At 41.5% G+C, this 115,343-nt stretch carries 109 protein-coding genes, 1 tRNA gene, 2 pseudogenes, 2 riboswitches and 3 other annotated features (1 of these 117 running past the window's edge); of the genes and pseudogenes, 11 read left to right on the forward strand and 101 right to left on the reverse strand.

Annotated elements, in window-relative coordinates:
* Positions 1-83 precede the first annotated feature (83 nt).
* A riboswitch (TPP riboswitch) is annotated at positions 84-193 on the reverse strand.
* A gap of 238 nt (positions 194-431) precedes the next feature.
* Complete coding sequence (locus NST73_RS12775) at positions 432-1,064, forward strand: LysE family transporter (protein WP_041090919.1); 633 nt, start codon at positions 432-434, stop codon at positions 1,062-1,064.
* Positions 1,065-1,110: 46 nt separating this feature from the next.
* Here the strand turns inward: NST73_RS12775 and NST73_RS12780 are convergent, their stop codons facing one another.
* The 5 genes from NST73_RS12780 to nadB form a co-directional block, all read right to left on the reverse strand.
* Positions 1,111-1,731 carry a YhcN/YlaJ family sporulation lipoprotein gene (locus NST73_RS12780; RefSeq protein ID WP_342499124.1) on the reverse strand — a complete coding sequence of 207 codons (621 nt, stop codon included), beginning with the start codon at positions 1,729-1,731 and terminating at the stop codon, positions 1,111-1,113.
* A gap of 133 nt (positions 1,732-1,864) precedes the next feature.
* Positions 1,865-3,073, reverse strand: a complete 1,209-nt coding sequence (gene safA, locus NST73_RS12785; RefSeq protein WP_342499125.1) for a SafA/ExsA family spore coat assembly protein — start codon at positions 3,071-3,073, stop codon at positions 1,865-1,867.
* A 131-nt stretch (positions 3,074-3,204) separates the two neighbouring features.
* A complete protein-coding gene (gene nadA / locus NST73_RS12790; protein ID WP_342499126.1) occupies positions 3,205-4,314 on the reverse strand; it encodes a quinolinate synthase NadA in 1,110 nt (369 codons plus the stop codon).
* On the reverse strand, positions 4,301-5,164 hold the full coding sequence (gene nadC / locus NST73_RS12795) for a carboxylating nicotinate-nucleotide diphosphorylase (RefSeq protein WP_039167041.1): 864 nt from the start codon (positions 5,162-5,164) through the stop codon (positions 4,301-4,303). The genes nadA and nadC overlap by 14 nt, the downstream gene beginning before the upstream one ends.
* The gene (gene nadB / locus NST73_RS12800; RefSeq protein ID WP_144679881.1) at positions 5,146-6,717 is read right to left on the reverse strand and encodes an L-aspartate oxidase; all 1,572 of its coding nucleotides are present in this window, start codon (positions 6,715-6,717) and stop codon (positions 5,146-5,148) included. Before nadB ends, nadC begins: the two co-directional genes overlap by 19 nt.
* A gap of 92 nt (positions 6,718-6,809) precedes the next feature.
* Between nadB and NST73_RS12805 the strand changes: the two genes are divergently transcribed.
* The gene (locus tag NST73_RS12805) at positions 6,810-7,958 is read left to right on the forward strand and encodes an IscS subfamily cysteine desulfurase (RefSeq protein ID WP_342499127.1); all 1,149 of its coding nucleotides are present in this window, start codon (positions 6,810-6,812) and stop codon (positions 7,956-7,958) included.
* A 3-nt stretch (positions 7,959-7,961) separates the two neighbouring features.
* Positions 7,962-8,501 (forward strand): transcription repressor NadR, encoded by a 540-nt coding sequence (locus NST73_RS12810; RefSeq protein ID WP_024718395.1) that lies wholly within the window; start codon positions 7,962-7,964, stop codon positions 8,499-8,501.
* 24 nt (positions 8,502-8,525) lie between these two features.
* Here the strand turns inward: NST73_RS12810 and pheA are convergent, their stop codons facing one another.
* The 20 genes from pheA to NST73_RS12910 form a co-directional block, all read right to left on the reverse strand.
* Entirely contained in the window at positions 8,526-9,404 is an 879-nt protein-coding gene (gene pheA / locus NST73_RS12815; protein ID WP_039167032.1) for a prephenate dehydratase, read from the reverse strand.
* An 18-nt stretch (positions 9,405-9,422) separates the two neighbouring features.
* The gene (locus NST73_RS12820) at positions 9,423-9,866 is read right to left on the reverse strand and encodes an ACT domain-containing protein (RefSeq protein ID WP_008342790.1); all 444 of its coding nucleotides are present in this window, start codon (positions 9,864-9,866) and stop codon (positions 9,423-9,425) included.
* A gap of 55 nt (positions 9,867-9,921) precedes the next feature.
* Entirely contained in the window at positions 9,922-11,208 is a 1,287-nt protein-coding gene (gene obgE, locus NST73_RS12825) for a GTPase ObgE (RefSeq protein ID WP_007501521.1), read from the reverse strand.
* A gap of 21 nt (positions 11,209-11,229) precedes the next feature.
* A complete protein-coding gene (locus NST73_RS12830) occupies positions 11,230-11,823 on the reverse strand; it encodes a sporulation initiation phosphotransferase B (RefSeq protein ID WP_007501522.1) in 594 nt (197 codons plus the stop codon).
* Positions 11,824-12,101: 278 nt separating this feature from the next.
* Positions 12,102-12,386 (reverse strand): 50S ribosomal protein L27, encoded by a 285-nt coding sequence (rpmA, locus tag NST73_RS12835; RefSeq protein ID WP_003216586.1) that lies wholly within the window; start codon positions 12,384-12,386, stop codon positions 12,102-12,104.
* Between the two features lie 12 nt (positions 12,387-12,398).
* Positions 12,399-12,737, reverse strand: coding sequence for a ribosomal-processing cysteine protease Prp (locus tag NST73_RS12840; RefSeq protein WP_007501524.1), 339 nt, complete (start codon positions 12,735-12,737; stop codon positions 12,399-12,401).
* A gap of 14 nt (positions 12,738-12,751) precedes the next feature.
* Complete coding sequence (gene rplU / locus NST73_RS12845) at positions 12,752-13,060, reverse strand: 50S ribosomal protein L21 (RefSeq protein ID WP_003216781.1); 309 nt, start codon at positions 13,058-13,060, stop codon at positions 12,752-12,754.
* A gap of 12 nt (positions 13,061-13,072) precedes the next feature.
* Positions 13,073-13,146, reverse strand: a sequence feature (ribosomal protein L21 leader region).
* A 66-nt stretch (positions 13,147-13,212) separates the two neighbouring features.
* Entirely contained in the window at positions 13,213-14,082 is an 870-nt protein-coding gene (locus NST73_RS12850) for a M50 family metallopeptidase (RefSeq protein WP_041506793.1), read from the reverse strand.
* Positions 14,075-14,866: a M23 family metallopeptidase gene (locus tag NST73_RS12855; RefSeq protein WP_024718399.1), complete on the reverse strand. Its 792-nt coding sequence runs from the start codon at positions 14,864-14,866 to the stop codon at positions 14,075-14,077. Before NST73_RS12855 ends, NST73_RS12850 begins: the two co-directional genes overlap by 8 nt.
* Positions 14,867-14,975: 109 nt before the next feature.
* Entirely contained in the window at positions 14,976-15,779 is an 804-nt protein-coding gene (gene minD / locus NST73_RS12860; protein WP_017358134.1) for a septum site-determining protein MinD, read from the reverse strand.
* A gap of 2 nt (positions 15,780-15,781) precedes the next feature.
* The gene (gene minC / locus NST73_RS12865; RefSeq protein WP_007501533.1) at positions 15,782-16,465 is read right to left on the reverse strand and encodes a septum site-determining protein MinC; all 684 of its coding nucleotides are present in this window, start codon (positions 16,463-16,465) and stop codon (positions 15,782-15,784) included.
* Between the two features lie 54 nt (positions 16,466-16,519).
* A complete protein-coding gene (gene mreD / locus NST73_RS12870; RefSeq protein ID WP_047947116.1) occupies positions 16,520-17,038 on the reverse strand; it encodes a rod shape-determining protein MreD in 519 nt (172 codons plus the stop codon).
* Positions 17,035-17,934 (reverse strand): rod shape-determining protein MreC, encoded by a 900-nt coding sequence (gene mreC / locus NST73_RS12875; RefSeq protein ID WP_007501536.1) that lies wholly within the window; start codon positions 17,932-17,934, stop codon positions 17,035-17,037. The genes mreD and mreC overlap by 4 nt, the downstream gene beginning before the upstream one ends.
* 27 nt (positions 17,935-17,961) lie before the next feature.
* Positions 17,962-18,981, reverse strand: coding sequence for a rod shape-determining protein (locus NST73_RS12880; protein WP_007501538.1), 1,020 nt, complete (start codon positions 18,979-18,981; stop codon positions 17,962-17,964).
* A 90-nt stretch (positions 18,982-19,071) separates the two neighbouring features.
* Positions 19,072-19,746: a DNA repair protein RadC gene (radC, locus tag NST73_RS12885; protein ID WP_338706405.1), complete on the reverse strand. Its 675-nt coding sequence runs from the start codon at positions 19,744-19,746 to the stop codon at positions 19,072-19,074.
* A gap of 48 nt (positions 19,747-19,794) precedes the next feature.
* Positions 19,795-20,364 carry a Maf family protein gene (locus tag NST73_RS12890; RefSeq protein ID WP_007501543.1) on the reverse strand — a complete coding sequence of 190 codons (570 nt, stop codon included), beginning with the start codon at positions 20,362-20,364 and terminating at the stop codon, positions 19,795-19,797.
* A 177-nt stretch (positions 20,365-20,541) separates the two neighbouring features.
* Positions 20,542-21,558 (reverse strand): SPOR domain-containing protein, encoded by a 1,017-nt coding sequence (locus NST73_RS12895; RefSeq protein WP_253718728.1) that lies wholly within the window; start codon positions 21,556-21,558, stop codon positions 20,542-20,544.
* A 157-nt stretch (positions 21,559-21,715) separates the two neighbouring features.
* Positions 21,716-22,447, reverse strand: a complete 732-nt coding sequence (locus NST73_RS12900) for a prepilin peptidase (protein ID WP_342499128.1) — start codon at positions 22,445-22,447, stop codon at positions 21,716-21,718.
* 149 nt (positions 22,448-22,596) lie between these two features.
* Positions 22,597-23,901 (reverse strand): folylpolyglutamate synthase/dihydrofolate synthase family protein, encoded by a 1,305-nt coding sequence (locus NST73_RS12905; protein ID WP_335352664.1) that lies wholly within the window; start codon positions 23,899-23,901, stop codon positions 22,597-22,599.
* Positions 23,902-23,966: 65 nt separating this feature from the next.
* Positions 23,967-26,609 carry a valine--tRNA ligase gene (locus tag NST73_RS12910; RefSeq protein WP_342499129.1) on the reverse strand — a complete coding sequence of 881 codons (2,643 nt, stop codon included), beginning with the start codon at positions 26,607-26,609 and terminating at the stop codon, positions 23,967-23,969.
* A gap of 58 nt (positions 26,610-26,667) precedes the next feature.
* Positions 26,668-26,897, reverse strand: a binding site (T-box leader).
* A gap of 166 nt (positions 26,898-27,063) precedes the next feature.
* On the opposite strand from NST73_RS12910, the gene NST73_RS12915 reads away from it, so the two are divergent.
* Complete coding sequence (locus tag NST73_RS12915; protein WP_024718406.1) at positions 27,064-27,255, forward strand: hypothetical protein; 192 nt, start codon at positions 27,064-27,066, stop codon at positions 27,253-27,255.
* A 79-nt stretch (positions 27,256-27,334) separates the two neighbouring features.
* Here the strand turns inward: NST73_RS12915 and ysxE are convergent, their stop codons facing one another.
* The 8 genes from ysxE to hemA all read right to left on the reverse strand — a co-directional run bounded on the left by ysxE (position 27,335) and on the right by hemA (position 36,234).
* Positions 27,335-28,366, reverse strand: a complete 1,032-nt coding sequence (gene ysxE, locus NST73_RS12920) for a spore coat protein YsxE (RefSeq protein ID WP_035391224.1) — start codon at positions 28,364-28,366, stop codon at positions 27,335-27,337.
* Between the two features lie 37 nt (positions 28,367-28,403).
* The gene (locus NST73_RS12925) at positions 28,404-29,648 is read right to left on the reverse strand and encodes a LysM peptidoglycan-binding domain-containing protein (RefSeq protein ID WP_342499130.1); all 1,245 of its coding nucleotides are present in this window, start codon (positions 29,646-29,648) and stop codon (positions 28,404-28,406) included.
* Between the two features lie 331 nt (positions 29,649-29,979).
* Positions 29,980-31,272, reverse strand: a complete 1,293-nt coding sequence (hemL, locus tag NST73_RS12930; RefSeq protein WP_268432651.1) for a glutamate-1-semialdehyde 2,1-aminomutase — start codon at positions 31,270-31,272, stop codon at positions 29,980-29,982.
* Positions 31,273-31,299: 27 nt separating this feature from the next.
* Complete coding sequence (gene hemB, locus NST73_RS12935; RefSeq protein WP_007501555.1) at positions 31,300-32,271, reverse strand: porphobilinogen synthase; 972 nt, start codon at positions 32,269-32,271, stop codon at positions 31,300-31,302.
* Positions 32,268-33,059 carry a uroporphyrinogen-III synthase gene (locus tag NST73_RS12940; RefSeq protein ID WP_058336576.1) on the reverse strand — a complete coding sequence of 264 codons (792 nt, stop codon included), beginning with the start codon at positions 33,057-33,059 and terminating at the stop codon, positions 32,268-32,270. Before NST73_RS12940 ends, hemB begins: the two co-directional genes overlap by 4 nt.
* Complete coding sequence (gene hemC / locus NST73_RS12945) at positions 33,056-33,991, reverse strand: hydroxymethylbilane synthase (protein WP_024718409.1); 936 nt, start codon at positions 33,989-33,991, stop codon at positions 33,056-33,058. The genes NST73_RS12940 and hemC overlap by 4 nt, the downstream gene beginning before the upstream one ends.
* Before the next feature lie 37 nt (positions 33,992-34,028).
* Positions 34,029-34,859: a cytochrome c biogenesis protein gene (locus NST73_RS12950; RefSeq protein WP_007501558.1), complete on the reverse strand. Its 831-nt coding sequence runs from the start codon at positions 34,857-34,859 to the stop codon at positions 34,029-34,031.
* 7 nt (positions 34,860-34,866) lie between these two features.
* Entirely contained in the window at positions 34,867-36,234 is a 1,368-nt protein-coding gene (gene hemA, locus NST73_RS12955; protein WP_024718410.1) for a glutamyl-tRNA reductase, read from the reverse strand.
* Positions 36,235-36,473: 239 nt separating this feature from the next.
* On the opposite strand from hemA, the gene NST73_RS12960 reads away from it, so the two are divergent.
* Complete coding sequence (locus tag NST73_RS12960; RefSeq protein WP_024718411.1) at positions 36,474-36,959, forward strand: hypothetical protein; 486 nt, start codon at positions 36,474-36,476, stop codon at positions 36,957-36,959.
* Positions 36,960-37,184: 225 nt separating this feature from the next.
* Here the strand turns inward: NST73_RS12960 and NST73_RS12965 are convergent, their stop codons facing one another.
* The 17 genes from NST73_RS12965 to ilvE form a co-directional block, all read right to left on the reverse strand.
* Complete coding sequence (locus NST73_RS12965) at positions 37,185-37,580, reverse strand: hypothetical protein (RefSeq protein ID WP_035701766.1); 396 nt, start codon at positions 37,578-37,580, stop codon at positions 37,185-37,187.
* Complete coding sequence (locus NST73_RS12970) at positions 37,581-38,729, reverse strand: MFS transporter (protein ID WP_342499131.1); 1,149 nt, start codon at positions 38,727-38,729, stop codon at positions 37,581-37,583. It lies immediately after the preceding gene.
* Between the two features lie 70 nt (positions 38,730-38,799).
* Entirely contained in the window at positions 38,800-38,940 is a 141-nt protein-coding gene (locus NST73_RS12975) for a hypothetical protein (RefSeq protein ID WP_017367733.1), read from the reverse strand.
* Positions 38,941-39,178: 238 nt separating this feature from the next.
* Positions 39,179-39,766, reverse strand: coding sequence for a ribosome biogenesis GTP-binding protein YihA/YsxC (gene yihA / locus NST73_RS12980; RefSeq protein WP_007501562.1), 588 nt, complete (start codon positions 39,764-39,766; stop codon positions 39,179-39,181).
* Entirely contained in the window at positions 39,763-42,087 is a 2,325-nt protein-coding gene (gene lon / locus NST73_RS12985; RefSeq protein ID WP_007501564.1) for an endopeptidase La, read from the reverse strand. The genes yihA and lon overlap by 4 nt, the downstream gene beginning before the upstream one ends.
* 171 nt (positions 42,088-42,258) lie before the next feature.
* Complete coding sequence (gene lonB / locus NST73_RS12990; RefSeq protein ID WP_007501566.1) at positions 42,259-43,920, reverse strand: ATP-dependent protease LonB; 1,662 nt, start codon at positions 43,918-43,920, stop codon at positions 42,259-42,261.
* Positions 43,921-44,058: 138 nt separating this feature from the next.
* A complete protein-coding gene (gene clpX, locus NST73_RS12995) occupies positions 44,059-45,324 on the reverse strand; it encodes an ATP-dependent protease ATP-binding subunit ClpX (protein WP_007501568.1) in 1,266 nt (421 codons plus the stop codon).
* A 251-nt stretch (positions 45,325-45,575) separates the two neighbouring features.
* On the reverse strand, positions 45,576-46,850 hold the full coding sequence (gene tig / locus NST73_RS13000) for a trigger factor (RefSeq protein WP_017358146.1): 1,275 nt from the start codon (positions 46,848-46,850) through the stop codon (positions 45,576-45,578).
* 240 nt (positions 46,851-47,090) lie between these two features.
* Positions 47,091-48,098, reverse strand: coding sequence for a DNA damage checkpoint antagonist DdcA (ddcA, locus tag NST73_RS13005; protein WP_008342841.1), 1,008 nt, complete (start codon positions 48,096-48,098; stop codon positions 47,091-47,093).
* Positions 48,099-48,221: 123 nt separating this feature from the next.
* Positions 48,222-48,821 carry a 3-isopropylmalate dehydratase small subunit gene (leuD, locus tag NST73_RS13010; protein ID WP_008342843.1) on the reverse strand — a complete coding sequence of 200 codons (600 nt, stop codon included), beginning with the start codon at positions 48,819-48,821 and terminating at the stop codon, positions 48,222-48,224.
* Between the two features lie 15 nt (positions 48,822-48,836).
* Complete coding sequence (gene leuC / locus NST73_RS13015; RefSeq protein WP_342499132.1) at positions 48,837-50,252, reverse strand: 3-isopropylmalate dehydratase large subunit; 1,416 nt, start codon at positions 50,250-50,252, stop codon at positions 48,837-48,839.
* Between the two features lie 42 nt (positions 50,253-50,294).
* Positions 50,295-51,392, reverse strand: a complete 1,098-nt coding sequence (gene leuB, locus NST73_RS13020; RefSeq protein ID WP_285526616.1) for a 3-isopropylmalate dehydrogenase — start codon at positions 51,390-51,392, stop codon at positions 50,295-50,297.
* Between the two features lie 18 nt (positions 51,393-51,410).
* The gene (locus NST73_RS13025) at positions 51,411-52,964 is read right to left on the reverse strand and encodes a 2-isopropylmalate synthase (protein WP_008342850.1); all 1,554 of its coding nucleotides are present in this window, start codon (positions 52,962-52,964) and stop codon (positions 51,411-51,413) included.
* On the reverse strand, positions 52,951-53,979 hold the full coding sequence (gene ilvC / locus NST73_RS13030; protein WP_007501581.1) for a ketol-acid reductoisomerase: 1,029 nt from the start codon (positions 53,977-53,979) through the stop codon (positions 52,951-52,953). Before ilvC ends, NST73_RS13025 begins: the two co-directional genes overlap by 14 nt.
* Before the next feature lie 18 nt (positions 53,980-53,997).
* On the reverse strand, positions 53,998-54,516 hold the full coding sequence (gene ilvN / locus NST73_RS13035; protein ID WP_007501584.1) for an acetolactate synthase small subunit: 519 nt from the start codon (positions 54,514-54,516) through the stop codon (positions 53,998-54,000).
* Positions 54,513-56,237, reverse strand: coding sequence for an acetolactate synthase large subunit (gene ilvB, locus NST73_RS13040; protein WP_326242526.1), 1,725 nt, complete (start codon positions 56,235-56,237; stop codon positions 54,513-54,515). Before ilvB ends, ilvN begins: the two co-directional genes overlap by 4 nt.
* A 122-nt stretch (positions 56,238-56,359) precedes the next feature.
* Positions 56,360-56,607: a binding site (T-box leader), on the reverse strand.
* 8 nt (positions 56,608-56,615) lie between these two features.
* Positions 56,616-57,530: a branched-chain-amino-acid transaminase gene (gene ilvE, locus NST73_RS13045; RefSeq protein WP_008342856.1), complete on the reverse strand. Its 915-nt coding sequence runs from the start codon at positions 57,528-57,530 to the stop codon at positions 56,616-56,618.
* A gap of 432 nt (positions 57,531-57,962) precedes the next feature.
* Between ilvE and NST73_RS13050 the strand changes: the two genes are divergently transcribed.
* A complete protein-coding gene (locus tag NST73_RS13050) occupies positions 57,963-59,006 on the forward strand; it encodes a lactonase family protein (protein ID WP_342499133.1) in 1,044 nt (347 codons plus the stop codon).
* Positions 59,007-59,233: 227 nt separating this feature from the next.
* On the opposite strand, the gene NST73_RS13055 is transcribed toward NST73_RS13050, so the two are convergent.
* From NST73_RS13055 to NST73_RS13120, 14 genes and pseudogenes are all read right to left on the reverse strand, one after another.
* Complete coding sequence (locus NST73_RS13055) at positions 59,234-59,653, reverse strand: YkvA family protein (RefSeq protein ID WP_008342863.1); 420 nt, start codon at positions 59,651-59,653, stop codon at positions 59,234-59,236.
* Between the two features lie 95 nt (positions 59,654-59,748).
* Positions 59,749-60,915, reverse strand: a complete 1,167-nt coding sequence (gene dltD, locus NST73_RS13060) for a D-alanyl-lipoteichoic acid biosynthesis protein DltD (protein WP_144679859.1) — start codon at positions 60,913-60,915, stop codon at positions 59,749-59,751.
* Positions 60,915-61,151 carry a D-alanine--poly(phosphoribitol) ligase subunit 2 gene (gene dltC, locus NST73_RS13065; protein ID WP_017367737.1) on the reverse strand — a complete coding sequence of 79 codons (237 nt, stop codon included), beginning with the start codon at positions 61,149-61,151 and terminating at the stop codon, positions 60,915-60,917. Before dltC ends, dltD begins: the two co-directional genes overlap by 1 nt.
* 21 nt (positions 61,152-61,172) lie before the next feature.
* Positions 61,173-62,357, reverse strand: a complete 1,185-nt coding sequence (gene dltB, locus NST73_RS13070; protein ID WP_342499134.1) for a D-alanyl-lipoteichoic acid biosynthesis protein DltB — start codon at positions 62,355-62,357, stop codon at positions 61,173-61,175.
* The gene (gene dltA / locus NST73_RS13075) at positions 62,354-63,859 is read right to left on the reverse strand and encodes a D-alanine--poly(phosphoribitol) ligase subunit DltA (protein ID WP_160757479.1); all 1,506 of its coding nucleotides are present in this window, start codon (positions 63,857-63,859) and stop codon (positions 62,354-62,356) included. Before dltA ends, dltB begins: the two co-directional genes overlap by 4 nt.
* A gap of 14 nt (positions 63,860-63,873) precedes the next feature.
* Positions 63,874-64,023 (reverse strand): teichoic acid D-Ala incorporation-associated protein DltX, encoded by a 150-nt coding sequence (locus tag NST73_RS13080; RefSeq protein ID WP_024427820.1) that lies wholly within the window; start codon positions 64,021-64,023, stop codon positions 63,874-63,876.
* 254 nt (positions 64,024-64,277) lie between these two features.
* Positions 64,278-65,543: a kelch repeat-containing protein gene (locus tag NST73_RS13085; protein ID WP_274660653.1), complete on the reverse strand. Its 1,266-nt coding sequence runs from the start codon at positions 65,541-65,543 to the stop codon at positions 64,278-64,280.
* 571 nt (positions 65,544-66,114) lie between these two features.
* Entirely contained in the window at positions 66,115-66,858 is a 744-nt protein-coding gene (locus NST73_RS13090) for a hypothetical protein (protein ID WP_342499135.1), read from the reverse strand.
* A 257-nt stretch (positions 66,859-67,115) separates the two neighbouring features.
* Positions 67,116-68,390 (reverse strand): PIN domain-containing protein, encoded by a 1,275-nt coding sequence (locus NST73_RS13095; protein ID WP_342499136.1) that lies wholly within the window; start codon positions 68,388-68,390, stop codon positions 67,116-67,118.
* Between the two features lie 129 nt (positions 68,391-68,519).
* Positions 68,520-69,062 carry a site-specific integrase gene (locus tag NST73_RS13100; RefSeq protein WP_342499137.1) on the reverse strand — a complete coding sequence of 181 codons (543 nt, stop codon included), beginning with the start codon at positions 69,060-69,062 and terminating at the stop codon, positions 68,520-68,522.
* A complete protein-coding gene (locus NST73_RS13105; RefSeq protein WP_284565133.1) occupies positions 69,059-69,508 on the reverse strand; it encodes an ArpU family phage packaging/lysis transcriptional regulator in 450 nt (149 codons plus the stop codon). The genes NST73_RS13100 and NST73_RS13105 overlap by 4 nt, the downstream gene beginning before the upstream one ends.
* A 370-nt stretch (positions 69,509-69,878) precedes the next feature.
* Entirely contained in the window at positions 69,879-70,943 is a 1,065-nt protein-coding gene (locus tag NST73_RS13110; RefSeq protein ID WP_342499138.1) for an arginine deiminase family protein, read from the reverse strand.
* 99 nt (positions 70,944-71,042) lie between these two features.
* A complete protein-coding gene (locus tag NST73_RS13115) occupies positions 71,043-71,426 on the reverse strand; it encodes an ArpU family phage packaging/lysis transcriptional regulator (RefSeq protein WP_342499139.1) in 384 nt (127 codons plus the stop codon).
* 138 nt (positions 71,427-71,564) lie between these two features.
* Positions 71,565-71,990 (reverse strand): annotated as a pseudogene (locus NST73_RS13120) (hypothetical protein).
* 122 nt (positions 71,991-72,112) lie between these two features.
* Between NST73_RS13120 and NST73_RS13125 the strand changes: the two are divergent.
* Positions 72,113-72,385, forward strand: a complete 273-nt coding sequence (locus NST73_RS13125; protein ID WP_268362836.1) for an LCI fold-containing protein — start codon at positions 72,113-72,115, stop codon at positions 72,383-72,385.
* A gap of 139 nt (positions 72,386-72,524) precedes the next feature.
* Here NST73_RS13125 and NST73_RS13130 read toward each other — a convergent pair.
* The 12 genes and pseudogenes from NST73_RS13130 to NST73_RS13185 all read right to left on the reverse strand — a co-directional run.
* Positions 72,525-72,664: pseudogene (locus tag NST73_RS13130) on the reverse strand (DNA methyltransferase); the annotation flags it as partial.
* 271 nt (positions 72,665-72,935) lie between these two features.
* Positions 72,936-73,247 carry a DNA cytosine methyltransferase gene (locus NST73_RS13135; RefSeq protein WP_342499140.1) on the reverse strand — a complete coding sequence of 104 codons (312 nt, stop codon included), beginning with the start codon at positions 73,245-73,247 and terminating at the stop codon, positions 72,936-72,938.
* 366 nt (positions 73,248-73,613) lie between these two features.
* Positions 73,614-73,687, reverse strand: a tRNA-Arg gene (locus tag NST73_RS13140).
* Between the two features lie 120 nt (positions 73,688-73,807).
* Complete coding sequence (locus tag NST73_RS13145) at positions 73,808-74,332, reverse strand: metallophosphoesterase (protein WP_039166965.1); 525 nt, start codon at positions 74,330-74,332, stop codon at positions 73,808-73,810.
* A 14-nt stretch (positions 74,333-74,346) separates the two neighbouring features.
* On the reverse strand, positions 74,347-74,949 hold the full coding sequence (locus NST73_RS13150) for an XTP/dITP diphosphatase (protein WP_007501598.1): 603 nt from the start codon (positions 74,947-74,949) through the stop codon (positions 74,347-74,349).
* Between the two features lie 10 nt (positions 74,950-74,959).
* Positions 74,960-75,688, reverse strand: a complete 729-nt coding sequence (gene rph, locus NST73_RS13155; RefSeq protein WP_024718627.1) for a ribonuclease PH — start codon at positions 75,686-75,688, stop codon at positions 74,960-74,962.
* Between the two features lie 151 nt (positions 75,689-75,839).
* The gene (locus tag NST73_RS13160; RefSeq protein ID WP_035701809.1) at positions 75,840-76,901 is read right to left on the reverse strand and encodes a GerMN domain-containing protein; all 1,062 of its coding nucleotides are present in this window, start codon (positions 76,899-76,901) and stop codon (positions 75,840-75,842) included.
* Positions 76,902-77,002: 101 nt separating this feature from the next.
* A complete protein-coding gene (gene racE, locus NST73_RS13165) occupies positions 77,003-77,821 on the reverse strand; it encodes a glutamate racemase (RefSeq protein WP_089374140.1) in 819 nt (272 codons plus the stop codon).
* Between the two features lie 7 nt (positions 77,822-77,828).
* Positions 77,829-78,269, reverse strand: a complete 441-nt coding sequence (locus tag NST73_RS13170) for a MarR family transcriptional regulator (RefSeq protein WP_007501606.1) — start codon at positions 78,267-78,269, stop codon at positions 77,829-77,831.
* Positions 78,270-78,418: 149 nt separating this feature from the next.
* A complete protein-coding gene (gene gerE / locus NST73_RS13175) occupies positions 78,419-78,643 on the reverse strand; it encodes a spore germination transcription factor GerE (protein ID WP_003184172.1) in 225 nt (74 codons plus the stop codon).
* 206 nt (positions 78,644-78,849) lie between these two features.
* Positions 78,850-80,166: a citrate:proton symporter gene (locus NST73_RS13180; RefSeq protein WP_017358236.1), complete on the reverse strand. Its 1,317-nt coding sequence runs from the start codon at positions 80,164-80,166 to the stop codon at positions 78,850-78,852.
* Between the two features lie 155 nt (positions 80,167-80,321).
* Positions 80,322-81,182 (reverse strand): LysR family transcriptional regulator, encoded by an 861-nt coding sequence (locus NST73_RS13185; RefSeq protein WP_007501609.1) that lies wholly within the window; start codon positions 81,180-81,182, stop codon positions 80,322-80,324.
* A gap of 135 nt (positions 81,183-81,317) precedes the next feature.
* Here NST73_RS13185 and NST73_RS13190 point away from each other — a divergent pair, with 135 nt between their 5' ends.
* A complete protein-coding gene (locus NST73_RS13190) occupies positions 81,318-82,448 on the forward strand; it encodes a PrpF domain-containing protein (RefSeq protein ID WP_342499141.1) in 1,131 nt (376 codons plus the stop codon).
* A 143-nt stretch (positions 82,449-82,591) separates the two neighbouring features.
* Here NST73_RS13190 and NST73_RS13195 read toward each other — a convergent pair whose 3' ends face one another.
* From NST73_RS13195 to NST73_RS13215, 5 genes are all read right to left on the reverse strand, one after another.
* On the reverse strand, positions 82,592-83,308 hold the full coding sequence (locus tag NST73_RS13195; protein ID WP_041506811.1) for a biotin--[acetyl-CoA-carboxylase] ligase: 717 nt from the start codon (positions 83,306-83,308) through the stop codon (positions 82,592-82,594).
* Between the two features lie 71 nt (positions 83,309-83,379).
* Complete coding sequence (locus tag NST73_RS13200; protein WP_007501614.1) at positions 83,380-83,838, reverse strand: thioesterase family protein; 459 nt, start codon at positions 83,836-83,838, stop codon at positions 83,380-83,382.
* A gap of 123 nt (positions 83,839-83,961) precedes the next feature.
* Positions 83,962-84,726, reverse strand: coding sequence for a succinate dehydrogenase iron-sulfur subunit (sdhB, locus tag NST73_RS13205; RefSeq protein ID WP_072367454.1), 765 nt, complete (start codon positions 84,724-84,726; stop codon positions 83,962-83,964).
* Between the two features lies 1 nt (position 84,727).
* The gene (sdhA, locus tag NST73_RS13210) at positions 84,728-86,488 is read right to left on the reverse strand and encodes a succinate dehydrogenase flavoprotein subunit (RefSeq protein ID WP_007501620.1); all 1,761 of its coding nucleotides are present in this window, start codon (positions 86,486-86,488) and stop codon (positions 84,728-84,730) included.
* 37 nt (positions 86,489-86,525) lie between these two features.
* A complete protein-coding gene (locus NST73_RS13215) occupies positions 86,526-87,134 on the reverse strand; it encodes a succinate dehydrogenase cytochrome b558 subunit (protein ID WP_007501622.1) in 609 nt (202 codons plus the stop codon).
* A 283-nt stretch (positions 87,135-87,417) separates the two neighbouring features.
* Between NST73_RS13215 and NST73_RS13220 the strand changes: the two genes are divergently transcribed.
* On the forward strand, positions 87,418-87,861 hold the full coding sequence (locus NST73_RS13220; protein ID WP_008345974.1) for a YslB family protein: 444 nt from the start codon (positions 87,418-87,420) through the stop codon (positions 87,859-87,861).
* A gap of 132 nt (positions 87,862-87,993) precedes the next feature.
* Here the strand turns inward: NST73_RS13220 and NST73_RS13225 are convergent, their stop codons facing one another.
* From NST73_RS13225 to NST73_RS13235, 3 genes are read right to left on the reverse strand one after another with little or no spacing between them, the layout of a single operon-like run.
* Complete coding sequence (locus tag NST73_RS13225; protein WP_096881713.1) at positions 87,994-89,787, reverse strand: ABC transporter substrate-binding protein; 1,794 nt, start codon at positions 89,785-89,787, stop codon at positions 87,994-87,996.
* 20 nt (positions 89,788-89,807) lie between these two features.
* The gene (locus tag NST73_RS13230) at positions 89,808-91,328 is read right to left on the reverse strand and encodes an ABC transporter permease (protein WP_235672208.1); all 1,521 of its coding nucleotides are present in this window, start codon (positions 91,326-91,328) and stop codon (positions 89,808-89,810) included.
* Between the two features lie 13 nt (positions 91,329-91,341).
* Complete coding sequence (locus NST73_RS13235; protein ID WP_342499142.1) at positions 91,342-92,799, reverse strand: ABC transporter permease; 1,458 nt, start codon at positions 92,797-92,799, stop codon at positions 91,342-91,344.
* 129 nt (positions 92,800-92,928) lie between these two features.
* Here NST73_RS13235 and NST73_RS13240 point away from each other — a divergent pair, with 129 nt between their 5' ends.
* Positions 92,929-94,677, forward strand: coding sequence for an ABC transporter ATP-binding protein (locus NST73_RS13240; protein ID WP_058336559.1), 1,749 nt, complete (start codon positions 92,929-92,931; stop codon positions 94,675-94,677).
* A gap of 43 nt (positions 94,678-94,720) precedes the next feature.
* Here NST73_RS13240 and NST73_RS13245 read toward each other — a convergent pair whose 3' ends face one another.
* From NST73_RS13245 to zapA, 15 genes are all read right to left on the reverse strand, one after another.
* Positions 94,721-95,956, reverse strand: a complete 1,236-nt coding sequence (locus NST73_RS13245) for an aspartate kinase (protein ID WP_056705939.1) — start codon at positions 95,954-95,956, stop codon at positions 94,721-94,723.
* Between the two features lie 131 nt (positions 95,957-96,087).
* A riboswitch (Lysine riboswitch) is annotated at positions 96,088-96,265 on the reverse strand.
* A 61-nt stretch (positions 96,266-96,326) separates the two neighbouring features.
* Positions 96,327-98,099, reverse strand: coding sequence for an excinuclease ABC subunit UvrC (gene uvrC, locus NST73_RS13250; protein ID WP_041506756.1), 1,773 nt, complete (start codon positions 98,097-98,099; stop codon positions 96,327-96,329).
* 139 nt (positions 98,100-98,238) lie between these two features.
* Complete coding sequence (gene trxA / locus NST73_RS13255; protein WP_007501629.1) at positions 98,239-98,553, reverse strand: thioredoxin; 315 nt, start codon at positions 98,551-98,553, stop codon at positions 98,239-98,241.
* A 246-nt stretch (positions 98,554-98,799) separates the two neighbouring features.
* A complete protein-coding gene (locus NST73_RS13260; RefSeq protein ID WP_144679838.1) occupies positions 98,800-100,278 on the reverse strand; it encodes an alpha-N-arabinofuranosidase in 1,479 nt (492 codons plus the stop codon).
* A 75-nt stretch (positions 100,279-100,353) separates the two neighbouring features.
* A complete protein-coding gene (locus tag NST73_RS13265) occupies positions 100,354-101,331 on the reverse strand; it encodes an electron transfer flavoprotein subunit alpha/FixB family protein (RefSeq protein WP_017358243.1) in 978 nt (325 codons plus the stop codon).
* 44 nt (positions 101,332-101,375) lie between these two features.
* Positions 101,376-102,149: an electron transfer flavoprotein subunit beta/FixA family protein gene (locus NST73_RS13270; protein ID WP_144679836.1), complete on the reverse strand. Its 774-nt coding sequence runs from the start codon at positions 102,147-102,149 to the stop codon at positions 101,376-101,378.
* A 31-nt stretch (positions 102,150-102,180) separates the two neighbouring features.
* Complete coding sequence (locus tag NST73_RS13275; RefSeq protein ID WP_144679834.1) at positions 102,181-102,960, reverse strand: enoyl-CoA hydratase; 780 nt, start codon at positions 102,958-102,960, stop codon at positions 102,181-102,183.
* Between the two features lie 25 nt (positions 102,961-102,985).
* Positions 102,986-103,570 carry a TetR/AcrR family transcriptional regulator gene (locus NST73_RS13280; protein ID WP_017367816.1) on the reverse strand — a complete coding sequence of 195 codons (585 nt, stop codon included), beginning with the start codon at positions 103,568-103,570 and terminating at the stop codon, positions 102,986-102,988.
* Between the two features lie 174 nt (positions 103,571-103,744).
* A complete protein-coding gene (locus tag NST73_RS13285) occupies positions 103,745-105,454 on the reverse strand; it encodes an AMP-binding protein (RefSeq protein WP_144679832.1) in 1,710 nt (569 codons plus the stop codon).
* Between the two features lie 100 nt (positions 105,455-105,554).
* A complete protein-coding gene (locus NST73_RS13290; RefSeq protein ID WP_007501636.1) occupies positions 105,555-106,010 on the reverse strand; it encodes an Imm63 family immunity protein in 456 nt (151 codons plus the stop codon).
* A 162-nt stretch (positions 106,011-106,172) separates the two neighbouring features.
* The gene (locus tag NST73_RS13295; protein ID WP_007501637.1) at positions 106,173-106,577 is read right to left on the reverse strand and encodes a DUF350 domain-containing protein; all 405 of its coding nucleotides are present in this window, start codon (positions 106,575-106,577) and stop codon (positions 106,173-106,175) included.
* Between the two features lie 14 nt (positions 106,578-106,591).
* Entirely contained in the window at positions 106,592-108,949 is a 2,358-nt protein-coding gene (locus NST73_RS13300) for an endonuclease MutS2 (RefSeq protein ID WP_024718639.1), read from the reverse strand.
* A 21-nt stretch (positions 108,950-108,970) separates the two neighbouring features.
* Positions 108,971-110,683: a DNA polymerase/3'-5' exonuclease PolX gene (gene polX, locus NST73_RS13305; RefSeq protein ID WP_342499143.1), complete on the reverse strand. Its 1,713-nt coding sequence runs from the start codon at positions 110,681-110,683 to the stop codon at positions 108,971-108,973.
* Between the two features lie 114 nt (positions 110,684-110,797).
* On the reverse strand, positions 110,798-111,331 hold the full coding sequence (locus NST73_RS13310) for a CvpA family protein (protein WP_008345997.1): 534 nt from the start codon (positions 111,329-111,331) through the stop codon (positions 110,798-110,800).
* Positions 111,332-111,338: 7 nt separating this feature from the next.
* Positions 111,339-111,596, reverse strand: a complete 258-nt coding sequence (zapA, locus tag NST73_RS13315) for a cell division protein ZapA (RefSeq protein ID WP_008345998.1) — start codon at positions 111,594-111,596, stop codon at positions 111,339-111,341.
* Between the two features lie 134 nt (positions 111,597-111,730).
* On the opposite strand from zapA, the gene rnhC reads away from it, so the two are divergent.
* Positions 111,731-112,654, forward strand: coding sequence for a ribonuclease HIII (rnhC, locus tag NST73_RS13320; protein ID WP_138278842.1), 924 nt, complete (start codon positions 111,731-111,733; stop codon positions 112,652-112,654).
* 41 nt (positions 112,655-112,695) lie between these two features.
* Here the strand turns inward: rnhC and pheT are convergent, their stop codons facing one another.
* Both pheT and pheS read right to left on the reverse strand, forming a co-directional pair.
* Positions 112,696-115,110: a phenylalanine--tRNA ligase subunit beta gene (pheT, locus tag NST73_RS13325; RefSeq protein WP_342499144.1), complete on the reverse strand. Its 2,415-nt coding sequence runs from the start codon at positions 115,108-115,110 to the stop codon at positions 112,696-112,698.
* A gap of 15 nt (positions 115,111-115,125) precedes the next feature.
* A protein-coding gene (gene pheS / locus NST73_RS13330) for a phenylalanine--tRNA ligase subunit alpha (protein WP_096881720.1) crosses the window boundary here: on the reverse strand, positions 115,126-115,343 show its end. Its footprint extends 817 nt past the window's final position; only the last 218 of its 1,035 coding nucleotides appear in the window; its start codon lies beyond the right edge, outside the window; it ends in the stop codon at positions 115,126-115,128.

A 115,343-nucleotide genomic window follows, 5' to 3' on the forward strand; every position in this document is an offset into this window, starting at 1 on the left:
TCAGCACCAGCAAAAAACCAGATTCTATGTAAAGAACCTGGTTTCGTCGTCAGAAAAAAACATGTATGCCATTCATATGGCACACGTATCATCTTCAACTTCCCCACGCTGGTACGAGCCAGATCAGGTCCAAAGGGTTAAGATGCTTGTCTTCTCTCTCAGCCCGCATTTCCGGGCACCCCTAGTCACTTATATTGATTTCCACAACAGTGTAGCATAGCTGAGAAATGAAAAAAAGAAGTTTCAGGAAAATAGTTCCTTTCCCCTACAATGAATACACGATCTTCACGATATACATCTTTCTATACACGATCTACCTCTCTCATTTCGATTAAATCAGAAATAATCATTGATCCTTTTCTCCTATTATGTATAATTAATCTAAACGGAGAATTTTTATACAAACATGATTCAAAGGAAGTTCTAGTCGATTGCAAACATTTCTTACATTTATCGTCGTTGGATTCTCAATTGCTCTACCTGTTGGAGCGATCACGGTTGAAATGACAAAGCAGGGATTAAAAAACGGATTCTTTCATGGATTAACTGTAGGCGCTGGTGGTATGACCATCGATATATTACTCATCTTGGCTTTATATGCTGGATTTGCTCAATTTTTATCTTTGCCCTTTATCCAAATTCCGCTCTGGCTGATCGGTGCCATCTTTTTAATGATTCTTGCCTACGATTCGATTAAAAATGCGGATCAAGACATCCATTTAGCAGGAGAAAAAGTGAATAAATCATTCGCTAAAACATACCGAAATGGGCTGCTCGTCGCAGTATCCCCTGGAAACCTTGTGTTCTGGGTATCTGTGTTTGGTGCTGTACTGGCAGATGCTTATAAAAATACAAATTCATCTGAATTTATATTGGCTGCTACGGGTATTTTGGCAGGGATTCTTCTTCATGACATCGGTCTTCTCACGATTGTTTCCCTAACAAGAAAAGTGATGAACCGAACAATGATTAAGTGGACATCCATTATTGCCGGTATTTTATTACTTGGATTTGGCTGTTATTTCTTTTATGAATTTTATATCGGGATCAAAGTTTATTTTTAAAGAAAGGCTAAAGTTCGTCATGAACTTTAGCCTTTTTTATTCCAGCCTATCGGGTCATGCCTGTCTGACCTGTTTCAAATTGCGTTTTTCTCATATCTCTGAAGCGTGAAAATGCGCCTTCGTCTTTAATGACTTGGACAGCTCTTCCATCTGCATAACGAGTCGCTGCTTCTTCTACTTGTGATACACCCTCTGATGTCAAGCGCCCATCTGTTTTAAGAGCAATATACACATTTTCATCCGTCACCATAACTTGTGAGTCTGTCACATGGTTCATTTTGTTCACTCGGTTAGCGATTTTTCTTGAACGCTGGATGTTCTCTTGTTTATCGTAGCCAGAGAACGACATTTGGTTATGATAGTTCATATCTCCATGACTGTAGCGTCCATCTCCACCAGTAAGTGGCATCCTCACTTGATCCTGTGTAGGGCGTGAACGATAATCAACATTCGTTGTATTTCTTCCGTTCATTCCCTCCATAAGCTCAGAAACCGGTCCTTGATGATCTTGGTTGTTGTCTGTTGCCTGTTGATTGGAGTGGTATCCAACTGGCTGACCTGATTGATTATGACGTGTATCTACACCTGCATTGTTATTTGTACCACATGCCGTTAATCCAATAGGTAGAAGCACTAAGGCGATTGTTTTTTGCCATTTTTGTCTCAAACGAAAAACCCCCTGTACAAATTGAATCTCATGAGCGCAAAACAGGCTCTGTTTTAGCATGTACAGTTGAGGACAAAAACAAGCTGTCAGTTATAAACAAAAAAAGGAACGATTGAGATCGTCCCTTGTGTCATTAATCTTCTTCGTCTTCTTCTGGTCTTGCAAAGACAGATGGGTTTTGATAAGGCTGCTGCATATAAGGCTGTGCTGGATAAGCACCCATTTGACCATATGGAACAGGGTTTGGATAATGTCCAGGCCATGGTTGATGATGCTTCATGCCATCATCGCATCCGCAGTCTTCCTTGCCATATGCTTCATTTGGAGCGTTTGGATAAAAGCCTTGATTGGCATTGGCATTTGCATTGGCATTTGCATTTGCGCCTGCATTTGGATGCATATGGTGGTGCCAGTGATGCCCATCGTTTGCATGATGCTCATGATGTTCACCGTAATAAGCCGGTGCTTGATACGCAGGATAATAAGGCTGAGTCGCCGGGTAAGGATACGGCATCATGTGATGGTGATAATACGGCTGTACCGGATAACAAAGGCCTGATCCCGGTAAAATAGGAGAAGCGGGTACCATTTGCTGCGGATATGGATACATTGCTGGCATGTAATGACCATAACCATAATAAGGATCATATGACTCTTGATGATGGTGGTGATGCTCTTTATTTTCAGCCATGCCCCCTACTGCTGCCCCTCCAACATTCGGCATTTGCGGGAAATTAGGAAGGTTTGGGTAATTACTATGTTCCATATCTTTTCCCTCCTCTTTTTGATGTGGGATATGAATGAATGGATCATATCCCTTTGCCACTTCATCTTTGAAATGATCCTTATTTTCATGATGAAAATGGTCCTTGTGATCTTTATGATCCTTTTTCTCATGAACATGATCTTTCTTTTCATGAACGTGATCTTTTTTCTCATGATGTTCTTTTTTGGGAGGAGGCGTGAATGGCTGGTAGAGATTCGTCTGATAATAGTTTACATCAACTTGTGGAAAAACTGGCTGTTCAATCTTTGGTACTGGTGGCACATAAGGTACCGGTTCATTCGGCTTTTCCTTCGGCTTCGTATCTTGAACTTGCACGACATCCTTTGGCTTTTCTTTTACATACGGGTGTTCTTTTGCTTTTGGCATTTCTTTTGCTTTGTGATGATCGGTTTTCACAGGAACACCACTAGATGGAATTTTAATTTTCATTCCTGGCATGATCAAATCTGGATTACTGAGCTGCGAATTTAATTTTTTCAATTCTTGAAAGTCGACTCCGTACTTCTTTGAAATTTTCCAAAGGGAGTCTCCTTTTTGCACAATATGAATTTTCAACGTTTTCCCCTCCTATGCAAAACGTGAACGTAGCGGTTATGTCAGAAGTACAATATGTTTCAACATAAATTTATGCCTATTTACAAGCCGATATGATAAAAACTTGTTTTCTGATAGGAGGGGACACTTCATTATTTAATGGTGAGCATCTTATTTAAAGCGAGCAATGCCTCTTTTGTCGTCTCTTCATTCACTTGAATCAAACCGACCGGCTCCCCTTTTTCAATGCTTTCAAGTGACCATAGTAGATGAGGCAGATCAATACGGTTCATTGTCAAACATGGACACATATCTGGATTAAGGGATTCGATTTGTTTGTCAGGGTGCTGGTCAATGATGCGTTTCACTAAATTCATTTCTGTTCCAATGGCCCACTTGCTTCCTGCTGGTGCCTGCTTGATCGTATCAATAATAAATTTCGTTGAACCAGCTAGATCAGAAGCCTTTACAACTTCATGTGTACACTCTGGATGAACAAGAATCTGTATGTCACGGTCTCGTTTTCTCGTTTGTTCAATATTCTCAATGGTAAATTTCTCATGAACAGAGCAATGACCTTTCCATAAAATCATTTTGATTCGATGAAGCGGTTGGTCGGTGATGAGCTTTTCTTCTATTTGATTCCAGACAGCCATTTCCTCTAGCGGAATCCCTAAATCATAGGCCGTATTACGCCCTAAATGCTGATCAGGAAGAAAAAGAATCCGCTCTTTTTGGGTCAGCGCCCACTCCAATACTTTTTTAGCGTTTGAAGATGTGACAGTCGATCCGCCATGTTTGCCGACAAATGCTTTAATATCAGCCGTTGAGTTTACATAAGTCAGCGGAAGGATCGTATCTCCAAACAGCTCAGTGAGCTTATCCCACGCCCTGTCTGTTTGTTTCATATTCGCCATATCTGCCATTGAACAGCCAGCTCTCATATCTGGCAAAAAGACGTGCTGATTCTTTTTTGATAGCATATCGGCCGTTTCTGCCATAAAATGAACCCCGCAAAATACAATGTATTCTGCTTCGTGATTGTCAGCAGCAATTTGTGCAAGCTGCAATGAATCACCTGTCACATCAGCAAATTGGATGACTTCATCTTTTTGATAATGATGACCTGGTATAAAAAGCTTTGATCCAAAGGCGCGTTTAATCTCTAATACTCTCTCTTTCATTTCATCATAAGAGCGCTGTTTATATTCATCTGGCATCATGGCTGTATGCTGCGCTGCTAACACATCAAGCATGGACATGAGTCGTTCCCCCTTTATGGCTGAATTCCATATTCATACTAAAATCGAATGATGGAGCAGAATGTGTGAGGAATCCAAGTGAAATAAGGTCTACACCTGTCCCCCGGTAGTTAGCCACATTCTCCAACGTGATACCGCCTGATGCCTCTGTCAATATGGTTTCAGGGGTCATTTGTTTAAAGCGCTTCACTTCGTCTGGAGAGCAGTTGTCAAACATGATGACATCTGCTTTGGCATCAATGGCTTCCATCAGCTGTGCTTCTGATTCAATTTCCACTTCAATTTTCACCATATGACCGGCGTATGCTCTTGCTTTCTCCACAGCTTCCCTGATAGAACCACAAGCCGCAATATGATTATCTTTAATCATCACCCCATCGGATAAGCCGAAACGATGATTCTTTCCGCCTCCGACTTTTACTGCGTACTTCTCCAGCATGCGCAAACCGGGTGTCGTCTTTCTCGTATCACAAATCGTAATAGATGGATCAGCTAATCGCTCTACTACTTCATGCGTTAGTGTAGCAATCCCTGTCATTCTTTGCAGGATATTCAACACCACCCGCTCCCCTTTCAGCAAGTCGTTGACGGGGCCTGTTATTTGTGCCAGTACAGCCCCTTCATGAATCCAATCACCTTCCTGGAAAAACAGCTCAGTTTGAACTTGTTCATTCAGCAGTTTGTATCCCATATCAATGACTTGCGTCCCGGCCAATACGCCTGATTGTTTCGCCATGATGTAAGCTGTTCCTTTCTTGTCTCCAAAGATGGCATCAGCGGATACATCTCCAAACCCAATATCTTCTTTTAAAAAATGAGTGAGCATTTGCTTTAACTGTAAACGTTCCATTTGGCACCAATCCTTTCATTTTTTACGATATAAATATGGCCCTGTTCATGTACAATCTGTTTTGCTCGCCACGAAGCATCATGCCGATTAGGATAATCTGTGCGATAATGACCGCCCCTGCTTTCTGTTCGGAGTAATGCAGATTTGACAAGGCATATGGCTAAAGCCCATTGATTAGTTATTTCGATCTGTTCATTTGTGATATTCTTCACATTGATTTGCTGAAAAGAGACTTGTTCTAAATGATTGAGCAAAGTCTGTAAGCCTTTCTCATCTCTCACAATTGCGGCATATGCCGTCATCCATTTTCTGAGCTGAGCCAGTGACACCGTTGGGACAGACCATACTTCTTGAATGGAAGGAGCAAGGTTTTTATCTTGCCAGGTTTGCAACCGCTCAATATACCGTGCTGCGTTGTTTCCTAAAACGAGACCTTCTAAGAGCGAATTACTTGCCAGTCGATTGGCGCCGTGTAAACCTGTACAAGCTGCTTCACCAATGGCAAAAAGTGATGGAACTGTTGTTTCTCCATGTTCATTCACCTTAATTCCCCCCATTAAAAAATGCATACCGGGTGAAACTGGCAGCCTTCCGCTTGCCATATCAACTCCCGCACGCTGACACATCGAAGCAATCGCAGGAAAACGTGCAGAAAAATGCGGAATATCACGGATGTTCAGATAAATGGAATGACCGAGTTGCTGCTCATGGAAAATGGTCCTTGCCACCACATCTCTAGGCGCTAAATCCCTCTGCGGATGGATTCCTTTCATGATCCGCCTGCCTGATTCATCTTCTAAATAGGCGCCCTCTCCCCTGACTGCCTCTGATACGAGCCCGATCGCTTTACCTGAAGTGGTCAAAAGGGTCGGATGGAATTGCACAAATTCGAGATCTACTAGCTGTGCCCCTGCGCGATAGGCCATCATCAGACCATCTCCTGTCACAGACGGATCATTTGTGTTTGTCTCATATAAGGATCCACAGCCGCCAGTGGATAATACAACTGCATCTGCGGTCATTGTATGTACATGACCTTTTTCGTCTTTCCACACAACACCGGTACATATCCCTTCATGAACCAATAGATCCATGACATGATGGTTTTCGTATACATGAATGTGTGAGCCGAGCTTCCCTTTCAAAAACTGCACGAGGGTTTTTCCCGTTTGATCTCCCCCTGCATGCAGAATACGATGGGTCGTATGGGCTCCCTCTTTACCTAACTGCGGGATTCCCGTTTCATCTCGATCAAATGGGCAGCCCTCTTCTACGAGCTTCTTTACAAGATCTTTTCCATGACGGACGATCTCCTGTACAGTTTTGTCATCATTGTGACCACACCCCGCAGCTAAAGTGTCTTGCACATGCTGATCGACAGAATCATGTGCGGAAAAAGCTGCAGCGATTCCCCCTTGTGCAAGCATGGAATTACTAGAGGAAAATTGTTTTTTTGTCATCATGATGACTTGGCAGTTCTCTGAGATCGTATTCACAAAGGAAAGAGCCGCAATGCCCGACCCCACCACAATGACTTTTTTGATAGATGACACAATTGCCCCTCCTGTCATTTACACCTGTCTTGACACATATCATTACACAACACTACAATAAATACAAGAAAAAATTTTCACACAGGAGATGGATGGATTTGATTTATTTAGATTATGCAGCTTCTACACCTGTTTCTGAGGAATCACTGCATGTATTTCAGCAGTTGAGCAAAGAATGTTACGGAAATGCGAGCAGCCTGCATGATGCAGGAGGAAGAGCAAATGAAATCTTGGCTTACAGCAGACAATCACTTGCAGCGATTCTAGAGGGCGAACCTGATGGCATTTACTTTACAAGTGGCGGAACTGAATCCAATATCCTTGCGATTCAATCGATCATAAATGGGCTCCCTCCACATAAACAGCATGTCATTACCACATCAGTAGAGCACCCTTCCGTTCATCATGCGGTCAATGCCTTGAAGCGTCTCGGTGTGAAGGTGACGGTCATAGAACCGAATCAAGAAGGAATTATCACAAAGGAGATTCTCAAACAGGCTCTATTGCCTGAAACCGGACTAGTATCCATCCAGCATGCCAACTCAGAAACTGGGATTATTCAGCCATTAGCTGAATTAGCGACGCTCTTAAAAGAAAGAGATATTCTTTTTCATACAGATGCAGTGCAGACATTCGGAAAAATGCATGTGTCGATTAAAGAACTTGGGGTTGATGCCCTCTCCATTTCGAGTCATAAAGTGTATGCACCTAAGGGCGCCGGTGCTGTCTATATGGGAACTCATGTCCCTTGGAAGCCTATATATCAACATACTGTACAGGAAAATGGTCTACGCCCAGGGACAGTGAACGTACCTTGCATTGGTGCTTTTGTGGCCGCGAGCGAGCAAATCATGCTGAAAATAGATCAACAGCAACAGCTAGATATTCAGCTTCGTGATTATTTTCTTCAGCAGCTAAAAAAAAGGCAGCTGCCTGTCCGCATGCTGCAAGAAAATGACCAGCGCCGCACGCTGCCTCATATTATTGGTTGTTTTTTTGAAGGGTTTGAAGGACAATATGTAATGTTAGCTTGTAACCGGCAGGGAATTTGTATATCTACTGGAAGTGCATGCGCTTCTGGTTATCATCACCCTTCCCCTGCTGTAAAGGCATTACATGTATCAGATCGTGATGCCCTTCAATTCATTCGACTATCATTTGGACGAGGATCATCAAAGGATGACATCGATCAGCTTTTGCATACATTTGAGCGCTTGCAAAAGGAGAAGAAAGGAGCATAAAACGTGGAACAAGAGAGAAAACTCATTGGCGAAGAAAGAAGAAACGCCATTTTAAAGTGGCTGAAAGAGACAGATACACCACTCACCGGAAGTTTTTTAGCCAAAAAAGCCGCTGTCTCACGACAAGTCATTGTACAAGATATTTCATTACTCAAAGCAAAAAACGAACCCATTATTGCCACAAGCCAAGGCTATGTGTATATGGCGCAGCATACACCGGAAACTGAAATTGAACAGATTATCGCTTGCAAGCACGATCCTCATCGTACAGAAGAGGAGCTCACACTGATTGTAGACTACGGTGTAACGGTGAAAGACGTGATGATTGAGCACCCTGTCTACGGGGAGCTAACGGCCTCTATTCGAGTGAGTACGCGCAAACAAGTGGCTGACTTCGTTCATCATATTTCTAATACAGGCGCCTCCTACTTATCAGAGCTGACAGACGGCGTACACTTACATACCCTTACTTCCTACAGCCAAAAACAGCTTGACCAAGCCATTCAAGCGCTTGATGACGCTGGATTTCTCATTAAAGACTAAAAAAATAGTGTCCCCTGCAGGACACTATTTTTCATTCGTTAATTCATATGTTTGATAGCTGCCGAGTAGTTTCACTTCACAGCCAATCGCTTCTAATTCTTGAATGGCACCAGGGACAAGTACATCATCCATCTCTTTTTCGATATCAATGATAAATAAATAGTGTCCAAGGCCTGTTTTTGTCGGACGCGATTCAATTTTAGACAAATTGAGATTCCGCCATGAAAAAGCTGATAACACGCGGTGCAATGCACCAGACTGATCATCCTTTGGCAGGCTGACAACAATGGTCGTTTTTGGCTTTGAAGAAAAACCAGAATTCATTGGGAACGATGCCTTCGCCTCTTTATGTAAAATAACAAAACGTGTATGATTGTGCGGATAATCATGAATGTCTTTTTTCGCAATCGTCAATCCGTACGTTTTTGCGGCGATTTCATTCGCAATCGCACCAACAGCTTCATCTGGATGCTCACTGATGTATTTTGCTGCATAGCCTGTTGATTCCACTGGCCGATGCGGAATATCAGGGAACTGCCTCTTCAAAAATTGATGACACTGCGCAATGGCGTGCGGATGTGACTGAATCACATCTAATGTCTCCCAGCTCTCCGCTCTCGATGGATGGACAAGCAGGTGCTGGCGAATCGGTGCTGTCATTTCGCCCACAATGGACAAAGCGTCCTCATGAATTAAATAATCAATCGTTAAGTTCACAGATCCTTCGAGTGCATTTTCAAGTGGAACGACCGCCAAATCTACTTCTCCCTTTGACACGGCATCCATACATTGCGGAATGGTTGCATAAGCCCGTTGCTCTGCTTCTTTTGGAAAACAAGAACAGACAGCCAAATGAGTAAATGTGGCCTCTGGTCCAAAGTAACCTACCGTTAATTGCTTCATCTGCTATGATCTCTCCTTTTACGCCCCAGAACCTAGAATTTCAACTTTTTCGACAAATTCAAGTTTTCTTAATTGATTCATGACTGTATTGATATCATCTGCCATGCCGGCCGTACTGATCGACAGGGTAACATTCGCTCTTCCTTGCAGCGGAATCGTTTGGTGAATGGATAACACATTACAGCCAGAGTCAGCCACAATTTGCAGCAGCCTAGACAGAGCCCCAGACCGATCCTCCAGGTGGAAAAACAATGTGATGATCTGCTCTTTGACCATCGTATAAAATGGAAAAACAGCATCTCGATATTTATAAAAAGCACTGCGGCTTAAATCCGCTTTTTGAACAGCATCAGCAACTGAATCCGCTTTTTTGCGATCGAGAAGCTTTTTGACTTCAAGCGTTTTTCGCATCGCATCCGGAAGTACATCCTCTCTTACTAAATAGAACGTTTCTTCTTTCACCTGTTTTCTCCCCTTTTAAAAACGGGAGAGCCCATGAACTGGACCCTCCTTTTGATCAATCGATAAATTCAAATTCAAATTCAAGCAGACGAATGATGTCTCCATCTTTTGCACCACGTTCACGCAGGGCATCATCAACGCCCATTCCGCGCAGCTGTCTAGAGAATCGTTTCACTGACTCGTCTCTTGAGAAATCTGTCATCTTAAACAGTCGCTCAAGTGCTTTACCAGTTAAGACAAACGTACCATCAGGATCTCTTGAGATCTCAAATGCTGCTTCTCCTTCATCAAACTTGTACATCACACGGTTATCAGAGAGCTCTTCTTCATTGTAGAGCGGGAATTCCGGTGTTGTTTCAAGCTGATTGGCGATTTCAAATAAGAGCTCACGAAGCCCTTCTCTTGTGATCGCACTAATTGGGAACACTTTATAGTCATCTGTTAATTTTTCTTTAAATGCCGCTAGATTGTCAGCTGCATCCGGCATGTCCATTTTGTTCGCTACAATGATTTGCGGACGCTCTGTCAATCTCATATTGTATTGCTCAAGCTCTTCGTTAATCGTCACGTAATCTTCGTATGGGTCACGCCCTTCAAGTCCAGACATATCAATGACATGGACAATGACACGTGTACGTTCAATGTGGCGTAAAAATTGATGACCTAAGCCAACACCTTCGTGCGCTCCTTCGATCAGTCCTGGCAGATCCGCCATGACAAAGCTTCGGTTATCGTCTGTTTCAACAACTCCGAGGTTTGGCACAAGCGTTGTAAAATGATAATCCGCAATTTTTGGTTTCGCAGAAGAGACAATCGAAAGCAGTGTTGACTTCCCGACACTTGGGAAACCAACAAGTCCAACATCTGCAAGTACTTTTAATTCTAAGATGACGTCACGTTCTTTACCTGGCTCACCGTTTTCAGACAGCTGTGGTGCAGGGTTTGCTGGTGTTGCGAAGCGTGAATTTCCACGTCCACCACGTCCACCTTTGGCAATCACAGCCCGCTGTCCATGCTCTGTCAAGTCAGCTAGTACTTGTTCCGTCTCGGCATCTGTCACCACTGTACCCGGCGGAACTTTAACAATCATTTCTTCCGCATTTCGGCCATGCTGGTTTTTACTCATTCCATGCTCACCGCGGTCCGCCTTGAAATGACGCTTATAACGAAAGTCCATTAACGTTCTGAGTCCTTCGTCTACTTCAAATACTACATCTGCACCATTTCCGCCATCGCCGCCTGCTGGCCCGCCTTTTGGCACATATTTTTCACGACGGAACGCCACCATACCGTTTCCGCCGTCACCGCCTTTAACATACACTTTAACCTGATCTACAAACATAACTTCCTCCGTTTCTCTGCATCACATATCTCGTTCTTGCCTCAAACAAAGCTCAATCATGGACTCGTGATTCGTCACATGAAATTGCGTTATACTCATACATGGATAGTTTGCGTCATGAAACGCATTTAACGCATCCAAACTTGTTAATTTTCCTTTGAAATCAAAATATAAGATCACATCATTCTCTTCATGATCCGTTTGGAAAGTGACCGTTAAATGATTTTCAGTTTTTTGGCAAACTGATTGATCGAATATCGAAAACAACTCCCGTGATACCGTTAGCAGCTGCGATTCATATGCTGATAAGTCTCGGGTTTCACCAAGCACTTCATATTCTAGGGTGATAAAATGCGACTCCCAATTAAAGGTTAGAAAGTAATAGGCCAATTGGGGAATTTTTAAATTTGAGAGTTTGGATTCATGCTGTGCTTCAATGACCATTTCTTCTATTATTTCGAACACTCGGTCATATTTTTCTAATGTCAAGTTGCCTTTGATTAACTGCAATTTATTCATCCAGTCGTGTCTTGAACGACTAAGCAAATGGATCAATTCATTCGTTAATGCAACGTGAGTTAATTTTTCGTTTTGTTTACTTGGTATCTCTTCCATTATCGCACTCCCAATCGTTTGGTCTCTCTTTTAGGAGTCTTATCATCAATATGTCTCCCTGAATTATAACAGAGAAGACAGCTTAGAAAAACACTAGTTATGTGAGGAAAGGTTGTTTTTTCTGATCGTATAGGAGAAAATGAGGCAAAGTCAGCAAACATTCTTTGATAATCTATGGAGTGCATCTTCTTTTATCATCTTCAGTACTACTTGTAAAAAGCGCAAAAGCTCCCTGAATAGTGAAAAAAACTCCAGTCAATGACCGGAGTTTTTAGCAATTATTGTGCCGCAGGATATACGCTCACTTTTTTACGGTCACGACCGAAACGTTCGAATTTAACTGTTCCGTCGATTTTAGCGAAAAGAGTGTCGTCGCCTCCGCGTCCAACGTTTTCACCTGGATAGATTTTCGTTCCACGTTGACGATAAAGGATAGAACCACCAGTTACGAATTGACCATCAGCACGTTTAGCGCCTAAACGTTTAGACTCAGAGTCACGTCCGTTCTTTGTAGAACCTACCCCTTTTTTAGATGCGAAAAATTGAAGATCTAATCTAAGCATGAAGTTCACCTCCTATTTTTTTGTAGATATTCTCACATAATCGTGATAATCTCGTTCAATTGTTTCTAAGGAAACGACCATGCCTTCTAAAAGCAACTGGGCTTTTTCAAAGGTGACTGGATCTGTATCAGCTGGCAGTTCAAAAGAGAAATACCCGCCTTCATCTCCAATATCAAGCAGTGGATCCATTCCTGTCAGTGCAATAATTGAATTGACTGATCCGAAAACAACAGCAGATACACCTGCACAAACGAGATCCTGACCTTTTTCAGCAAACTCGGCATGTCCAGTCATCTGAAAAGACGTAATGCTTTCATCTGCTGGCGACCGAGTAATGGTTGCTTTGATCATATCACTCACACGCCTTAAGCGTTGATTTTTTCGATAACAACTTTAGTGTAAGGTTGACGATGACCTTGTTTTTTGTGGTTGTTTTTCTTCGGTTTGTACTTGAACACAGTAATTTTCTTACCGCGACCTTGTTTTTCAACTTTAGCCGTTACTGTTGCTCCAGCAACTGAAGGGTTACCCACTTTGACAGTGTCTCCGCCGACAAACAATACGTTTTCGAAAGTAACTGTTTCACCTGCTTCAGCAGCTAGTTTTTCAACATAAACAGTTTGACCTTCTTCAACTTTTACTTGTTTACCACCAGTTTCGATAATTGCGTACATCTCTGCACCTCCTAATAAACTCAGACTCGCCGAATACAGGGGGCCAATAGGCTCTTTACACCTGCTCCGCGCGGTTGTAGCACGGGTGCTACATATCCATAACATTAAAAAATATATCAAATTAGACGCTGAATGTCAATGTATTTTCACCATTAGTACGGCAAAAGAAGATCTTCCATGGAAGAGGTGGTTCTTCGATCTGAAAAATAAGCATGGAGCAATTCATTTTCATCGAGCTGGCTCATTTTCACACCATTCCGTTCGATAATAATGGGATGCTTACAGCCCCTTTGGAATCGCGCCATCACTTCATATATTTTCTCCTCAGCACCGGCTCTCAGCGGAATGAGTTTCTCTACCTTTTGCTCTTTTTTACCGTAATAACGTTCTAGTAAAAAACGTACCCTGATATAATGCCGCTGCCGGTGCTCCATCACAAGCGAGTAGGCTAAAAAAGTGAGCAGGATCCAGCCATTGAATTGCAGCGGAGCAAAACAGAGTAACCCTGCTGTCAAAAGACCGAAAAAAATGAGAGAGCCTTTTATTGCAAGGGCATGTGCCTGTTGGAAAGGGTAAAAAACAGATAAGAGCAAAAAGAATAATTTCCCGCCATCAAGTGGCCAAATGGGCAAAAGGTTCACTAAAAAAATCGCTACATTATAAAAAGTAAACATCGTAAAGACATCATATGAGATAAGTGAGGCTTCCATGAGAAGCCAGGCGACGAGCTGGAGCGGGACATGCTGAAGCGGTCCGCATAAAATGACCGCCAACTCTTCTTTTAGCGGACGGTTCCCATGCTCTTCTACTTCTACCGCCCCGCCAAATGGCAGTAAAAAAATCCGCCGAATCCGCCAGTGATAATAACAAGCAGCCGCTGCATGTCCAAGCTCATGGACACAGACGATGATGAGCAGACAAAGCAACGGCTTAATTTGACCTGATAGCATGGCAAATGCCATGACTATCCAAAGGAGCGGGTGAACATGGACCTTTGTCAGCATGAGCAGCCATCTATTCAAAGGTCATCACCTGAATGGGATCAATAAACTGTTCATTTTGCTTAATGGCGAAGTAATATGTCCCCTTGCCTTGTTTATCAAGCGCAATTTGACCAATTTTTTCCCCTTTATCGACAAAATCGTATAAAGCCACATCAGCTTCTTTTAGTTGGCCGTACCAGCTGTAGCTGTTATCTGCATGCTGCACCACGACTGTGAGCCCCGTATCACTTTTCTTTTTCACTTCTACGACATAGCCTTCTTTCATACTATCGATGGCTTCAGCAGATGTTTCAACTTTCACTCCGGCACCATTTTGCGTAAAGGATTCCTGCACTTTTCCAGAGGCAGGGACAGCCAGCTCTTGATTGGCTTGTACGTCCTTTTGTCCTTCTTTTTTATCGGTTAAAAAGGCAAGTGGGTTTCCGACAGTCTTCTCAAACCACCGGTTGGCGGCGGCAAATTGAAAATCTTGTTCAAAGGTTTGACTGATCATCGGCTTCAGCTGCTGAAAAGGCCCCGCCTGTCCTTTAAATGAAATAGCGGCAATCAGTACAAGAGAGGCAGAAAGTAAACATTTAAGCACAAATGTATTTGAATGAAATAACGGATGGCGAAATTTTTTCGGCTGATGAGAAGTTGACTCGTAGGAAGCCGAGCCAGAATGCTTTTCTTCTTCTGTTAACATGACCCATGGCGGAATATCATCTTTCTTCTTGAAAGCTGCCTTCTTAGGGGCTGCAGCTGGCTGCTTCATTTTGCGGCGCTGCGCTATTTTCTTTCGATACTCGTCCACTCTTTTCATAAGATCACCCTTTACATACAAACAGTTTGTACATTTTATGTGGCGACCTCCTATGATATGCACCAAAAAGACCGATTCTCATCGAATCGGTCTCATCTCACGTGAATCATTATGCTCTTACACCGAAAAATGCTTTCAGCTTTGCAAACATCCCTTTGTTTTCTTCTTCAAAGGATTGAAGAGGAACAGATTCACCTAGTACGCGGCGAGCAATATTGCGATACGCAATGGAAACTTTATTTTTAGCATCCATGACAATCGGTTCACCATTGTTTGAAGCCTTAATGACATCATCATCATCGGCTACAATGCCGAGAAGATCAATTGATAAATGATGAACAACTTCATCCACATCCATCGAATCGCCATTTTTCGCCATGTGTGTACGAATGCGGTTCACAATCAAACGAGGCGGTTCAATATCCTCTTGTTCCAGCAAGCCGATAATTCGGTCTGCATCTCTCACAGCTGAGATTTCAGGTGTCGTGACCACAATCGCTTTGTCAGCACCTGATACAGCATTTTTAAAGCCTTGCTCAATTCCAGCAGGGCAATCAATGACAACATAATCAAAGTCTTGTTTCAATGATTGAATTAATTCTTTGATCTGCTCCGGCTCTACCGCCGTTTTATCGCTTGTTTGAGCAGCAGGTAAAAGATACAACAGATCCTCGAACCGCTTATCCTTCACAAGCGCTTGGTGAATCTTGCATCTTCCTTCTACTACATCGACTAGATCATAAATAATGCGGTTTTCAAGCCCCATCACGACATCTAAATTCCGAAGGCCGATGTCGGTATCAACTAGACACACTTTTTTTCCTTGAATTGCTAGTGCTGTGCCTAAGTTTGCAGATGTTGTTGTTTTGCCAACGCCGCCTTTTCCTGAGGTAATCACAATAGCCTCGCCCAATTTCACATTCCTCCCTCAAGCCTTGTCAGATTAGGTCTTATATGAGCCAATTGCTGCAGGCGTTCAATGATCATATTGCCATCTATATCTAAATAAGCACATTCCATTTCATTTCCATCTTCTTTTTGATCCGGTGCACGGTTAAACACTTGTGCGATGCGAAGCTGGGTTGGAATCATATGAGATGCTGCAATCACAGCTTGTTTGTTTCCATTACATCCAGCATGCGCTACACCTTTTAATGCACCGAGCACAAAAATATTCCCCCCTGCACGAATGGTGCCGCCAGGGTTGACATCTCCTATTAATAAGAGATCTCCTTCGACATAAAGCACCTGTCCAGAGCGTACAATTTTTGCTACAGAAGTAATCTCAGCCTCTGCTTTTAAACGTCTCGCCTCTTCAGTTGACATGACGTCACTTTCAATAGAGTGAATGACGAGATGTTCATTTTCAGACACCGCTTCAGTTAAACGCGCCTCTTGATCCTCTGTTAAATATCGAAAACCAAGTTTAATATGCACATTGACTTTATGTCCTTCTCTTCCATCTGTATATTGCTCAAGTAAAAGAACCTCTCGCAAGCCAGAAAGAAGGTCTTCAAACGAACAGTCATCATTTAACTGTAATGTTAATCCGTTTTTTGTACCTTTTATTGTCACATACTGCTGTTTTTGAGTTTTCAAGATGCTCACCTCAACAACATACTCATTTCGCCGTAATTGGACAAACTCCTGCTTTTATTCGTCGATCAGTCCTTGTTTCACATTGATGAAAAAGAGCCTAAGCGGCACAACAAGTATGAGAGACGCAGCAGTATTTAAAAGAATCGTTGGAATAAAGCGTTCGATGACATACGTATTAAAAGGCATAATACCTGGTTGAATCGTCGCTTGAACGCCGTACACATAAAACTCCATCACTGCAACAGCAATCACCGATAGAAAGACAACGACTAACATATTCGTTTGGAGGACTTTGAAGGCTTTTGCTAACAAATAGCAGAGCGCACCAAAGCCAAACATATGAACACCAAGAATACCTGTATACGAAATATCATATAAAAGTCCAAAGATAAATCCATAAATCACACCATATTTTTGATTCACAAAAGCTGTCATAAATACAAGTGCGAGTAAGATGAAATGAGGTGCTAAAATTTGATTATCTGAAACAAATGGGAGCTTCACTAAATCGACAAAAATACTGTCAAATACGAAAATAAACAACATGACGAAAGCAAGAAGGACACGTTTCACGAGCCTTCCTCCTTCGTTAATTGAGATGCATCTGCCGTACTTGTGCTGCGATTCACAACAATCACGCGGTCTAAATTATTGAGTTCAGCAGCTGGTTCTACATAAATAATTTTCGTCAGTCCGTAATGGTCCGGCTCAATTTCGCTTACCTTTCCAATCGTCAAGCCCTGCGGGAATACGCCCCCTGCTCCAGATGTTTCAACAAGATCTCCTTTTTTGACATCCCCATCAGCATCGGATTTTAAAATGTTCATTGTCAGCATTTTTTTCTTGCTGTCATAACCGTTAATAATTCCATTGAGTTCTTCTTTGCCCTTTTTCGCAAAAATTTTCGTTGAAATTCTATTATTTTGATCTGTAGAGCTTAGCAACCTTACAGTCGACGTAAAATTGTTGAGCTTATCACTTTCAATTTTCCCAATTAACGCACCACTCTCATTGGTGACCGCCATATCTTTTTCAACGCCTTGCTTTTTCCCTTTATCAATCATGACAAAACTATCCCAAAGGGATGGGTTTCTCGCAATGACTGTTGAAAGAATGGGCGTGTAGTCACGAATAGAGTTCACATATCCGAGCTGCTTGCGAAGCTTTTTGTTCTCATCTTCTAGTTCTTGAAGTTTCGCCTCATATTGGGTTTGTCCATCAAGTTTTTTTCGAAGACGCTCGTTTTCATCATATGTGTTCTTTAAATCTTGTACGTTCCCATAAATACCGGCAATAAATTGTGATGGTTTATGAAAGACACCTTGAAAAAAGCCTGTCGTATCCCCCACTAATTTTTCCGGCCATGAAGCACCTCTGCCGCTTTTCACTGAAAAACCAATCATGGCCACCAGTACGATGACACAGACAAGGAGCAACATTAATCTTTTATTCATAAAAAACTGCGGCATGTCTTACACCTCTTTATTTACGCCCAATTATCGATTATCTTTAGATTTTCCTTTGAACAAGTGAATATGTTCTAGTGCTTTCCCTGTTCCGATCGCCACACAGTCAAGCGGATCTTCAGCAATAATGACCGGCATTTTTGTTTCATCACTAATGACTTTGTCAAGATTACGCAGCAATGCACCACCGCCTGTTAAAACGATTCCACGGTCCATAATATCTGCTGCCAGCTCAGGTGGCGTTTTTTCAAGTGTCATTTTGACCGCATCGACAATTGTTTCCACCGTATCACGAAGCGCTTTTGCAATTTCTTCTGCCGTAATAGAGATCGTTTTTGGCAGACCTGTTAAAAGGTCACGGCCGCGAATGTCCATCTCATCATGTACGTCAGGCTGCGCAGAACCGATTTCCATTTTAATCGCTTCTGACGTGCGATCACCAATCATAAGATTATACGTTTTACGAATGTAGCTGCTGATCGCATCATCCATCTCGTCTCCTGCAACACGGATCGATTGAGATGTCACAATACCGCCAAGTGAAATAATGGCTACTTCTGTTGTACCGCCGCCAATATCTACAACCATGCTTCCAGTTGGCTCCCATACAGGAAGGTTAGCACCGATTGCCGCAGCAAATGGCTCTTCAATAGGGTATGCGTCACGAGCACCAGCTTGTCTTGTTGCATCAATGACAGCACGCTCTTCTACTGCTGTAATACCAGATGGTACACACACCATCACGTACGGTTTACGAGCAAAAAGCCCTTTACCTTTTAATGCTTGATTAATGTAATATTTCATCATTGTTGCTGTCGTCTCGTAGTCTGCAATGACTCCGTCTTTCATTGGGCGCAGTGCCACAACATTACCAGGTGTACGACCGATCATGTTTCTAGCATCATTTCCAACCGCCACTATAGACTTCGTATCAGTTTCCAAAGCTACGACCGAAGGTTCTCTCACAACAATGCCTTTTCCTTTAATAAAAACAAGCGTATTCGCTGTTCCAAGATCTATTCCAAGGTCTTTTGTACCAATTCCAAACATATGTATGTATCTTCCTTTCTTAAACCAAAATTCCCTTTAGGGAAAAACTCATAAACTCTATTATATCGTAAAACATTGAAAAAAAAAGTGTTACAAATACCCTTTTTCCTTCAAACTCACAAATTTTTGATCACCGATCACTAGATGATCAAGCAGCTGTATTCCAATCAGCTTTCCACATTCAAAAAGTCGCTGTGTGACTTCAATATCTTCCCTGCTGGGCGTCGGATCTCCAGATGGATGGTTGTGCACACATATAAATGAAGCGGCCGAACGTTTAAAGGCCTCTTTAAAAATTTCACGCGGGTGAACAATCGACGAATTTAGACTTCCGATAAACACAGTATGTTTATGAAGAACTTGATTTTTGGTATTGAGATAAAGACAAACGAAATTCTCCTGCGTCAAAAATCTCATATCTTCCATCACAAAATTCGCACCATCTTCCGGCGTGCGGATCACATAACGATTGTCCGTCGTTTGATGGTGTAATCTAGTGCCGAGTTCTAAAGCAGCTAAAAGAGAGATCGCCTTCGCTTTTCCAACTCCTCGAATCTTTGATAGTTCTTCAATCGAAGCTTCCTTCACAGAACGAAGACCACCAAATGTTTGCAAAAGTCTTGCGGACACTTGAAGAACTGATTCCTTTTTTGTGCCTGTTCTCAAAAGAATCGCGACAAGTTCATGGTTTGATAAGCTGCTTGGGCCATATTTGACAAATCGTTCGCGCGGCTTTTCATTATGAGGAAAATGCTTCAGCAGCATAGGGAAATGATTCAAGATCTACACTCCTTTTTTGATTCCTTCCCGTCATCAAAAAGGGGTGATACCAAATGTTTCAAGCACTCTGACTGTTTTAGCAATAGGGAGTCCTACAACGGAAAAATAATCACCGTCTATTTTTTGTACAAACAGGGCACCTTTTCCTTGAATGCCGTAGCTTCCAGCTTTATCAAGAGGCTCACCGGTTTCAATATAGCGGTCTATTTCATCTTGTGTAAGCGGCCAAAATGTCACGTCTGTCTGTTCATAAAATGTTTCTTTTCTATTCTCTGATTGAATCGTGACACCAGTCAAGACTTGATGTGTCTTACCTGACAATAATTGAAGCATTGAGGCTGCATCTTCCTTGTCTTTTGGCTTTCCAAGACATTTGCCATCAATTGCAACAATTGTATCTGCACCAATGATCACAGCTTTGGGATGTATTTTTTGAATATCATTTGCTTTTTGTTCTGCCAACCATTGGACGTTCTCAGCAGGAGAAAGGTTTCGATTTATTTCTTCTTTTAAATCACTTGCTTGAATGTCATAAGAAAACCCTGCTAAATCAAGCAATTCTTTTCTTCTAGGTGATTGAGATGCGAGTATTAACTGGTTCATGTTTGTTCATCCTTTCAGGGTTTAGCCTAAGAAGTAAGATACCCATTCATCCTATCAAATGAACATCTTACCGACAATTAACGAAAATGCCATTTTCATGTTCCTACATCATTATGTTGGAAGCAAAAGAAAAAAACTAGTCATTTTTAGACTAGTTTGGCTGTTAAAAACATGATTTTACGTATTTAGTTGATCTAATAGCGCTTGCTGAGATTTCCAGCCATTTTCAGCAGATGGGTCATTTAAAAGCTGTACAGCTTTCAGCAAACTGCTTTTGGCTGGTGCGTCGGTTGTTTTGGCATTTTCAAGCTCAGAAATCAACTGAGTGACTTCTTTTTGATCCACATCTTCTCCTGCAATCACCTTAGAGGATAAGACAGATGCCTTCTCTATTAAACCTGTCAGCTCATCCGGCACTTGAAATGAGAGTTCTTTTCCTCCCCATGCTTCAAAATGCTGATCGATCAATTTTTTCCCAACGGCACTTGTCATGCCTTGTTCTGTGGCAAGTCCGGCAATAACATAATAGCCATCATCCATTGATACCTTTTTACCTGCATATCCTGCCTCTTTTAAACTGTCAACTAAGTCATCTGCTCCTTTTTCAGAAGAAAACTTTCCAGCCTGCACCACAAAGGTTGAAAAATGACCTGATGCACTTTTTTCACCTTCATTGTCCTTTGACGTATCTGCAAGATCAGCCGGTGGTGCATCTCCCCCAGCTTTCGCCGAAGGCTCGCTTCCAGATGCTGAGACGCTGATATGATCGCCTCCTGATGGATTGGCAGATCCATCTTTACTTAAACTTAGTGCAAATACACCGAGGCCTGTCCCTAGAACGACTGCAAACACAATCGTTGTCATCACTCGTTTGAAGGGACCGCGGTTTTTACTGAACTTCTGTTCAAAAGAACCTTTTTTCTTTTGATAAGGTGTGACGACCTTTGGATCCGAATGGTAAATGTGATCAGCCGCATCGTCCCATTGAAAATCTTCTTCTTTCGGTTTAGACGGTTCTTCCCCGGAAGCGGCTGTCTCCTGTTCCGACTGCCTCTTTTCCTCCCAGTTCGAAAACGTCACTTGATCCTCTTGCTGTTTTTGAGGCTGATGCTCTTCTCCATGCAGCATTTCTTCCTTGCCATTAATATTGACCTTTAACCCTTGTTTTTTTGCCTGCCTTTTTTTCACTGTCATTCCCCGCTTTCTGACATTGTTTGTAAGAAAGACCTTTCTGTCCAATGAAATAGCGCGAATGTAACCCGTCCTTCTTTCTGTTTCACACTTTAACATAGCCAATAAAAAAAAGAACAAGACTTTTGTCGGCAGGTTCAAAAAGTGTTCGCCAATTTTCTCATCCGAAAAAATCGCGAATTGGGTTTAACAGATCACCACAAAAAAGATAAAACCAGAAAGAACAAGCGATGGCAGGAACAAAAGGAAAGGGTTCATTTGCCTTGTAAGAAAACACCTTTGCGTAAACCATTCCCGTGACAGACGAAAGAAAAAGAATGATCAGAAACGGCTTAAATCCGAAGCAAAATGCAAGCACACCAAATAGTTTGACATCCGCTCCCCCCATACTATTTGGCTTGAAATGTTCTAAACTATAAAACAAAAGAAGACAAATAAGAAGAGATGCCGCTCCTTCCCACCAAATAAAAAGCGGTTCTAGCGTGCGGTATATGACGAAAAGAGGAAAAAAGAAGAGAAAGAGCTCGTTGGGTACTCTCATATAAAAAAGATCGCTCACGACAGCAATCACGAATAAACTACATAGACTCACAAGAAAAAGGCCCTCAAAAAAGAAACCAGCATGTCTATAAACGAGTAAAAAAAGGCCGCCTGTCAACAGCTCAACCATTGGATAAAGCAAAGAGAGCCGGGTTCCACAATGCTTACATGACCCTTTCAATACAACATAAGAAACAAGCGGGAGCATGTCGTGAAAAGAAAGCGGCTCTTTACAAGCTCCGCAGTGTGAACGAGGAAAAAGAAGAGACCGCTTCATTGGAAGCCTCTCACCAACTAGATGAAAAAATGACCCCATGACCATCCCTGTGAAAAACATAAAAAAATCAATCAAATTAGGTGACTCCTTCCGGAAATAGAATAGACCGGATTTTACCATAGCGATTCACCTTTGATCACCTTGCGAAAAAGTGATTTTCCCCCTCTCCTACATATCAAAAGAAAAAAGACGCACATTGCATAGAAGCAATTTGCGTCTTTTCCTTACTGTAAAATACGACTTCGTACATCTGAGATAAAATAAAGGGAACCTGTCACCAGAATCATTGCTGAAGGGTCATCTCTTTTCTTCTGAATGAAGTCAAGCACTGCACGAGGGTCTTCATCAAACGATTTTGCTTGTAAATGACTGCAATCATAAAGCTTTTCCGCTGACTCAGCTCTTGGAAAGTCAAAGGAAACAAAATGAATCGATGAACTAATCCTTTCAAGCTTTTCGATCATTTGTTTGTAAGGTTTATCTTTTAACGCACTAAAACATACATGAACCTGTTTACTAGAAAAATGAGCTTGTACAGTTTCGATTAAACGGTCCATTCCTTCTTCGTTATGAGCACCATCTAAATAAACAAGAGGCTGATCTTGGATCTTTTCAAATCTTCCAGCCCACACCGCCTGCCGAATTCCTTCATACACTTGCTCATTTAGCACATGGATATATCCTTCTTGCTCCAGCCATTCGATCAGTAGAATGGCAAGGGAGGCGTTCTGCATTTGATGCGTTCCGATTAACCCTGTCTCTAGCTGCGAGTACTCCCTTTTTGGGGTAGTGAATGTGAAGCGTTCACCTGTTTCAGTCGGCTGCTGGTCCTTAAAGGTACAAGTATCATGTAACGAGATAAACGGCGCATTCTTTTCTTCGGCTTTGTGTTGAATCACAGTAAGAGCTTCCGCTTGATGAACGGCCGTGATCATCGGAACCCCAGCTTTAATAATGCCAGCTTTTTCTGCTGCAATCTGATCAAGTGTGTCGCCTAAAATGGCCATATGATCGTGTCCAATCGACGTAATTGCTGTTAAGATGGGCGCTGCCACATTTGTAGAATCAAGTCTTCCGCCAAGTCCTGTTTCCAAGAGGACAAAGTCTACTTGGTGCACATGGGCAAAATAAGCAAACGCACATGCTGTAATGATCTCAAACTCTGTTGCTGCACCAAGCTCTGTATCATCTAATTCTTCAACTAAAGGCTTGATTTCGTTCACCAAACTCAGCCACTCTTCGTCCAAAATCGGCTCCCCATTAACACTAATTCGTTCATTGAACGTTAAAATAAATGGCGAGGTGAAGGTTCCAACTGAATAGCCCGCTGACTGTAAAATGGATCGAGTAAATGCAATCGTTGATCCTTTTCCATTTGTTCCAGCTACATGCACCGCTTTTATTTTTTGTTCAGGATGGTCTAGTCTGTCCATCAGCCATTTCATTCGTTCAAGTCCCGGTTTGACACCGAAAGCGAGTCTGCTATGAATCCATTCAATGGCTTCATGATAGGTTGTAAACAATGTCATCTCTCATTTCATACGAAATTTTCAAAAAAGACGACTCCAATTCATTAGGAGCCGTCTTTTCACTCTTATGCTTTCAGCTCTTCAATACGCTTTTGAACAGCTTCGCGTTTTGCGACATAATCACGTTCTTTCGCACGCTCTTCTTCTACGACACTTTCAGGCGCTTTTTTCATAAAGCCTTCATTGCCAAGCTTTTTCTGAACTCGTTCCACTTCTTTTGTCAGTTTATCAAGCTCTTTTTGCAGACGGGCAATTTCTTCATCTAAGTTGATTAAGCCTTCAAGCGGCAGAATGAGTTCTGCTCCAGAAATAACAGCCGTCATCGCTTTATCACTAGCTGGGACATCTGTGCCAATTTCAAGAACACTTGGGTTCGTGAAGCGCTCAATATATGAACGATTTTTCTCTAAACGTTCCTGAACATCAGACGTAGATGCTTTAATGTAAAGCTCAACTTGTTTGCTCATTGGCGTGTTCACTTCACTGCGAATGTTACGAACAGAACGAATCAGTTCAACAAGCAGTTTCATATCAGCAGAAGCTTGTTCGTTGGAAAGCTCCGGCTTCACTTCAGGCCATGCCGCTACAGTAATGGACTCACCTTCATGAGGTAGATGTTGCCAGATTTCTTCTGTTAAGAACGGCATAAACGGATGTAGAAGTCTCATCGTTTGATCTAATACATACGCAAGGATCGAACGAGTCGTTTTCTTCGCTGCTTCATCTTCTCCATAAAGCGGAAGTTTCGCCATTTCAATGTACCAATCACAGAAATCATCCCAAATGAAGTTGTATAAATGTCTGCCCACTTCACCGAATTCATACTTGTCAGCAAGCTGTGTGACACTTTCAATTGTTTCATTTAAGCGTGTCAAAATCCATTGATCAGCAACTGATTTTTCTCCTGTCAAATCAAGCTCATCGTACATTAAACCATCCATATTCATGAGAGCAAAACGGGATGCGTTCCAAATTTTGTTCGCAAAGTTCCAAGTGGATTCAACCTTTTCAAAGCTAAAACGTAAATCTTGACCTGGAGAGCTTCCAGTCGCTAAGAAATATCTCAATGAATCCGCTCCGTACTTGTCGATGACCTCCATTGGATCAATTCCGTTGCCAAGTGACTTACTCATTTTACGCCCTTGTTCATCGCGGATAAGACCGTGAATGAGGACATCTTTAAATGGTTTTTCTCCTGTGAATTCAAGACCTTGGAAGATCATACGGGATACCCAGAAGAAGATGATGTCATAGCCTGTTACAAGCAGATTGGTTGGGTAGTAGCGCTTGAAGTCTTCACTGTCTGCATCCGGCCAGCCCATTGTAGAGAAAGGCCAAAGCGCTGAACTAAACCATGTATCAAGTACATCGTTATCTTGCTCCCAGTTTTCAATATCTTCTGGCGCATCAAGTCCCACGTATACTTCCTTCGTTTCTTTATGATACCAAGCCGGGATGCGGTGTCCCCACCATAGTTGACGAGAAATACACCAATCACGAATGTTTTCCATCCAGTGTAAATACGTCTTTTCAAATCGGTCTGGAACAAATTGAACTTGCTCATCACCTTTTTGCAGATTGATGGCTTCATCTGCGAGCGGCTGCATTTTCACAAACCATTGTGTTGATAAATATGGCTCCACTACAGCGCCACTGCGCTCACTGTGACCAACTGAATGCATGTGGTCCTCAATTTTGAACAAAATGCCTTCTTCTTGAAGATCTTTCACAAGCTGTTTACGACATTCGAAGCGGTCCATTCCTTTGTATTGAAGTGCGTTTTCATTCATTGTGCCATCTTCATTCATCACAAGAATGCGCTCTAGGTTATGACGGTTTCCAAGCTCGAAGTCATTCGGGTCATGAGCCGGCGTTATTTTTACAGCTCCTGATCCAAATTCCATATCGACATAGTCATCCCCAACGATTGGAATCTCTCGGCCTGTAATTGGTAAAACAACTGTTTTCCCAATCAAATGCTGATAGCGTTCATCTTCAGGATGTACAGCGACTGCCGTATCTCCCAGCATCGTTTCAGGTCTTGTTGTCGCAATTTCAATCGAACCTGATCCATCTGCAAGCGGATATCTCAAGTGATAAAACGCTCCTTGCACATCCTTGTAGATGACTTCAATATCAGAAAGGGCCGTTTTTGTTGCTGGGTCCCAGTTAATGATGTATTCTCCGCGATAGATCAATCCTTTTTCATACAATTGAACAAACACTTGGCGGACCGCTTTATTCAAGCCTTCATCTAATGTAAAACGCTCACGCGAATAGTCTAGACCTAGACCCATTTTCGCCCACTGGCTGCGAATAAAATCGGCATACTCTTCTTTCCACTTCCACGTTTCTTCTACAAATTTTTCACGTCCGAGATCATAGCGGCTCACACCTTCTTCGCGAAGCTTCGCCTCGACCTTTGCTTGTGTTGCAATACCCGCATGGTCCATTCCTGGCAGCCATAAAACATCATAGCCCTGCATCCGTTTCATACGAGTCACGATGTCTTGAAGGGTTGAATCCCAAGCATGCCCTAAGTGTAATTTTCCTGTCACGTTTGGTGGAGGAATGACGACTGTATATGGATCTTTCGTTTTGTCATTTTGTGCTTCGAAGAATTTCCCTTCAAGCCAGTACGTATAGCGGTCTTTCTCAATCGCATTTGGATCGTACTTTGTTGGCATTTCTTGATTATTTGTTCCCATTTGTGTTACCTCCACATTTTTTCGGCTGATGAAACATAAAAAAGCCTTCTCATCCTTATAAAAGGACGAAAAAGCTTTTTCGCGGTACCACCTTTTTTCACGAAACACTTAGACGTGTCCCGTACTCTCTAAAGGATAACGGGGATCTCCCGAATTTCTCTACTACATGTTTCAAGAAATTAAGCTCACAGGCGACCTTCCAAACAAGTGCATCCTAGAAAACCTTTCAGCTATTGGTTTCCCTCTCTTTAGGGTCTTGCTCGTACTCTTCCTGATCCACGCTTACGATATATCACGTTCATCAGCTTATACTCATCTTTTATTAATATTACTAAATGCCTTTTGTTTTCGTCAATCATCTTTTCCGCTTTTCTTCTTCTTTATACAAATTGGGCAGGCACCCTTTGCCTCTTTGCCCATATGATAATAACAAAATAAAGAAGGAGGGCGTTTTATTTTGAAAAAGATCAATCCTTACACACTCCCCCCATGGCTTAGACAAATTCGGGCAGTTGCCTCCCAAGTCGTTCTCCCGATTGCCATATTTCAAGGCTTTCGCACGATCATTTTTCCCACAACATTTGACGTCCTCATCTTAGGAATTCTTATATTTCTCGCCTGTGCCTTTCACCTTGATTGGTTTTAAGAGAGCTGAAAGCTGCAGGCTCACTCTTATGTATAGGTCCCTCGTTAGACATTTCATAGCGCAACAGCAAACAACCTCGTCACTCTTCTGATGACGAGGCATTTTGTTCTTCTTCAAGGCGTCTAGCCTGCTCAATTTCGTGTATTTTCATGACGGTCGGCTCAGAATTTTTCATTTGCCAATACGCCCTTAACAGCTCCTGACAACTTTCCATCTCATCCTGTCCGCCTGCTTCATAGGCTTTCACCGTATCAAACAAACTCTGCGGATAAGCGAGGTAGCTCAAGAACAAATGAATCTCTTCCTCACGAAGTTTATTTCCCTTTTGATACGTATAAAACAAAGATGTGCATTCAGGACAAGGAGTAGGGTAGGTTTTGAATGTACGATAGTAAAAGGTCAAAAGGTCATAAATGGGGGCAGCCTTTTTGGACCGCTCAAAATTGGTGAAATGTCCTGTACCTACATCATTGTACAAAAAGTGATGGATCGACAATTGCCCATGGTTTAACACAATACGTGTCGTCTCTTGGTCTTTCATTTCCTCATGCCAATCCTCTAAACGTTCAAGTGCAAATTCACTTGCAGACATCGCTTCTGAAAAATACATAGCAGCAGCCAGCTCAAATGGCGACATATACCATGTTTGTTCTGCCCGCTCGATAAATCGTTCATACATGTCTTTCTCTGTTTCCCATTTGCTTTTCATTTGGGTGTAGTGAGCCTCTATTTCCTGCTCAGTAATGTCCATCATGACTTCTGTTCGTTTATGAAGTCTTGCAATCTCTTGAAATAAATATTCATGTTTATCGTCCTGCTCTTCTCTCTTTTCATTGGTCAGCCATGGCATGAGATAATACGTGTACTGGCTTTCTCGATGATTAGAGAAAAAGGAACCGCTCTTCGTGCGATAAATCGGCACAAACGAGCGATAGCCTTTTGATTCTAGTTCAAGCATTTGCTCTGTAAACTGCATGTGTCGATGGGGCTTTACCCGCTTTAGTGCAAATACGCCCTGCTTTGTATACACTCTAACGACAGCTGGACTGACAGGTTCGATATATTCAGCCTCAAGCCCGTATTCGTATAGGACAGATTGGATTTCATCCACGTTCTCTCACCACATTTTCTCGGTCCATCATCTCATACTATGCATTGCTTTTTTGATATTCAGGAATATAAAGAATCTGCCCTTCTTCAAGCTCTGCATCCACCGACAATGAATTCGTTCGAAGGAGCTGCTGCACATTCAACTGATATCGCTCACAAATACGATCGACCGTATCTTCTTGCTGAACTATACATATTTTCATGCGAGAAAAATCTTCCTCCTCCTGCTTAGCGAACAGCTTCGTTAAATAAAGAGAATTCTCACTGCCAGACGCTTCTCTCTGGTCATGTTCAAACTCCTCAGCTTCTTGAGCTGATTCAAACACCTTTGGTGCTTCACGTTCATATAATCGTTCGAACTGATAGCTGTCATCCCGCTCTTCCTGCGTCTGTTCCATCTGATAAGTAGGTGATTCAAAGGCTGGATAAGCTGGCGGCTCTTCTTCTTCCTTGCTCTCTGCTTCAGGGTCTTTCCTCACTTCCACCTCAAAGAACGTATCATCCCGCTCCTCTTCTTCTAGCAGCTTAGGCGGGTCAAAGAATGGCGGCTCTTGTACTTGAGCTTCTGGGAAGGAACGATACCCAAGCGCCACGGCTTCTTCTTCCTCATTTTCCTCCTCTTCTTCTGCTTCTTCCACCATCACCGTCTCGATGTCTATTTCATCCTCTTCTTGTTCAGTTCGCGCTTCATGTTGCAAAGCAGCATGCTGTTCTGCATTTTCTTCATGCTCTTCACGTGGGAGCATTTCTTGCTCTTCATATTCAGGCTGCGCCTGATATTCATAGGTGACATCGCCATATTCCTCTTCAGCACGATGGACAAATTCGTATGGCCCTTCTACAAGCGGTTCAGGCGTTCCTTCATCTAACAGACCTTCAATGGCCAAATCAGCCTGAATCGTGAGCAAACGACTTTCTGTCAGCTGGTAATCAAATGCATCAATAAACACAAATACATCATTTAAATGACTAATTTTGTTCTTGGGGATCGTGATATCCACCGGAAATTGATGCAGCAGCTCTGCCGTTCCGTCCTCTCTTACCTTCACCTCATCAGCCTGCCTGTATGATGCATAGGAACTGGATTCACCCATTAGCTCCTCTTGATTTATGTTGTATTCTCCTGTTAGCTCGAGTGAACCTCTAATGGAAACATAATCATTCACTTCTTGAACGAGAATGTCAGGATCGAGAGAAATTGACAGTAGCTCACTGACTTCCTGTCCGTTTTTGAAATAAATGGACTCTTCTACCGAAAACTGTAATCGATTGTTTTGAGACAAGTCGGTGTCCTCCTTTCATCTAATCCTTCAAAATAAAATTAGATGTCAATACAGGTGTATGAAGAAGGCGGTGAAAATATGATTGGTTTTATGCAAAGCAAAAAGCCGATATGTCTCCATATCGGCTCAGCGTGTAGACAAACCCTCGCATTCGGTGTCAGTCCTGCGCGCTGGTGCTCACGAATGTCAAATTCGCTCCGCTCCAGTACTCGTCCTTCCTAGACTGCAAAGGTTTTCTTTCACGCTGAAAAGAAGACAAAGGGCTAAAATAAAGTTCATTTTAACCCTTTGTCAACGATCTAAGCCGATATGTCTCCATATCGGCTTTTAGTTACTGAGCTAATTTTTGAAATACCTTTTCAACTGTCTCAATTGTATACTCGATGTCTTCATCCGTATGAGCAGTTGAGAGGAACAGCCCTTCGAATTGTGAAGGTGGAAGGAAGATGCCGTGATCAGCCATTTCCTTGTAGAATTCAGCGAATAAAGCGAGGTCAGCTGTTTTCGCTGTATCGTAATTGACGACTTGTTCGTTTGTAAAAAAGAATCCGATCATGGAACCGGCACGGTTAAATGTTAATGGAATCCCATGTACTTTCGCCGCTTTTGAAATGCCTTCTTCCAAACGATCTCCTTTGCGTCTAAACTCTTCATAAGACTCAGGTGTCAGCTGTTTTAATGTTTCAAGACCTGCTGTCATCGCAAGCGGGTTACCGGATAACGTTCCTGCTTGATAAATCGGGCCGCTTGGCGCAATTTGTCTCATAATGTCCGCTCTACCGCCATAAGCACCAACTGGCAGGCCGCCTCCGATGACTTTACCAAGACATGTCAGATCAGGCGTAATGCCAAAATAGCCTTGTGCACAATGATAATCCACACGGAAGCCTGTCATGACCTCATCAAAAATGAGTAAAGAGCCATATTGCTCAGTGATGTCTCTCAATCCTTGCAAGAAACCTTCTTGCGGAGGGACAACCCCCATATTTCCTGCAACTGGTTCTACAATGACACCTGCAATGTCGTCTCCAAATTCTTGAAAAGCGACTTTGATGCTTTCTAAATCATTGTATGGAACGGTGATCGTATTGCTTGCTGTACCTTCAGGGACACCAGGGCTATCCGGAAGTCCAAGCGTTGCCACACCCGAACCAGCTTTAATGAGCAAAGAATCACCGTGGCCATGATAACAGCCTTCAAATTTCACAATTTTGTTTCTGCCTGTAAAACCACGTGCTAGACGAAGCGCACTCATCGTCGCCTCTGTCCCAGAGCTGACCATACGAATGACCTCAATAGAAGGAACTCGTTCTGATACAAGCTTAGCTAATTCATTTTCAACTAAAGTAGAAGCACCGAAGCTTGTACCATGTTCAGCTACTCGCTGAATACTTTCAACCACACGGTCATTCGTATGCCCTAAAATAAGCGGTCCCCACGATAAGACGTAATCAATATATTCATTTCCGTCAATATCGTATATTTTTGCGCCTTTGCCTCGTTCCATAAAAATCGGGTCTGTATTGACTGATTTAAATGCGCGCACAGGGCTGTTCACACCACCCGGCATTAACTGCTGCGCTTCTTTAAATGCTTGCTTTGACTTTTCATAGCTACGTCCCATTTCAATGTCCTCCTGTCTATCCGTTCTTTATTCTGAGAGCCATTTCGCTGCATCTTTTGCATGATACGTAATGATTAATTCTGCGCCTGCACGTTTCATGCTAGTCAGCATTTCAAGAACAAGCTCTTTTTCAGAAATCCAGCCATTTTGAGCTGCTGCTTTCACCATTGCATACTCTCCGCTCACATTGTACGCAACAACAGGAAGTGTAAATTCATTTTTCACATCACGCATGATATCTAAGTATGAAAGTGACGGCTTCACGATCAGGAAGTCAGCGCCTTCTTCTACATCAGACTGCGCTTCTCTCAGTGCTTCTAAGCGGTTTGCAGGGTCCATTTGATACGTTTTACGATCTCCAAACTGCGGTGTGCTATGCGCCGCATCACGAAACGGACCGTAAAAAGCACTTGCATATTTCACAGCATATGACATCACAGGCACATGAACAAAGCCGGCCTCATCAAGCGCCTCACGAATTGCGATAACAAAGCCATCCATCATGTTTGATGGAGCAATGATATCTGCACCTGCACGAGCCTGACTGACAGCGGTTTTCGCTAAGAGCTGAAGAGATTCATCATTTAAAATTTCTCCATCTTCAACGATTCCGCAATGTCCGTGATCTGTATATTGGCATAAGCAAGTATCAGCAATGACCACAAGCTCTGGGAAATGCTTTTTGATTTCAAGCGTTGCTCTTTGAACAATCCCATGATCGTGATAAGCTTCACTGCCTACATGGTCTTTATGGTCTGGTACCCCAAAAACAATGATAGATTTAATCCCAAGGTCAACAAGCTCTTGGACTTCTTCTTTCACAAGATCAACTGAAATGTGATAGACACCCGGCATTGAAGGGACTTCTTTCCGGACATTCTCTCCCTCTACAAAAAAGATGGGATAAATGAAATCAGAGGGTCTTAAAAATGTTTCTCTCACCAATTCTCTCATTCCTGCGCTTGTACGCAATCTGCGGTGTCTGTTAAATTTCATCATTGGTTCAACTTCCTTTCAGATAAACGGCACATCAAATCAAGCATCCCGTCTATCGTATAAGTATCTGGGGTTTCAGAAGAAATCCCGTATTGAAGCAGTGCCTCTTGTGTAAGAGGACCGATGCTCACAAAACATGTGTCTGATGCAGCTAATCTATCGATATCAGCCTGCATGGCGTGCATAAAAGAATGAACAGTGGAGGAGCTTGTAAATGTAATAAAATCAAATGATTGCTCCATCATTGCCGACTTGAGTGCGATAATTCCGTCCTCATCCTTCACTGTTTCATATATAATCCACTCTTTTACGTCAATGCCAAGTGGAACGAGGGTATTCTTCACCACATCTCGTGACAGGTGGCCTTTTGCTACAAAGACACATTCTTCTGGGTGTACATGTTCAATTAAAGCATCTGCCAGTTCTTCTGCTATAAAACGTTCTGGAACCACATCCACTTTTAAGCCGTGCTGCATCAGATAGGCAGATGTTTTTTCACCTACGGCCGCCACTTTCAAGTGGGATAAGCTTTGATGTAATTGATGCTTCTCTATATAACTGAGAAAAAAAGACGCACCATTTACACTTGTAAACACAAGCCAATGGCTTGCTTCTAAGTCTTCTAAAAATGCCTTCGCTTTTTCTTTTGTCAGCGTTGGCTCAAACCTGATAAGAGAGGTTAAAACAGCATGGCCGTTCAGCGCTTCAATTTTCTGCTGAAACGCACCCGCTTGACGTTCATTTCGAGTGACAAGCACCGTCTGTCCGTAAAGCGATTTGGCTATCGTCATTGGGAAGACAGATCCTTTTTCACCTTGTCGATCAAATCCTTTGCTCCCTTATCAGCCATCTGCTTCGCACATGCTGTTCCAATTGCCTCAGGATCAGTACCTGTTACGGTTTCTCGAATAATCGTATGCCCATCCGCAGATGCCACAAGACCTGTCAATTCAATTTCATCACGCTCATTCATCGTTGCGTAACCAGCAATCGGCACTTGACAGCTTCCATCCATTTGTTGAAGGAAAGCTCTTTCAGCAAGGACCGTTTTCTTTGTATACTCATTTGTGAATTGAGCTAACAGCTGCAATAGCTCTTCGTCATCTCCCCGGCATTCTATCGACAATGCGCCCTGCCCTACAGCAGGAAGGCAAGTATCAGGAGATAAAAATTCCGACACGACTTCTTGACTCCAGCCCATTCTAGACAATCCGGCAGCCGCTAGAATAATCGCATCATATTCTTCATTTTTCAGTTTTTCAAGTCTCGTATCAATGTTTCCACGGATCCATTTAATCTCAAGATCTGGTCTCTCCTGAAGAAGCTGGGCACTGCGCCGTAAGCTGCTCGTTCCCACAACCGCTCCCTTTGGCAATTCATGAAGACGGAGATGATCCTTTGAAATCAATGCATCCCGCACATCTTCACGCTCAGGAATACAGCCGATGACTAAACCTTCCGGAAGAGAGGCCGGCATATCTTTCATGCTGTGTACCGCCATGTCAATGTCATGGTTCAGCATTGCCTGTTCAATCTCTTTAACAAACAGACCTTTTCCGCCAACCTTTGATAAGGTCACATCTAAAATTTGATCACCCTTTGTCACAATCTCTTTAATTTCAAAAGAATAAGAAGGGTTTAGTTCAGACAACTTTTGAATGACCCATTTTGTTTGTGTAATCGCAAGTTTGCTTCGTCTAGAACCTACTTTAATTGTACGCATTCCGTCTTCCTCCCGACAATGCCCTTAAGACTCATCATTATTGAAACCAATGAAAGGTTGATAAGCTACCAAGCAGAAAATAATTGATCATCAGCACAAGAAATGAAGCGACATTCCATCGCGCCACGATTTTGCCCTGCATATTTCTCACCAGTCTAATGTATAAGTAAAAGCCGTATAAAAATAGCATAATAAACGAACCGAGCACCTTTGCATCTGTCCAGTACAACGTATCATACGAAATATATGCCCATATAATGCCAAGAATTAAACTAAGCAAGAGCATCGGTACGCCAATAATATTTAAGACATACGCCATATGATCAAGCTTTGATAAGTCTTCAATTCTCAAAAGCCATTTTCCCCATTTTTTCTTTTTCAGCAAACGATATTGAAATAGGTAGAGTAGTGAAAAAGCAAATGAAAGTGAAAAAGCGCCGTATGATAAAATGGCCATCGTAATATGAATGACGAGCAGCTCACTCGTCAGCTTTCCCGTCAGTTCGGCAGAATGAAGATCGGATGGTGTAAAGGTGTGAATCGCCATCATGGAAAAACCAATCACATTTGTAAAAAAGACAATAAATTCAACGCGTAATACTTTTGTCAAAACAAGTGACAATGTCACAAGCACCCACGTATAAAAATATAACCCCTCTGCTACATTCAACACAGGGAATCGGTCTGTTTCCATCATAATATAAAACATGTAGACTGTTTGCAGCAGCCAGACAATAGAAAGCAACCAGAAAGCCATTTTTCCAGCCTTCCGGTTGTGTTGAAGAAAATCTATGAAATAGAACAAGACACTGAGTGCATAGATCAAGGTCGTCGCTTCACCTAGTCTCGCTACAATGGATTCCATCATCGCCTAATCACTCACTGGCAACTGTAGCAAGGCCTTGTGCCATATTTGTTTTAAACAGCTGAAATGCCCCTTGCTCCACCTGCATCGGCTCTGCCTTTTGCTCTTCATCTTCAACCTGTAAATCAAAGATTTCTTTAAAGAGTAAAAGTTTTTCCTCTGCATTCGGCTCCCCGGCAATTTCTTTGGCCTTTAAGATAGGATCTTTCAGCATTTGATTGATGATGCTTTTCGTATGTTTATTTAACAGCTTCATTTCACGATTTGTGAGGTTTGGAAGCTTTCGTTCGATGCTTTGCATCGTATCCGCTTGAATCGAGAGTGCTTTTTCTCTTAAAGCAGAAATCACAGGAACCACTCCGAGCGTATTAAGCCATTGCTTAAATTCCACAATTTCAGCTTCGATGAGAAGCTCCACCTCTTCAGCTACTGCACGTCGCTCTTTCAGGTTAGCTGCCACAATGCCCTCAAGGTCATCAATGTCATACAAAAAAGCACCTTCTACTTCAGAAATAGCTGGATCTAAATCACGTGGTACTGCAATATCCACCATGAATAGAGGTCTGCCTTTTCTCTGTTTGTTCGCTTTTTCGACCATTTCCTTTGTGATCACAAATTGTTTAGCCCCAGTAGAGCTAATTAAAATATCCGCTTCAGATAAAGTTTTTTCTAATTGATTCAAGCTCTTAGGCTCTCCTGAAAAGCGGCCGGCCAGTTCTTTGGCCTTTTCAAACGTTCGATTGATGACTGTTACCTGGCCAATCCCTTGACCTTGAAGGTTTTGAGCCGCCAGCTCGCCCATTTTACCCGCACCAAGAATAAGGACATGTTTATCAGAAAGACGTCCAAAGATTTTTTTGGCAAGTTCCACTGCCGCATAGCTGACAGATACAGCATTAGACGCAATATCTGTTTCCGCATGAGAGCGCTTCGCAACTGTTACCGCCTGCTTAAACAAATAATTGAAAACGGTACCAATGGTCTTCTCCTCTTGAGCGACTTTAAAGCTTGAGCGCACTTGACCGAGTATTTGTGTTTCACCAATGACCATAGAATCAAGTCCACAGGCAACCCGGAATAAATGCTCAACCGCTCCATCATTTTCATAAAACTTCAAATATGGAGAGACATCTTCTTTTTCTAAACCGAACCAATCTGCTAAAAATCTTTTTATATAAAACCGACCAGTATGAAGCTGATCTACAACTGCGTAGATCTCTGTTCGATTACATGTTGAGATGACGATATTCTCTAGAATGCTTTTTTCTTCTTTAAGCTTGGACATCGCTGTTCCGAGCTCGCTCGGTTCAAAGCTCAGCTGTTCCCGTATCTCAACAGGGGCTGTTTTATAATCTAAACCCACAACAAGAATATGCATAACTTCAGCTTGCACCCCCAACGCCCTGTCTAATTTATAATAATTACAATATAGAATTTATTATTTATAATGATTATAACATATATTCATTTTTAACTGGATAAAAATTGTGAACAGATTTCAAAAATGTTGTGATATAGTAGAAAAATGTTCGACACGAATGCCATATCATCACTTCAAGCAATTTACCAGATTTGGCGCGTGCGGACAAATGATCTGCTTATAAGAAGGTGACATCTTTGAAGAAGAAATCTATTTTGCTGCCGCTCACTTTGCTGGCTGTAGCACTATATGCCATTCTCTCAGGAGATCAATTTGACATTTGGAAAGATCAGGAGAAATGGTATACACTTGTACTGCTTTTTGGCCTTGCTTTCTTATATCAAGGAAAGAAGGAGCAGGAAACCTCTCATGTGTTTATCGGTATGCTCATGACAGGCCTTGCGCTACACTTTATCCTTCAGCCGAAATTAGAACACTGGCCAGATACATTTACGATGATTGTGTTCATCGTCGGCCTCGCACTTTTGATGAAATCATCACAGAAAAAGGAATATCGAATAGAAAGTGTTGTTCTCATTGCACTCGGTCTATTCCTTTATTTCTTTCAACAAATTACAAAGCAACTTAGCACACTTTCGATCCCTACTTCCGGTTTTGAATTGTACTGGCCATATGTATTGATTGCCGTCAGTCTCCTCTTATTATTTTTAAAAAGGAAATAACTTATACAATATAATTGTTTGATAAGCCATCAATTGGATGTTTTATAATACACATCTTACGAGAAGAATAAGATCCAGTTTAACTGATATAGACGACAATAACCGCCTTATCTGCAGTTGCTTGTGTAGCAACATTTTGCAGGTAAGGCGGTTTTGTTTTTCTCCCCTTATGTCAAGTATCATTAAATTGATATCAGTGTCACTGTCAAGCAATTATTGTCATTTTTATGGTTTCGTCTTAAGTTCATTTTCATCAGGTAATCTAAATCCAAATTCTTTTTCCCATAAATCATTTCCGCTATCAAACATTTCATTTAGTATATCCACTTCATCAGCTTGATTCCCAAATCCAGCATCATGAGCTAAAATAATGCCGAAATACGACATACAATCGTAATAATAGTTTTGTGGTAACAGCATATGTAAATGCCAAACCTCATCAATTTCAGTATTTGGGGCAAAAGAACAATCGGGATATTTTTTGATCATGAACCAAAATTTTTTGTATTGATCTACTAATCGAGTGACATTCTCTTTATCCATTCCTTCAAAATAGTAACCAAACTTCAAACATGCTTCTACTAAGTCCACCGAAAAGTCAGGATAACTCACTTTATCCATTCATTGAATTCCCCTTTTTAAAATATTTTTTAGAATCAAAAATCGAATGATTCCTATACAAAGACATAATGGAATGATGTAAGCAATATTGAAAAATTTCGAACTTTCCAACATGAATGTAATCACTGTAATGATTAATATCGTTCCTAGCTGATTCAATGTATTCATACCTGCAAGTGCCATACTTCTATAGTGAGGATCAAAAAAAACTAAAAAAGATGCTTTGATTAAGCTCATAAACAACGGGTTAATGAGTGTCAAAATAAAAAAACCAATTAAAAACAGTGAACTATTGGGCGCTAAAATCATTAGAATTAACCCAAACGTGAGATATATCGTTATAAGATAGACTTTCGAATGTATTTTTTGTATATCCATTCTTCGGATCAATAAATTTCCTAGTAAAACCGATACTCCGCCAATTAGCCAAAATAATGATACAGTAAGATCACTTGCTGAAAACGTTTCTTTCAGAATAATAAACGAATAATTCATTACTACAGGTAAAAACATCCCATCAATAAACATGATGAACAAATAACTCTTTGGTACTTTTTTAAATATTTCAACATTCGTGAAAGATATACTTTCGATTTTCAACTGGGCAACAATTGGATACAAATACTCATAAACCAACAAACCAATAAAAAAGAGCAGAAAAACAAGATACATTTCTGATCCAAAGAATATAAACAAAATTGGCCCACTAAAGAAACCAATTGTTTTAGCTGAGAGTAAAAACATATTACGATATGCAATATCTTTATGGGGTTGATTGGATAAAAACATGTTAAATCCCGATTCTAAAATAAACGATAAGCCATTTATAAAAAATTGAAAAGCAAGCATTAAAAAAAACATTAGATTAAATAATTGATTGTTTAAAGCAAAAAACGAAGCAAGGGTTAGGATAGACAATGTGGTGACGAAAAATTTTGCCGTGTATCTAGATAAAACTTTAAATAAATAGTTGCTCACAATATTACTTAAAATAAACGAAAAGCCACCAATCAGATACATACTGCCTGCATAAAAATATGAACCAGTCATCTCAAAGAAATAAAGAGGCAATCCAGTCCAAACTAGTGCCCCTATGAAAACAATCATAGTATCCAAATAAACTAATGTACTCACTCTACTAATATTCATGTACACTATTCCTTATTTAAGTGTTAAGAAACAGAGATTCTCAAAAACCTCTGTTTCTTATCATACTCTCTTACTTTTTCTTTAATTCCTTTTGCATTTCTTTCATTTCATTTAGCGAGTAATTATAGCATGTTCTCGCTTTCAGTTTTGATTGTTTTTCCTTCATTTCATTTAGTGAGTAATTGTAACAAGTTCTTGCTTTTAATTTCATTATTACCACTCCTATCTGAAATATTTTCAATATCATATTACTGCACTTGATTTTATTTGTAAATATGGAATTTAATTATAATTTAGCATCTATTTAAATAAACTTTCGGCATTCAATAATTTCTAGAAACAGAACGAATTTAAACTTAATCGCTTTCCTTCAAGTTCTACGTTTTTCTCAGCATATGAAAAAAAGTTGTAAGAAAACAAATGTTTTCTTACAACTTTTTATTATCTTCTTAGCTGTTAATCTTCGCAAGGATCGCATTCCAGGCTTCATCTTTTCCCTTTTTTGTTTCAGAAGAGAAAAGGATTAATTCATCTGATGGGTCGATGTCGAGTGTCTGTTTGACGACTTTCGCATGCTTTTCCCATTTGCCTTTTGGAATTTTATCGGCCTTTGTCGCAATAATGATCACAGGAACTCCATAGTATTTAAGGAATTCATACATGTTCACATCATCAGCGGATGGTTTATGACGCAGATCCACAATTTGGACGACTGCTTTTAACTCTTCACGCATTGTAATATACGTTTCGATCATTCTCCCCCATGCTTCGCGCTCTGTTTTTGATACTTTTGCAAAGCCATAACCTGGGACGTCCACAAAATGGAGCATATCATTAATAATGTAAAAATTAAGCGTCTGGGTCTTTCCAGGTTTAGAAGACGTACGCGCTAAATTTTTCCGATTAATCAATGAGTTAATGAACGAGGACTTTCCAACATTTGATCGTCCAGCAAGTGCGATCTCAGGCAGTCCCCCGCTCGGGTACTGCTCTGGTTTCACCGCACTAATGACGATATCTGATTTTGTTACTTTCATCTTCCCTCTCCTACTAACGCTTTCTCAAGCACCTCATCTAAATGTGAAACCGGAATAAAAGTTAATCCTTCTCTCACACTTTCAGGAATGTCATCAATATCCTTCTCATTGTCCTTTGGAAGAATAATCGTTTTCAGTCCTGCACGATGTGCGCCTAATGCTTTTTCTTTTAATCCGCCAATCGGAAGCACTCTTCCTCTTAACGTAATTTCTCCTGTCATGCCAACCTCTTTTGAAACAGGACGTCCTGTGAGTGCTGATACAAGAGCCGTCGCAATGGTAATACCAGCTGATGGCCCGTCCTTTGGAACCGCACCCTCTGGAACATGGATATGAATATCGTGCTTTTCATTAAATTGAGGATCAATGTTCAGTTCATCTGCTTTTGAACGAATATAACTGAATGCCGCCTGCGCAGATTCTCTCATGACATCACCGAGCTTACCTGTTAGCAAAAGCTTGCCTTTACCCGGTGAGAGTGAGACCTCGATGGACAAAGTGTCTCCGCCAACTGTGGTATATGCAAGCCCTGTGACAACGCCGACCTGATCTGTCGTTTCCGCCTGACCATAACGGTAAAGTCTTTTTCCGAGGAATTCAGATAAGTTCTTTTCCGTCACTGTGATGCGTTTGCGGTCTTCAGCCACAATTGCTCTTGCCGCTTTTCGGCAAATCGCCGCAAGCTGACGCTCTAATCCGCGGACTCCTGCTTCTCTCGTGTAATAGCGAATCATATCGTAAATCGCTGCTTCACGAAGCTGCAAGTTCCCTTTCTTTAATCCGTGCTCCTTTAGCTGCTTCGGCAGAAGGTGATCTTTCACAATTTCTGCTTTTTCAACTTCCGTATACCCTGCAATCGTGATAATCTCCATTCTATCACGAAGTGGACCTGGAATGGTTGCTAAATTGTTGGCAGTTGCGATAAATAACACTTGAGACAAATCAAATGTCTCTTCAATATAATGATCGCTAAAGTTATGATTTTGCTCTGGATCTAACACTTCAAGCATCGCAGAAGACGGATCTCCCCTAAAGTCAGAAGACATTTTATCAATTTCATCTAAAAGAAAGACCGGATTCATTGTGCCCGCCTTGCTCATCCCGCGAATGATACGGCCAGGCATCGCACCTACATAGGTTCTTCGATGACCACGGATCTCAGATTCATCACGTACACCGCCAAGAGAGATACGGATAAACTTTCGATCGAGTGATTTGGCAATGGATTTAGCAAGTGACGTCTTCCCTACCCCAGGAGGTCCTGCTAAGCAAAGAATCGGTCCCTTTAATGAATTTGTCAGTTTCTGAACAGCAAGATATTCGAGTACCCGCTCTTTTACTTTTTCAAGCCCGTGGTGCTCGTCATCTAAAATTTCGCTTGCAAGCTTTAAATCTAGACGATCTTCTGTATAAGTGCCCCACGGCAGATTGATCAGCCAATCAATATAATTGCGAATGACAGAACTCTCAGCAGAGCTTGAAGGGATTTTTTCATAACGGTTCAGTTCTTTTAAAGCCGTTTCACGAACGGAATCTGGCATGCCGGACTCTTCAATTTTAGCCATAAGCGTACTGACTTCGCCTGTTTTCCCCTCTTTGTCTCCAAGCTCTTTTTGAATAGCTTTCATTTGTTCGCGCAAATAATATTCTTTTTGCGTTCGCTCCATTGAACGTTTGACACGCTGGCCAATTTTCTTTTCAATCTCTAGCACTTCTTTTTCATTGTGAATGAGACTGATGACCCGATTCAATCGTTTTTTGACATCGACTGTTTCCAGCACTTCTTGCTTGTCTTTTAATTTCAAAGGAAGGTGGGAAGCGACGATATCTGCCATTCTTCCAGGTTCTTCAATATCCGTCACCGTTGCATATGTTTCAGCTGAGATTTTTTTTGAAATTTTTATGTACTGATCAAAGTGATCTAACAAAGTGCGCATGAGTGCTTCTGCTTCTGCGTCCTTTAATTCTTCTTCTGTCAACTCTTTAATATCGACTGACGTATAGTCTTCTAGCTCCATGTAGGATTCGATCTGCGCTCGATTTAAGCCTTCGACGAGCACACGGATCGTTCCATTTGGCAGCTTCAGCATTTGTTTAATTTTTGTGTAGGTGCCGACTTTGAAAATTTCCTCTTCACCTGGTTCATCTATTGAAATTTCCCGCTGTGTTGCTAGAAAAATCATATGATCGTTCATCATCGCCTGTTCTAATGCTTGAACAGACTTTTCGCGCCCAACGTCCAAATGCAAGACCATTGTTGGATAAACAAGCAAGCCTCGCAGCGGAAGGAGCGGAACATTCTTTTTGATTTCATCTGCCATGTTGATAGACACCTCCGTCACTAGTATGAATCATTATAATATACCTGTTTCAGTCTTGTACAATGTAAAAGACTTGAGAAATGATGATCTTACCGTAGTATACCCTTTCTTTTTATCTTGAAAAAGAAAAAAAGATCTATTTCACTAAAAAATCCCCATATGAGATGGGGATTAAACAGATTTCCTTTTCATTTCTTCTTCTAGTCCATCTTTCTTCTCATCTGGCGGATTGACCAAACACTGATCCAGCACTTCTTGGAAGTGCTTCACAGGCACAATCGTAACCCCTTCAATCTCTTTTAAGATCGACTGCTGATTGTCATAAGGGATGATCACTGTTTTGACACCCGCTTGTTTGGCTGCCTTGATTTTTGGTATGACACCGCCGATCGGCTTCACCTGACCTTGTAATCCAATCTCACCGGTCATCGCCGTTAAATGATCAATCGGGATTTGATGAATGGCTGAGAAAATGGCTGTGGCCATCGCAATTCCAGCAGATGGTCCATCAATCGGGGCACCAGCCGGAAAATTAATGTGGATATCATATTCATTTGTTCGTATGCCCAAGTTTCGAAGCACGGTTAAGACATTTTCAACTGAGCCCTTCGCCATACTTTTCCGTCTGATTGATTTCGACTGATTGCCGATGCTTTCTTCTTCCGCAATACCAGTAATATTGATACTGCCTTTTTCAAGCGCTTTACAAATGTTCACTTCAATTTCAAGCAGAGCCCCGCTATTCGGTCCATACACGGCAAGACCATTTACTACTCCTACCTTTGGCTTTTCAGGTACTTTTTGTTCATATCTTGGTGTCAGCTGGCTTGAATGAATGACCCATTCTACATCGGCGATCGTAATATCTTTTCGGTTTTCAGTGACAGCCATACCTGCGGCGATCTGTACCATGTTGACCGCTTCACGTCCATTTTTCACATAGGATGTTAACAGGTTCAGTCCTTCGTCACTTAATTCCTTCTGAATTTTCTCGACTGCTTTAGCTGCAACAATTTTCAGCTCATGCTGATCCAAATCCTTGAAGAAAATCTCCAAACATCTTGATCGAATAGCCGGCGGAATTTCGTCCGGTGTTCTTGTCGTGGCGCCAATCAGTCGAAAATCAGCGGGCAACCCATTTTGAAAAATATCATGGATGTGATTCGGGATTTGCGTATTTTCTTCACTGTAATAAGCACTATCTAAAAACACTTTTCGATCTTCTAGCACTTTGAGCATTTTGTTCATTTGAATCGGATGTAGTTCTCCAATTTCATCTATAAAGAGAACGCCGCCATGAGCATGTGTGACGGCTCCTTGTTTCGGCTGCGGAATGCCTGCCTGTCCCATGGCCCCTGCTCCTTGATAAATGGGATCATGTACGGAACCAATCAAGGGGTCTGCGATGCCTCGTTCATCAAATCTTGCCGTTGTGGCATCAAGCTCAACAAATACTGCATCTTTTTTAAATGGTGAATCAGCGTGACGCTTCGCCTCTTCCATCACTAGACGAGCAGCAGCTGTTTTTCCAACACCAGGCGGCCCGTAGACGATGACATGTTGCGGGTTCGGTCCACACAGGGCAGCTTTCAGTGCACGTATACCGTCTTCCTGCCCTACAATATCTTGAAACCCCTTTGGCCGGACTCTCTCTGATAAAGGTTCACTCAGTTTAATGGATCGCATCTTTCTGAGTGCTTCCATTTCTTTCTTTGATTCTTTATCGATCGTCACCTTTTGTGTGCGCTGATTTTTCAGTAAGTTCCAAAAGTACAACCCGATGACGATACCAAAGAACAGTTGTATGAATAATACGATTCCTGTCCAGCTCAATCGGTGCTCCCTCCTTCATCTATCGTTATGTATTGGTTTCTGTCTGCTAGTATTTCCTAGAGCTGGACGGAATAAACACAACTTCCACGATAAATAAAAAACTCCTGAATCAAAAGATTCAGGAGTCATCAAATGGGCTTATGCTGATGTTTTTGTATCTTTATTCACGACTGTACCGTCTTTTAAGACAAGACGAGGCGGCTCACCATCAGCAACCGTTGCACCAGTAATGACACATTTCTCAATATCATCACGAGATGGAAGATCAAACATCACATCAAGCATGATGCCTTCAATGATGGAGCGAAGACCACGAGCTCCTGTTTTACGCTCAATTGCTTTTTTCGCAATTTCGCTAAGAGCATCTTCTTCAAACTCAAGCTCAACATCATCAAGCTCAAGCATTTTTGTATATTGCTTAACGAGCGCATTTTTAGGCTTCGTCAAGATTTCTACAAGTGCTTTTTCATCTAACGGCTCTAGGCTTGCAATAACCGGAAGACGACCGATGAATTCTGGGATTAAACCGAAGCGAAGTAAGTCTTCTGGCAGAACTTTTGATAGAAGGACTTCTTTTTCAAGATCTTCAATTTTATTTTCCGCACCGAATCCAATGACTTTTTGACCTAGGCGGCGTTTGATGATTTGCTCAATGCCGTCAAAGGCTCCACCACAAATGAAGAGGATATTTGTTGTATCAATTTGAATGAATTCTTGATGAGGATGCTTACGTCCACCTTGAGGCGGTACACTAGCGACTGTTCCTTCAAGAATTTTCAAAAGGGCTTGCTGTACACCTTCCCCAGATACATCACGAGTGATAGAAGGGTTTTCTGATTTTCTTGCTACTTTATCGATCTCATCGATGTAGATAATGCCTTTTTCAGCTTTTTCTACATCATAATCTGCTGCTTGAATCAGCTTTAGTAAAATATTCTCTACGTCTTCCCCAACGTAACCTGCTTCTGTTAAAGACGTCGCATCTGCAATCGCAAATGGAACATTTAAAATACGTGCAAGCGTTTGAGCAAGTAATGTTTTACCACTTCCTGTAGGTCCAATCATAGAAATGTTACTTTTCGAAAGCTCAACATCATCAATCTTACTGTTGGAATTAATCCGCTTGTAATGGTTATAAACCGCTACAGCTAAGGATTTCTTCGCATTCTCTTGTCCGATGACATATTCATCAAGAATTTCCCGGATTTCATGAGGTTTCGGAACATCCTTGAATTCAACTTCTTCCTCAGTACCGAGCTCTTCTTCAACTATTTCCGTGCAAAGCTCGATACATTCATCACATATATATACGCCAGGTCCTGCGACCAGTTTACGCACTTGATCTTGCGTTTTTCCGCAAAACGAGCATTTTAATTGACCTTTTTCCTCGTTGAATTTAAACATTCTTTCACCCCTTATTCTTCTTCACTTGCCTGTAGCTAACAGTCAGCTACCCTTCTGGGTCCAGTATGTATGCATTTTACCATACTTTCCTAAAAGACGGTAATGATGTGTTTGTAACACTGCACATTGAGATATGTATGACAGAAAGATGCGACTTACACTATCGTTTCCAAAAGAAGCGATGATAAGTCAAAAATTGTACAAAACAAGGCACGAGTCACTCGCGCCCTGTTTTATTATTATGCACCATATTAACGGTTTTCTACAAGAAAATCAATTGCTTTACGAACTTTTAAATCTTCTTTCATTGCTTCAGTAGAACCGATCGCTTGTTTGATATTTTCAACTGGCATGTTGTATGCTTCAGCCATTTTTGAAAGTTCTTCTTCCACTTCTTCATCAGACACTTGTAGGTCTTCTGCAGCAGCAATTGCTTCAAGAGTAAGATTAGATTTTACGCGTTTAGCAGCATCTTCTTTCATTTGCTCTTTTAGCGCATCTTCATCTTGTCCAGAGAACTGGAAGTAAAGCTCAAGGTTCATCCCTTGCATTTGAAGACGTTGTTCGAATTCTTTCATCATGCGGTCTAGCTCAGTGTCAACCATCGCTTGAGGAACGTCAACTTCCGCATTTTCAGAAGCTTTTGCTACTAACTCTTCACGAAGTTTGCCTTCTGCTTCGTTTTCTTTTGCTTCTTCAAGACGTTTCTTCGTTTTTTCAGTTAATTCAGCAATCGTTTCAACTTCTTCATCAACATCTTTAGCGAACTCATCGTCAAGTGCTGGAAGTTCTTTTGCTTTGATTTCATGAATTTTCACTTTGAATACAGCTGGTTTACCTGCAAGGTCTTCAGCATGATATTCTTCTGGGAATGTCACTTCAACGTCTTTTTCTGCCCCTGCTTCAAGACCAACCAATTGCTCTTCGAAACCAGGGATGAATGAACCAGAACCTACTTCAAGAGAGTAGTTCTCAGCTTTTCCGCCTTCGAATGCTTCTCCATCAACGAATCCTTCGAAATCTAGAACAACTGTATCGCCGTTTTCGATTGCGCCTTCTTCTTTGACAACAAGCTCAGCTTGACGGTTTTGCATAGCTTTTAACTCTTCTTGGACATCTTCATCAGATACAGATGTGTCGTCTTTTTCTACGTTAAGACCTTTGTAGTCACCAAGTTTTACTTCTGGCTTCACTGTTACTTTTGCAGTGAAGATTAAGCTTTCGCCTTTTTCGATTTTCTCAACATCGATTTCAGGGCGATCAACCGGCTCGATACCAGCTTCGTCGATTGCTTTCGGATATTCAACTGGAAGAAGAATATCTAGTGCATCTTGATAAAGAGATTCTACTCCAAAACGCTGCTCGAAAAGACCACGTGGTACTTTCCCTTTACGGAATCCAGGGATTGATACTTGCTTAACTACTTTCTTAAATGCATCATCAAGTGCTTTGTTAAATGTTTCAGCGTCAACTTCTACTGTTAAGACACCTTCGTTACCTTCTTGTTTTTCCCATTTTACTGACATGTGTGTTTCCCTCCAAAAATCTATTCAGATTGTGCGTTGTTACATTCTAAAGCATCATAAAGACTTCGTCCAATCAAAAACCACGCACTCCGCTAAAGAAGCGGTCTTATGTATACAACATTTGACTTGATTATACATAACGTCTTTCAACCGTTGGAATCTTACAACCGCACGATATATGCACAAATACAACCATTATATTATAACATAACAAGTCCGTCTTTCAACTAAATCGACAAATTACAAATAAGAAATTTCTTCAATATCTTTCAGCATTGTACAAGCTTCTCTCAGCTCTCGTTCGTTAAAATCATACAATAAATGCAATTCTTCGAGGTCAATCTCGATTCCATGCATTTCATAGCCGACTTTATGAAGTGCCGCAGCCCAAAGATTCGGATCCGTATATTTAGGAAGAAATGGATATAGCACAAATAAGTGCCGGCGCCATAACTCTTCAACTCCTTGGTAAAGGGTTGGGTTCTCATTGCCGAGTGTGTCATCGAGCTTTCGAAGGACTTGCTGAAGCAGTGGCATTTGCTCTGGCTTGACAGCCTCAGAAGGAACAAGCGTTAAAGAATCACCGAACTTCGTCACATGAACCGGCTTTGCCACATCATGATCTGACAGAAGTTGCAGGATCAATGATTTGACCAAAGGGTTTCCATCAGGCTTTTGTAGGATCGTATTTAATAGACCCATATGCGGCGTGATGTTTCGGTCTTTCAGCGAATGGATGAACTGCACCTGCTCTTCTGGCCGCTCGAGCATTTCATCTATATTGATTTCTCCGCTGCCTTCCTCGTCTTCGTCTAAAATCTCTTCTGGTGATTCAATCATCTTTCTGCTAAATTCAAGCAGCTTATAAAAATGCTCCGCGCTTTCTGCTGGAAGGTGATTTTCTTCAAGGACAGCCTCAATTGTTTGTTTGACTTCCTCGTACTCTTTCAGCTGAATTAAGATGGTCATATATACTTGAAGCACAGTGAAATAGTGGCCATATCCTTCATGTAGCATCTTTTCACAGACTCGCTTTGCATCCTGTAGCTCACCAAGCTCTAGAAAACAAATCGCCATACCGAGATGAATATCGGATTCTTCATCGTCATCATACGATTTCGCTTCTGAAAATAAGTGAAGCGCCTCTTGATACTGTTTATCTTTTAATGCTGCCATTCCTTTTTCAATCAGTCTTTCTTTCAGACCAGGAAACAAAATGACATTATCTTTCTTCTTGTCATGTTTCATGCTTACGTTCCTTTCGGGCGCATATTTTTTATCAGTTTACCAACGAAGGTTAGTAAACACAAGTAACGAGAGGTTTTCATGCAAAAAAGAAGCCGTCACACCACGGGGACGGCTTCTCGTTGTTTATGCACGCAGCCAGCTGCTACGTTTTTCTTCAAATGCTTGAATCTCATCTTCTAGTAACAATGTTAATGAAATCTCATCATAGCCATTCAGGAGCATTTCTCTCCAGTGTGGATCTACATCGAAAGGAGTAACATTCCCTTCATGGTCTTGAATCTGTTGTTTTTCCAGATCAACTGTCATTTCATATCCTTTGTTTTCATATGATGCAGCAAACGTTTTCCACACATCATAATCAAGGCGGATCGGAAGCATCCCGTTTTTAAAACAGTTTTGATGAAAAATATCGGCGAAAGATGGGGCAATGACAATTTTGAAACCATAATCATCAAGCGCCCAAGGCGCATGTTCCCTTGATGACCCGCAGCCAAAGTTTTCGCCTGCGATCAAAATAGAGGCTCCTTCATAAATCGGCTGATTGAGTTCAAAATCTGGATTCGGACTACCATCTGCTAAATATCGCCAGTCAAAAAAGGCAAATCGGCCATATCCTGTTCGTTCGATTCTTTTCAAAAACTGTTTCGGAATGATTTGATCTGTATCTACATTTATACGGTTAAGCACAGCGGCTTTTCCTTTATGAGTGACTAAAGGCTCCATCTATGACACAACTCCTTACACGACTGTTTTCTCTTGATTAAACTTCCTGACATCGACAAATCGGCCATGTATGGCAGCCATTGCAGCCATTGCCGGGCTGACAAGATGCGTTCTTGCACCCTTCCCTTGACGTCCCTCAAAGTTACGGTTTGATGTAGATGCACAGCGTTCACCTTCTGGCACCACATCGTTATTCATGCTGAGGCACATACTACAGCCAGATTCTCTCCATTCAAATCCTGCTTCTTGGAAAATTTCATGAAGACCTTCTTCTTCTGCTTGCAGTTTGACACTTTGTGAGCCGGGAACCACAATCGCTCTGACATGATCAGCTACTTTTTGTCCTTCAATCATAGAAGCGGCTTGGCGTAAATCAGTCATTCTTGAGTTCGTACATGAGCCAATAAACACATGCTCAATCGTAATATCTTCAATACGCTGATGCGGGTGAACCCCCATGTATTCATAAGCACGTTTTGCTTCTTTTTGGTCATCTTCTTGTGCAAAATCTTCAGGTCCTGGAATTGCTGCATCCACAGGGAGCACCATTCCTGGGTTAATTCCCCACGTGACCATTGGTGAAATATGATTTCCATCTAAAACAATGGTTTTATCATAGGTCGCACCCGGATCTGTTCTTAATTCTTTCCATTCTTTGATCGCTGCTTCGAAATCTTCACCCTGCGGTGCGTATTTGCGTCCGCGGCAATATTCAAAGGTCACTTCATCAGGTGCGATCAATCCTGCTCTTGCGCCTGCTTCAATTGACATATTACAAACGGTCATCCGCTCATCCATTGACATGTTTCTGAATACTTCCCCAGTGTATTCAATGACATAACCTGAACCGAACTTCACGCCATGTGCGCCAATGACTGCTAAAATGACATCTTTGGCTGTTACCCCTTTTTGAAGCGTTCCGTCTACTCTAATTTCTAGTGTCTTCGGACGCTGCTGCCAAAGTGTTTGTGTGGAAAGCACATGCTCAACCTCACTTGTGCCAATCCCAAAGGCAAGTGCACCAAATGCGCCATGAGTAGATGTATGACTATCTCCACACACGATTGTTTTCCCCGGAAGTGTTAAACCAAGCTCTGGTCCAACGACATGAACGATTCCTTGGTCTACACTGTGAAGGTCAGCTAGACGGACCCCGAATTCAGCACAGTTGCGCTCTAGAGCACTGACTTGCTTCTTCGCAATCTCATCTTTGATCACAAATCGATTCACAGTCGGAATGTTATGATCCATCGTCGCAAATGTGTTTTGTGGTCTTCGCACCTTGCGCCCTTTTTGTCTTAATCCTTCAAATGCTTGAGGTGACGTCACCTCATGCACCAAGTGCAGATCAATATATAAAAGGTCTGGTTTTCCCTCGCCATTTTTGACAACATGCTGATCCCATATTTTTTCGATGATTGTTCGAGGCATAACCCTTTTTCCTCCCTCTACCTAATTCAACAAGATTTCTATTTATACAATGGTTTTCGTTCGTTGTTTGAGTGCATCTACAACGGCTTTCGTGATATCATCAGTCGTTTCATACGTTCCCTCTTTTGATGCTAGGTCCTTTGTTCGTTTGCCAGAGGCAAGAACAGCTTCCACAGCTGCTTCAATTGCAGCCGCTTCTTCTTCTAAAGCAAAGGATGTTCTAAGCAAGCTGGCTGCTGACAATATAGTAGCCAGAGGGTTTGCGACATTTTGCCCCGCAATATCGGGTGCTGAACCATGAATCGGCTCATATAAATGAAGGCCGGTGCTTGATAAACTAGCAGATGGCAACATGCCGAGTGAGCCAGTAATCATAGATGCTTCGTCACTTAAAATGTCACCAAACATATTCTCTGTCACGATGACATCAAATTGAGCGGGCTTATAAATCAGCTGCATCGCGGCATTATCGACGAGCATGTGCTCATATGCGACATCTGGATATTGGGATGCAACTTCTTCTACCGCATCCCGCCATAGTTTACTCGAAGCGAGAACATTTGCTTTATCCACAGACGTTACTTTTTTCCGTCTCGTTAACGCCATGTCGAACGCTTCTTTTAATACACGAACAATTTCTTCCTTTGTATAAAGAAGTGTATCAACCGCAGCTTCTTTTCCTTCATCATCCGTGTAGCGCTCACTTGGTTCGCCAAAGTAGAGGCCTCCAGTTAATTCACGAACGATGACGAAATCTACTCCGTTAATGTGATCTTGTTTTAACGGTGAAGCCTCACTCAAGCTATCAAATACTTTGACAGGGCGGATGTTCGCAAATAAATCCAGCTGCTTGCGAATGGAGAGCAAGCCTTTTTCTGGGCGAAGTTCTGGCGGGTTTTGATCCCACTTTGGTCCGCCAACGGCTCCTAATAAAATCGCATCTGCGCTTTTGCACACTTCTACTGTTTCTTTAGGGAGCGGATTGTTTTTTTCATCTATCGCTATACCGCCAATGAGAGCTGTTTCGAATTCAAATTCGTGTTGAAATTGAGCCGCTGTCTCTTTCAGGACAGCGACGGCTGATGTGACGACTTCCGGTCCGATTCCATCGCCGGGCAAAAGTGCAATTTTCTTTTTCATGAGTCCCTTCCTCCTTTCTTATGAGATGGCGTGATGTTTCTCAATTTCTATTAGGTTTGATTTAAAGATTAAATGTCTATTCACTGCATTGACGTAAGCTTTAGCCGATGCTTCCAGCACATCTTGCGCTACACCGCGTCCTGCTGTTTCTTTTCCTTCTATTGAAACAGTGACATATACTTCCGCTAGTGCGTCTCTGCCTTTTCCATTGGATTGAATACGATAATCTAGCAAATGAATTCTTTCCTCCATACAGCGCTCAAGCGTGTTGTACACAGCTTCTACACTGCCTGCACCTGTAGCTGCTTCTTGAATGACTTCCTGCGTTTCTTGATTTTTAAGAGAGACTGTTGCTGTCGGCATTTGCTCTGTCCCATAATGAACTTGAAGACTTTCAAATTCATAGCCGATTTTACGGTCTGCTACTTTTTCTTCTAATATAATAGAGATTAAATCATCATCTGTGATTTCTTTCTTCTTCTCTGTTAAGTTCTTAAACGTTTCGAAGAACTTATTGATTTCTTCTTCAGTCAATTTAAAGCCGAGTGTTTTTAAGCGGTCTTTAAACGCGTGTCTTCCGGAGTGTTTACCAAGGACAAGCACATCTGTTGTGACGCCTACAAGCTCTGGAGAGATAATTTCATAGGTTGTTTTTTCTTTGAGGAATCCATCTTGGTGAATACCTGATTCATGGGCAAATGCATTGTTTCCAACGACTGCTTTATTACGCGGTACAATCATACCTGAGTATTTGCTCACTACATCACTTGTGCGCTTAATTTCATTCAACTGAATGGTTGATTCGACTTGGTAAAAGTCTTTGCGAATATGAAGGGCAACTGCAATTTCTTCTAAAGCAGCATTTCCTGCGCGCTCTCCAATACCGTTGACAGCTGTTTCAATTTGATCTGCTCCATTTTCAATGGCAGCAAGTGAGTTCGCTACAGCCATTCCTAAATCATCATGACAGTGTGCTGACAATATGACTTGATCGATATTTGGAACGTGTTCCTTCATATATTTAAAGATATTTCCGTACTCTTTTGGTGCTAGGTATCCAACAGTGTCAGGCAAGTTAATGACACTTGCGCCTGCGTCGATCACTTTTTCTACAATTTCTGCTAGGAAAGAAAGATCTGTCCGGCATGCATCTTCTGCTGACCACTGAACAACTGGGAAGCGCTCTTTCGCGTATTTCACCATTGAAACAGCTTGTTCAACCACTTCTTCACGTGTTTTCTTTAGCTTATGCTTGAGGTGAATGTCAGAAGTCGCAATAAAGACGTGTATTCTTGGTTGAGCTCCATCTTTTAATGCGTCCCATGCAGCATCAATGTCACCTTTCACACATCGTGCAAGTCCTGCAACTGAACAGTTCTTAATCGTTCTTGCAATTTCTTGTACGCCTAAGAAATCCCCTCGGGATGAAGCGGGAAAACCCGCTTCAATGATATTAACCCCAAGGCGCTCAAGCTGCTTAGCAATGATTAGCTTTTCTTGTGCATTTAAGTTCACTCCTGGTGATTGCTCTCCATCTCGAAGTGTTGTGTCAAAAAAATTAATTTTTCGCACCGACGCTCACCGCTTCCTTTTTCTTTCCTTGTTTAACGAAAGGCATCATTTCACGAAGCTTTCTTCCGACGATTTCAATTTGGTGCTCATTTTCATTTGCATTGATCGCATTGAAACGTGGACGATTCACTTGGTTTTCAACAATCCATTCTTTCGCGAATGTTCCGTTTTGGATGTCAGTCAAGACTGCTTTCATTGATTCTTTTACTTTTGCATCCACAACGCGTGGTCCTGATACGAAGTCACCCCACTGCGCTGTATCAGAGATGGAATATCTCATACCTTCTAATCCTTCTTCATACATAAGGTCAACGATCAATTTCAGTTCATGCAGACACTCGAAGTATGCAAGCTCCGGCTGATAACCAGCTTCTGTTAATGTTTCAAAACCTGCTTTTACTAATGAAGTAAGACCTCCACAAAGAACTGCCTGCTCACCGAATAGATCCGTTTCTGTTTCTTCTTTAAATGTTGTTTCAAGAACGCCCGCTCTTGCTCCGCCGATTGCTTTTGCATAAGCAAGTGCTTTGTCTTTCGCTTGACCTGATACATCTTGATAGATAGCAAATAGTGCAGGTACACCAGCGCCTTGCTCATATGTTCTTCTTACAAGATGTCCTGGACCTTTTGGAGCCACAAGATACACATCTACGTCACTTGGCGGAACAATTTGATGGAAGTGAACGTTGAATCCGTGTGCGAATACAAGTGAATTCCCTGCTTCTAATTGATCTTTGATTTCTTCATCATATACTTTCTTTTGCTGCTCATCTGGAAGTAATACCATGACGACATCTGCTTGGGCTGCTGCTTCTTTTACTGTGAATACTTGATGACCGTCTTCTTGTGCTTTTGTATAAGATCCGCCTTTTCTTACGCCGACAATGACATCTACGCCGCTCTCTTTTAAGTTCAATGCATGTGCATGACCTTGTGATCCGTAACCAATGATAGCTACCTTTTGACCGTTTAATACGTTTTCTTGAATATCACCGTTATAATATACTTTTACCATTTGACTCTCTCCTTTTGTTTAGACAATTGAAATTGTTTTATTTGTTTGCGGCTTTTGCTGATTATCTCTCGCAAAGGCCGTGGTGCCAGTTCTGGCGACTTCTTTAATGCCGTATGGCTTAAGTAATTCAATGAGTGCTTCAATTTTTGAAGACTCACCTGTCACCTGAATGACGACACTTTCTCTGCTCACATCTACAATAGAAGCCCTAAAAGGTTCAATGACCCCCGTGATCTCCATTCTAGATGCTGGTGCAGATACGACTTTTATCAAAGCCAGCTCTCGCTGAACGATTGATTGGTTTGTAATATCCGTTACTTTGAGGACATCGATTTGTTTGTTCAGCTGTTTTGTCAGCTGTTCGATGTCTTTCTCCTGGTCTACATGGACGACGAACGTGATGCGTGATACATCTTGAATCTCAGAATGGCCGACCGTAATGCTTTCAATGTTGTAGTGTCTTTTGGTAAAAAGGCCTGTGATTCTGTTCAGTACGCCTGATCGATTTAATACAGTCAACACAATAATTCTTTTCAAGGTTTCACCCCCACCATCTCATGAAGTCCTTTCCCCGGTGCTACCATCGGGAATACTTTCTCATCTCTCGCTACATTGACATCGATGAAAACAGGCTCTCTAGACGTTAATGCTTCTTCTAGCTTTTCTTGCGCCTCTTCGTCTGATGAGATTCTGATCCCTTTAATGCCATAAGCTTCAGATAATTTCACGAAGTCTGGCTGCTCTGAAAATTTAGAATGCGAGTAGCGTTCTTCGTAAAAAATTTCTTGCCATTGTCTTACCATTCCAAGACTGTGATTATTGAGAACAATCACTTTCACTGGAAGGTTCAGCTCACGGATAACGGCAAGTTCTTGCAGGGTCATTTGGAAACCTCCGTCTCCTAAAATCGCTACAACCGTTGCCTCTTGATCAGCTAGCTGCGCGCCAATCGCTGCCGGTAAACCAAATCCCATTGTGCCAAGCCCACCAGATGTCACCCATTTATCGGCATTTTCGAATGGATAGAACTGTGCAGCCCACATTTGGTGCTGTCCGACATCAGTTGCGACAATGGCTTCACCTTTTGTGAATTGATGAATGTATTCAATCAGCTTTTGAGGTTTAAAACCTTCAGCTTCGTTTTCAACGTACCAGAGTGGATATTCTTCCTTCCACTGATTTAGCTGGCTCTTCCACTCGTCTGATTGACCTTGTTTCCCGTCCTGCTTGATCAGTTCTTGAAGCACTAGCTTACTGTCACCAACAACTGGGATATGGGTGTGAATGTTTTTACCAATTTCGGCTGGGTCGATGTCAATATGAGCCACCTTCGCTTGCTTTGCAAAATGATTGAGGTTGCCGGTTACCCTGTCATCAAATCTCGCTCCGATTGAAATGAGTAAGTCACATTGATGAAGTGCCATGTTCGCTGCATATGTGCCGTGCATACCCGCCATTCCTAGGAAAAGAGGATGCTTTGCTGGGAATCCACCAAGCCCAAGCAATGTATGAGCGACAGGGATTTGCTGCTGCTCTACATATTGTCTTAATTCTTCCGACGCTTTGCCGTGAAGAACGCCAGCTCCTGCAAGAATAACTGGTTTCTTTGCTCTGCTTACAGCTTCTACTAACTTGCGAATTTGCAAATAATTCGGCTCAATTTTCGGCTGATAACCTGGCAAATCGATTGGCTGATCGTATTCAAATGTCCCTTCAATGCCAGCGACATCTTTTGGAATATCAATCAAGACTGGACCAGGTCTGCCGGTTGTTGCGATGTGAAATGCCTCTTTAATGACACCTGGTAACTCTTCTGGGCGTCTCACTTGATAGCTGTGTTTTGTGATTGGCATTGTGATACCAAGTACATCTGCTTCTTGGAAAGCATCTGATCCAATGACTGAGGTTGCCACCTGTCCAGTGAAGATAACCATAGGTAGTGAATCAATCATCGCATCCGCAATTCCTGTGACTAGGTTTGTTGCCCCCGGTCCTGATGTGGCAATAACAACGCCTGGTTTACCAGATACTCTTGCGTATCCCTCCGCTGCGTGAATCGCTCCTTGCTCATGTCTTGGTAGGACATGAAATAAACCAGAATCGTAAATTTTATCGTAGATCGGTAAAACAGCTCCGCCAGGATAACCAAAAATGACTTCTACTTTTTCTCTTTTGAGTGCTTCAATTAACATGAGTGCACCGTTCATCGTTTGTGGTGCATTTGATTTTTCCGTCTCCATTTGTACATTTGTCCCCATTTGATTTCCTCCTCTTTGTCTTGCTTCAGTCAAGTCCTTTCACCCTTTTCCATTCAAGATAGAGATATGAGACCATATAAAAAAGCCTTCTCACCCCACAATGACACTACTTTTCACTAGGTCAAAGGGGCGAAAAAGCTTTGTTTTTCGCGGTACCACCCTTGTTCACGGCAAATCATGCTGCCGTCTCATGGACATCTTTCATCCATTTTGGTAACGAGTGATGCAATGTCACTCGGTCTGCCCTACTATCATTTCAGGCAGACACTCAGAGGTGAGTTCACTTTAGAAAGTAACACCGGTTTCCAGCTAGCACCGGCTCTCTGTAGATACTGACTCTAAAGCTACTAGTCCTCTTCAACGTTTATCGATATCTATTTAGCTTGCGTGAATGTTTTCATCGGTAAAGACTACTTTTTCTCCTTCTTCAACGACTCGCTTGCGGAATTGTTCAAGAAGTTTGTTTGTGTGGAACCCTGGTTTTCCTTCGCCAATGATACGGCCGTCAACTTTTACAACAGCGATGACTTCGGCAGCGGTTCCTGTCAGGAAGACTTCTTCAGCTGTATACACATCATGTCTTGTGAAAGGTTCTTCTTTCACTTCGTAGCCTAAGTCTTCTGCGATTTCCATGATGGCATTTCTTGTGATGCCTTCAAGAGCGCCGATATAACCTGGCGGTGTATAGAGCTTACCTTTTTTATAAATAAACACATTGTCTGCAGAACCTTCTGCCACGTACCCTTGATCGTTCAGCATCAGCGCTTCACTCACACCGGCCATATGGGCTTCGATTCGGACAAGGATGTTATTCAAATAGTTTAATGATTTCACTTTTGGACTTAGTACGTCAGGACGATTTCGCCTCGTTGGTACTGTCACAATATCAATACCTGTTTCATATAGGTGCTTTGGAAAGATGGCCAGCGGCTCTACAATGATCACTGTGTTGGCTCTCCCACAGTTGTTTGGATCTAAGCCAAGATCACCGGCTCCTCTTGAGACAACAAGGCGGATATAGGCATCTTTTAGGCCGTTCCTTTCAACTGTATGAATCATTTTTTCAGTGAGCTCCTCAAGTGAATATGGAATGTTCAGCATAATGGATCTAGCGGAATCATACAGGCGGTCTAAATGTTCTTTCATTCGAAAGATATTTCCGTTATATACACGTATTCCTTCGAACACACCGTCACCATATAAGAAGCCATGATCATAAACTGAAATTTTCGCATCCTCTTTTTTCACGAGTTCATCGTTTAAAAAGATCCACTGTTCCTTTTGGTCTTCCATCTTCAGTGAGCACCCTCTCTTTCAAACAAAAAGTAGTTGAATTTTCAGACACTTTATATTGAAGTGTCTCACGCTTACTCTGCGTGTCTGTTTGCTTTTGTTGAACCCATCTTACGCCGCTTTCCATACAGTGTCAACAGCATTTTTAAAATTATTAGACAATTTAGACTAATCAAAATAAAATGTATACGCTTACACCTTTGCTAGACAAGGAATGAAAAAACTTAAAATTTTTTGTATTTTTTCTTCAATTTATTTACTCTACATGAACGGTTTTCTTTTGAACAAGCTTTTGTAATATTTTTTCACACGGTTTTTGAAGAATATTGTGAGATTTCATTGCGTTTGTTTTTTTCTTCAGCATGCCTTTCTAAAGCGTTTTCCTATAAATTTATGATAGAATGAGAGCATCTAATAGAAGGAGGGCAATACATGGCTAACATCAGAGGTTATATCGGAACGTATACAAAAGGTGACAGCAAAGGAATCTATTCTTTTACTTTAAATACGGACAATCAGCAGATTGAACAAGTAGAAGTGGCTGCAGAACTTGAAAATCCTACATATTTAACTGTCTCAGATTCTCAAAAGTTTGTGTATGCTGTTGTGAAAGAAGGAGCACAGGGCGGTCTTGCTGCGTATCAAATTGATGCCGACACCGGCGCACTTCGTTTCATCAACCAAGAGCTTGCCGATGGGGCTTCTCCTTGTCACGTCAGCGTGGACAGCCAAACGAAAACGGCGTTTACGGCAAACTATCATAAAGGAACAGCAGAGATGTACGAAATTGATGCTGAAAACGGCTCAGTGATCCGCACGCTGTCACAGGCGCAGCATGAAGGCACTGGACCAAACGAAGACCGTCAAGAAAAACCGCACACTCACTTTATGGGTTTGACACCTGATGAACAATTTGCAGTAGCTGTTGACCTTGGCACAGACGGAATTTATACGTATAAGAAAGAAAACGGCAAACTTGAGCTTGCCCATACATTTGAAACAAAACCAGGCAGCGGCCCTCGTCATATCACATTCCACCCAACGAAACCTGTGGCCTATGTCATGACAGAGCTCAGCTCAGAGGTCATTGTACTTCGTTACTTTGAAGATGGTCATTTCGAAGAGATCCAAACGATCGCAACCATTCCTAATGACTTCACAGAGAATAATCAAGGCAGCGCCATTCATGTGTCTTCTGACGGTCACTTTGTGTATGCAGGAAATCGTGGACATGACAGCATTGCCATTTTCAAAGCAGATCATGATGGCAAACTAAGCCTTGTCGACATTGCTTCATCTGAAGGAAATTGGCCTAGAGACTTTGTCCTTGATCCAACAGAAGAATTTCTCGTCGGCTCAAACCAAGAATCTAGCAACCTTGTGTTATACAAACGTGACAAAGAAACGGGACGACTCACTGTCTTACAATCAGACATCACCGTTCCGCATCCGGTTTGTGTGAAATTTTTAGGATAATGAAAAAAGCCTCCGTTTAGGAGGCATTAGATTGTTGACAAAGGGCTAAAATGAACTTTATTTTAGCCCTTTGTCTTTTTTTCAGCGTAGTTGAAAACCCTTGAAGTCTAGGAAGAACGAGCACCGGAGCGGAGCGAATTTGACATTCGTAAGCACCGAAGCGCAGGACTGACAAAGAATGCGAGGGTTTGTCTACACGCTGAAGCCTCCGTTTAGGAGCCTTTTCTTTAAGCAGACGGCATACCGCCATCTTCAAGCTTTTGATCAATGAAAGACGTATCGCTTTTTTCACCGAACCATTTTCCCAGCCTGTCTTTTGCTTTTCCTTTGACATCGTCATCAATGTACATTGCGACTTGAAGCAGAGCAAATGTGATGGCGCCTAGATCATCTGTGTAGCCGATCCCCACCAATGTATCAGGGATTAGGTCAATCGGAAGGATAAAATACCCTAGCGCCCCAATGATGAGGGTCTTCGCTTTAACCGGTACTTCGGGTTTTTGCAATGTATAATAAAGTAATAACACAGCATAGACAAGAGAAACTCCAGCTTTTTGTGCCGTCTTTTTTAACTTTTCCCAAAAGGCATGATCATTAAAATGCTTCTTTGAACGCTTTAATAGTTCTTTTTTCTCAGAACGATTCATCGTATCGCCTCCATATTCAGCATAGCCCTTCCACCTTATTTATACAAGAAATCCACTCATTCGACAAACAAAAAGCAGCAGAAAGCTGCTGCAATCTACTGCTCTTTGTAAAACTTTTCGATCGCCTTATCGATGTATACCCATCCTTTATACGACACATGAATCGTATCCTTAAAGAAATATGGGTCATACTCATGCGAAGTCAAATCTGCGACTTCATACCCATTATCTCGAATTTGACGATTGATTTTTTGATAATAATCTGTACGTCCCTCTTTCGGAAAACCAGTGTAATCATACCATTTTCCGTTGACAGGAATCGTCACGAATAAAGGCTTCGCCCCTGCCTGTTTTAAAATATCCAGCATGATCTGGAAATCTTTATATTCAGGTGATGCTGCATAAGAATTGTCACGACGAGAATCCTTCATCTTTTTCATGATCGGCTTCAGCTTACGATCAAACAGTCTCTGATCAATATAAAACGGGTTGTCCCCTGCTTTTTCGGATCCTAAGACGCTCGCTTCTTTTTCAAGCTCAGTCCATGTTTTCCCTTTCACTGAAGGAGACGGACGATGCTTGCGCTCATGCCCAGACCCGATCGTATAGTACATGTCTTTCTTTTGAAGCATGCCATAATACATTTTTGCAATAGGAGAAATCGCGCCATAAGCGAATTTGTTCCCAGAAAGCTCTGCTTTAAAAAGCTCTGTGATGACCATGTCGTTCTTTACTGCCTTAAACTTCATGATTCTTTTGATGAGCTTTTTTTTCACAGCTGGATCAATTTCTTTATTATAAGCAAGATCAAGCGCCTGAAGCGCTGAATAGTTAGGAGCAAAGTGATTCTCGTCTGATCCCCCTTTGACAAACCACTGCGGGGACACGATAAACACAAGCTTTTTCCCTTTTAATTCATCCATATGCGCTGCAAAGTTCATGGCATGAATTAATGATTGCGATCCACCTTTTCCAACAAGATAAGGTGTAAACCCTTGAGGATTTTCATGAAAGAAATTCGAAGGGTGATATGGATCAAAACGTGATAGTTCAGAAGATCCATAGATCGGCAAATAAGTTGGATCTTTTAGCATTTCATCTTGTAAATAAAGCCCTTGGAACATCCCTGGATCTAATTCTGTGGCTGACTTTTGTAATTTGTCTTTTGGGATCAGATGTGAGAGCCATGCATTTGGTACAAGAAGAACACCAATGAATAGAACAGCCGCTAAAATAAGCGGCCCAAAAAAACGCTTTTTCATTACTTCATCTCTGCCAGCTGCTCAGCAATGTGATTCGGTGTATCCCACACATCACGATCAAACTCTGTAATCGGAACCATAATTCCTAGCTGACTTTCAATTGCCATGAGCAATTCAACTGTACCAAATGAATCAAGAAGACCTTCTTCAAAAATCGCAATCTCTGGATTTTCTTTCACAACGTCGTCCTGACAAACCTCTGCAATAATACCGTATACTTGATTTTTAAATTCCATAATTCTCTACTCCCTTAATCATTAATGATGAAATGGTTTTCCTGAAAAAATATAAAATCCGAAGCAAATCACATGGAATGTAATAATGATCGACACTACCATTGTGACCTTATTATCCGGCCACCACTTGTGCTTTTTATTCCACTTCTCAAATAAATTGTAACCGGACATCACAACTGCATGGTATAGTCCGTAAATAATGTATTGAAGGGCGAGACCATGCCAAGCACCCATCAATAGAAAGAGGACAAAGTACCCAATATTTGATACAGCCATTCGGTTCTTGATCCACTTCTTCTTTGTCATAAAGAACACAAATCTCATAAACACATAATCTCTGAACCAGAAGGATAGCGACATGTGCCAGCGATTCCAGAAGTCTTTAATATTCCGGCTGATAAACGGTTTATTAAAGTTTTCTGGTGATTTAATACCCATGATATAACTCACACCTACAGCAAATGCTGTATATCCAGCAAAGTCAAAGAACAAATACATACTGTACGCATACATATACGTTAACTGTTGAACAAAGTGACTGCTACTAATGTGATGAATATTCATGAGAATATATGTGTGAATGAGATAACCAATAATGAACTTATATAAGAACCCGATAAAAATTTTATGAATTCCGGCATATAAAAGATCACTGTAAGCTTCCTTTTCAGGCGGTGTATCCATATCCTTTTCAAACCGGCGGTAACGATCAATTGGACCGGATGAAATCGTCGGGAAAAAGACAATGAAATAAACCAAACGGTGAATCGGGATTTTCTTTTTAATCAAGCCGTCTCTTGTCTCGATAATTAACTGAACACCTTTAAATGTTAAGTACGAGATCCCCAAAAAGCTCAGCCAGTTCATTGGCGGCGGTTGATGCGGCTGATGAGTTAAAAAGAACGGTAAAACCTTTGATAGTACAAGCGGCAAAATCGATGCCACCACTGCCATATAGAAGACAGACGCACGGTTCGCCTTCAGCCGGTACGCAAGGTATAGGCGAATGATAAAGACTTGCCACACTGTAAACAAGAACAGCAACAAAGCGCCATGTGCATCCTTTGAGAAAATAAGCGCGAGTGCCACAACCGTTGCAAACATGTTGTAGCCCTGCATTCTTTTGCCGCGAAGACCAAGAATCATCGTCGGCAGAAGAAGAATACCAATTAATATGAAGAAAAAGAATGAACTAAACGGAATCATAGAAGAACCTCTTTCGCGATTCTTTTACGGTCAACCTTCCCGTTTGGCGTCATGTACAGCTGCTCCAGATAGACAAACTTTCTTGGAATCATGTACGCAGGAAGTGAATCCGCCATTTCTTTCTTAATCGCACTTGTCAGCTGATATTCTTTTTCAAAGGAATGCTCAGTTGGGACAATTGCTGCAATTAAGTACTCCACATGCCCGTTTGGCTGGAATGGCACAATCACACAAGCATTGACATACGTTGTCTCGCTTACATGATATTCAATTTCTTCAAGCTCCATCCGGTATCCATGTAGCTTAATTTGATAGTCCAGACGACCGTGGCACGTAATCAAACCATCCTGCGCCACACCTGCGTCACCTGTGCGGTAAGCAGGGCGTCCTTCGTATTCAAAGAACACTTTATCCGTTAAGGCTTGTTCACCTAAGTAGCCTCTCGTGACACTTGGCCCCACGATGACAATTTCCCCTTTTTCCCCATCAGGGAGTGTCTTGCCTTCTTCATCTAAAATGACGATATCTGTATCCGGTTTGGCATAACCCACTGGTAAAGAATCGTGCTGATCAAGAATCTCCTGCGTGACTTCAATCGATGTAATCGCAACAGTTGCTTCAGTCGGACCATACGTATTAAAGACCTGCGCCTTAGGAAAACGCTCAAGAAGCGCACTTGCTACAGAGACAGGAAGTGCCTCTCCGCAGAACAAGAAAACTTTCAACTCTGGTAAAAGCTCCCCTGTAAAGGAAGGATCCATTAAGCACATTTGCACAAAAGAAGGTGTTGATGTCCACACTTCAACGTCAGATTGACCAAGTGCTGCAAACATATCCTTCGGCTTATTCACAAGATCTTTCACTAAACAGTACAGCGTGCCGCCTGATTGAAGCGCTGGATACAAATCCATCACTGATAAGTCAAAAGAAAATGGTGCTTGATTTAAGAACGTGCGCCCCTCACCAATTGGGAAATCGCGGCACATCCATCCTGTAAAGCTTTCTAAATTGCTGGCTGTTACCTGAACGCCTTTCGGTTTCCCGGTACTGCCAGACGTATAAATAATGTAGAAAACATCATCTTGTTGAACCCACTGCGTGGATGGAGGTGCTTCTTTTTCAAGCGATAACAGCGATGCCGCACTCTTCACTTCAATGTGTTCTTCTACATCTAATACATTCTGCTCATTTGCACATATCAATAGACTGGCTTTTGAGCTTTCAATGATTGAGACGATGCGCTCGATAGGTATTGAGATGTCGACCGGAATATAAGGTCTGCCTGATTTCACACTGCCTAAGAAAGAAATCAGCATCTCTGGCTCCATATGACCGTATACAATGACAGGTGCACTGTCAGTTGCGACTGCATCGATCGCACCAGCCATTTGGTCTGATAGACGCCAAAGCTCATCATATGTGATCGAAGCATGTTGAGAAACAAATGCTGGCTGTGTCGGTTTCGTTTGTTGGTATTCATGAATCGTGTGTAATAGTTTCATAGTTTAATCTCCAATTAAAAATCGTTGTAAATGAATGATCCCGTATTTGCTGTATGGAATCCGTAAATAAAGAACAATAATAGCAAAATAAGTAAGTAAAAGCTTGTATATCCTATCCATTTTACAGACTTATTTTCTGATAGCTTTTTGAATAGCATATTGATAACCTCTTTTCTTTTGACACTTATAAAGACGCATGGATCATCAAAAGAGTTTCATATCAAAACATAAAAATTTTAAGAATTGATGAAAAAAAGATGTCCAAAGTATGAACGTGTCTTCGGGCAAAGCTGTCTTATTGTAACAAAGATTTAATGTAATTGAAATGAAATGGAAGCTTAAATTTGCCTTAAAATTGGTGAAAACTGTCGAACAAACGCAAAAGCCACCTAGTTTGACTAGATGACTTTGATATCAATTACTTCTTATATTTATTGACCTCGAACATGAGAATGTTGTTGAATACCACATAGTCCTTTTTACTTTCAAAAGGACCTTTGTTGTTGTCATGCTCGTCAATTTCATAAAACCCAGGACCTTCGCCGGCATCACGTTTTTTGTACCAGGATAGGAAGGCGTTGACTTCTTTCATGGAGAGGTCATACTCTTTCTGTAAGCCATTGACCATTGTGATGATGAGAAGGGCATCGCCGTCTTCATCTGTTGCATCATCGTCTTTAGGCGGTGTGGTTGGTTCTGGGTCTTTGTCGCCCGGGGTTTCGGTTTCAGTGTTTTTAAGACTCTTTAATGAGACAGATAAATTAGATTTGAAATTTGCTCTAGCGTTAGTAGGGGCACTTGAACTTTGTTCAACTCCTCCAATTACATAGAGTGTATCATCAACAAGTGCGGATACGTGTCCCATTCGATAAGGTGCAGAAGTGTTAGGTATAGTTTTTGATGTCTTATTTTCTAAATCATAGAGTGTAACTCTAGAAACTCCACCCGTTCTTATAATATAATCTTCATACATGACTGCAGAATAATAGGGTGCAATAGCTCCACTACTAACTCCTCTCCATTGATCTACTATAGGATCATATTCATAAATTCCTTTCACTAAGACCTCTGATCCAGATAAAATGTAAAGCTTATTCTTCACAACCACTGCATTTCCCGAAGTAGCTTCAAAATTAAATTTTTTCTTTTTGGTCCATTCTTTTGTTTTCAAATCATAACTAAAGGTATTGTTGTACCTATCTGCCTTTAATGCACTATCGTATCCAACTACATAGATCTTCCCATCAATGGCACCTGCATATAAATTGTAAGCAGATACCTTTCTTTCAAACGGGAGCTCTACTGAATCTTCCCAAGTATCCATTTTGATATTATAAACTTCTACGCTATTTGTTAATCCTTGTTCTGTTCTCCCCCCCATTACATATATACGATCATCAACAATTACACTGGCAGCACCCATGCGGCCTGTCTTCATACCAGCTTTTTCTGACCATTTATCTAACTTCGGATCATATACATAAGTAGTATTAGAATATGCCTTACTGGGACCTGTTCCACCTATTACATAGATTTTCCCATCATATACTTCACTTACAGCTCCTACTCTTGCATCTGGAAGCTCTTCTCGTTTTTCCCATTCAAGCGTTTCTGCTTTTATTGATTGTAATGGATAACTTAATGCAGAAAATAATAAAATGAAAATAAAAAGCCATTTTTTCAATATAACCACACTCCTTCAATTTGTTTACACAACAAATATCGGATAGTTATTTATTTTTTTCATATTTTTGTTACTTTTATATATATTTATTACTTATTTACTTACTGTCTCCCCAATACGCCTGTAAATTTCTAAAATCAGACTTCCGCATTAGAATCAATTCATATTTTTGTATTCCTCCATCAAAAAAACCCATGATTCATGGGTTTCTCATCAGTCCATTATTAAAAAATCCGTCACAAGACAAGCAGGTTCACCGTTTTCATCCAGCCTCCAAAGCTTGGATATACACTGTCCCCAAAACCAATAGAAAAGATCTCTAAATCAGCTTTCTCCCCCTTTTATTAAGGGCTTTAAGACCGTTATACAATTGGTCTGTCCTTATTGCGTGTCCAATCGCTGTGTTGATGATTAGTTCCCTGAGTGAGTTGTCCACGTTGTGTCCCTCCCCAAAATAAAAAGCACCCCGAAGGCTGCTATGAATTATTCAATCTCTGTTTCGCTTCATCAATTAGAGGAAGCCGCTCTCAAACAAAATGCTTTGCCAAGATCGCGCCAGAAGTGTGCCATTTTATAAATACTGTGGTGGAACTTCCTTAATATATTTTAAATCAACAATTTTCTTATCAACCTTTATATAAGTAGCTCCACTATCTTTTAAATAGTGTAATATACACTTCACATCATCTACATCGAAAGAATCATACACTTTATCAAGAAAAGCACCATAATCTTCTGTATCGCTTTCTGGAAAAGTGGTTTTAACCCATTCCCTAAATTTAAAAATAGTTTTCTTTAATTGGTTGCTATAGTTATAATTTGTTGTTCCTAAATTTATATTTTTGAATCGTAGATCAAGTTCACTAAATTTATTATTTATTTTTGATTTAATTTCAGCTAATTGTTCTTTTGAAATTGTCCCTTGTACTTCAAATTCTTCTTTTAATAACACCTCTGTAAAGTTTTTTAATTCAGCTGTATTACTTTTCATCGTGTTTTTTAATTCATCAACCTTATCCATAGCTAATAAGAGTTCTGTTATTTTTTCTTGTGCTAATTCTTGATATCCCGATAATTCCTTAGCAGTTTCTTTGATTTCAGTGATTGATTGTTTTTGACCAGCAACATCAGCTAATGTCATAAAAATAGCTATAACTCCTAGAACTATAGAAATTCCTGTGGCCATTACATTTACTTGATTTCCTGCATCCTCACTACCTCCAAAAACATATACTAATATTGAAACAATTATTAAAAGTGCAATAATACAAACATATACAAAATGCAAAACATTTATTGTTTTATCTTTCACCATATATCTCCAATCTTTTTTAAAAACATTATATAACTGTATTCTTCATTTATCCACACAATCCACCAATTCACCATATCTATTATTGTGTCTAACTCAAGGAATCGCAGAATCCTTTGTCCCTATTGCTTTTCAACCTTTTCCTTAAAATGAGTTGGACATTCTCTCATTATGATTAGTTGATGAAAAAGAACGAAAAAAGAGACCCACTTGCGAATTTACCTAATGAGTCTATACCCCAAACAAGTTTATTTATTTGATTAATTAAGAAGTGCTACTTTGATAACACTCGAGTTATTTACCAATGCATCCTCTAATGAATAGAATATATCCTCAATTTCAGCATCGGTTTGAATAGTTAAAAAGAACTGCGAAGTATATATTGAACTATCATCTTCTCTAGTAATGTTATAAAAATCCCAAGTGATTTTTGGTAAACCTCTAACACGTTTATTTGATAGAAAGTATTTTTCTATTGAATTATTCAAACGTACCCTGTTGATCTCAGCAAAACTTTCAAAACGAATCCCTAACTTCTTGACTCTTGATCGATTCTCCGTGAAATCTCCAGTTGGCATACCAGTATCCATATAATAATTTATTAATTTAGCCCTGTTCTCGATTTCATTACTTATATTTTTGATATTATCTGCCAATTCCTCAACTTCGTTAGCTGCACTCTCATTTACAATATCTTCATTTCTATTTATGAATCCTATTGGACTAAACATGTAAAGTTTCTTTTTGGTTTCATAGGAGAATTCATTGATTAATTCTATTCGCGGTCCAATAACCTTACCTCCTAGCTTATACCACCAGTCTGATTTTTGCTCATCAGTAATAAAAATTATATCTCTTTTTTCAACTGTGGCATATTCAATAATCTGTCTCCAAAGGATGTAATCCCCATATCTATTCTGTATGATATATTTATTATAATACTTAAAACTCCCATCCTTAGCTTTATCATCATCATATCCAGGGGGAATTTTTTTAGAAAAACGCTCTTCAGCAGTTTTTTCTAAGCTTTCAATTTCTTTTGCATTAAAGGAAATCCCTACCTTTTCAGAAAATAAATTTGTTATGTTTTCTTTAATAAAATCTTTTTTTAGATAACTGATCTCATTTTTCAACTGTTTTTCCAAACTCTCAATGTGGTTATCTCTTAATTTTTCTAAATCAGATATAAAATTATCTATATCTTTTCTATGCCTTTTTTTAAAATCAGATAAATCCTTCAATAAAATTTTCTCTATTTCTTTCGGAACTTTACTGAAAGATTCAGAAATTTTCGTATGATACTCTTCTTGCTCCAATATTACTTTTTTTCTGTTGAAGTGATACTCCAATGCAACTTGATGCGGCATCCAAAGTTGATCTTGGTATTTATTAAGCAAATTAAGGATTTGTACTGTAGTATCCTTAGAATACCTGTATAAATTTAAAAGAACATTTGTATCCAATACAATTATTGAATCCTGCCAAATTCTTTGATCATTTTTTTCAATATAAAATTCCTTGAAAATCTTTTCCAAAAAAACCCCACCTTTTATTCTTTTGATATCACCTATATATCGACCATTTTTTCAAAACATACATGGCAGACACTCATAATTTGTAAATTAACAATAAGTCGATATCTCTCAACCTTAATTAAAATCAAACTATAAGCCAAAATCATCCATTGTTCTATCCATTGTGTCTTGTGTGATCCCGATATATCTCAATGTAATATCTGGGCTTGAGCGGTTGTATATTTGTTGCATTAATGACACATCCTTGAATTTCTTATAATGCCAGTAGCCAAACGTTTTTCTAAGTGTATGCGTCCCTATACTATCAAGACCCACATACTCCGCCGCTTCTCTCAAAATATTGTATGCACTGCTGCGGCTGATTGGTTTGTTGAGTCCTTCTCTACTTTTAAAAAGGTATTCTTGATCATCTTTGTCCTTGATATATTGATCTATCGCTTTTCGAAGTGTTTTGTTTATTTTGATTCTTTTTTCTTTACCTGTTTTTTGTTCTCTTAGCGATACATATTGCTTCCTTACATCCTTCACCCTCAATTCCAGCAGATCGGATATACGCAAGCCTAAATTAATTCCGGCCACAAAAAGCAGCAGGTTTCGTTTGTTTCTCTCACCTAAATACTTCTTGATATAATGGATCTGATCAAGGTCCCTTATCGGCTGAACGAAATTCATGACTTATCCACCTGCTTATATACTTCTTCTCTAAGCGCGAATGCCAGTCTATAATATGCTTTGTTTTTAACACGATAATAATTCCTTTGACTGAGTCCCATTTCTGCGTAAATCTCGTAATCATACATTTCTTCATCCTGCATATAGAGCATAACTAAAATACGGCGCTCTTTTTGCGTAAAACGATTGATTGCACGCTGAATCCGTTTCATGAATTGATCACGCTCGATTTCCCAATCCATTTTTTTTAGCGCTGCTTCTTCTGTGGTTGAGTGGAACTGATTTGAGAAACTCGGCGGCGTAATGGTGTATGTTGTTGTGATCTTTGGAAGAAAGTCTTCCGGCGTTTGCAACCTAAGTATTTTATATTTTTCCATCATCTTTTCCATTTTGAATCTTGTTTTTTCCTCGTCGATCTGCGGAATGTCTAAGCTTGTTTGATTCATGATAATTCCCCCTTTATTTTCGGCGCATGGCTCCGCCTTTGGCTCTTTTTAACCGCTGCATGTTTTGTGCCCCATAAGCTCTTTTACCTCTCTTTCTGTAAGCTCCTGCGGCTGTTTTTTTGGTTTCTCCTTCTTCATGTTCATCCTCCTTTCCGACAAATAAAAAACGGACACCAACCAGCACCCGTAAAAGGTGTTGATCAGTGTCCGCAGGCTCTCCGTCTTGGACAAAATATTCACGTTCGTTTTGCTTGTCTCTATCATACGATGATCCACACAGGAAAAAAGGTCCCCTTTTTATCCCCCTTTTTGTCGGCTTTTTCTTATTTAAATAAAAGAACATCCTTAACAAGGATGTTTCGTCTCTAGTTTATTTACGGAGTAATGGTTGAGTAGTACATCGGAAAGCGCCACCATAGCTTCTTGTTATTTTAAAATCTACATATTCCACCTTGATATTTCTTTTTTCTAGTTCTTTTCCAATCGTATTTTTATATGCAGAATCCGTTACATATACTTTTTCATCAATAGGTAAACCATTTATGGCCAAATCTTGCGCATCTTTGTAACTTACTTTTATTTTATCCCAATCCTTTAATTCATTTGGAATCCCGTTCGGTAGTGAATCTTCATTCACAATCATCAGTCCGTCTCGGACAAAACTAATAGCACAATCTAGATGAAGTGTATTTTTTTCGAGTTTTACTTCAACTACTTTATAACCATCTGGTGTTAAATAATTACGGAGCCAATCGATTCCTTCTTTATTAGATGCTTGACCAGAGTTCCCAACAAAAATTGTTTTCCCGTACACAAGAATATCTCCACCCTCTAAAAATGGACCATTCTTGGAATTTATGCCTTTTGAAACATCGGGCTGTGGAACAGCAACATATGGATTTTTGTTCGCTTTTACCTCTTTTAAAAGGATACCCCTTGCTGGAAGCACTTCAAGTCTGCGGTAAGTTGATAAAAACGATCCTTCGATTATGTGATCTCCAATTGTAAAGAATGGATCTCTAACAAAGAAATTCGTAGCACCAGCTCCACCAGTTATACCATTTTCAGCTATACCTAATTTCTTTTCATCCTCCGTTAAAAGGCGTGGCATTTGGATGTCTACATCGTATTTCTGGAGTATTTTCTTAAACTCATCACGTTCTTTTTCCATTTTGATTTGAATATCGTTCATATCTTCCATCATGTTTGAGCCGCTATCTTCTGGAAAATAGACTTCAGATTGAGACATAACGACACGTTTTAATGGAGCAAATTCACTTTCAACATACACATTTCCTTTATTTTTTTCGTTTTCAGCTGAGACTTTTTCTGCTTTTGCTTTCACACCGTCTGAGCTTTTTGACTGCGAACAACCTGTTAAAATAACAGCCATTACCGCAGCAAAGCCAACTAAATTAATAAATTTTTTTCTCATTTCAATTAATCCTCCATTTTATTGTTTTGTCACTAATTAAAGATAGTAACTATTAAATCTTAAATATTTCTTAACTAATAGGATTTGGTTTTTTTTGTATTAAATTATGCCCAGTGCTGTTGAGAGGTTAAATGTGGTTTGCTTTTTCAACCTATAGTACTGGTGTTTTTTCAATCCCAATTCTTCGCTTATTTCTAAATCTTTTACGAATCGTGATGTAAGATATTTCATCCTGATAATATCTTGTTCAATTTCGTCTAAACTATTTTTTAACGCCCTTTCTATCTTCCGTACCATCAGTTCATTTAAAACTTCCTGATTCCTGAGAGAAGGAAAAAGGCCTGTTGCACCATTTGCCTCTTGTTCCTTTCTGTTTTCTACCTTCACCTTGAGAGCTCTATAAACCTTTAGCTCCTTTATCAGAGCATTCCCGACTTGTTTCTCATCGATTTCTGGCAGTAAACACAATTGTTCAGCTCCCATGTTTCTCAACCTCCTCCTATAAACAATGAAAGACATAGACCAGGGCAATTTTGCACCGATCTATGTCATATGATTTATTCTTCTAATGGAATGTCGATTCCGTAATTCTCTCCAAAATCTTCAATATACTCTTTCAGACTATCGGATACTGAATTTAACGGACTCAAAGGTCCCGATGTATTTTTTCTTTGCTGACTCCGTGTAGCAATCAAGCTGGATCACGTATGTTCCTTTGCCGGTACGTTTGCGAATTTCACTTACACTAAACGACTTTAGAGGCGTTGACGCTTTGAAGCTGCCCCTTTGTACAAGATTCGTATCAGTTAGCCCGCCATTGGATCTCTTTTTGTAAACGCCAGTGGTGTAGTAAAGCGTGCTCGATCCTTTCTTTTCAGCTCGCCAATCGACCGTTTTCGCTCCTGCATAGTAATTGGTATCATCCGTAAAGACTCGTGCTTGATGACCATAACCCTCGGTTTGCCAGTTTGACTAAACAGCCTGAGCAGACGGCGCATAAAGCACCGCCGCAATAATAATAGTTAGTGTGAGTAGTAGTTTCTTCATTTCATAACCTCCAATATTTATTCCCATATATGCTAAATAAATTTTTACATGGATTAAATTTGAATATATAGTATTATTAAACTTGTAAGTCTTTAATCCCAACTATAAAGGAGAGTCAAACTATGAAAATTACAAAAGTAATTGCAAGTTCATTTCTGTCATTCGCTTTGCTAATTTCTTCATCCGCTTTTTTTACTGCACAGGCAGAAGCAGCTACTCCAAATGAACAATGGAAAGAATGCGCTAATAAAGAAGTTGGCCCTTACAATTCAAGAAATGCAATCCCAGCAATCCATAACGATGGAACCCATAACTGGTACTTAAAAGGTGTGAGATCTTGGAAAGGTACTTGGTATGGTTATTATGAGCGTTGCTGGTACACAACATTGACGTGAATATTACTTTTAAAAGAGGGAAAATCCCCTCTTTTTTATTTATAGCAAGCTGCCATCAATAATCAGTACCATTTCTTCTTCGTTCGTTAAATACTCAAGGGCTTCTTCAATCGGAATTATTTTGTGATCATCTCTATGTTTAAAGGTGATGCAACAGTTCAATTTGTATGCCGTTTAAGCGTTTGTTTGCGATCTTTATAATTCAATTCCGATAAAATTTCTGCTATGCTTGAGTGCCGCTATACCCGTAGTTCCTGAACCCATGAATGGATCGAATACAATTGGCAACCAGCTAATACACATGGCTCTATCAGCTCCACTGGATATGTTGGAAAATGAGCAGCTTTGGTTGGCTTGGTTGCAACGGTCCAGACTGAACGCTTATTCCACTTATTCCTGATAGCTCTGCATGCTAAGTCACCATACTTCCCTTTGAATGAACCACTGGGCTTGTCCTCCGAGTACGGCCGTTCGAAATAAACCAATTTGCTCAATCATTCCGTAATCTCTTCCCCCCCAATAAGCTGTTAATTCACTTTACAATATTTGTTCATATGTTCATATGCTCATTCACACACACATTAGGGAGGTTAGCCCTCGCCAGCTGCTCTGCGAATTGCGGCGGAACACTATTCCACACCCTGCGTATTTGATCAGATTTATTACCGATGTTAAATGTATATCCAGGCGGGAACCCCTGCCCTGCAAATAGTTCGTTTGGTTGCAACATACGCAATCCGATGTCTGCGATCCTCTGGCCATTTGTGCAAACTGTTGTTAATGGGAAACGGCCTTTTGTTGTAATGGTATACAATGGCTCGTCTAATTGCTGGCCTATGCCTTGACCGTAATACTTAGTCAAAAAGGCAACGGTCACTAGTCCGAATCTATTGCCGCCAGCTGTGATCGTGTGTAATGGTCGATCAAGTGAAAGACCTTTTACATCCTTTTCTACTGCATATTAAAGTAATTAATGCGCACCGTTTAAGAAATACCCACGCTAGTGTACTATTATTTAAAGAGTCTCAATTTATTATGTTTCTGAACGTTTAGGCCACAGCCACATAGATACAACACACTCATACTATGTTCGACGTTTGCATCTATGCTCGTTTAATTATATGAAAAATTTGCGCAAAAAATTTAAAACGACAACTAGGAAAAAACAAAAAAGCCAGAAACATTGTTTTATCAACGTTTCTGGCTTTTTAACGGTTTTAAATAAATACGTCCCAGGAGAGATTCGAACTCCCGACCGACGGCTTAGAAGGCCGTTGCTCTATCCTGCTGAGCTACTGGGACATGATGTTATGTAGTGTGCTTTGGCGTATTACCTCAGCGACAAGATTTATTATATTACTATTGTTCTTTAAAGTCAACGGTTTTTCGAAAGTTTTTTCATAAGGGGCAAATGCTGCACCCTTATGAAATACCTTCCAATGTGACAGTGTTTTCGAGGTCTTGTATGACGTGACCTTCGTCCGTGAAAAACTGTACGTTTGCTTCGATTCCATCTAGTGTCAGTATAGCATAGCTGCGCTCTTTGCGCACTCTTGGCAGGTGCACGCTGCCTGGGTTAATGAGGAGTTTTCCTCTTAGCAGTTCACTGCCAGGGATGTGCGAGTGGCCAAAGCAGATAATGTCTGCGCCTAGCTCTTCTGCACGGTAGTAGACTTGGAGCAAGGATTGTTTGATGCCATGCAGATGTCCGTGAGTGAGAAATAGTTTTCCGCCTCCATCCAGTGGGAGCAGGAGTTCTTCTTCAAAATCGCCCATAAAGTCACAATTTCCTTTGACGACTTTGTATCCTTCGAGTGCTGGGTGGTTCGTTTCGAGTTCTGAATCTCCGCAGTGAATCATCATGTCCACTTCAGCCGCATGCCGTTTGGCAATGGTTTGAAGTTCGTCTGTGAGTCCATGACTGTCACTAATGATGAGTATCTTCATGGCTTCATTCCCCCTTATTCATTTGCGTCTAGCAGTGATGAAAGCTTTTGAAGCGCGACCGCTCGATGGCTGATCTTGTTTTTTTCCTCTGGTGATAACTCGGCCATCGTCTGGTCTTTGTCTTTGACGATGAAAATTGGGTCGTATCCGAAGCCGTTTTCGCCGATCGGTTCTTCTGCGATAAAGCCTTCTACTGATCCTTCTACCGTTTTTGTTTCTTTACCCGGTATACTGACAGCCAGGGCACATCTAAATCTAGCAGTGCGGTCTTCTTTTTCGATGCCTTGCAGCTCATTCAGCACCTTTTCCACGTTCTCGGCATCGTCTTTATGCTCGCCCGCGTACCTCGCTGAATAGACGCCAGGTTTTCCGCCAAGGTAATCAATCGACAGACCCGAGTCGTCTGCAATCACCATTTCACCTGCTTTGGCTTGAATGGCCTCGGCTTTGATGATCGCATTTTCTTCAAAGGTATGTCCTGTTTCTTCAATCTCTTCCGTAAATCCGATGTCCGCTAGTGTTTTGACCGTGAATCCTTTTGGCTCAAGAATGGCTTTGAATTCTTTCGCTTTGCCCGCATTGTGCGTTGCGATGATGGCAGTTTTCATCCTGATCAAACCCTTCTCTTTATTCGATAACTTCTCCTGTCACTGCTTTTTGCTTTTCAATTAATTCTTTGATGCCTTTTTCGGCTAAATCAAGCAGTCCGTTTAGTTGTTCTCTTGAGAATGTCGCTTCTTCGCCAGTACCTTGAAGTTCAACAAAGCGTCCAGCGCCTGTCATGATGACATTCATATCCACTTCAGCTGAAGAATCTTCTTCATAATTTAAATCTAACAGAAGTCCCTGTTTAGAATCAATTCCGACGGATATTGCGGCTAAATAATCAGTGATCGGATTTTCTTTCAAAACGCCTGCTGATTGAAGCTTTTGAATCGCTAGTGTCATGGCCACAAATGCACCTGTAATAGATGCTGTGCGTGTTCCACCGTCTGCTTGAATGACATCACAATCAATCCAAATGGTGCGTTCACCAAGCTTTTCTAAGTCAACGACTGCGCGCAGAGCTCGTCCAATTAAACGCTGGATCTCCATTGTACGTCCTGTGACTTTTCCTTTAGATGATTCTCTTATCGTTCTTTGAGCCGTTGCTCTAGGAAGCATGCTATATTCTGCTGTAATCCAGCCTTTTCCTTCTCCTCTTAAAAAAGGAGGTACGCGGTCCTCGATAGATGCGTTACAAATCACCTTCGTATTTCCCGCTGAGATTAAGACAGAGCCTTCTGGATGCGTGATGTAGCCTGCCTGTATTTCAATTTTTCTTAACTCGTCGTATTGTCTTTCATCTAATCTCATGTTTTACCTCCGTTACAATATACATTCCGCGCGGGTGTCAGCGGGGTTCTCCTATTAACTTTGACAACCTCGATCCGTTCTAATCGCTTGGAATAAAAAAGAGGCAGCGAATGTGCATGCCTCTTTTTCTCCATTATATCAATGTGTGACGTTAAAAACTACCTGTATTCACTTGTTCTGGTCTCGAAACTGGCTTTGTGAGTTCTGTTCCTTTTTCGTTCACAAGCTCTGCCTTTCCGTTTACCTTCACAGACACGCTTTTCACATCTGGCAGCTCTGTTAATGTCAGCACAATGCTATCAAGAACTTTTTGTGAAATGACTTTTTTCTTTTCATCTGCACTGCCAAAAATGGATTCATTGAAATCAAGTGTCACATGACCGTCTTTTACTTTCGGGACATCATTCAGCTTCACATCTTGATCAAAGTCTGTCAGCAATTGGCTTGTTTTGCTTGGCCCAGAGACGAGCTCATCAATGGCTGCTGTAATTGGATCATCATCGTCTTTTGGTGCTCTTTTGGTCACAGGGACATAGTACGTCTGTTTATCAGATTCAGCTAAATAGTAGACAGTCACAGGCTTTGTCGATGTCATATCAGCCGCAGCCTCGTGCTGAATATTAATGCCGTCCTCTCTGCTTAAATCATCTGAAATCGGCGTCCCATTCACAGGCATCTCTTTTAATTCATGGCCATTCATCTTTAATTTGACTTTGGCTACTGAATCAAACTGCGTTAATGTCCAAGTGACCGATTGCAAAATGCGCTGTTCGTCTTCTTTTTTATAGTTTTTGAATTCATTTGAGAAATCCACAACCGCAGTGCCATCTTTAATATCGACAGATACGCTCGTGTCCGCCGGCAGCACGGCTCTGAACCCATTTGGCATCAGGTTAGAAATCGGTCCCCCGTCTACGAGGTATTCAAGTGTTTGTTTCGCACTTCCTTCGTTTTTCGGCAGCGGAATGGATTGAGACACAACATACCCATTTTTATCAATTAAATATAATTCTCTCATGACGGTATCTGCTTGCTTCTCTTCTTTTCCTTCTTTGGCTGTTTGTTTCTCTTCTTTATTTTCTTTCACAAATGTGACATTTTGTGGTGGATCAATCTCTGTTTTCGCTTGGTCTGTTTGAAACAATCCGCATCCTGATAAAAGCATGGCTGACGCAATACACGTAACAGCTGCTGTAGTTCCTTTTTTCAGCATACTTCACCCTCCTCTAGTGGTTTGTACTAGTATGTATACGAGCTCCCCCAGAGGATTAGACCCTTTTCATAAAAAAATAACCCACTTCCATGAGAAGTAGGTTATTGCTGATATACGTGTTCAAGCGAAACCGTTTCGACCTTTCCTGGCAGGTAGCCGAACCAGTCTTGAGCGATGTTTTGAAAGTTTTGCTGCTGCCCTGTTGTATAAAAAGTATGAACAGGCTCTTCCTTCGAATCATTTAACAGCCCTTTATATGAAAGAATGGTGCTCGCTTCTCTCGCAGTCTCGTCTCCTGAAGAAATGATGTTGACGCCACTGCCCATAAAGCGCTGAATCGGTTCTTTTAAAATCGGGTAGTGCGTGCAACCAAGAATGAGCGTATCAATGCCTGTTTCTTTCATCGGTTCAAGAGAAGCCTTTACGACTTCATCTGCTGTATGATCTAAAAACGTACCACTTTCCACAAACGGCACAAGCATTGGACATGCCAGACTTTGAACAGTTAGTCCTGCTTTTAAAGAAAGCAGTGCTTCTTTATAGGCTTCACTTTTGATCGTATTGGCAGTGCCGATCACGCCAATATGCTGATTGTTTGTCACTTTGATCGCTGTGCGGGCTCCGGGCTGGATCACGCCAATGACCGGGATATCAAGTGTTGCTTTAATTTCATCAAGTGCTATCGCCGTCGCAGTATTACACGCAATGACAAGCATTTTAATATGGTGGTGTCTTAATAGGTAGTGCGCCATTTCCCATGTATATTGAAGAACCTCTTCTTCTGCTCGAGGGCCGTATGGACATCGTTTTGTGTCGCCTACATAAATAATTTTTTCTTTTGGCAGTTGTCTCATGATTTCCTTCGCAACGGTTAAACCGCCTACGCCGGAATCAATCACGCCGATTGGTTGATCCAACAAAATCGCCTCATTTTCTTTTCATTTGCTGCTGTAGTTTCGTTAAAGATTGGTTGAAAACGATGGCTTCTTCTTCTGAGAAAGCCCCTAGAAGTTCACTGACGTATTCTTGGCGTTTGACAATCACTTCTTGAATGATCCGCTCACCTTCAGGCAATAAATGAATGCGAACCACGCGGCGGTCAGACGGATCTTTCACCCGTTCAACAAGTTCACTTTTTTCCATTCGATCAATTAAATCGGTTGTCGTGCTGCAAGCCAAATACATCTTTTGTGATAGCTCACCTATTGTCATATCTCCGAATTCATAAAGCCACTGGAGCCCTACAAATTGAGGAGGTGTAATCGTATATTGATTCAGGATTTCTCTACCTTTTTGCTTAATGATTGCAGCAATATGGCGCAATGATTTTTCAATTTCTGCAACATGGCCTGACTCATTCGTTTCCATTTCATTGATACCTCACTATAGCATCTCACTTTGATTAAAACGTACATTCCTATTTTCCTCGTTTTTCAATGAAATTGCAAGAAGAGACTCATGGAAACGATATAGAAATAACCGGCTCCTCCCTGGTGCGGAAGGAAAACCGGCTGACGTTAGAGCTCTAGCTCACCCATACGCAGAAGCTCGACTACGGCCTGTGAACGACCTTTAACTCCTAGCTTTTGCATGGCATTCGAAATATGATTTCGAACAGTCTTTTCGCTAATAAAAAGCTCGCTTGCAATTTCTTTTGTTGTTTTATCTTGGACGAGCAATTCGAATACTTCTCTTTCTCTTTTGGTTAATAGCGGCTTGGATTGAAACTCTTTCTCCTTCAAGTATTGTAACCCTCCTTGCTAAGGTGAGAGCTCTAGTCTCTATAGAATGGGATTCTGTATAGTCGAGATATCATATGCCGGGTACTTGAGGTAGGTGACGTTAAAATCGAGAATTCCCGCAGATCAGCGTCCAATTTCCTCGCCTTCAAACCGCACAAAAAAGGACGAGTCCCCTATAGAGACATCGTCCTTTATCAAACAAGCTTTTAAAATATCGAAATGGCTCCTGTTAAAAGAGCAATAAGTGTTGTAAACAGGGCTGTGAGTACGGTCCATAGCAGTGCGTACTTTTGCAAATCACCAATATCTTTATTCAGCATACTCACAAGCAGTAATGTGGAAGCGACAAGCGGACTCAGTAAATGGACAGGCTGTCCGATAATAGAGGCGCGCGCAATTTCCACTGGATCAATTCCGTAAGCTGCACCGGCTTCAGCTAAGATTGGCAGCACCCCGAAATAATAAGCATCATTTGAAAGAACAAATGTAAATGGCATACTCGTCAAAGCGACAATGAGTGGAAAAAATGAGCTGTATGAATCTGGAATCATGTAAATGACCAAGTTAGCAATGGACTCCACCATTTTTGTTCCCGAAAAAATGCCTGTGAAAATTCCTGCTGCAAACACAAGGGTAATGACCGTTAAAGCATTTCCTGCATGCGATAAAATCCGCTCACGCTGATCTTCAACTTTTGGATAGTTGATCATAAGCGCAATGACAAAGCCAATGAGAAAGAGTACAGGAATCGGTACGATATCCAATACAAGTGTGACCATGACAGCAATCGTCAGGAAGAAGTTGACCCAAATCAAGTTTGGTCTCTTCATATCTGCAACGCCATCTTCAATTGATGCCGCCAATTCAGGAGAGATCGAGACCTCTTCTTTATACTGAATCTCGGCAACCCCAATGCGCTTCCGTTCTTTTTTTCCAAGAACATACGCTGTAAAAAGGATAAAAAGACCGCCCCCTATCATCGTCGGGAGTAATGGAATGAAGAATTCCGCTGCATCTAAACCAAGTGCAGCAATCGCACGAGTAGCTGGACCGCCCCAAGGCGTCATTCCACTCATAATGCCTAGTGATAATAATGAAATTGTCCCTAAAATCAGCGGGTTCATCCCAATTCTTAAGAAAAGTGGCAGCATAGCTGATACGGTAATCATGTACGTTGTCGTCCCATCACCATCTAATGCAACAAGCATAGACAAAATCGCTACCCCAAAAGCAATTTTGACCGGATCGCCTTTCACAAGACGTAAAATCAGTTTGATCAATGGGTCAAACAATCCGGCATCCAGCATGACACCGAAAAATAAGATGGCAAATAACAATAAAGCAGCAGATGGTGCAACGGTCTTGAGTCCATCAAGCATCATGTCCCCTAATCCGCTGTAAAATCCGCCAATTAATGCAAAGATGATTGGCACAACGGTGAGAGCCACCACCGGATGCATACGTTTTGTCATAATAAGAAATGTAAAAGTCACGACCATCAAGATCCCTAAAATAGCTAGCACTTCATATCCCTCCATCCTCTTCTTTACACGATCCACAAGCGCCCCTTTTGCACTTGCGGCCCGAAATGTTAGCGCTTTCTATTTCAAGGATATAATAGCTTTTTTTATAATGAAAATATCGATTTTTTCGTCTATTCAATAAATTTTTTTTATAATTAGCCTTGCTGACTTCTTAAAAACTCAATGAATGCTTTCACAACAGACAAATGAAGGGAATCTGGCTGGTACATGAGCCATGTATCTCTTAAAACAGGCTGTCCATCTTTATACGAAAGACCTTTTACAAATAGCTCATCACTTGGTCTGAGGCAAATTTCCGGGACAATGGCATAACCTAAACCATGCTTCACCATCTCTTTTGATGTATCTTGCCTGTCTGTCTCCATTGTCACAAGCGGAGGCATCGTGAACGTCTCCTGCCACCATCTGTTGATCAATCGTTTTAATGAACTATCCGTGTGATAGTCAATGAGCGGCAGTTTTGGTAGGTCCTTTAGCTGTATTTCTGATTTTGAAATGATACAAAGCCGTTCTTTATCAAGCAAAAATCGCTCTCCATTCCAGTCGTAATCTCCTCTTAAAATCCCTAAATGTACACTCGATGTACCTAATAAATCCATGACTTTTGTGCTCCATCCTGTGTTCACCATAAATTGAACATGTGGATACTGCTTAGAAAACTCTCTTAAAATTTCCGGCAGTTTATATTGAGCAAAGTTACTTGACACCCCTAGTCGGATCGTTCCTTTGACCTTTTTTTGCATATTGAGCATGCCATCTTTCGTTTGCTGGAGCTGCTTGAGCATGTCATTTGCGTATTTAGCCAAATATTCGCCCTCTGATGTAAATTCAATGCCTCGTTTTCTTTTAAAGAAAAGCTTCATGTCAAATTCCTCTTCAAGCTGTTTCAATCGATAACTTAAGGCAGGCTGCGAGACAAATAATTTTTCTGCCGCTTTTGTGATGTTCTTCTCTTCATATAGCACCTTTAAAAACCGCCAATCTTTCTCATCCATTGTGTGCCCTCCTTTTAACCTTGTTATAAAAATAATTTATCGATTTCTCTTAAAATAATGTATTTAACTTATTTCTTATTATACTTTACCATTTTGATTAGATAAATAGTAACTAAACAATTGAGGGTGAGAGCAATGAGAAAAGTTCCAATCACAATCATGCGAGGCGGTACAAGCAAAGGGGTCTTCATTCAAGCCAATGATGCACCTTACGAACACGATGAGCTCGAAGCATTTTTATTAGACATTATGGGCAGCCCTGACCAGCTACAGGTTGATGGAATCGGGGGCGGTAATTCTTTAACAAGTAAGGTGGCCATTATCGATAAAGCCACTCGTCCAGATGTGGATGTGAACTATACGTTTGCACAAGTCAGCATCAATGAAAGATTTGTCGACTTTAAAGGAAACTGTGGGAATATCTCATCAGCAGTTGGGCCGTATGCCATCATTAAAGGACTTGTCCAAGCAGTTGAGCCTGTCACAACGGTACGTATTCTGAATACCAACACGAATAAAATCATTGTGGCAGAGGTAGAAGTCGAGAACGGAGAAGTGAAATTTGAAGGACAGGCAGAAATTCCAGGAGTGAAAGGAACAGGTTCTCCCATTTATTTATCCTTTGAGAAACCTGAAGGGGCTGTCACAGGTAAAACCTTTCCGACTGGAAACAAAATGGATACGATCCAGACAAAGTTTGGAGAGATTCCGATCTCAATCGTTGACATTGCAAATCCAATCGCCTTTGTCCGTGCCAAAGATATTCAATTAAAAGGAACTGAATTGCCTGAGGAGTTTACAGACGAATTGCTGGATGATTTAGAAGAGATTCGTTCCATCGCTGCTGAAATGTGCCACTTTGCACCAAAAGAACTGGCCACATTACAGTCTCCAGCTGTTCCAAAGCTTGCAATTATTAGCGAGCCTGCTGATTATGTAGATACAAATGGAATATTGAGAAGAGCAGCAGATATGGACATCATCGTTCGGATGCTATCGATGCAAAGACCGCACCAAGCACTTGCCATTACCGGATCTGTCTGTGTGTCAGCCAGCTGTTTCATGGATCAAACGCTTCCGGCACAGCTTTTTCAAGGTCAAGATGATACACTTCGAATTGGTCATCCTGCTGGTATTATGCAAACTGAAATTGATATCTCACAAAACAGAGTGAAAGTCATTCGAACCGCAAGAGAAATCCTAGATGGAGTGGTCTTTACAAAAAAAGACTACATGGTTCAACCTCAAATCAAAAGAGAAGCATAAATGAGACGTCATCATGTCGACAAAGAGCTAAAATGAACTGATTTTAGCTCTTTGTCTTTTTTTCAGTTTGAAGATCTTAAAGCAACTCCGTTCTAACACCGAATGCAACGGTTTGTCTACACACTCATCGAACAAGAAATTGTCTACTTGGGCGGTGCATCAATATCTCCTGCTGAATGGGCTTTTATATGTCCTTGATCATCTTTTAACTGAATATGACCATAACGGTTCACACCACAGCAAATCCCTTCCTGCCATGTTTGCTTTTCACGATCTAATGAAATACGAAGCGGTTGATTCAGCCGATATAATCGTTTGTTATAGAGGGCTATGAGGGCTTCAAATCCTTCCATTTGCCAGCGTGCATGGTATTTTTCAAAGGCCGCTGCCAAATCTTTCACTAGCTGGTCCGCTTTCACCTCAGTCAGTTCTGATAGGCAAACGGTTTTATACGGAACGTGCTCGGGCTTTGTCTCTACATTGATGCCCACACCGATGTAAATGGCGCTGCGGTCTGCTTCAATTAATGTGCCAGATACTTTCGCTTCATTAATCAATAGATCATTTGGCCATTTGATTGCCAGTTGATCCTCTGCTCTCATGAGTGGTTTGAGTACATCATAAATGGCGAGTGCCGTCAGCGGGGCAATCGTTGATTGGGTGGAGATATCTACTGGCGGTTTTACTGTCATCGTGACAGCTACATTCCCTGTAGGCGTTTCCCACGGTCTGCCAAGCCTGCCTCTCCCTGCTGTCTGTTGCCGGGCATATACAGCAAATGAAGGGGTTTCTCCTTGCTGAATAAGCCTTTTCGCTTCATTATTTGTACTATCAATGGTGTCGTATTGAAAAATCTTCATGTGCTCTCCTTTTGTTTCATCTTCATATGATCTTTTTATTATAACAAAATGAAGCATTCACCCGTGATTCTTTAATGTCGCTGGGCCTGAAAAGTCTCTTTTTCCTCTTCTGTAAACGGTACAGGGGCACCGGTGTCTTTACTTATTTGCACCATGGTGACTGAGCCTGTAAAACACGGTTCTTGCTGTTCATTTTCTCCTAAATAATGAAGGATGAGAGAGCTTGATCCAACCTTTTCTGGCTTTACATACACACGCAGCCTCTCACCGATTTCCACTTGCTTGATGTAATCACATTGAAGGTTTGCCACGACCGTAATCGTCTCTCTCGCTCGCTTCATTCGTTTATCTACAATTCCCGTTTTTTGAAAGAAGGCAATCCGTGCCTCTTCAAAATACACAAACGGGGTGACATTGTTCATGTGACCAAACATATCCGTTTCTGAAAAACGGACGGTTGTTTCCACATAAAATCGAAACGATGCCCTCCACTCTTCAAACGGTTCTTCAATATATGACGGCAGCCTCATTTGATCCACTCCTTATTCGCAAACAAAACGCCTCTCCCGTATTGGAAGAGGCGTTTGTTATGTTTTTGCATCCAGCCTCTTGTAAACACTCATCATGATTGGCAAGGAGGACTGAATGTGATGTTATTCTGCGTGATCGCTTCCGAAGAAATTACGGAAAGCTTGTAATGTTGTATCTCGGTTAAGTGCTGCAATTGATGTTGTGAGCGGGATTCCTTTCGGACAAGCCTGCACACAGTTTTGAGAGTTCCCGCAGTTTGCAAGACCGCCATCACCCATAATTTCTTCTAAGCGGTCAGACTTATTCATTGCACCTGTCGGATGTGCGTTAAATAAACGAACTTGTGAAAGCGGTGCAGGGCCCATAAAGGAAGACTTATCATTTACGTTTGGACAAGCTTCAAGGCAGACACCACATGTCATACACTTCGAAAGCTCATACGCCCATTGACGCTTTTTCTCAGGCATTCTTGGTCCAGGTCCAAGATCATATGTGCCATCGATTGGCACCCATGCTTTGACTTTTTTCAATGAATTGAACATACGGCTTCGATCAACCTGCAAGTCTCTCACAACCGGGAAAGTTTTCATCGGCTGAAGACGAATCGGTTGCTCTAACTTGTCGATCAGTGCTGTACATGACTGGCGAGGCTTTCCATTAATGACCATGGAACAAGCGCCGCATACTTCTTCGAGACAGTTCATGTCCCAGTTGATCGCCGTTGTTTTTTCACCTTTTTTATTGACCGGGTTACGTCTGATTTCCATGAGTGCAGAAATGACGTTCATATTCGGACGGTAAGGGATTTCGAATTCCTCATCATAAGGCTTGCCATCTGCTGTATCTTGACGTGTGATAATAAATTGAATCGTGTTTTTTTCACTCATCTTATTTCTCCACCTTTTTCTTCGAGTAATCTCGTTTACGAGGTGCAATTAACGATACATCGACGTCCTCATAGTGGAATGCAGGTTTTTGGTTTTTCCCTTTGAACGTAGCCATCGTTGTTTTTAGGAATTCTTCATCGTTTCTTTCTGGGAATTCCGGTTTATAGTGTGCGCCTCGGCTTTCATTCCGGTTGTAAGCCCCAATCGTAATGACGCGTGCCAGCTGAAGCATGTTGTCAAGCTGACGCGTGAAGGCAGCGCCTTGGTTGCTCCATGAAGCTGTATCGTTGATGTTAATATGCTTATAGCGCTCCATTAGTTCTTCAATCTTCTCATCTGTTTTTAAGAGCTTCTCGTTGTAACGAACCACTGTAACGTTGTCCGTCATCCATTCTCCAAGCTCTTTATGAAGCACATATGCATTTTCTGTGCCATCCATGCTAAGGATGTTGTCCCATTTCTCCTGCTCTTTCTTCACGGCACTGTCGAATGTTGCAGATGATAAATCTTCTGCAGACTTTTCAAGACCGCTAATGTATTTCACAGCATTTGGTCCAGCAACCATTCCGCCGTAAATCGCAGAAAGCAATGAGTTTGCACCAAGTCTGTTTCCGCCGTGCATAGAGTAATCACATTCTCCGGCAGCAAACAAGCCCTTGATATTCGTCATTTGATCATAATCAACCCATAATCCGCCCATTGAATAATGAACAGCCGGGAAAATTTTCATCGGAAGCTTACGCGGGTCATCACCCATGAATTTTTCATAGATTTCAATGATTCCGCCAAGCTTAATATCAAGCTCTTTTGGATCTTTGTGAGAAAGATCTAGGTACACCATGTTCTCTCCGTTGATGCCAAGCTTTTGCTCCACACATACATCGAAAATTTCACGCGTTGCAATGTCACGCGGTACAAGGTTCCCGTATGCTGGGTACTTTTCTTCTAGGAAGTACCAAGGTTTTCCGTCTTTATATGTCCAAACACGTCCACCTTCACCACGAGCTGATTCACTCATGAGACGCAGCTTGTCATCTCCTGGGATCGCTGTTGGGTGAATTTGAATGAATTCTCCATTAGCATAATGAGCACCTTGCTGATAAACGATCGATGCAGCTGATCCAGTATTAATCATAGAGTTCGTTGATTTACCGAATACGATACCAGGGCCGCCTGTTGCCATGATGACAGCATCTGAACGGAAGGATTCGATTTCCATTGTCGTCAAGTTCTGCGCGACAATGCCTCGGCATACTTCCTCGTCATCTAAGACAGCGCCAAGGAATTCCCAGCCTTCATATTTCGTCACAAGCCCCGCTACTTCATAGCGGCGAACCTGCTCATCTAGTGCATATAATAACTGCTGACCTGTTGTCGCACCAGCAAATGCTGTACGGTGGTGCTGTGTTCCCCCGAAACGGCGGAAGTCCAGTAATCCTTCTGGTGTTCTGTTAAACATTACACCCATACGATCAAGTAAGTGGATAATGGACGGCGCTGCTTCACACATTGCCTTTACTGGCGGCTGGTTAGCTAAAAAGTCTCCGCCATATACCGTGTCATCAAAATGCTCATAAGGTGAATCTCCTTCACCTTTTGTATTGACCGCTCCGTTAATTCCGCCCTGTGCACAAACAGAATGCGAACGTTTCACAGGTACGATTGAAAATAGTTTAACAGCTGTTCCCGCTTCTGCTGCTTTGATAGTTGCCATGAGACCAGCTAAGCCGCCTCCGACAACGATGATGCTAGAATTACTCATTGTAGCCCCTCTCCCTCTTCTACTAATCTATTTCCTCTTAAACAAAAGCGAAAATTGCTCTTAGCCCTACATATGAAAGCGCTATAAATATACCTAATGTCACATATGTGGAGATTCTTTGTGAGCGTGGTGAAACTGTAATTCCCCAGCTGACAGCAAATGACCACAAGCCATTAGCAAAGTGGAAAATAGTAGATAAAACGCCGACAATATAAAAACCTAGCATAAATGGAGAGCTTAAAATATTCGCCATCATGTCATAGTTTACTTCAGCTCCAAGCTGCGCTTGAATGCGTGTTTCCCATACGTGCCAAGTGACAAAAATCAATGTGATGATACCTGTAATCCGTTGCAGTCTGAACAACCAGTTTCTTAAGTAACTGAAGCGAGACGTGTTGTTTTGTGCCGTAAAGGCTATGTACACCCCATAAACAGCATGATAGATCAGTGGTAAGAAAATCACGAACAGCTCAAGTGCATATCTGAATGGAAGCTGTTCCATAAAGTGTGCAGCTTTGTTAAACGCCTCTGGTCCATTCGTCGCAAAGTGGTTAATCACTAAGTGCTGTACTAAAAATAGACCGACCGGAATGACGCCAAGCAAAGAATGCAATCTCCGATAAAAAAATTCTTTGTTCCCCGACATTACTTTACCCCCTAGTAAAAAAAGTGCAATTGCTTGAAAATTGTCTTACCCCCGCTTCTTTCAATTGTAAGCACTTTATTCAAATTTATTGACAATTTCATTTTACTCCTATGTCAAAAAAGCGTCAAGAAACCGCGTACATAAATTAAAATTTTCCGAAATTTAAAAGTTTTAAATCAAAATTCGTTTTACTACAATAAGAATTTCTTAGACTTCAGGGAAAACTCTGTCATCATATGCCCACATAAGCTATAATAAATTGTTGAAAGAGGGGAGCCATACAATGAATAAATTCGAATCTAACTTAGAACAGCTAAAAGAAATTGAAGTCAATGGATTTGCCTACGAGCTGATACGCGAAGTTCTGCTGCCTGACATTCTTGGTCAGGATCATTCATCTATGATGTATTTTGCGGGTAAACTGCTTGCTCGTAAATTTCCTCAAGAGTCATGGGAAAAGATCCCCGAATTTTTCCATGATGCCGGATGGGGAACTCTCACGATGGTCCATTCTAAAAAACAGGAAATTGAGTTTGAGCTCGAAGGTCCACTTGTATCGAATCGACTCAGCTATCAAAAGGAGCCATGCTTTCAAATGGAAGCAGGTTTTATCGCTGAACAGATTCAGCTTCTCAATGAGCACGTGGCTGAATCCTATGAACAAGTAAAAAAGCGTGCTGATAAAGTCATTTTAACCGTTAAATGGGATTTAAGAGACCCTAGCTAACACTGCTTATGAAAGGCGAGGACTTCGTGTCACGCCTTTTTTATATACCCTTCTATCATAGCATACACACAGAAGCTGGATTTCCTTTCATCAGAAAAACATCTACCCCCATTCGGAGTAGATGCTCCTTGTTCATTTTTTACTTTTTTGATATGTCGTTAAGTATCCCTTCACCTTTTCTGCGTCTGGCTTTAACTCATTTTTTGTTTCGACAAGCGGACTGACTGTGGATGAAGCCTTGTTTTTATGACCTTGATAGAAGTTGACGAATTCCTCTTGATTGATTGAGTAAAGGATGGCTTTTCGTAATTCTTCACTTTTTGCCACTTCGCGTTTAGATGTGTTAAATAATAGATAAGCAACCGCATTGCTCTGATTTTTTTGCAAGGCGAGCTTGCTGTCTTTCTCGACCACATCATATTTTGTTTCAGGAATACCATTAAAAATATGAATTTCACCATTTCGAAGTGCAGACAGTGCACTATCAGGATTTTCAATAAATCGAACGGTGACTTGAGAAATGTTTGGCTCGTTCTCTGTGCCTTTCATATATGCAGGGTTTTTATAAAAAACGGCTTCATAATCGTTTTTATACGATAAAATGTATGGACCACTCGCAAACAATTGATTGTTATACATTTTTCCTTCCGTGATTGTACGCTGATCACCATATGGGATATCCTTTGCTGGATCAAAGGCATCCATATCATATGTGTTTACACGCTCTATCTGTTTCTTAGAAACAATTCCTGCTGATTGATGGGCTAAATAATTTAATACTTGCGGGAATGGCTCTGTTGTCGTGATCTTGACCACTTGATACGCACCTGCTTGATTGTCTGCATCTTCTTTATCTTTTACGAGCTTTTGCACCTTCTGTTGCACATCTTTTTCTAATTCTTCTTTGATCGTACCGCCATTACCAGATGTTGCTTTCAGTTCAGATAGATCGGTAACAACCTCTGCGCTTTGAATATGCTCATGCAATGAGTATGTACGATGGTCTGGTACTGCGTTTTTATCCTTGGCTCTGTTCAGCGAAAAAACCACATCATCTGCACCTACGCGTTCACCCGAATCCATCGCTTTTTTATTCTCCACCTTTGCAAAACGGATATCGTCTCTTAATAAGAAGTAATAATGTGTTTTATCTTTTGCTGCGGCATGATTCCAAGAAAGTGAACCTTTTGATGTGACTTTATCATCATCTGTCAAATTCACAAGTCTTACATACATATTTGTATTCAGTGTATTAATTGATCCATCATTGCCTTTGATCGGATCAAGCGATGTAAGGGAAGCCAGTGCCTGCTGCGTGATGAGCGGATCTTTATTTCTTTTGGATGAATCGTTAAAATCAATTGATTCCCATGCAACTGCCCGAGATTTAGCTAGACGAACGGTCTTCTCATTGATCACACCTTTGTTCACACCTTGAGCTTTCAATGAATTGTAAAGCGGCGCAATATAGGCCTTATCAAAGACGAGACGCTTTTCTAATTCTTGATACGTTTGAATGTATTCGACAGGCGTTTCTGTTGCTGCTTTGTCAATCAATTGATCGATTTGTTTATCTGACATGATGCTGTTATCAGCACCGGTTTTAAACAGGCCACGAACCGCATAATCAGGGTTCCCCGTCACAGTCGTCCAACTCGAAAGAACAATGTCATAATTCCCGGCATCCTTTTGAGCTGTATAGCTGCCATAATCAGGCTGAATATTGAGTTTTACTTTAAATCCACTCTTGACCAATTGATCTCGAACAATATTCAGGTCATCTTCACTGCTACTCATTCCAAGTAATTCAATGGTTTCTTTCGACGCTTGACTACCTTCTTCATTTCCTACACTTGACTTCGTATTGACACAGCCTGCTAATACGAGAAGCAATATGATGAGCAATGGTAATACACTTTTTTTCATAATATTTCCCCCTTGTGTTTTTACATTTCATCTAATTTTGGATCTAACGCATCCCGTAATGCGTCACCTAAAAAGTTAAATGATAAGACAAGCATGATAATGGCGAGCCCTGGAAAAATTGCTAGATAGGCATGAGATTCTAGATAGGTACTCCCCGCTTTTAATATATTTCCCCATTCCGGAATATGAGGTTCAACGCCAAGGCCCAAGTAACTCAAACTACTTGTCGCAATCACTGCCGACCCAATTGTCAAAGTGGCTTTCACAATCATCGGCGCGAGTGCATTAGGGACAATTTCTTTAAAAATAATAGACCAATCACTAGCACCTAATGCACGGGCTGAGTGAACATATTCGAGATTAGAAATCATCATGACATTGGCACGCATTGTTCTGGCATAGGTCGGAATCGCTCCTACACTAAGAGCAATGATCAAGTTCACAATATTGGCTCCAAATGCTGCAATGATCGCGATCGCCAGCAATATGCCAGGGATGGCATAAAGAACATCCAGCAGCCGCATAATGACATGATCTATTTTTGGCGTGTAGTATCCTGCAATCGCCCCCAAAAAACCTCCAATGACAGCTGGAATAAGGGTTGAAATGCAGCCAACGAGTAAGGAAATTCTTGCCCCAAAGACAATTTGCGAAAATACATCACGGCCAAATTGATCAGTTCCAAGTGGATAAGCAAGACTTGGTGTTTGCAAAATAGCACCATATTGATTTTCAACCGCCAAGTCATAATCGAAGGTAAACACACTCCACATTGACAGAGAAAAAACAAAAACAATGAACAACAGTCCTAGCATCGCTGCTTGGTTTCTCGTTATTTTCTCCCAGATGGAACGCCATTTTTCAAAACGATATTTTTTGATATGTCCTGTTTTCACCACAAGCTGTATCGCAAGAAGAAGAGCAAATACGTTGCCCATCACAGATGAAAACACAAGGGCAATAGCAAAATATGTTCCTGCTACCGGTGATACCTTTCTATCCTCCTGCTTGATGACAAACACAAATACTGCCGTATAAAAGAGACCGATGACAAGCAGAATCAGCATAGCAAGTGGAAAGGAATCCGTTACATAGGGTTTGAATAAATTAAGAGCGGACAAAGCCATGATCACGATATGATTGATCAGCATGTAAAAAGCAAATATATATGCCAGAGATTTTCTTTCTTTTATGAGACTAAAGGCAAAAACGGTGATGATGAGATGACCGGCCAAAAGACTCAACAGCTGCACATAACCTAGACGCCTCGTGAAGGTTTGAATTACACCTGTCTTTTCTAGATCATTCTTCATTTTCCATGTAATACTGACTTGAATAAGCGAAAAGAAAAGGTAAATAAAAGATACACTGAACATCAGTGGCTTCACGGTTTGATTCGCAATATCAACGCTGTTTATAAAGAAAAGAATGGTCATGACAATTGATGCAACAGATGTGAATTTTGCGCCAATATACTCGATAGACCGCTTTTTCACGTGATGCTGCTCATGAGAGTGAATCGACTTCATCGTTGCTGACATTCCTACACCTACTTCAATATTGTTTCATCTTTGATCTAATACGAGGATCAAAAAATGCATATAAAATATCAATGATGACATTCACGACGGAGATGGTAATCGCCACATATACAACCCCTCCCAAAATACTCGGAATATCAGGAATAAACTGCTTATCAACAATATAGCTTCCAATCCCACTAATGTTGAATACCTTTTCTGTAACAGCCGCTCCTCCAAGCATGCCGCCGAAAAGCAGTCCAATGACGGTAATAATCGGAATCATGGCATTGCCAATTCCATGTCGCCATAGAATATACTGCTGACTTAGCCCCTTTGCTTTTGCTGTAATCATGTAATCTTCATGAATAACTTCGAGCATAGATGACCTGGTCATCCGAGCAATCGAGGCAGTTAACCCCGTACCAAGGACAATGACTGGCATGAGTAACGATAACCAATTTTCTGGGGAATACGTGGCGGGAAGCCATTTCCATTTAATCGAAAAGTTCAAAATGAAAATGAGTCCTTGCCAAAATTTTGGAATAGACAACCCAAGTAATGCGATAAACATGAACGAATAATCAAAAAATGAATACGGTCTTGTTGCAGAAATAACCCCTATTGGAATGGCAATCACAATCGCCATGACGAGTGACCAAACAGCTAATGTGAGCGTGATAGGAAATTTACTCGCTATGCTTGTTGCCACTTCTTCATTTCCGGTAAACGATTTTCCTAGATCAAATGTGAAAAGTCCTTTTAAAGCATTCCAAAGCTGTTGGATATATGGTTGATCTAGACCATATAGGTGATTAAAAGCGGCGATTTGCTCCTTTGTTGCGGATTCTCCAAGAATATTTACTGCTGGATCAAATGGAGAGAAATAGAGAATGGTAAAGACAAGAATGACTACACCGATAATCACCAATACACTCATAAGCAGCCGTTCAACAACATATTTCAAGAATGCATGCCGGTATAAAAAAAGCAGAATGTACATTGGTAAGCCTGGAATCAATGTCACCATAAGAAAAAGCCGGTTAGATAATAGTGAAGCAAAAACCGTGTGAAACGTGACTTTCGACTGACCTTGTTTTTTGAGCTCTTCCTCAACCTTCAATTTCACTGTTTTTTGAAAGGCTTCTTCTGTCCACTGGTGAGTGAGGCTGTCGATCTCATGTGGATCTATTTTTTCATGGAAGAATTCTTTTTTCCTCAACACTTGCTGCTGAATATCCGCTCTCATTTTCTCTTTAACACCGGAAACATCTAAACGAGCCTTCACTTCTTCTAATACATGAATATATGTATCTTGTTTACTCTTATGTAAATAATAAAAAAACACAAACAAATGCACGGGTAAACCAACAATCCACAGCACTAATTGATATGCGCGGCGCGATTGAATGTCTTGAAATATTCGACTAACCCAGGATGGATGAGATACGCCGCCAATCTCATCATGTTTTACAGCTACCATTCTCGACAACCCATCGTTCCCCCTTTCACATGAATGTTCGTTCCAAAAAGTTAATTGCATTATTCCGATCTGTATAGTAAAGTTTATGCTAGCTTCATTTGAAAGTCAATATCCATATCATACAGGTGGTGGAAAAAATTGAAGGATTTAGCACCTCTTCTAACAGTGAAGGATTTACATATATCTTTTCACACACGAGATGGCGAATTAGAAGCTGTCCGTGGCATTAGCTTTGAAGTAAACAAAGGAGAAACACTTGGTATTGTCGGGGAATCAGGAAGCGGGAAAAGCGTAACAGCCCGGAGTATTTTACAACTCCTTCCATCACCTCCTTCTTTTTTAAAATCAGGAAGCATCACCTTTCAGGGGGAAGAACTCACAACAAAAACGGAAAAAGAAATGCAGGCTGTAAGAGGGCGGGATATTGGCATGATTTTTCAAGACCCTATGACGTCTCTCAATCCAACGATACGGATCGGCCCCCAAATCGCTGAAAGCTTGATCAAACGCAAGAAGCTTTCAAAAGAAGAAGCCAAACGACAGGCCATTGACCTGATGAAACTTGTAGGAATTCAGCATAGTAAGGAGCGCTATCAGCAATATCCGCATGAATTTTCTGGCGGTATGCGTCAACGGATCGTCATTGCCATCGCTTTAGCCTCTCAGCCAGCCTTGCTTATCGCAGATGAACCAACAACTGCACTCGATGTGACGATACAAGCCCAAATTTTACATGTGATGAAGGATATTCAAGAACGATTTGGGACATCGATTATTTTCATCACACACGACCTAGGCGTTGTTGCCGGAATGTGTGATCGAGTGGTTGTGATGAAAGAAGGAAAAATTGTCGAATCCAATACAACAGAAGAATTGTTTGAAAACCCTCAGCATGAATATACAAAACAGCTTCTCAATTCTTTGCCTCGTTTACATGAAAAGAAAAAAAACAAGAAAGATTTTGATGCCATACATATCAAACATCATCCGCCTTTACTGAAAGTTAAATCATTATCTCAGCACTTTCAAATCGGTAAAGGGCATGTGCTAAAAGCGGTTGATCAGATTGATTTTTTGATTAAACGCGGAGAGACACTGGGGCTTGTTGGCGAATCAGGTTCAGGGAAATCAACCACTGGCCGAGCGATCCTGCGCTTAAACGAACCAACAGATGGAGATATCTTATTTCAAGGCATTCCAGTCCACCGTCTGTCGAAAAAAGAAATGAAAACGATGCGGCGGCATATGCAGATGATTTTTCAAGACCCTTATTCATCTCTAAATCCTCGCTTTAAAGTGCTGGATATTATCGGACAGGCGCTTGATCTCCACAGGTTAAGCACAAACAACACCGAAAGAAGAAAAAGGGTGGAAGCACTGCTTGAGATGGTTGGCCTCAAGCCGTCACATGCCGATCGGTACCCTCATGAATTCTCCGGAGGACAGCGCCAGAGAATTGGAATCGCAAGGGCGCTTGCCGTCGAACCACAATTGATTGTATGTGATGAACCTCTGTCTGCACTTGATGTTTCTATCCAAGCGCAAATCGTACGCTTATTAGAGGATCTTCAGAAAAAGCTTGGGTTGACTTATTTATTCATTGCACACGATTTGTCGATGGTGAAACATATTAGTGACCGAGTGGCTGTGATGTATGCTGGTAAAATTGTTGAATTAGCCGAAAGTGAGGAGCTTTACAACAATCCGCAGCACCCCTACACAAAATCGTTACTTTCAGCTATCCCTATACCTGATCCTAAAGTGGAAGCAAAGAAGGAAAGGTTCGTTTCGGCAGAACAGATGGACGAAGATCCTTATCATTTACAGAATGCAGAGTTAGTAGAAATATCAAAAGATCACTGGGTTGCCATTCCAACAGCACAATAAAAAAGAGGTGTACCCGCTACAATGGGTACACCTCTTTTGTTGTTTAAGAATGAGCAGCGGCGCTCACCTTTGATAATTCAAACGCATCATGAAGGGCTTCTACCGCTTTCACCATATCTTCACGATCAACGACTGTTGAGACTTTGATCTCAGACGTACTGACCATTTTCACTTGAATGTCTTTTTGAGCTAACACAGCGAACATTTCAGCCGCAACGCCTGGGTTTGAAACCATACCAGAACCCACGATGGATACTTTGGCTAATTTGCTTTCTGTCTCAATCTGCTCATAACCAAGCGCACCTTTGTATTCTTCTAATACTTCAACTGTTTTAGACAAATCATCCGTTTTCACAGAGAAAGAGATGGAGGTCTGATTGGTGCTTGTGACAGACTGAATGATGATATCGACATTGATATTTTGCTTTGCAAGTGTCGTAAAAATCGTCGATAGCGTTGTTAAACCGCTTGAAAGGCCGCATACCGTCACGCGTGTCATCTGATCTTCAAATGCAATGCCTCTTACAACTAAATTTTGTTCCATGGATGATTCCTCCTCAATTAACGTACCCGATTCATTTTCAATACTAGAACGGACTTCTAGTGGGATTTGATAATTTTTTGCAAATTCGACCGCTCTCGGATGCAGCACACCTGCTCCTAAATTGGCTAACTCAAGCATTTCATCGTATGAAATTCCTGCAAGTTTTCGCGCAGATGGCACATAACGAGGATCTGTTGTAAACACACCTGGTACGTCCGTATAAATATCACATTTGTCCGCTTTGAGTGCCGCAGCTAGTGCCACAGCAGTCGTGTCTGATCCACCACGCCCAAGTGTTGTAATATGTAGATCATCCGCAATTCCTTGGAAACCTGCTACAACGACGACTTTTCCCGCACTCAGTTCTTCTTTGATTCTTGCTTCATCGATGTCCACGATTCTTGCATTTCCGTGCACCTTCTCTGTTTTCATCCCAGCTTGCCAGCCTGTAAAGGAAATGGCATCATAACCTTTTGCTTGGAGTGCCATTGCTAATAATGAAATGGTCACCTGCTCACCAGTTGTCAGTAGCATATCCATTTCTCTTTTGCTTGGATCATCTGTGAGTTCTTTCGCTAGGTCTACTAGAACATCCGTTGATTTGCCCATCGCAGACACAACCACGACCACATCATTTCCTGCCTCGCGTTCAGCGATGACTCTCTCTGCGACATTGCGAATTTTTTCTGTCGATCCAACAGATGTTCCACCAAATTTTTGTACAATTAGTCCCATGTCTACCACCCTTTTTCAAAAGATCACGTGTGAGAGAAGAGGCTGCGGAGACTGCTCTGTTCACTGCAAATAAAAAAGCAATGAGAGAACAAATCTCCCATTGCTTTAAAATCATCATCAAACGATGCAAACAATGAGATAGCCCTCCAAGAAATGAATTCTTGACAGCCCTACATTTCTTCAATGTACAGCCAGCGAATAAAATGAGTGGATTTTATTCACTTCGGCGACGCTCCCCTTTCAGCCCTCTTCCTAGATCCCCTCGATCTCTGAAGGCTTACTCTTGAAGTTCGCACCTCTATCTTCAACAAACAACACGTTCATTTATTAAATTAGTCACATCTTAACAGACTTTTGGAAAAAGTACAATCTATTTTTTTAATGCCTCCATTAAAAGTTCAGCCGTTTGTTTCGGAATACCAGCGTCCTGAAAATCCTGGATAGAGGCTTCTTTCATCTTTTTCACAGAGCCAAAATGTTTCAGCAACTGCTTTTTGCGCTTTTCCCCGATACCTGGGACATCGTCTAGAATAGACTGGAATGCATTCTTCCCGCGCAGCTGCCGATGAAAACTAATCGCAAATCGGTGCACTTCATCTTGAATACGCTGCAATAAATAAAAGGCCTGACTATTCCGCTCCAGCGCAACAATTTCAAGCGTATCACCCATCATAAGATTCGATGTCCTGTGTTTTTCATCTTTCACTAGACCTGCCACAGGAACAGACAGATTTAATTCATTTTCGAGCACATCTATGGCTGCGTTGATTTGTCCTTTTCCTCCGTCGATTAAAATCAAGTCAGGAAGCGGCAGTTCATCCTTTAACACACGGGTATACCGCCTTCTAATGACTTCACGCATGGAAGCATAATCATCGGGCCCCTCAACGGTTTTAATTTTGTATTTTCGGTATTCCTTTTTATACGGCTTCCCGTCTTGGAAGACAACCATAGCGGATACGGGGTCTGCTCCTTGGATATTGGAGTTATCAAACGCCTCAATCCGGTATGGCATATAAATATTGAGTGCATCGCCAAGCTGCTCCACTGCACCAATTGTCCGTTCTTCATCACGCTCTATAAGCGAGAACTTTTCTTTGAGAGCAATTTTGGCGTTTTGGTGGGCAAGTAAAAGCAAATCCTTTTTCTTTCCTTTTTTCGGCTGATGAACATTCGTTTCAAGCAATTGCTCAATCATCTCTTGATCGACGCTGTCCGGCACCAAAATTTCTTTCGGAAGAAAATGGTTGTTCTTTTCATAAAACTGCCCCATAAACGTGAGAAATTCTTCCTCAGGGTCTTGATACATCGGAAATAGGCTGACATCACGTTCGATTAATTTCCCCTGTCTGATGAAGAAGACTTGGACACACATCCAGCCCTTATCATAAGCATAGGCAAACACATCACGATCGGATAAGTCACTCATCGTCATCTTTTGCTTTTCCATCGTTGAGTCAATGTATGCGATTTGATCTCTCAGTTCTTTTGCCCGCTCAAATTCTAATTGTTCGGCCGCTTCTTGCATCTTTTCTGTTAATTCTTTCTTGATTTGCTGATGTCCTCCGTTTAGAAATCTTGTGATTTCGTCGACGAGCTGTTTATTCGTTTCTTCAGAAATGTCATACACACACGGAGCAAGACATTGTCCAAGATGATAATAAAGGCAGACTCGGTCAGGGAGTGTCGCACATTTTCTAAGTGGATATAAACGGTCGAGCAGCTTTTTCGTTTCTCTTGCTGCTTGTACGTTCGGATATGGACCGAAGTATTTCCCTTTATCCTTTTTCACATTGCGGGTGACAATCAGCTTAGGGTGACGTTCATTCGTAATTTTAATAAAAGGGTACGTTTTGTCATCCTTGAGCATGACATTGTATTTCGGGTCATATTTTTTGATTAAATTCAGCTCTAAAATAAGTGCCTCAATATTTGAAGAGGTGACAATGTATTCAAAGTCTTCGATTTCACTGACAAGCCGCTGCGTTTTGGCATCATGAGATCCTGTAAAATAAGAGCGGACCCTATTTTTTAATACCTTTGCCTTTCCCACATAAATGATCGTATTTTGTCTATCTTTCATTAAGTAACAGCCTGGTTGATCAGGTAAGACTGACAGCTTTTCTTTGATCAATTTGTTCATATTTTCATCCGTCCTTGTTTTCCACTTTCACTCCTTCTAGTGTATCACGAACATTTGTTTTATACCACGATGAAAGAAAAGCGGCTCTCGACTATACGAGAACCGCTTTTGAGATCATGCCACGCGGGCATAGATCGGTTTATAGATGTTTGTTTACAAGCTCAGCTAGTGCTTCTTTTGGTTTGAAACCAACAGACGTTTCGACGACTTCACCGTCTTTTAAAACAAGAAGTGTTGGGATACTCATAACGCCATATTTACCAGCAGTTTCTTGGTTATCATCCACATCAATTTTTACAATTTTCATTTTATCGCCCATTTCTTGATCAAGTTCTTCAAGAACTGGAGCAATCATTTTACAAGGTCCGCACCAAGGTGCCCAAAAGTCTGCAAGAACAACACCTTCTGCAGTTTCTTGTGAAAATGTTGCGTCAGTAGCTTTTACGATTGCCATTATTCATTCCTCCAATGTAAATTATGCTTTTTAGTATAGCATCTACCAATGTGACTTGCGAATGAAATGCTTACGAATCATTTTTTATGAAATGAATTAAAAAACAAACCGTATAATCGCACCAATAACAACAATCGCACCGATGATCATCAGAATGGTTCTAAGCATATGACATAACTCCCTTTCCGCTTCATTTACAATGTATGATGCCCCAACATTCTTCTCATCAAACATTGAAATATGCGATCAAGCCAGATCGACGGTCAACATTACAACCGACATAGGCGGCAGATCAATAGTCAGCTCGCCGTGCTTAACAGCAAATTGCCGAAAGTCCTCAGGCTGAACGGAATGAGGATCATCGAACGTGTTGTGCGCATTCATCTGATCAGCAGTCAGCACACGGCCAGTGACCTTCGTTTTTGCATCGATTCCCTCTATCGCAAGAGATACGTCTGCTTTTTCATGGGGATTCACATGACATAAACTAATATGCATCTTGTCAGATGAGCGCGAGGCTGACACACTAACTTGAGGGATTTTTTCACCCCGGCGTTCATATGAAGGCGCATTCAATTCTACTTCAAGCGCTTCTTCTTCTTGATGCACTTGAAACATGTGAAATACATGATAGGTAGGTGTCAGGAGCATCTTTTCGTCCTGCGTTAACACCATCGCTTGCAGCACATTGACGGTCTGGGCAATATTCGCCATATGAATCCGCTGGCAATGGCGATGAAAAATATGAAAATGCAAGGCACAGACTAGAGCATCTCTTAATGTGTTTTGCTGATACAAAAACCCTGGATTTGTCCCCGGTTCTGGATCATACCATGTCCCCCATTCATCAATAATCATCCCGATTCGCTTGTCTGGATCATAACGATCCATGATTTTTCCGTGTTCCACGACAAGCCGCTCCATTTCAGACGCCTTTTTCAGCGTTGTAAACCACTCATCCTCATCAAAATCGGTCGCAGACCCTTTTTTCTCCCATGTTCCTGGGACCGTATAGTAATGCAAACTGAGCCCATCCATCCAAGGCGCTGCGCGCTCCATTAATACTTTTGTCCAATTCACATCATTTGAATTCGCACCGCATGCGATTTTGTAAATGCGCTGACCAGCAAATTCTCTCACATACGTTTGGTAGCGTTTATATAAGTCTGCATAATACTCTGGCGTCATATTTCCACCACATCCCCAGCTTTCATTGCCTACACCAACATACGTCAGCTCCCACGGTTCTTGTTTTCCATTTTGAATCCGCCAATCCGACATAGGTGTCCCCTTAGGAAATGTGATATATTCAATCCATTCTGCTAATTCTTGAACAGAACCGCTTCCAACGTTTCCACAAATATAAGGCTCACATTCAAGTAATTCACACAGTCTCATAAATTCATGTGTACCAAACGCATTTGATTCAACGGTGCCACCCCAATGAGTATTCACCATCGGCTTTCGTTCACTCAGATCACCGACGCCGTTTGCCCAATGATACTCGTCTGCAAAACAGCCGCCCGGCCACCTCAGCACCGGGATATGTAAGGCTTGAAGTGCCTTTAGTACATCGGTACGCATCCCCTCAATATGGTCAATCGATGAGTCTTTCCCTACCCAAATGCCGTCATAAATTCCTCTTCCTAAATGCTCTTGAAAGTGTCCATAGATGTGTTTAGAAATGCGTCCAATCACTTCATTCACTTTTACTGTCCCATTCACTTGTAAACCGCTCCTTTGTTTCGTGATGACATACAAAAAAACCCAGAATACCTAGGCATTCTGAGTGTATGAGCGTTAAGAATGGATATTCATCTTTTTTAACTCTTCATTTAAAAGCGGAACGACTTCGAATAAGTCACCGACAATTCCGTAATCGGCAATTTTGAAGATTTCAGCTTCTGGGTCTTTGTTGATCGCAACAATGACTTTACTGTTGGACATACCGGCTAAATGCTGAATAGCTCCTGAAATCCCGCAGGCAATGTAAAGGTCAGGTGTGACGACTTTACCGGTTTGACCAATTTGCAGGGCATAATCGCAGTAGTCAGCGTCACATGCACCACGCGAGGCACCGACTGCTGCGCCAAGCGTTTGGGCAAGTTCTTTCAGCGGTTCAAAGCCTTCTTTGCTCTTGACCCCCCTGCCTCCTGCGACAATGACCTTCGCTTCAGATAAATCTACACCTTCTGATGTTTTTTTAATGACTTCCTTCACGATCGTTCTTAGGTTTTGAATATCGACAGAAACTGGCGTCACTTCTCCGCTGCGTGACGCATCACGCTCCAGCGGTGCCACGTTGTTTGGACGGATAGTAGCCAAAAGCAGACGATCTGTTGAAATGACTTTTTCAAAAGCTTTTCCTGAATAAATCGGTCTCGTGAAAACAAGATGTTCACCGGTAACGCTTACATCTATTGCATCTGAAATTAAGCCTGTTTGCAGGCGTGCAGCTATTTTTGGTGACAAGTCTTTTCCGATCGATGTATGACCGAACAGCACTGCATCAGGATTGACTTGATCTAATATTGCTTGAAGCGCCTGCGCAAAACCATCAGACGTATAATAAGAAAGATGCGGGTGCTCGACGATCATCACATGATCCGCTCCATAATAAAGCAGTTCATCCGCTTGGTCTTTGACGTGATCCCCTATTAAAACGCCAATCACTTCACCGCCATCAGCCACCTCGTGAGCGGCAGCAATCGCTTCAAAAGTCACATTTCTTAATTTACCGTCACGACTTTCTCCAAGTACAACAACTTTTTTACTCATCCTTTAAGCTCCCCCTTGTTCTCGTGATATCGTAAAGTGGATGTTTAGATGACTTTTGCTTCATTTCTTAGCAGGTCTGTCAGTTCCTTGACCTGATCCTGAAGCTCGCCGCTCAGCACCTTGCCACCCTCTTTTTTCTCCGGTAAAAAACGTTCAATGGTTTTGATTTTATATGGCACATCGTCTTCATCTAGATCTAGATCGTCTAATTCTAATTCTTCTAAAGGCTTTTTCTTTGCCTTCATGATGCCTGGTAACGATGGATAACGAGGCTCATTGAGACCTTGCTGCGCGGTGACCACTAGCGGGAGCTCGGCAGAAATCACTTCTACATCACCCTCTGCATCTCGCTCAATTGAAGCTGAGCCGCCGTCGATTTGAATACTTGTAATGGTTGTGACATATGGAAAACCGAGTAATTCAGCAAGACGCGGGGCCACCTGTCCAGACCCGCCGTCAATCGCTACATTCCCTGCTAAGATCAAGGAAGCTTCTTTATCCTTGAGATAGTGATATAGAATTGTAGAAGCGGAAAACTGATCCCACTCCTCCAAATCATCTTCAACATTTAATAAAACGGCTTGATCGCAGCCCATTGCAAGTGCTGTTCTAAGTTGCTTCTCCGCATCTTCATTGCCAACTGTCACGACCGTTACTTCTCCCCCGTGCTTATCCCGAAGCTGAATCGCTTCTTCAATTGCGTACTCATCATAAGGATTAATAATGAACTCTGCCCCATCTTCTTGAATAGCACCAGACTGAATAGAGATTTTCTCTTCCGTGTCAAACGTACGCTTCATTAAAACAAAAATATTCATTCATTTCTCCCCCTTGTGTCGTACTAATCCCTTATTCCCCTTTAAAATTCGGTTTGCGCTTTTCGATAAAAGCCTGGATGCCTTCTTTGGCATCATTCGACTGGAACACCTCAGCAAACTTTTTGGCTTCCAGCTTCATTCCGCCATCATATGAGTACACTTTTGTCGCATTCAATAACTCAAGCACATACTCAAGCGTTTTAGGGCTTTTAACTGCAAATTTCGCAGCCAATGTTTTGGCTGTTTCCAGCGCTTCTTCTTCTGTTTCCGCAAGTTTTGAAACAAGTCCGCAGGCAAATGCTTCTTCTCCTGTAATCGGCTCAGCTGTTCCCATCATTTCAAGTGCTTTAGCTGATCCAACATAGCGAGGCAGGCGCTGCGTTCCGCCGAATCCTGGGATAATACCGAGATTTAATTCCGGCAGTCCCAGCTTTGCATCTTTTGTTGCGATTCGAATATCACACGACATCGCCAACTCAAGCCCGCCGCCTAATGCTGCCCCGTGAATGGAAGCAATCACCGGTTTTGGACATTGTTCAATTCGTTCAAACACTTGCTGTCCTCTGTCTGCAAGGCTGGCATAATCAGACTCTTCCTGCAAGGTCGTAAATTCTTTAATATCAGCACCTGCTGAGAAAAATCTACCTTCTCCATGAATGACAATAGCTCTCACTTCACTGTTTTGCTCAAGCTGATCAAACATGTCGTTGAGTTCAGTGAGAAGCTGAGAGGATAAGGCATTTGCAGGTGGGTGTTGAATCGTGATGAGTGCTGTCTGTTCGTCTTGGTGTAAGCTAAGTATTTTTTCCATGTCAATCATCCTTTTTCAATTGTCTTTAAGATTGATGTATTCCGTTTAAGAGAAGATCATGTACACTTTCTGCGAGTGCAGGCAGGTCATACTTTTGATCATTCATGACCCATGTTGTAGCGGTTTCGTCAATCGTCCCAAATACCATTTGTCTCGCTAAGCGGACATCTAGATTTTGTCTAAATTCTCCTGTCTTCTTTCCTTCGGTTAAAATGGAGTCTAGCATATTTAAATACCCTTTCAGCACCTCATTGATTTTTTGGCGCAGTTCAAGGTTTGACTGCCTGAGTTCAAGCTGTGTCACAAGGGCCAAATGATGGTCTTGCGATAGCAGGCGAAAGTGTTCTCGAATGAGGAGAAGAAGCTTTTCTTTGGCAGACGGTTTCTTTTGAATATCGTTTTCCATCCGTTCGATGAATTGTCCCATTTTTTCTTTGAACAACGAGATCAAAATGTCCTCTTTGTTTTTGAAATAGAGATAAATGGTTCCGTCTGCTACCCCTGCTTGTTTGGCAATCTTTGAAACTTGTGATTGATGGTAGCCGTTCTCTGCAATCACCACAACGGCTGCATCAATAATTTGCATGTACTTCGGTCTTTTCTGCTTCAATGTGCTTCGTCCCTTTCTAAATTGAATGAGCATTCATTCATAACTTTATGTTAAAAAGAAACGAGTGATTTGTCAAGTGATGTTCTTCTTTCTTTTCAACCTTTAGCATACCAGAGCAGACACGTACAATTCAAATCATCCGGCCGCTTGACCGGATGATGCTGGTTCATTCTCTCATCGATCGACTGGTTCTTCTGTTGAAGATGATTGCTTTCTTTTTTCTTCTTCAATTAACACTCTGCGCAAGATTTTCCCTACAGCCGTTTTAGGCAGTGATTCCTTAAATTCGTAGACACGCGGCACTTTAAATGAGGCAATTCTTGTTCTAACAAAACGATCCAGTTCATCCTCTGTTACATAGGCATCCTTTTTCGGGACAACAAAGGCTTTTACTGTTTCCCCTCTATACGGATCTGGAATACCCGCCACAACCACTTCTTGTACAAGCTCATGCTCATAAAGGGCTTCTTCAACCTCTCTTGGGTAAATATTATAGCCGCTCGCGATGATGACATCCTTTTTCCGGTCTACGATATAGAAAAAACCATCCTCATCCATATACCCAATGTCTCCTGTGAAAAACCAGCCGTCTCTTAACACTGCCGCTGTCTCCTCCGGCTGATTCCAGTATCCTTTCATGATTTGAGGACCTTTGACGATAATCTCTCCGTGCTCATATGGCGCTTTGAGTCCACCCGTTTCTTCACAATAAATACCGGCATCTGTATTCGGCCAAGGGCACCCGATACTTCCTATTTTGTTCGCTCCCCATAAGAAATTGGCATGAGTGACAGGAGAAGTTTCTGAAAGTCCATACCCTTCTACAAGCCTTCCTCCTGTTAGTTTTTCAAAACTCTGTTTGACTTCAACAGGAAGAGCGGCCGATCCGCTTAAGCATGCGGTGATGGATGATAGGTCATACTTTTCAATATTCGGATGATGAAGCAGGGCAATATACATCGTTGGTGCTCCTGGGAACAGCGTCGGTTTCTGTTTTTCAATGGTCTTCAAGGCATCCGCTGCATCAAAACGCGGAAGAAGAATCATTTGATGACCTTCTTTGACTGCAAGGTTTAGCACGGTCGTCATGCCGTATACATGAAAAAACGGAATGATCCCAAGAATCCGCTCTTTTCCACGGTTCGTTTTATACATCCAGGATGCACACATTTCTGTATTGGCTACTATATTTTCGTGTGTGAGCATGACCCCTTTTGGTAAACCGGTCGTTCCGCCTGTATATTGCAAAACTGCGACATCCTCTTTCGGTTGAAAGGATATTTGCGGAATCCGTTCTCCTGACGATTCTTTCATGATCTGTGAGAAATGATGAATGGTCTCACTCTTCTCCACTTGGATGACCATGTTGTTTTTCCTTCGCTGGACAATCGGAAACAATATGTTTTTCGGAAATGGCAAGTAATCTTGTAATTTGGTGACGATCAAATGTTCCATACTTGTCAGCGCTTTCATTTTATAGGCCTTTGGATACAGTAGATCGAGAGTGATCAGCACCTTAGAGCCACTGTCCTCCATTTGATATTCCAGTTCTTTCTCCGTATAAAGCGGATTGGTTTGAACGACAATGCCGCCTGCTATTAAAACCGCATAATAAGAAATCACCGATTGCGGGCAGTTTGGCAGCATAATCGCTACTCTGTCGCCTTTTTTGACACCGATGTCAATCAAGTGACTGGCTAATTTCAGTGCATCTTCTTGTAACTGCTGGTAGGTGATGTTTTTTCCTAAAAAATGAATGGCTGTATGCTCAGGTGCTGCCTCTGCGGAGCTGAATAAGTAAGATTGCAACGTTTCATTTGGGATGGTGAGTTCGTGGGGAATTTGATTCGGGTAATGCAGAAGCCAACGTTTATCTGACTGCATAAAAACCCTCCTTCCTGAACTTTCGTACTATTTTATTATAGCAAACTTTTCCTTATGGCTGTTTGCTTTTTTCAAATCGAGCTCGTTCCATGACACATCTTCATTTTTTCGCCGGTGTTTCTATAGAGGCTCTTTTCCCTTCATGATGCCACTTTTCGTATAATCCACCGATCGCACGAAATGACTCATGGACTCTCTCCACAATCTGTTTATGGATACTAGGGTCATTAGGTAAATGTGTGTGGATGTTGTCCACTTGATATTGTCTCATCATGTCTAGATACACAGTTAGAAAGATGGTGTCTTCTAAAATCCAATAAACGACTTCATCCGCCTCTTTTGTTCTTTTATGAAGCACTTTAATCCCTCGTTCATATTGAATAAGAATATAGCCGGCTGGATCAATTTCAATATAGGGGCTCAAATCATCAAAAAAACCAGTCGTTTGAAAAGGACGTGCAATATACGGTTCATATATGTCTTGGGGAAGAGATGTCTTTTTGAGACAACTGTCAATGCGCTTTATGAGTTCGTCTTTTTGCAAGATTTGATTCATTCTGATTCGCCGCCTTTGATGAGTGAAAAGCTGTCAAGGTTTTCCCTGACAGCTTTCTAGAATGTATTCTTCATTTTACAGGAACATGTAAACGGCACCAATAACCGCAAAAGTGCAGGCAACTACAATTAATACTTTGGCTAGTTTTTCCATGTCGTCTCCTTAAATGCCGGCTGCTACTACATAAGACAGCCCAACAGAAATAATGAGTGAAATAAACCCGACCGCTCTATTATCATTCTCAATCTCTTTGTCTACTTTAAATCGTGGTGTTAAAAATTCAAAAATGAAATAGCTGACGAGCAGCATCACAAAGCCGTATACGCCCCATCCGACCATTTGAAGAAGCGAGTTGTGCTGGGCGATGGAATGCTGAAAGACATTGGCAATCCCAAAAATCTTCCCGCCGGTTGCCATAGCAACAGCTAAGTTCCCCCGCTGAATCTCTTCCCAGTTTTTATAGGAGGTCACGAGTTCAAATATGGTAAGAAATAAGACAAGACATAGGACGGCCACGCTGTAATAGGCGGCAATTTCCACAAGTTCATTTTCCCAAAAGGCTTTCATGCGTTTTCTCCTTTTTACTTTAATTCGACGATGGTGACGCCTGATCCTCCCTCGCCTTGTTCTCCAAAACGAGCATTTTTTACACTACGGTGCTGTTTTAATAATTCCTGGACCCCTTTTCTCAAGGCGCCAGTGCCTTTACCGTGAATGATCGACACGCGCGGATAGCCAGCTAAGACGGCATCATCTAAGTATTTCTCGACTCTGCTTAAGGCATTCTCATAACGCTCTCCTCTTAAATCAAGCTCAAGTGATACATGATAGTCTTTTCCTTTGACCGCCGTGATGGCTTTCTCTTGTTTAAATTCCGGTGCTGATTTGATAAATTCCATATCTTTTTCTTTTACTTTCATTTTTAGAATGCCCATTTGGACACTCCATTCTTTGTTACCCGTTTGTTCGATGAGCGTTCCTTTTTGGCCAAACGTCAGCACTTTGACTTCATCGCCTGGCTTTAGCTGTCTTGCTGCTTTTTTCACTGGCTCTGGTTTTTTCTTACGGTCAAACTCAGGGACAGCTTCTTCAAGACGCTTTCTCGCATCAATGAGTTCATGTTCTTTGAATGAACGATGCTCACTTTTAATGGACCGAAGCTCCTGAATAATCTCTTCTGCTTCTTTTGTTGCTTGTTCAATTTTTTCTGCCGCTTTTTGTTCGGCTTCTTCAAGCAGTTTGTCCTTTTGTTCATTCCATTCAAGGATTTGTTTTTGCAATTCTTTATGGAGCTTCTCTGCTTCTTTTCTATAGAATTCCGTCTCATGCAGTTCTTCTTCTGCTTGTTTTTTGCTGTCCTCTAATGAAGCAATCATCTGATCGACTTCATTATGTTCTGCGTGCATATCTGCTTTTGCACGATCAATTAAATGATGAGGCAGTCCTAGACGCTTGGAAATTTCAAATGCATTACTTCGTCCCGGCACCCCGATGAGCAAGCGATATGTAGGGGATAAGGTTTCAATATCAAACTCTACACTCGCATTTGTGACGCCTTCTCGGTTATACCCGTATGCCTTCAGCTCAGGATAGTGAGTCGTTGCGATGACGCGCGCATTTGTTTGATGAACTTCATCTAAGATGCTCATCGCAAGTGCTGCACCTTCAGCAGGATCTGTTCCTGCACCTAATTCATCAAATAACACGAGTGAATTAGACGTCAAATGCTTTAAGATATCCACAATATTGACCATATGAGATGAGAAAGTACTCAAGCTCTGTTCAATAGACTGCTCGTCTCCAATATCAGCAAAGACTTGATCGAATACAGCCACTTCTGATCCTTCTTCGACTGGAATATGAAGACCTGCCTGCGTCATCAGCGTAAGAAGTCCGAGTGTTTTTAAAGTGACGGTCTTACCGCCTGTATTTGGACCTGTGATGACGATCGTAGAAAAATCTTTCCCTAGCTCAATATCATTTGCCACAACCTGATCTCGGGGCAATAGGGGATGTCTTGCCCGTTTTAAATAAATCTCCCCTTGGTTATTCACAGTAGGTTTTGTGGCTTTTTCTGCTTTTGCATATTTGGCTTTGGCGAAAATAAAATCTAATGTCTGAAGTTCATTCACATTATGAAGCAATTCATCAATGTGCTCTGACACACTCGCTGTCAGCATTTGCAAAATCTTTTCAATCTCTTGCTTTTCTTTTAGGCGAGTTTGCTGCAAGGTGTTATTTAAATCTACGACCACCTGCGGCTCAATAAAAAGAGTTGCGCCTGAAGAAGATTGATCGTGAACAATCCCTCCATAATTCGAGCGGTACTCTTGTTTTACGGGAATGACAAACCGATCATTACGAATGGTCACAATGGTGTCTGACAGCATTTTCGAGGCAGATTGTGAACGAATCATTGATTCTAATTTATCTCGTACTTTTGATTCTAGTGATCGTAACTGCGTTCGTATGGTGCGGAGGGCTGGCGTTGCGTGATCAAGCACTTCTCCATTATCACCAATACAGCTTTCGATTTCTTTTCTCACGTCTGGCAGTAAAATCAGCGATTCTGCATATGTATGAAGACGGGGTATCTCTACTCCGTCCTCATACATAGAGGCGAGAAAGTGCTTCATGTTTTTTGTGGTATATAACAGCGCCGCAATTTCCATCAGCTCAGAAGGGCTTAATATACTGCCTATTTCTGCTCGTTTGACGCCTCGTCTAATATCCGTTAACCCGCCAAATGGCGCAGATCCTTTTAAACGAATCACATCTTGCGCTTCTGCTACCTCTTCTAGCAGATGCTGAATGCTCTCGATATCTGTTAGTGGTATTAAGTCCTGCGCTTTTTCTTTCCCTAAAGTTGAAGCAGTATAGGACATGACTTTTTCTTTTACTTTATGAAATTCTAATGATGCTAACACTTTTTGTTGCAGCATGGTCCAGCCTCCTAACGACTACCTGTCACGCGTTAAAAACTTTTTCATCTCATTGAGTGAAAATGTATTCACGACATTTGCTTTTGGTGTCCATCCTTTTCTTGCAGCTGTGACACCGACGTCCATATGATCGAGCATAGCGATGTTGTGCGCATCCGTATTGATCATGATGTTCACACCCGCTTCGTTTGCTTTCATTAAATACTCTGTTTTTAAATCAAGTCTTGACGGGTTGCTGTTGAGTTCCAGTGCAGTGCCCGTTTTTTTCGCAAGCTCTATGAGCTGATCAATATTTAAGGCATAGCCGTCTCGTCTACCGATCAAACGGCCAGTTGGATGAGCAATTAAATCCACATGCTGATTATTCAAGGCATTTTCTAGGCGCTCCATAATGACTTCCTCCGGCTGAGAGAAGCTAGAATGAATAGACGCAATGACAAAATCCATGTCTGCTAGAAAGTCATCATCATAATCTAACGATCCATCCGGCAGAATATCCATTTCGACCCCTTTGAAAATGTGAAAATGCTCGAATTCTTGATTCAGCTTATCAATTTCTTTTGCTTGCAAACGCAAACGTTCTTTTGTTAAACCGTTTGCTACTTTTAAATATTGTGAGTGGTCTGTAATGGCCATGTATTCATAGCCTTTTGCGATACATGCCTCTGCCATTTCGCGAATAGAAAAAGCGCCATCACTCCATGTCGAGTGCATATGAAGATCGCCTTTGATATCTTTTCGGTCTACAAATTGCATACTTTCTTTATACGTATCAATCTCTGCTCCGGTTTCACGAATTTCTGGCGGAATGAGCGGAAGTTGGAAATGTGCATAAAAAGCGCTTTCGTCTTCAAATGTTTTCACATCCCCAGTTTCGATCGTTTCAACCCCATATTCACTAATACGCTCACCGCGTTCCTTCGCAAGCTGACGCATACGAATGTTATGATCTTTTGAGCCAGTGAAATGGTGCAGCGTTGTTGCAAATTGGTCTGTTGTCACAAGCCGGAAATCTACACTGATTTCAAAATCAAGTGCAAGCATGACAGATACCTTCGTATCACCGCTCGCAATGACATCTTTGACATCATCAAGAGCAACAAGTTGTTCTCTCACTTGTTCAGGATTATCAGTCGCAATGATGTAATCTAAATCTTTGACCGTTTCACGCGCACGTCTTAAACTGCCCGCTCTTGAAAAGCGGATGATTCCCTCCATTTGTTCCAGCGCATGATCAATTCGCTCTGCCACATCTAATGCAAAACCAATTGGCAGTCGTTCTGGCTGCTTCCCTGCCTCCTCAAGAGCGGTAAGAATCTTTTCTTCTGTTTTTTTGCCAAACCCAGCAAGCGTTTGTACTTTTTCCGCTTCACATGCTTCTTTTAAAGACTGTGCATCGTGAACACCAAGCTCTTGGTAGAGCTTAGCAATCTTCTTCCCGCCGAGTCCTTGCAATTTTAAGAGCGGGACAAGTCCTTCAGGCACTTCTTTTTTTAATTGTTCGAGTGTTTCAGACTGTCCTTTTTCGATATACTCTGTGATCACAGCAAAGGTTCCTTTTCCAATGCCGGGTAATGCTAATAGGTCATCTATTTGAGAAAGACTGCGGTCATCTTGTTCCAGTGCCGCAGCTGCTTTACGAAAGGCAGAAATTTTAAAAGGATTATCTCCTTTTAGCTCCATATAGACTGCAATTGTTTCAAGAAGTTTGATAATATCTTTTTTATTCATCTCTCATCCTCCAGCCACTTTGGCATCTTCCTATATAAATATACAAACTTTCCCTTCATCCTACAACTTTCTGTCATGGAATGAGAAAAAACTTCTCCAAGAAAGGAGAAGTTCTTAAACTCCATACGTCGACCAGAGGTCTTTGACAAGACCGGACAGGTAAGGGGTGCTATTTACGATCACATCTGCTAACATTGATTTGCTCATCATGGTTTGAAGCGCATCGACTGGAAGTAATGCAGCCACAAACAATAGAATAAACACAAATAGATAGGTTTCAAGAAATCCTAAAACAGCGCCAAGCAGTTTGTTGACCTGTTTAATCACAGGGATACTTGCAATGGTTGTGAGCAATCCGCCGATGATAGCGAGCAGGATTTTGGTCAAGATAAACAGAATGATAAACGCAATGGTATTATAATAAGCTGTTTCTAGATTCCCACTAAAGAAAGCGAGCTGCGCTTGACCGCCGCTAAAATTAGGTGCTGGAATCCACGTAAGCTGTGGTGCAAGTGACTGATAAAACATAGAAGCCACTAAAATAGAAACAACAAAGCTAATCAATTTAATAAATTGAAGAATAAACCCGCGTTTTAGACCGACAAGCGTTCCCATAAGAAGCAAAAACAAAATGATGATATCGATCACGGTAATTTCATTCCTTTTCTTTTAGATGAAGCTCTAGTTTTTCGTATTGCTCTTTTAATTTCAAGTAGTCGTGGACGACATTGACTGCTGTCAGTACAGCTAATTTGTTTATATCAAGGTATGGATTTTTTTCATTGATTTCTCTCATTTTATCATCAACAATTGAAGCAACATGTCGCATATGCATCTTCGTTTCTTGGCCGATGATCGTATAGGACTGTCCGTAAATCTCAACTGTTGTTTTCGTTTTACCGCCGTCAGACAACGTTTCTCCTCCATTCCACGAGAATCCTAGTCTCTATCATAACATGTTTAGACATTGAATGGAAAGACGAGCCCTTCCCTGTTATGGTACACTTTAGAAATCAATGATATCAAGGTAAAAAGGAGTTATCCACTGTGCCCCAATCCGTCTTAAAAGCAACATCAGAAGACATGAAAAAAATGAAGAGCGTGTACGCTCAGCATTTAACTGACATTTTGCCGCCAGGCGCTCTTTTTCAAGCAAAGGTTCCCGGCTGTACGATTACAGCCTACAAATCTGGAAAAGTACTGTTCCAAGGACAAAAGGCAGAAGCTGAAGCGAGTCAGTTCAACCATTTACAAGCAGCTGAAACAAAAAGCAAAAAAACACCATCCATCACACAGTACAGCCCACCACCCGGCATTGCTTCCATGTCGGTTATTGGCTCAGATGAGGTCGGTACTGGCGATTATTTTGGACCCATTACGGTCTGTGCGGCTTATGTTGATTCCAGTCAGCTTGCTCTCATGAAAGAGCTCGGGGTGAAAGACTCAAAAGGACTAAAAGATCCGCAGATTATCAACATTGCCAAAGACTTGATCAAAACCATCCCCTTCAGCCTTCTCGTGCTTCGGAATGAAAAATACAATGCGATGCAAGAAAAGGGCATGAGCCAAGGGAAAATGAAGGCACTACTTCATAACCAAGTCATCACCTCCGTGCTAGAAAAACTGGATGGCAAGAAACCAGAAGCCATTCTCATTGACCAATTTGCCGAACCAGGCATTTATTTCAGGCACCTTGCGGGGAAAAAGATCATTCGGGAGCGTACATATTTTAGTACGAAAGCAGAAGGCATCCACTTATCGGTTGCTGCAGCTTCTATTATTGCAAGGTATGCTTTTTTAATTGAAATGGATAAATTATCAAAAGCAGCGGGCTTTGACATTCCAAAAGGGGCCGGTCCGCATGTTGACAAAGCGGCAGCAAAGCTGATGAAACAGCACGGCGAAGAGGCTTTACGCCAATTTACAAAACTTCATTTTGCCAACACCCAAAAAGCGAAAAAATGGTTATAATCAAAAAAGAGCTATCGCGCATAAAGCGATAGCTCTTTTTATTATCCGCGCAAGACGGCTTGATACGTATCTTCTAATGCTTTCAATACGTTTGTATGAACAGCCGTGACTTCTTCCTCGGTCAACGTTTGTTCTGGGTTTAAATATTGCAGAGAGAATGCAACAGACTTTTTGCCTTCTTCCATATGCTCACCCTCATACACATCAAAGACGGAAAGGTCTGTGAGCAATTGGCCGCCAGCTTCATAAATGACTTGCTCCAACTGTCCGCTTGAAATATGCTGATCGACGACAAGTGCGATGTCTCTTGTCACTGCTGGGAATCTCGGAATAGCCGTATATTTCATATCCTCTGTTTCAGACGTCATCACATCTGTTAAATCAAATTCAAATACATACGTTTCTTTTAAATCTAATTCTTTTTCCACTACTGGATGAAGTGCAGCTACAAAGCCAATCACTTTTCCATTTAAATGAACATCGGCTGTACGTCCTGGGTGAAGGCCCTCACGCTCTGCTTGAACATACGTGATCTCTTCTGATACTCCAAGCTTTTCAAACAGCCCTTCTGCAATACCCTTCGCTACATAAAAATCGACAGCTTTTTTCTCGCCCTGCCAAAGATTTTTATGCCAAAGACCTGTTAACGCACCTGCCACATGCTCTTTCTCAACTGGTTTTGCGCCTTCCGTTTCCGCTAAGAAAACAGAACCCGTTTCGTAAAAGGCAAAAGAATCAGCTTGTCTTGCTAAGTTATATGCGACAGAATCAAGTAAGTTCGGCAGAAGGCTTTGTCTCAGCACACTGCGTTCCTCACTCATTGGCAGGGAAAGTCTTGTTTGATAAGCTGGATTTAAAGCAAAGGCTGTGGACTTATGCTGATTCGTTAATGAATACGTAATCGCTTGAGAAAGCCCTGCGCCCTCTAAGAAACGTCTCACCTTTCTGCGCTTCACTTGGTATGGCGTGAGACCGCCAACGGTACCAGCTGTCGCAGGCAGTGTAGATGGAATATTGTCGTATCCGTATAATCTCGCGACTTCTTCAATGAGGTCCTCTTCAATCGTAATATCCATTCTGCGGGAAGGAACCGTTACGACAAGCACATCATTTGATTCACCCACAGTAAAGCCTAGTTTGTTGAAAATCTGAATCATATCTTCTTTTGAAATGCTCATGCCAAGCACCTTGTTCACACGCTCCGTTGATACGTGGATGACATTCATACTTGTTTCAAGGTGGTTTTCCTCAACTGTACCGCTTAGCACTTCACCGCCTGCATAGGTGCTGATCAATTGCGCTGCTCTTTCGGCTGCTGATTTCGTCCGCTGCGGATCGAGCCCTTTTTCAAATCGTGTGCTTGATTCACTGCGAAGCCCTAAGTCTCTAGATGCTTGACGGACGGTTTGACCGTTGAAATATGCCGCTTCTAAAAGAATCGTTGTCGTCTCATCACGCACCTCTGATTCAAAACCGCCCATGACACCTGCAACAGCATGCGCTTTTGTGCCATTTGTAATGACAAGATGCTTCGAAGACAATGTACGTTCTTGTTCATCCAGAGTTTGAATCATTTCATTTTCAGCCGCTTTACGTACGACCACCTGCTTTGAACCAAACCGGTCATAATCAAAGGCATGTAGAGGTTGACCGTATTCAAGTAAGACAAAATTCGTAATATCCACGACGTTGTTAATTGGGCGGATACCTGCATTCATCAATCTTGTTTGCATCCAAAGCGGTGCTGGTCCAATCTTTACGTTTTTAATGATCTTCGCTGCATAAAGTGGATTCGCTTCTTGATCCTCAATTTTAACAGAAATATAGTCTGCTGCTTTTTCAGAAGAAGTGTCATGCGCTGTATCAGGAAGCTTGATGTCTCTCCCTAAAATGGCGGCAACCTCATAAGCCACTCCTAGCATATTAAGAGCATCGGCACGGTTTGGTGTTAAGCCAAGTTCAAGTACCGCGTCATCTAATTGAAGCGCTTGAAGGGCATCATCTCCTGGTTTCACGTCATTCGGGAAAACAAAGATACCTTCTACATATTCTTTTGGTACGAGCTTGCTCTCTACGCCTAATTCTTGCAGAGAACAAATCATGCCATGAGACTCTTCACCGCGCAGTTTTGCTTTTTTAATTTTAAAGTTTCCAGGAAGGACTGCACCAACCGTTGCGACAGCCACATGCTGTCCTTTATCCACATTTGGAGCCCCACATATAATTTGCACCGGTGCGTCTTCGCCGATATCAACAAGACATTTGTTTAATTTATCCGCATTCGGATGCTGTTCACGTTCAATGACGTGTCCAACGACAACACCTTTGATGCCTTCGCCTTTATACTCAACGGCTTCCACTTCAATTCCGCTTCTTGTGATTTTCTCTGCTAATTCATCCGGCTGAATGCCTTCTAAATCGACATAGTCCTCTAACCATTTATATGAAACAAACATGTTGATTTCCTCCTCTTAGTCCTGCTTAAATTGCTTCGTGAATCTAATATCATTTGTGTAGAAATGACGAATGTCATCTATGCCGTATTTCAGCATGGCAATACGTTCAACACCCATTCCAAAAGCAAAGCCTTGATAACTATCTGGATCAAATCCGCTCATTTTCAATACATTCGGGTGTACCATTCCTGCACCTAAAATTTCAATCCAGCCTGTTCCTTTACATACAGAAC

This window comes from Bacillus sp. FSL W7-1034, from assembly GCF_038593365.1.
Taxonomy (GTDB): Bacteria; Bacillota; Bacilli; order Bacillales; family Bacillaceae; genus Bacillus; species Bacillus altitudinis.

Bases quoted from the DNA above. Each gene is read 5' to 3' on its own strand.
- pheT (WP_342499144.1), bottom strand. From the start codon at position 115,110: ATGTTTGTTTCATATAAATGGTTAGAGGACTATGTCGATTTAGAAGGC.
- NST73_RS12940 (WP_058336576.1), bottom strand. From the start codon at position 33,059: ATGACGATAGCCAAATCGCTTTACGGACAGACGGTGCTTGTCACTCGA.
- hemL (WP_268432651.1), bottom strand. From the start codon at position 31,272: ATGGGACGTAGCTATGAAAAGTCAAAGCAAGCATTTAAAGAAGCGCAG.
- trxA (WP_007501629.1), bottom strand. From the start codon at position 98,553: ATGGCAATCGTAAAAGCTACTGACGCAACATTTTCACAAGAAACTGCA.
- uvrC (WP_041506756.1), bottom strand. From the start codon at position 98,099: ATGAACAAATTGATCAAAGAAAAGCTGTCAGTCTTACCTGATCAACCA.
- NST73_RS13295 (WP_007501637.1), bottom strand. From the start codon at position 106,577: ATGAAAGCCTTTTGGGAAAATGAACTTGTGGAAATTGCCGCCTATTAC.
- NST73_RS13200 (WP_007501614.1), bottom strand. From the start codon at position 83,838: ATGAGGCTGCCGTCATATATTGAAGAACCGTTTGAAGAGTGGAGGGCA.
- rplU (WP_003216781.1), bottom strand. From the start codon at position 13,060: ATGTACGCAATTATCGAAACTGGTGGTAAACAAGTAAAAGTTGAAGAA.
- obgE (WP_007501521.1), bottom strand. From the start codon at position 11,208: ATGTTTGTAGATCAGGTTAAAGTGTATGTTAAAGGCGGTGACGGCGGA.
- pheA (WP_039167032.1), bottom strand. From the start codon at position 9,404: ATGAAGCAATTAACGGTAGGTTACTTTGGACCAGAGGCCACATTTACT.
- NST73_RS13225 (WP_096881713.1), bottom strand. From the start codon at position 89,787: ATGAAAAAAAGTGTATTACCATTGCTCATCATATTGCTTCTCGTATTA.
- hemB (WP_007501555.1), bottom strand. From the start codon at position 32,271: ATGATGAAATTTAACAGACACCGCAGATTGCGTACAAGCGCAGGAATG.
- NST73_RS13275 (WP_144679834.1), bottom strand. From the start codon at position 102,960: ATGGAAAAAATACTTAGCTTACACCAAGACGAACAGACAGCACTCATC.
- NST73_RS13115 (WP_342499139.1), bottom strand. From the start codon at position 71,426: ATGGGAGCTGAACAATTGTGTTTACTGCCAGAAATCGATGAGAAACAA.
- NST73_RS13105 (WP_284565133.1), bottom strand. From the start codon at position 69,508: ATGAATCAAACAAGCTTAGACATTCCGCAGATCGACGAGGAAAAAACA.
- NST73_RS13270 (WP_144679836.1), bottom strand. From the start codon at position 102,149: ATGAATATTTTTGTTTTAATGAAGCGTACGTTTGACACGGAAGAGAAA.
- hemA (WP_024718410.1), bottom strand. From the start codon at position 36,234: ATGCATATTCTTGTTGTGGGTTTAGATTATAAAACAGCCCCTGTTGAG.
- polX (WP_342499143.1), bottom strand. From the start codon at position 110,683: ATGAATAAAAAAGATATTATCAAACTTCTTGAAACAATTGCAGTCTAT.
- tig (WP_017358146.1), bottom strand. From the start codon at position 46,850: ATGTCAGTAAAATGGGAAAAACAAGAAGGTAACGAAGGTGTCTTAACA.
- ilvC (WP_007501581.1), bottom strand. From the start codon at position 53,979: ATGGTAAAAGTATATTATAACGGTGATATTCAAGAAAACGTATTAAAC.
- NST73_RS13220 (WP_008345974.1), top strand. From the start codon at position 87,418: ATGAATAAATTCGAATCTAACTTAGAACAGCTAAAAGAAATTGAAGTC.
- NST73_RS12905 (WP_335352664.1), bottom strand. From the start codon at position 23,901: ATGACATTGTTTACAACCTATCATGAAGCCATTGAATGGATTCATAGC.
- ilvE (WP_008342856.1), bottom strand. From the start codon at position 57,530: ATGGAAGACCAAAAGGAACAGTGGATCTTTTTAAACGATGAACTCGTG.
- NST73_RS12950 (WP_007501558.1), bottom strand. From the start codon at position 34,859: ATGATGGAATCCATTGTAGCGAGACTAGGTGAAGCGACGACCTTGATC.
- NST73_RS12975 (WP_017367733.1), bottom strand. From the start codon at position 38,940: ATGAAATTAAAAGCAAGAACTTGTTACAATTACTCACTAAATGAAATG.
- dltA (WP_160757479.1), bottom strand. From the start codon at position 63,859: ATGAAACTATTACACACGATTCATGAATACCAACAAACGAAACCGACA.
- mreC (WP_007501536.1), bottom strand. From the start codon at position 17,934: ATGCCGCAGTTTTTTATGAATAAAAGATTAATGTTGCTCCTTGTCTGT.
- NST73_RS13160 (WP_035701809.1), bottom strand. From the start codon at position 76,901: ATGCTGAAAAAAGGAACTACAGCAGCTGTTACGTGTATTGCGTCAGCC.
- NST73_RS12880 (WP_007501538.1), bottom strand. From the start codon at position 18,981: ATGTTTGGAATTGGTACAAAAGACCTTGGAATAGATCTTGGAACAGCG.
- NST73_RS13100 (WP_342499137.1), bottom strand. From the start codon at position 69,062: ATGAATTTCGTTCAGCCGATAAGGGACCTTGATCAGATCCATTATATC.
- nadC (WP_039167041.1), bottom strand. From the start codon at position 5,164: ATGGAACGTTTACAGTTAAAGCAAATGCTCACTCATTTTTTAAAAGAA.
- rpmA (WP_003216586.1), bottom strand. From the start codon at position 12,386: ATGCTTAGATTAGATCTTCAATTTTTCGCATCTAAAAAAGGGGTAGGT.
- leuD (WP_008342843.1), bottom strand. From the start codon at position 48,821: ATGGAGCCTTTAGTCACTCATAAAGGAAAAGCCGCTGTGCTTAACCGT.
- NST73_RS13285 (WP_144679832.1), bottom strand. From the start codon at position 105,454: ATGCAGTCAGATAAACGTTGGCTTCTGCATTACCCGAATCAAATTCCC.
- leuB (WP_285526616.1), bottom strand. From the start codon at position 51,392: ATGAAAAAGAAAATTGCACTTTTGCCCGGCGATGGAATCGGACCGGAA.
- NST73_RS12805 (WP_342499127.1), top strand. From the start codon at position 6,810: ATGGATTTGATTTATTTAGATTATGCAGCTTCTACACCTGTTTCTGAG.
- NST73_RS13170 (WP_007501606.1), bottom strand. From the start codon at position 78,269: ATGGAAACGAATGAGTCAGGCCATGTTGCAGAAATTGAAAAATCATTG.
- NST73_RS12830 (WP_007501522.1), bottom strand. From the start codon at position 11,823: ATGGAAGAGATACCAAGTAAACAAAACGAAAAATTAACTCACGTTGCA.
- radC (WP_338706405.1), bottom strand. From the start codon at position 19,746: ATGCTGCTGAAGCATTTTCCTCATAATGAAAAGCCGCGCGAACGATTT.
- NST73_RS13265 (WP_017358243.1), bottom strand. From the start codon at position 101,331: ATGAGTAAAAAAGTTGTTGTACTTGGAGAAAGTCGTGACGGTAAATTA.
- NST73_RS12840 (WP_007501524.1), bottom strand. From the start codon at position 12,737: ATGATCAAAGCAACCATTACTCGGTCGCCAGCAGATGAAAGCATTACG.
- NST73_RS12855 (WP_024718399.1), bottom strand. From the start codon at position 14,866: ATGAAAAGAGTGGACGAGTATCGAAAGAAAATAGCGCAGCGCCGCAAA.
- lon (WP_007501564.1), bottom strand. From the start codon at position 42,087: ATGGCAGATGAAATCAAAAAGAATGTTCCGCTCCTTCCGCTGCGAGGC.
- dltB (WP_342499134.1), bottom strand. From the start codon at position 62,357: ATGATTCCGTTTAGTTCATTCTTTTTCTTCATATTAATTGGTATTCTT.
- NST73_RS12910 (WP_342499129.1), bottom strand. From the start codon at position 26,609: ATGGGAACAAATAATCAAGAAATGCCAACAAAGTACGATCCAAATGCG.
- rph (WP_024718627.1), bottom strand. From the start codon at position 75,688: ATGAGATTAGATGAAAGACAATACGACGAGTTAAGAAAAATTGAAATA.
- NST73_RS13190 (WP_342499141.1), top strand. From the start codon at position 81,318: ATGAGAAAAGTTCCAATCACAATCATGCGAGGCGGTACAAGCAAAGGG.
- NST73_RS13110 (WP_342499138.1), bottom strand. From the start codon at position 70,943: ATGAGAAAAAAATTTATTAATTTAGTTGGCTTTGCTGCGGTAATGGCT.
- sdhA (WP_007501620.1), bottom strand. From the start codon at position 86,488: ATGAGTAATTCTAGCATCATCGTTGTCGGAGGCGGCTTAGCTGGTCTC.
- NST73_RS12890 (WP_007501543.1), bottom strand. From the start codon at position 20,364: ATGAACCAGTTAATACTCGCATCTCAATCACCTAGAAGAAAAGAATTG.
- NST73_RS13090 (WP_342499135.1), bottom strand. From the start codon at position 66,858: ATGGTGAAAGATAAAACAATAAATGTTTTGCATTTTGTATATGTTTGT.
- NST73_RS13050 (WP_342499133.1), top strand. From the start codon at position 57,963: ATGGCTAACATCAGAGGTTATATCGGAACGTATACAAAAGGTGACAGC.
- NST73_RS12895 (WP_253718728.1), bottom strand. From the start codon at position 21,558: ATGACAGTGAAAAAAAGGCAGGCAAAAAAACAAGGGTTAAAGGTCAAT.
- ddcA (WP_008342841.1), bottom strand. From the start codon at position 48,098: ATGAAACATGACAAGAAGAAAGATAATGTCATTTTGTTTCCTGGTCTG.
- NST73_RS13230 (WP_235672208.1), bottom strand. From the start codon at position 91,328: ATGTCAGCAACGATGAAGTCGATTCACTCTCATGAGCAGCATCACGTG.
- sdhB (WP_072367454.1), bottom strand. From the start codon at position 84,726: ATGAGTGAAAAAAACACGATTCAATTTATTATCACACGTCAAGATACA.
- NST73_RS13125 (WP_268362836.1), top strand. From the start codon at position 72,113: ATGAAAATTACAAAAGTAATTGCAAGTTCATTTCTGTCATTCGCTTTG.
- dltD (WP_144679859.1), bottom strand. From the start codon at position 60,915: ATGAAAAAGCGTTTTTTTGGGCCGCTTATTTTAGCGGCTGTTCTATTC.
- NST73_RS12965 (WP_035701766.1), bottom strand. From the start codon at position 37,580: ATGGATAAAGTGAGTTATCCTGACTTTTCGGTGGACTTAGTAGAAGCA.
- NST73_RS13145 (WP_039166965.1), bottom strand. From the start codon at position 74,332: ATGAAGATACTCATCATTAGTGACAGTCATGGACTCACAGACGAACTT.
- NST73_RS13055 (WP_008342863.1), bottom strand. From the start codon at position 59,653: ATGAATCGTTCTGAGAAAAAAGAACTATTAAAGCGTTCAAAGAAGCAT.
- hemC (WP_024718409.1), bottom strand. From the start codon at position 33,991: ATGCGTACAATTAAAGTAGGTTCTAGACGAAGCAAACTTGCGATTACA.
- leuC (WP_342499132.1), bottom strand. From the start codon at position 50,252: ATGCCTCGAACAATCATCGAAAAAATATGGGATCAGCATGTTGTCAAA.
- NST73_RS13290 (WP_007501636.1), bottom strand. From the start codon at position 106,010: ATGAATCAAATCTTGCAAAAAGACGAACTCATAAAGCGCATTGACAGT.
- NST73_RS13195 (WP_041506811.1), bottom strand. From the start codon at position 83,308: ATGAAGATTTTTCAATACGACACCATTGATAGTACAAATAATGAAGCG.
- yihA (WP_007501562.1), bottom strand. From the start codon at position 39,766: ATGAAAGTAACAAAATCAGATATCGTCATTAGTGCGGTGAAACCAGAG.
- clpX (WP_007501568.1), bottom strand. From the start codon at position 45,324: ATGTTTAAATTCAACGAGGAAAAAGGTCAATTAAAATGCTCGTTTTGC.
- NST73_RS12970 (WP_342499131.1), bottom strand. From the start codon at position 38,729: ATGAATATTAGTAGAGTGAGTACATTAGTTTATTTGGATACTATGATT.
- NST73_RS13215 (WP_007501622.1), bottom strand. From the start codon at position 87,134: ATGTCGGGGAACAAAGAATTTTTTTATCGGAGATTGCATTCTTTGCTT.
- NST73_RS13245 (WP_056705939.1), bottom strand. From the start codon at position 95,956: ATGGGACTAATTGTACAAAAATTTGGTGGAACATCTGTTGGATCGACA.
- dltC (WP_017367737.1), bottom strand. From the start codon at position 61,151: ATGGAATTTAAAAATCAAGTATACGGTATTATTGCAGAGGTTTGTCAG.
- ilvB (WP_326242526.1), bottom strand. From the start codon at position 56,237: ATGGGGACAAATGTACAAATGGAGACGGAAAAATCAAATGCACCACAA.
- NST73_RS13185 (WP_007501609.1), bottom strand. From the start codon at position 81,182: ATGGATGAGAAAGATTGGCGGTTTTTAAAGGTGCTATATGAAGAGAAG.
- nadA (WP_342499126.1), bottom strand. From the start codon at position 4,314: ATGTCCATGCTTGATGTGTTAGCAGCGCAGCATACAGCCATGATGCCA.